The following is a 91,794-nucleotide window of genomic DNA, read 5'->3' on the forward strand; positions in this document are numbered from 1 at the left end:
TAATACTCTTCGAAAATCAAATTCAAACCTCGTCAACGTCGCCTTGCCGTACTCAAGTACAGCCTGCGGCTAGTTTCCTAGTTTGCTCTTTGATTTTCATTGAGTATAAAAAAGTCGGTGAGATAGAAATTACTAGATCAAGTCTTGTTTTCTAGTTACCCCGCAAGCATTCTACCATCAACTTGATGCTTGAACCATTAACCAAAAAGTTTTTACTACTAAAAAGCGAGGTCGGGATTTTTATCCCGACCTCTTTTTGTTAATCTTTACGAGTTGAATGACGTTCTACCAAACCATGTGGCAAAAGAACTTCACGCTCTTCTAACTCTTCCTTATGCATAATCTTCGTCAACATACGCATACTAATAGCACCAAGGTCATACAAAGGTTGCGCAATGGTGGTTAGGTTTGGACGAGTGTAACGCGCGATTTGCGAATCATCACTGGTGATAATTTCAAAGTCTTCTGGTACAGAAACTCCCTTGTCAGCAAGTCCGTTCAACACACCTGCTGCCAGTTCATCTCCTGTTACGACCGCTGCTGTTGCTTTAGAAGAAATCAAACGTTCTGCCAAGGCATAGCCATCATCATAACGGTATTTTGATTCGAAAACAAGACCTTCACTGTAGTTGATTCCCGCTTCTTTCAAAGCATCTTTGTAACCAGCCAAGCGAATCTTACCATTAATATCATCCACTAATGGTCCACTAACGAAGGCAATTTTTTTGTTTCGCTTCAAAAGATGACGGACTGCATCAACTGTAGCATGTTTATAGTCAATATTGACACTTGGAAGCTGGTGCTCCACATCCACTGTTCCTGCAAGAACCACAGGTGTGCGTGAGCGTGAAAACTCTGAGCGAATCTTCTCAGTTAAATGATAACCCATGAAGATAACGCCATCCACCTGTTTAGAAAAGAGAGTATTGACCACAGATACTTCCTTTTCATCATCCTCGTCGCTATTGGCAAGGACGATATTGTATTTGTACATCTCCGCGATATCGTCAATCCCTTTAGCAAGGGTAGAGAAATAAGTATTTGTGATATCTGGAATAACAACTCCAACTGTTGTAGTTTTCTTACTTGCTAGACCACGAGCTACTGCATTAGGGCGGTAGTCAAGGCGATCAATGACCTCTAGAACTTTCTTACGGGTGTTTTCTTTGACATTCTTATTGCCATTGACAACACGACTGACAGTCGCCATTGATACTCCCGCTTCTCGGGCAACGTCATAAATTGTTACTGTATCATCTGTGTTCATTCCGTTTCCTTTCTACTTTGAAAATTTTGTTTTCATGATTCCACTGTTCTCATTTTACCACTAATTGTAAGCATTTTCAAGCATTTGATGAAGATTCGTTGAAAAAATTTCAAAATCATTCTCATATTTTTAAAGGTAGTTGACTTTTCTTGATTTTTCTAGCAGTTTGCAGTATGATAATAAAAAAATCAATTAGGAGATAGGGATGGCTTTTACAGATTCTCATAGACGATGTGCCAGTTTCGGTGTGGTGACCAATTTACCTGACGATGTTATCGATTCAATCTGGTATATAATCGATCATTTTTTAAAGCATGTTTTTGAGCTAGAAGATGAATTGGAATTTCGACTTTTGAATCATGAAGGCTCCATCACTTTTCGTTTTTCTAGTCAACATCTACCAACAACGATTGACTTCGACTTCAATCATCCCTTTGACCCACTCTATCCACCTAAAGTTCTGGTCATGGATATGGACGGAAAGGAAACCATTCTCCTACCAGAAGAAAATGACCTATTTTAAAAACTCTAGTCTCCTCTATCTACTTAGGAAACTAGAGTTTTCTTTTTGCTAATAAATGGAACGACTGACTACTATACCACTGGGTTTGGTGTATTCTAAGTCAAGATAATCCTGATAAGTTCCTGGGACAATAAATCCTTGGGGGCTGAGAATGTCTGTTCCAGCTTTACCCACGATAGAGTCAGCCAATAAGACACAATTTGTACTGAGAACAAAATAGGTCTTAAACTTGGACGAACTGAACTTATAAAGAGCGGCATCAGCCTCGTGTTTCAGCTGATAAGAGTAGGTATGCTTGATCTCCCCTTCTCTTCTTTTCATGAGTTGAGAACTTGGTTCCCAAGGAATTAAGAGTCCTTCAATTTCTCTCAGTTGTTCTTCTATAGCTTTTTTCTGTTGCTCAGACAAGCTTAAGCCGTAGGCGAATAGAGTTTTCTGACTTTCTCTCTTACAGAGTTCGATGTATTTCTCTTTATTAGCCTTAAACAAAACTCCATCCCCAATCATCCCAAATAAACGCTCCGAGTGCGGATCATAAGAACCATAGGAAATAACCTGACCTTGATAGCAGATATCCACATGCCCCATGGCTAAAAAGAAAGAGGATTCTGAAGCATGGATAAAAATTTCCATATCAACTGTCTGGTCATTTTTTCTCTCTGAATGTACTTCGCTTTCTTCCGTCTGATGAGTAGATAACATTTCATTCCATCGTCGTAAAGTGCTGATTGGAATCAAAGCTGTCATGAATATAGGCAGTGTCATTCTCATTCTGCGCTTCAGCTTGGGATTACTTCTCCCTTTTTCAAAATAGAAACCATCCCTGACACTACTCGCCCCCAACATGATTAAGTAAAAACCTAACAGGAGCAACTCAAAATTTGTCGCATCATGAAAAGGGGAGATACTATAGAGACCAAAACCCATCATCCACATTGCATCAAATAAGTAATTGACTCTCGGATGGATATGATTATTTCGGTAAATCAACCAAGTAATCAGACTGATCAGACCTGTAAACAGTTGATAACCTCCGATAATCATCACAAGGAGATAGAGAGCTATCCCTTGCAGGATGACTGAATCAAATAGGATGACTGCAAGAAAGAGCTTGGCTATGGTTACAAAAATATTTTCTCTACGGGATTTCTCCTGAAACCATCGTATCAACAAATGCCAAACAGCCGACAAGGAAAAGTAGGCCATCAAGAGTTGATAACCAAGTCTCGGTACAATTTGCCCAAAACAAATCAAGAGAAAACCTAGGACAATAGCTAGCGCTCCCTCCCCTAGACTTCTCCATTTACTATAAGTTTCGGAAAACTTAGGCATTTTCTTTCTCCAATTGACGATACAAGTGCCGAATCGGTTGTTTCAGTGTTGGATGAATAAAATGCGGAGCTATTTCCTGTAAAGACTCTAAAACAAAGAAGCGCTCAGCAATATAAGGATGAGGCAAGATGAGGTCGTCTGTATAGATGATCTGGTCCTCTACAAAAAGCAAATCCAGGTCAATCAAACGAGGTCCCCAATGAACCTCTCTGATCCGTCCCATTTCTGATTCAATCGCTAACAAGGTTTCTAACAAGACTGGAGCTGGCAACCAGGTTTCCACTTCAATGACTTGATTGGCAAAGCTATCCTGCTCCACACCACCCCAAGGTTCGGTCCTAATCACACTAGACTCTTTGAGAATGTGGATGCCACGAGCTTGCATTTTGTCAATCGCTTGCTGGAGATTAGCCGTCTTATCCCCCATATTACTTCCTAAAGCGATAAAGGCACGCTGTTTGCGACGGTGGATGGTTACTGAACAAGTATCCAGCGGAAGATGGATAGGTGCCCAAGGTTTTTTTAGTTCTAGCTCAATCTCTTGAACGAGAGGGTAGGTTTCAAAAGTACGCTCTACTAGTTTGTAGGCTACTGTTTCAATCAGGTCTTCGCTTTCTTCCTGAAACCAAGTCGTCCATTGCTGGCAAAGTTCTCCGTAATGGACAGAAGCAGTTAAATCCAAGTCTGTCGCAGCCTTGGTCATATCATAGGATAGGGTGGCTGAAACGACAAACTTCTGCCCCAGTTCCTTCTCACTAGGAAAGAGTCCATGAAAGGCGAAAATTTCTAGGTCTTTAATTCGCAGTTGATCCATAACTAGTCCTTTCTAGAAAAATCCGCTTGACGCGGATTTTTTATAGTCCCATCAGACGATAAGCCTGATCCCGAAGATCCTTATCTGTCTCAAATAGACCACGAGCTACTGTAGTCAAGGTCGCAGTTCCTGGTTTTCGAACACCACGCATACTCATACACATATGCTCTGCTTCAATGACAACAAAAGCTCCCTTAGCACCCAAATACTCCATCAAGGCATCAGCAACTTCGATATTCAAACGCTCTTGAATCTGTGGCTTTTTAGAGTAAACTTCCACAGTACGAGCTAACTTTGATAAGCCTGCTACACGCCCATCTGGGATATAGGCAATGTGGGCACGACCATAAAATGGCAAGAAGTGGTGCTCACACATAGTATGGAAAAAGATATCCTTTTCCACTACCATATTGTCATCGATAATCTCAAAGGATTTTGACAGGTGCTCTTCAGCAGTTTGCCCAAGACCTGAAAAAATCTCTTGGTACATACGAGCGACACGGGCTGGTGTTTCCTGCAAGCCTTCGCGATTTGCATCCTCACCAACTGCCTCGATAATCATTTTTACAGCTTCTTCAATCTTTTGTGTATCCATTCTAATTTTTCCCCTCCATTAGGTAGGCTCTCACTTGGGCTAAAAAGTATAATGAGCCCGTGATAATCCTAACTGTTTTTTTCTCTTCATTTTCTGATAATTTTTGGTCTAGAAATTCTTGCCAATCTTGGTAGTTGAGATTTCTAGAATCAGCCATCTCTTTCAAGACTTTTTCATCCATCGCCCGACTATCCTCAAAATGAGTTAGCGTAATCTTAGTATCGGGCAAGGTTTCTAGCAAGTCCAACATATCCTCCAAGGCCTTGGTTTTGATACAAGTAAAGAGTATTTCCTTGTGATAATCAGCAAAGCGTTCTTGCAATGTTTCTAGTAAAGCCTTGATTGCATGGGGATTGTGGGCCCCATCTAGCAACTCTAATGGTTCTCTAGACACGATTTCCAATCGCCCTGGCCATCTTGTTTCTTCCAAAGCTTGAGCCGCTAAAGCATTATCTGGCAATTCTCGACCAGTCGCTTGGCAATAGCTATCTAACAAGGCCAGCGCCATCCCAGCGTTCTCAATCTGGTGCAAACCCAGCAATCCTGTTTGGAAACGACCTTGTCTAATAGAACTTGTATAGTCAAAGACTTCTCCAGTGACAACACTCTCATGATGGCTTACCTGATAATCTCTTCCATAAACAATTCTGGTAGCCTGTTTCGCTTTTGCAATCTTGTCTATCACAGCCAAGGCTTCTGCGGCAATGTGACCAGTCACTAGAGGAACTCCTTGTTTGATAATTCCTGCTTTCTGCTCTGCGATGGCTTCTAGACTGTCACCCAGTAGGGCTACATGATCCAATCCTATGGTCGTGATACCTGTTAGGATGGGTTGACAGACATTAGTGCTATCCAAAAGTCCGCCCATACCAACTTCCATAATCGCCACATCGACTTGTTCAGAAGCAAAATAGTCATAGGCTATAGCAGTGATAATCTCGAATTCTGTCGTTCCTTGTAAGGCTTGAGCATGCTCCCCTTCAAGTAGTAAACGATAATCCGCCATCAAGGACTCTAATCTTGCTTCTGGAATAGATTCCCCATTAATAGCAATCTGATCGGTATAATGAATCAGATAGGGAGAGCTAAAGACACCAACTCTTAGTCCCATCTTTTCCAACATATTCTTCAAAAAGGCTATAGTAGAGCCCTTGCCATTGGTTCCACCGATGTGGATAACCTTAAGCTTAAGATGGGGATTGCCTCGTAGGGCTAATAGCTTCATCATTCTCTCCAAACCAAAGTGCGGTTGGTCTGTCCGATAGTTAGCTATCCACTGATTGGTTTCGTTTTTATTCATCTTACTTATATTGTTTCAAATCTAAATTTTCCGCATGATCTGCCAGACGAATAGCAGACGCAATTTCGACTGCCATCTTGTGGCTGGCTACATCGTGCACGCGCACCACTTCCACACCTTGTCTAGCAGCAATACTGGTCACATGAGCCGAAGCCGTATCACGATTGCGGAAGCCAGCTTCAGTATCTGGATTGACTTCAAATCCATTTTCTTCAAGGATATTAATGACAAAGCGCTTGCGAGAGACTCCTAAAAAGATAGGATAGCCCATTTCGTGAAGCTTATCAAGGTCACGTAGGAGGATGAGATTTTCCTTTTTGGTCAAACCAAAGCCAATTCCTGGATCCAGCATGATGTTTTCTTTCGAAATCCCTGCTTTTTCCGTTCTTACTAGAGCACGATCAAAGAAAGCTGTCATCAATTCTTCAACTGATAGTTGTTCAAATTCAGCCAAGTCTTCCTTTGTAAAAGTCTCTCCAAATCCAAAATGAGGGAAGATAAGTGAACTAGGGTGCTGAGGACGTGCCATGACTGGATTAAACATGATGACTACTTGAGCTCCAGCCCTGGCAACCACCTCTACCATCTTCTCATCCCCCATAAGGCCTGTGATGTCATTGACTATATTGGCACCAGCATTTAAAGCTGCTTCTGCCACTTGACTCTTCCAAGTATCGACCGAAATCAGAACATCACTTTCTTGACGAATAGCCTGAATGACTGGAACCACACGCTGGATTTCCTCTTCAATCTCAACATAGCTACTTCCAGGTCGAGTAGATTCTCCACCGATATCTAAGATAGTGGCACCTTCAGCTATCAATTTTCTAGCTTGTTTTAAGGCTTCTTCAATAGCAAAAAATTGGCCCCCGTCAGAAAAAGAATCTGGGGTAACATTGATAATTCCGCAAATAGCTGTTTTTGTTAGATTTTCTCTTTTCTCCACGCTAGTCTCTCAATTTTCATTTAGATTGGTATTCCTCTATTTTACTGTTTTTTTTGGATTCTGTCCAATTATCCCTCAGTACTCTTTAACTTTAAAAGAGCGCAAAAAAAGGAGAACCTGAGTCCTCCTTTTCTATATTCTTATTTTTCAGTCAATGCTGCAAGTCCTGGAAGAACTTTACCTTCAAGAAGTTCCATTGAAGCTCCACCACCAGTAGAGATCCATGAGAACTTGTCTGCACGTCCAAGGTTGATCGCTGCGGCAGCTGAGTCACCACCACCGATGATTGATTTAACGCCTGGTTGTTTCACGATAGCGTCCATCACACCGATTGTACCAGCTTGGAAGTCAGGGTTTTCAAATACACCCATAGGTCCGTTCCATACAACTGTTTTCGCACCAGTCAATGCTTCATCAAATTTAGCGATAGATTTTGGACCGATATCCAAACCAAGGAATCCTGGGTCTACTGCTTCACCTTCAGTGTCTTTCACTTCAGTGTAGTCAGCAAATGCATTAGCTTCTTTTGAGTCAACTGGCAAGATCAATTTGCCGTTTGCTTTTTCAAGAAGAGCTTTCGCAACATCCAATTTATCTTCTTCAACAAGTGAGTTACCGATTTCGATACCTTGTGCTTTGTAGAATGTGTAAGTCATACCACCACCGATAAGAACTTTATCAGCTTTTTCAAGCAAGTTTTCGATAACACCGATCTTATCTGAAACTTTTGAACCACCAAGGATAGCCACGAATGGACGTTCTGGAGCTTCAACAGCTTCTTGGATGTAAGCAATTTCGTTTTCAAGAAGGAATCCAGCAACTGCTTTTTCAACGTTTGCTGAGATACCAACGTTAGATGCGTGTGCACGGTGAGCTGTACCGAATGCATCGTTTACGAAGATACCATCTCCAAGTGATGCCCAGTATTTACCAAGTTCAGGATCGTTTTTAGATTCTTTCTTACCGTCAACATCTTCAAAACGAGTGTTTTCAACCAAAAGAACTTGTCCATCTTCAAGAGCGTTGATAGCTGCTTCCAATTCAGCACCACGAGTTACACCTGGAAGGAATGTAACTTCTTGACCCAATTTAGCAGCCAAGTCAGCAGCTACAGGAGCAAGTGATTTACCAGCTTTGTCTGCTTCTTCTTTTACACGTCCAAGGTGAGAGAAAAGAATCGCACGTCCACCTTGTTCAAGAATGTACTTGATAGTTGGAAGAGCTGCAGTGATACGGTTGTCATTAGTAATCACGCCATCTTTTACAGGTACGTTGAAGTCAACACGAACGAGAACTTTTTTCCCTTTCAACTCAACGTCTTTAACAGTCAATTTTGCCATTTGGAAAGACTCCTTAATTTTTTTTACGTGTTAATTATATCACAAAATCAATAAAAGAGATAGCAAAACCTTAAACTTTTATCCACAACAATTTTTCTCGATTAATTAAGGACAGTGCATGTAACTACGACAGAATACTCTACCATTTTTATTCTCCTCCCCTATACAAAAAGATTTGACACTTAAAAGTCAAATCTTTTTATTATATGAAGTCAGTGTTAGATAGACTCTCTATCTTAATCTTCTTTTTTCTTTTGAGCTAGCAAGCCAAAGCCACCTAAAACTCCGACCAAGCCAAGGGCTAGGAGGTTTGCATCTACTTCTGCACTTGTATTTGGAAGTTGTTTTCCTTCAATCTTTTCAGCTTGTACTTGTACTTCTGCTTTTGCTGGTTCTTGCTTCGCTGCTTGGCTTACTTGAACTGGCGCAACGGATGTTTCAGTCTTAGGCTCTGTTTTTGAAGTTTCCTGCTTAGTATCTTGAGTCACTAGAGCAGGTGTAACTGGTCTGTCACCTGGTACTTTAACTACTTTTGTACCGACTTCAACAATTTCAGTTACGGCTTCCTTGAGAACTTCTGTCCCCTTAAGACTACGATGTCCTACAGAATCAATCTCTACAAGGTTTCTACGAAGGCCTGCAACTCCTACTTGAACCAAGCGACGTTCTCCTACTGGGAGGCTAGGATTTACTCGTTCTTCATGTCCATAGGCAAGAACTTCTTCTTCCACAACCAAGCTTGGTTTCTTAACTTCTAAGACTTTTGGACCGTCAAGCGGTTGAGTGCTACTTTCAATCTTAGTACCAACCTCAGTAATCTCTGCCACTGCTTCCTTGACGACTTCTGTCCGAAGAAGAGTACGGTTGCCTTTGGCATCCACTTGAATCAGATGACGGATTTGTCCTTCTGCACCAGCCTGAACAAGACGTCGTTCACCCAACAAGAGGTCTCCTGACGGACGTTCTTGACGCTCGAAGGCTTGAGTTTCTGTCTCAACCACTAATTCAGGTAGTGCTTCAACTGTTGGCGCAGTTTCGCCTTCTTCTAAGCTACCTACATGATGGCTTTCTTTAACAAGGAGTTTTTTATTGAGTTCTTCCTTGAGGTTGGCAAATGCTTCTGGAGTTGGCGTTTGTGAATATAACAAAGCTTCAGCTTCCGTAATCAACTCAGATTGAGGATCTTTTTCAATGACGGATTCGAGCAAGCTTTCCAATTCTTCTCTAGCAGTTTGATAACGTTGATTGCCATCCAATTCAGTACCAGCTTGTTTCAAGTCATTCAAGGCTTGGTTGACTGCTTCTTGACTAGCATCATGATTTTCTAAGATCGCTTTTGCTGCTTCAATCTTCTCAACTAGAGCTGCTTGTTTTGCTGCATCAGCAAATGTATAAGCTATTGTTTCTTTGCGTCCTTGAGCAGATGTGATTTCTTGTTTCAGATATTCGTCGTTAATGGCTGCCTTAGGTGATACTAGAACATCAAATTCGACAGTTTGTCCTTGATAGTGCAACTGAAGTTTTTGACGGCCTGTTTTTTGAGAATCATAGCCTGTAATTTCGACTCCTTGGTCTGTAAAGCTATGTTCTGTCTCAGTTTCATCATCATACAAGACCTTGAAACGTCCTTCTGATAAGTCAAGAGTATCGCCTACAAAGTAATCAATTTTCGGTTGTTTGCTAATATACAAGGCTGCGACTTCTTTTGGACCAGTTTCTTCACCAGTCACTTGAACCTTAAAGCTACCTGCAACTGGAAGTCCAAGATAGGTTACTGTCAACTCTTGTTCGCCATGGTGGTGAGCATCGTAGCCATTAACAGTAACACCTGCATGACTAAGGTTGATGACTTCGTCTGCTTCTTCACCCTCATATTTAACACGGAGAAGACCACCTTTGAGATTCAAGTCCTCACCAACTTGATAAGTTGTCTTTTTAGGTGCCACTTCTAGACTGACAGTCTTAATCTTTCTCTCATCCTGAGGAATCGTTACAGCAAGGGTATTACTGATTTCTTTACCTGGCAATTGTGTACGGTAGTAAAGAAGGCTCGGACGTTTTTCAAAGCTCAATGGATCTGTCGCCAAATCTCCTCCAACTGCTGTATTTAAGGTAGCGATTGGAGTTTGTGAATCTGCCTTGTCATAGACAGTGACGGTAGCTCCAGCAGGAACTTCTGAGAATCCAAGTTGAATCTTATTGTCCGTTAGAACACGCGCCGCCACTTTAGCCATTGGAATATTTTGGCTCTCCGTATCAAGAGCTTCATACATCTTCCAGTTGTAGATACGGATAGCTTTCCATGGTGTTCCATTGTCAGACGTGATGACGTTCAAGCGCCAGTCTTGCGCAGTAATTGGGCTATCAAGGGTGATATCTGAAACATGGGCTTTATTGCCACGAACTGCTTTAGCCAGTTTCCATTCTCCAGCTTCATCCTTGTAGTAGAGGTCGAAATCCTTCGTATTCATCAAGCCGTCATTAACGGATTCTCCACCAGCACCGGCATGGTCCATGACCCATCTAACGACACGGCGTGGTTGTGTCAAACGGATATCAACGCTACCACTCAACTGAGCAGAAGACCATTTGTCAGATAGACTGGTGATCGTACCATTCAACATACCTTCGATACCTTCGCCACCTTCTGTATTAGGGAAGGTACTTCCGATAACAGTCGCTCCTGGAACGATATTTTCTGCTAGTGGTCTTGGAAGACTGGTGTCTTGGACAGTCATTCCCCAGTCAAAGTTTGTAGTTGCTGCTTCAGAACGAAGGCCATTCTTCCCAACTGCGACAACCTTCAACTCTTGACTGGTTCCAGTTGCACTAGCTGAACGGGTAACTTTTGGTAGGTAGATAGTAGTTGCTGATGATCCTGTCAATAGACGCCAAGCATCGCCATCCTTTTCATAAACTTCATAGAAGTCAGCATCTTTGTTACCTGTAAATTGAACAATAGCTTCCGCTTCTTGAGCATTTTTGAGAGATTGTTTTGCTACTTTAAGAGCTGTTGGGGCTTGAGGAGCCTCTTGATTATCTGACACGGTCAACTCACCCAAGTTAAATTGATAATCCTTAAGGGCAGCAGTATTTTCAAAAGTGAGCTTGATGCCATAGATGGTTTTACCTGCCAAGGCACTCAAGTCAAATTCGTCTTTTGTCCAGTCGTCAGATAGAGTCAGTTCCTTACGAGCATTCTCGCCACCATAGGTATAGTTTTTCTGAGTCGCAAATTCTACATAAACCTTGCTTCCCTTACCACCTTTATGAGCAACACGAAGTTTCGTTTTATCTGTTACTTCCAGTTTTGTAGAGTAAAGACGAACATCTTGGTTGGTATTTTCAGCTAAATTACCCGCAAATTTAAGTGAGTTCCCACCATTGTAAGCATCTTCAAAGTCATAGTCAGCTTGGAGTTTAGCTCCTGATGATGTTTGCCACCAACGCCATGTAGGCAAGATACCTGATACAGAACGATAGTTCCATTCAGAATCCTTAGAAACTTTACCGTCTACAAACCACTTTTTACCATGTCCTGTGTTAAAGGATGTTGTAAAGGTACGTCCTACTGCTGGTGTGCGGTCAGCTACGAGGTTGGCAATCCCGTACCAGTCCTTGTCATCTGGTTTTTGACCAGTTGGATCTCCTTGGTAACCTGTGAAGAAGATATTTTCATTCTTATGATAGTCTTCACCTGTTTTCCCAAGACTCGTGATAGTATCTGGGGCAAAAAGTCCAAGTGATAAGCGAAGTTTGCCATTCTCATCAAAAAGAGCATCCCATTTCACTTTTGTCTTGTAAGAACCACCTTGTTGCAATTCCAATCCTGCAAAAACATCGTACTGACTACGCTCTAGCCATTTTGCCATAGCTACAGAATAGTCATTTTTCTCTTTGGTCCAGTTAAAGTTGGCAAAGAAGTGATCTGCAGGAACCTTGTCCCCCTCTTTTTGCATGAATGGATAGTTGTACTCCCCAAGTCCATCCTCATGGTAACGGCCATATTCATAAGTCATGGCATCATACCAAGAATACTTAACTGGATGGTTGACTTGAGCTGCATATTCCTTGGTGTAGAGCATGAAGTCACGCATTTTCTTACCAAGAGGCGTTACGATATCACCCGTAGTTTCTTGGTTGATAAAGTATCCATCAAATCCATAATATTTAGCCAAATCAACTAACTTACGAGCGATAGGGAAAGTTCCATCCTCATCTTGTTGAAGAGCTGCAGCAAATTTTTCTTGGTCTGCAATACTATTAGACCAGTTGAAGAAAAGAGTACCCAATACAGGAACACCATTACGGTGCCCAGCATCAATCACGTCTGGAGTTGGAACGAGGCCTTCCCAGAAGACCATTGAATTCAAGTATTGCCAGTAGTCAAAAGCGTAGGCTTTAAATTCTTCACCACCTACAGAAGCATGGTCTTTAGCCTTAGAGTTGGTATTTGCAAGGGCTTCAACCTTGGCATCCTTATTGGCTTTTTCATTGACAACATGTCCACGATAGCGCTTGGCTAGTTCTACTGAAGATCGGTTAATAGCATCGTCTTCACGGGCACCTGGTTCCCATTTCAACAAATCTTCCCAAGTGTCAAACTTAATTTCTTTTGGTCGAAGACTTTTTTCTTCTTTTTTAGGAACGTCAGAGACTGTTGCTTTTTCTTCTGGCTTATTTTCTGTAGTAGCAGGCGCTTCTTCAGCCTTAGGAGTTTCAGCAGCTGGACTAGTGGCTTCCTTATCACCTGCAGTCAATTGATCCAAGGTTGGCTTTTCTTCTGAAACTGGTTGCTCACTTACCTTGTCTTCTCTTGCTTCTAGCTCTTTCAATACTTCTGGTGCTGGTGTAGTTGCTTCTGCTGGAGTAGTGGTTGACGGTTGCTCTGAAGCTACTGCTGTAGTTGTTCCATTTTCTGGAACGACAGACTCTTCTGCCAAAGCTGGGCCTGCAAATAGAACTGAACCTATCATCAATGAGCAGGCACCCACTGACAATTTTCGAATACTATAGCGACAATGTTTTTCAAAAAATGGATTCTTCATCTTTTTCTCCTTTGACTTTCTCTTGAAAGTAAGCGCTTTATTTTTGAATTAAAAAAGTAGCTGTTCCAAAAATAAACAGAACAGGTCATTTTTATTTTACGATATTTAGAAAAAGAGTCAACACTAGCCCTTCAAGAACTATAAAGAAGTGAAGAATTAATATAAATTAGACAATCATCTGCCATTTTTCGAATTAAAACAACATTTTTCTCAAAAAAGAGCATTTACTACTTGTTAGATTTACTTTTATCCTTTAAAATAGAATGGGAGAAATTCCGCGATTATTTTTCGGAGGAAAAAGAAAATGTCCATTAATTGGCAGGAAATTATTTTTCACTTTTTAGGTGGTCTGGGACTATTTTTATATAGTATCAAGACCATGGGAGACGGTTTGCAACAAGCTGCTGGAGACCGCCTTCGTTATTACATTGATAAGTACACAAGTAATCCCTTCTTAGGGGTCTTAGTGGGGATTGTCGTCACTGCCCTCATCCAGTCGAGTACAGGTGTAACGGTTATTACGGTTGGACTGGTTAGTGCTAGTCTCCTCACCCTTAGACAGGCCATCGGGATTATCATGGGAGCCAATATTGGAACGACCGTAACGTCCTTCATCATCGGTTTCAAACTTGGCGAGTATGCCCTACCCTTGATTTTCCTTGGAACCATGTTCTTATTCTTTACAAAAAACCGTACTGCAAATAATATTGGACGTATCCTTTTTGGTGTGGGTGGTATCTTCTACGCCCTCAACCTCATTAGTGCTGGGATGAGCCCTCTTAAAGACTTGCCTCAGTTTAAGGAATACATGGTTACCTTGGGGCAAAATCCTATCTTGGGAGTTGTGGCTGGTGCTGTCATTACCGTTCTGATTCAGGCATCTTCTGCAACCATCGGGATTCTACAAGGTCTCTATGCAGGTGGATTCCTCGACCTCAAAGGGGCACTACCAGTCCTATTCGGAGATAATATCGGTACAACCTTAACGGTTATTATCGCAGCAGCCGGAGCAAACATATCTGCTAAACGAGTTGCAGCAACACACGTTACCTTTAACGTTTTAGGAACTATCCTCTGCTTAATCTTGTTAGGCCCATTCACTTCGATGATTGAGTACTTCCAAGCTTTACTTCACCTCTCACCTGAGATGACGATTGCCTTCTCACACGGTGCCTTTAACGTAAGTAACACCATTGTACAATTCCCATTCATCGGTGCTCTGGCTTACTTTGTTACTAAGCTAATCCCTGGTGAAGACGAAGTTGTAAAATACGAACCTCTTTACTTGGATGAACAACTCATCAAACAAGCTCCTTCTATCGCCTTAGGAAATGCCAAGAAAGAACTCTTGCACCTAGGAAACTATGCGGTTAAAGCATTTGACCTTTCTTACGACTACATTATCAATTCTAATGAAAAAGTAGCTGAAAAAGGGCACAAAACTGAAGAAGCTATCAACACAATCGACGAGAAATTAACACGTTACCTCATTAGTCTATCTAGTGAAGCATTGAGTCAAAAAGAGAGTGAAGTCTTAACAAATATCCTTGACTCTTCTCGTGACTTGGAACGTATCGGAGACCACGCTGAAGCTTTGATTAATCTTAACGACTACTTGCAACGCAAGAATGTTCAATTCTCTAACTCAGCCCTAGAGGAATTGGAAGAGATTTACCGTCAAACAAGTGAGTTTGTTAAAGATGCTCTCGAAAGTGTAGAAAATAACGACCTCGAGATGGCAGATTCTCTTATCGAACGCCATGAAGCCATCAACAAGATGGAACGCGTCCTTCGTAAGACACACATCAAACGCCTCAACAACGGCGAATGTTCTACCCAAGCTGGTGTCAACTTTATCGACATCATTTCACACTACACTCGCGTGTCAGATCACGCAATGAACCTTGCTGAAAAAGTTTTAGCTGAACAAATTTAATACTCAATGAAAATCAAAGAGCAAACTAGGAAGCTAGCCGCAGGCTGTACTTGAGTACGGCAAGGTGAAGCTGACGTGGTTTGAATTTGATTTTCGAAGAGTATAAGATAAAAAAATGCTTTGATTCGTTCGAATCAAAGCATTTTAAATAACTCTCCAATCATAAAGGAAGAGGCAGCTGCACCCTTGTACCTAGCTTCTTCCTTTTGGATAAAGCTGGCCAGATTGACTAACTCTGGCGCTGGAGTCTTGGGATTCTTGAGTAGTTCAAGTGTGACTAGCCCTGAAAGTCGGACTGCTAGCAATCGCTCATTGGTGCTGGGCAACTGCTTAGCAGTCTCTAGGAGTGCAGCCACTAAATCTTCACTCAAGTTTTGACGGGCATGATTGTAAAGGTCCCGTATCAAGGTTTCTAGGTTTGGTTCTTCCATACCTATCACCTCCATCTTTTCTGTTTAATAGTTTTTAATCAAATCTACAGTAGAGCGATCTAATTTTTTAACCAAGGCTTGTAGGAAAGCTTGAGCTTCTAAGAAGTCATCCATGGCATAAAGTGTTTGGTGAGAGTGGATATAACGAGCGCAGACACCGATCGTTGTAGATGGAACACCACCATTTTTCAAATGAGCTGCTCCTGCATCTGTACCACCTTTTCCACAATAGTATTGGTATTTGATTCCAGCTTCTTCAGCAGTTGTCAAAAGGAAGTCCTTCATGCCTGGGAGAAGCAAGTGACCTGGATCATAGAAACGAATCAAGGTTCCATCACCAATCTTACCTTGACCACCATAAACATCACCAGCTGGTGAACAGTCAACTGCAAGAAATACTTCTGGGTCAAATTTTGTTGTAGATGCATGGGCACCACGAAGTCCAACTTCTTCTTGGACGTTAGCACCAAGATAAAGTTCATTTCCTAGTTTTTGGCCTGACAAGTTTTCAGCCAACTCACTAACCATGAGCACACCGTAACGGTTATCCCATGCTTTTGAAATGATATTTTTTTCATTAGCAGTTAGGATTGCACTACTATCTGGAACAATTGTATCTCCAGGACGGATACCAAAACTTTCAGCCTCAGCCTTATCTGCAAAACCACCGTCAAAAACGATATCTGAAATAGCTGGCATGGTTGGTCCACCTGTGCCACGAGTCAAATGTGGAGGAACTGAACCTGAAATTACTGGAATCTCACGTCCTTCACGTGTAAAGAGTTTAAAGCGTTGGCTGCTGACAACCATAGGGTTCCAACCACCAATGCTGACTACTCGGAAAGTCCCGTCTGGCTTGATTTCACTAACCATAAAACCAACTTCATCCATGTGAGAGGCTACCAAAACACGAGGTGCATTTTCAACTTCTGAGTGCTTCACCCCAAAAATACCACCCAAGCCATCAGTCACAACTTCATCCACGTGAGGTGTTAATTTTTCACGAAGATAAGCGCGAACAGGTGCTTCATGACCTGAGATAGCGGAAAGTTCTGTTACTTCTTTGATTTTAGAAAATAATGTTGTCATTTCTATCCCTTCTTTCTTTCAACCATTTTACCACTTTTTATAGGAGAAAGGTAGTGGAAATCAACATTTTACCAAGTAACTTACTCTTATAACAATAAAAGAATCACAAATGTGATCCTTCTTCTCTTGTATTTCGTTTTAATGAAAAGTAGTCTGGTACTGGATCTTTACCCGTTTCAGACCAAGGATGGCAACGTAATATCCTAGCCAAGCCCATCAAAACTCCCTTGAATCCATGTTTTTCAATAGCCTGAATCATATAGTTTGAACAGCTAGGCTCAAATCTACAAGAAGGTGGAAAGGCTGGCGAGATAAAGCGTTGGTAAAAGCGCACTGGCGCAATTAAGATTTTTTTCATTATTTATTATTTATTACAGCCATGGTGTGTAGTTGGCTGATTTCTTTTTTATTGAGACGACGTGATTCTCCTGGACGAAGTCCTGTCAAGTCTAGATGACCAAAACGAGTTCGAGAGAGTTTATCTACTTGGAGACCAACAGCTTCAAACATTTTTTTGACCTGGTGGTTACGCCCTTCATGAATGGTCAACTGAACAACTGAACGGTTTTTGACTGGATCCACTTTGAGAATCTCGTAAACAGCTGGCTTGGTCTTCTTGCCATCAATTTCTACTCCTCGAGTCAAGGGACGAAGATTTTCTTTGTTGGCAATTCCTTTCACACGCGCAACATAGACCTTGTCAATCTCATTACGAGGGTGAATCATCTCATCAGTAAAGTCCCCATCATTGGTCAAAATCAAAACTCCAGACGTATCCCAGTCCAAACGTCCTACAGGGTAAATACGTTCTTTCACATTGGGCAAAAGGTCGACAACAGTCTTACGCCCCTTGTCATCTGTCACACTGGAAATCACTCCGCGTGGTTTATTGAGCAGATAGTAGACCTTTTCTTCGTTATAGATGGGTTGGCCTTCAACTTCGACCTTGTCGCCTGACTTGATAGTCGTTGCTAGTTCACGAACCACTTGGCCATTGACAGTTACCAAGCCTTGCTTGATCAACTCTTCTGCTTTTCTCCTACTGGCCACACCTGCGTGGGCAATATATTTATTGATTCTCATCTTCTTCTATCCTTTCACCAAATAATTGGCTTTCTTGTGCTTGAATATCAAGCTCATCAATCACGGGCAACTCTTCCAAATGGTTAATGCCCATGTAATCTAGGAAATAATCCGTCGTTACATAGAGATTAGGGCGTCCAAGAACCTCTTTTTTCCCGTCTTCTTTTATCAAGTCAAAGGCTTGCAACTTAGCTAGCGCTCCACTTGAATTAACCCCCCGAATAGCATCGATCTCTATCCGTGTGATAGGCTGCTTGTAAGCAATGATGGACAGGGTTTCAAGGGCAGCTCGAGATAGGCTCTGGTTGATGGGTGCCTTAGAGTATTCTTTCAAAATGGCTGCAAATTGAGGCTTGGTTACCAATCTGTAGGCACCACCTGTCTCAATCAAGACTAAACTGGAATCCCTGTCTTTTTCATACTTGTGGGCTAACTTTTCTAAGCTTTGCTGGATACCAGTCGGTGGAAGCGATAGGAGCTCAGCCAATTGGCGAATCCTAATCCCCTCTTCACCCGCTACAAACAGGAGTGCTTCTATTTCTGCTAAAGTACTCATATTTCCTCTCTATCAAGCTTGACTCTGCTCTACTTGATTTTCCTCATTCTTTTTCAGGAGATAGATATCTCCAAAGCTCTCTTTTTGAATCAAGAGAATTTCTTGGGTTTTAATCAACTCCAAAGTTGCTAAAAAGAGTGTGATGACCTCTTGTAAATCCTTGGTTTCTTTAAACAAATCCTGCAAGCATAATTGCTCACCTTCAACCAAGGCTTCTCGGACGATAACCATCATATCCTCAATCTTATACTCATCTCGTAGAATAGTTGTATGATTTTGCGAGAATTCTTCCTTTTTCTTGGCAAGTAAGTTTGAAAAGGTTAAGAAAAGATCAATCGTCGTCTTATCATGCACAAGTTCAGCATCCTCATAAATCAACTCTGTCGGCGCTTTTGAGTAATATCGAGCTCGTTCTTGATGCTTCACTTCCAACTGCTCTCCCAAAAGTTTAAACTTACGGTATTCTTCGATTTGAGAAAGGAGGTCCTGCTCCAGATCATCCTCTAGGTCCGTCACTTCTGCAACCTTGGGCAAGAGCTTGCGACTTTTGATCAGCATAAGTTGGCTAGCCATGACCATGTATTCGCCTGCGACTTCCAAACGCATGGCTTGTAAGGTCGAGATATAGGCTAGATATTGCTCGATAACCTCTGTAATCGGTACATCATAGATATCCATCTGGTACTTTGAAACCAAGTGTAGGAGCAAGTCCAAAGGCCCTTCAAAATCTTTTAATTTAATATCCATTATCTATATTTTTCTAAGGTCATGACTGTCTTTAATCCTAATTTTTTAGCGATTTCGTACAAGTCAACCTTTTCTTCGATTTGTCTTAATATAAACTGTTCTCTCAATCCTTGAGCAGATAAATCTGAAAAACCTTTTTCCTTTAAAAAAGCTTCCAACTGACGAAAAGCCCATTGACGAGAGTAGGGTTTCCCGGCTTTTTCAAAGAGATAGGTCTGCCCCATCAAGGGCTCTAACTCCGCAAGCAGGTTTGTATGAAGGCTCAAGATTCTTTGTTGAGAAGCTTTATTGACTCTCAACACTTGAAAATCTAGATTCACATCACTTGTTTTTAAGGCTAAAATTTCACTTGGTAAGAGACCCAATTCAACTATCAGTAAGGCCAACAAGCGTCCCTCTGGATAGGTACTTTCTTGCCAGAAAGAACTGAGGTCTAAAAGTTCTGACTGAACTTGCTTTTTCTCAGCCTGTTTCGGCAATTCTAAACGATAAAAGGTGTCAATTTTCCCCTTCTGGTATAAAAAGTAAAGAAATTGATTGCAAGCAGAAACCTTACGCTTTTGGGCACTGATTTTAAACTGAGATAGCTGAGCTTGGTAGATTTTTAAACTTGTCTCAGAGATTCGTTCTCCCACAAGATCTAAAAACTGCTCCAAGTCATACTTATAGGATTGCTTAGAATTTACAGACAAACCTTGTTTTTCTTCTAAAAATGCTGAAATTCCTTCTCTCATTTGCTTCGAATCTCATATTCCTTACTAAAATCATGCAAGAGAGCATTGACAGCCTTAAGGATAGACTTCCGTGTGATAATGCCTTGGAAGATACCATCCTTATCAACGACTGGTAGGAAAGACTCATCCACTAGCTTATGTAAAACATCCGTCAGTGTATAGTCTGGACTGACAACTGCTACGTCCTTCTTGGTCATGTGTACGATATCCGTATCTGACATGGCTTCCTGACTCAAGCCCTGCTCCATCTGGTAGGCCAGAATGTCTCTAAGTCCAATGGTTCCGACAAATTCTTTCTCATCAGTCACTACTGGCACTCTGGTATAGGTCATCTGGCTAAGGAGGAGAGTTGCATGATCTGCATTGTGGGTATCAATGAGCACAGCCAAATTTTCAGCAGGAGTTAAAAAGGTTTCCTCTTGCTCCAGTAAAAACTGTTCAAACTCTTTGGCAATCATCGAGCAAACTCCTTGGATAAGCCTGGATAGACCTCATGGTTACGTGTCAAAAAGTCCACTTTAAAGTAACTATCATCAATCTCTACACGGGCGTAAAGACATTCTCTGATAGTTCCACGTGGTTGACTGATAGAACCAGGATTTAGGAAGAGGGTCTTCCCTTCCATCCAAGCATTTGGAACATGCAAGTGCCCATAAAGACAGATATCTGCATCTTCCTCTTGAGCCCAAAAATCAAGCTTTTGGAAATTAAAGTTAATATCAAATAAGTGCCCATGAGTCTGGATGATCTTAGTTGGACCTAATTGAGTCACTAAACGTTCTGGGTAATCTGAGTAAAAATCCATGTTTCCTCTGACTACCTGGATTCCTTCCCAGAGTGGTGAATCTGGGCGAAGTTCCGAGTCACCATCGTGAAAAATAGCATCGACTTTCCCCAAATAGCGGTTACGGATTTCTTCTACAATCAAGCTATCTCCGTGGGAGTCACTCATTACAATGATGGTTTGCTTTGCCATGATGGAAATACCTCCAAAAGTTTCTTAACGGCTAAGGCACGGTGGGATTGACTATTTTTTTCTTCGAGGGTTAATTCAGCTGATGATTTACCAGTTTCTCCTACTAAGAAGAGCGGATCATAACCAAAACCATTTTCACCCTTAGGTTCAAAGTTAATATAACCTGGCCAGTCAGCTTCGACAACCAAGCTTTCCTTACCTGGGCTAGCTACGACCAGGGTGGTGTGGAATTGTGCCGAACGGTCCTTGAGTTCAAAGACCATAGCCAACTCGTGCAAGAGTTTAGCATTATTTTCTTGGTCAGTAGCCCCTACTCCTGCGAAACGAGCTGACCAGACACCTGGTAATCCACCGAGGACATCAACTTTAAGACCAGAGTCATCAGCTAAAACCATCTTGCCTGTTAATTTAGAGATAGTTTCAGCCTTGAGGCGAGCATTTTCTTCAAAGGTCATACCAGTTTCAGCAACTTCAGGTAGGTCTGGATAATCATTTAGATTTTCTACGTCATAGCCCAGTTTGTCAAAGATCGCACGAAATTCCTTGGTTTTACCCTCGTTACGAGTTGCAATCAACAAGGTTTCTCTGACTTTATTTGTCTCGAAAAAGTCTTGAACATTTACTCCTTCTTTTGGCAATTCGACATGCAGAAGTTGTCCATTTTCAACTAAGAGCAAGGCACCCTGACGTTGAATGACTTCCAAGTTTCGGTCCGCTTCTTGGTTGAGAATATCTACCACAAAAGAGAGTAAGCGATAGGCTGAACCGTATCGTAAAACAGTGACTGAAAGCGGAAATCCTCGCTCCTCATCTCCAAATATTTTGGCGAATTGGAACAGGGGAAAGTTTAACTCATCATCCGTCAAAGTCCGAATGCCGCCAAAAACACTGTAGGAACCTACATACCAGTCCTGGTCGTCCTTGTATTCATAAATTTTATTTGTCATAATGTTACATGCTCCACATGAATCTCTTTTTCCAGCCATTCTGCACCAATCTGGGCAAAACTCTGACTATTTGCTGTTGTGTAAAAACGGTGTTGTAGCGGTCCTGCATCACGGCTACGATTGATTTCAAAATAATTGAGCAAGACTGAGATGTCCCGCACGCACTCGGCTCCACTATCGATGAGTTTTACATCTGGTCCCATCACATTTTGAATGATGGGACGAAGAAGCGGATAATGGGTACAACCCAAAATCAGGCTATCCACCTTTCCAACCAAGGGACGCAGGGTTTCATAAACCACTTTCTTAGTTACACTAGTTGATAAGGCACCAGACTCCACCAAGGGAGCAAACTTAGGGCAAGCCAAGCTTTCCACTTGTAAATCTGGGTCTAGATCATGAATCTTTTGTCGATAAATATCTGATTTTACCGTCATCGGGGTTCCAATCACACCGATCTTCCCACCCTGACTCGCTTTGATAGCTGCTGATGCACCAGGCAAAATCACACCCAGCACCGGAATATCCAACTTAGCTTTAATCTCTTCCCAGACGACTGCCGTTGCTGTATTACAAGCAATGACAATCATCTTAACATCCTTGGTCAAAAGAAAGTTGACCAGCTGCCAAGTATATTCACGAATCTGCTCAGCAGGACGGGGACCATAGGGAGCCCGTGCAGAATCTCCAATATAGACGATTTCTTCATGAGGAAGCTGGCGCATGAGTTCACGCACAACCGTCAAGCCCCCGACACCCGAATCCAAAAAACCAATCGGTCGATTATCCATACAGTCTTCTTTCTAGTATTTTTTCTGATTGATAGTTCATTATCATTACATTTCTTCCTGAAATTTCTGACAGACTGGGTAGCTCCCGACTGTCTCCCTCTTAATCATAATCAAATATCAATAGAATGCAAGGAAAAAGTCTTGTCTCTAAATATCAGTCAAACATAGTGAGAAGTCTGGAACTTTCATCCCAGACTTTTCCTATTTATTTCTTTTTATTGTTAGCAAGGGCTGCTTTTTGTTGGCGAATGATTTGGTGGTAAACTTGTTGTACTTTAGCTTCGCTTGGCTTTTGACCGTTTGCACTTAACAGAGTACGAACTGCTTCTGCGTTCAAACGTGGGTTATCCGCAAATTCTTTTTCGATTTGCTTGCGCACCAAGTACATACCTCCAAGAGCTCCTCCTAGAAAAGCTAAAAGAATCAATACAATTGCTAAAATAAGGTTCATAACATTTCTCCTGTTTCTTTTTGAATCTTCTATATTATACCATAAAGTCCCACGCCTGACTAGTTTGAGTTACGCTTTCATAAGGGTTGGTAATTACTCAGATTATTTTTTATCTCTGATCTTTTTCAATAGAATTAAAAAGAACTAAAATTTGGTAAAATAAAGTCATTTTTCCCGAAAGCCCTTGCAATAGTTTTGTTTATTTGTTATATTAAGATTATCTGAAAAAATCACACATATTTCTGCAAGACTTATTTTTTTAAAAGAGAATGTATGCGCTTACAGATTTAAGAAAGGAGAATTTTGTGGATAAGAGATATTGGGAAAAATCCTGTAAGTATAGCATCCGCAAATTAAGTGTCGGAGCTGCCTCTGTTTTACTTGGAGCTGTGTTTTTAGCAGCACAGGGTGTTGCTGCTGATGGTGTCGATATTACGGAAAGTGAGGCAACAATTACTGAAACCTCTGCTAAACCGGATACGAAGGTAGAGGAAGTTCTTGTTTCTAACACAGAGACTCAGCCTGTAGCTGAATCAGCTGAAAAGCAAACAAAGCCAGAGGCAGAACTACCTCAAACTAGTAGTCAGTCAGAGACAAGTGCTGCTACCGCCCCTGCTGACAATAAGGAGAGTGAGAAACCAGAACTTCCTGTGAACAAGCAAGAACATTACGAATTACATTACAACCAACCAACTGCTCCTTCCTATGATGGATGGGAAAAACAAGCCCTCCCAGTCGGAAATGGGGAAATGGGTGCCAAGGTTTTCGGACTCATCGGTGAAGAAAGAATCCAGTACAACGAAAAAACACTTTGGTCTGGAGGCCCACAGCCAGATAGTCAAGATTACAACGGAGGAAACTACAAGGACCGCTACAAAGTCTTAGCCGAAATTCGTAAGGCCTTAGAAGACGGTGACCGTCAAAAAGCCAAACAACTAGCAGAGAGAAATTTGGTTGGGCCAAACAATGCCCAATACGGTCGCTACCTAGCCTTCGGTGATATCTTCATGGTCTTTAATAACCAAAAGAAGGGCTTGGAAAATGTTACTGACTATCATCGTGGCTTAGATATTTCTGAAGCTATCACAACTACCTCCTATACTCAAGACGGGACAAGTTTCAAACGAGAAACCTTCTCTAGTTATCCAGATGACGTCACTGTTACCCATTTGACTAAAAAGGGAGATAAGACGCTTGATTTTACCCTTTGGAACAGCTTGACTGAAGATTTGATTGCTAATGGAGATTATTCTTGGGAGAATTCTAAATACAAACAAGGAACTGTCAGTGTAGATTCTAATGGTATTTTACTCAAGGGAACTGTCAAAGACAACGGTCTTAAATTTGCCTCTTATCTTGGTATCAAGACAGATGGACAAGTTACTGCTCAAGATGGTTATTTGACAGTTACAGGAGCAAGTTATGCAACACTGCTACTTAGCGCCAAGACTAATTTTGCTCAAAATCCGAAAACCAATTACCGCAAGGATATTGATGTAGAAAAGACTGTCAAATCTATCGTCGAAGCTGCTAAAGCCAAAGACTATGAGACTCTGAAAAATGACCACATCAAGGATTACCAAAGTCTTTTCAATCGTGTTCAACTAAACCTCGGTGGTAGCAAGTCTAATCAAACTACAAAAGAAGCTCTTCAAACCTATAATCCAACAAAAGGACAAAAACTAGAAGAACTCTTCTTCCAATACGGACGTTACCTACTGATCAGTTCTTCTCGTAACCGGACAGATGCCCTCCCTGCAAACTTGCAAGGAGTCTGGAATGCTGTAGATAATCCACCTTGGAACTCAGACTACCACCTCAATGTCAACCTACAGATGAACTATTGGCCTGCCTACATGAGTAATCTCGCAGAAACAGCTAAGCCAATGATTAATTATATTGATGACATGCGTTACTATGGCCGTATCGCTGCCAAGGAATACGCTGGTATCGAATCCAAAGAAGGTCAAGAAAACGGTTGGTTGGTTCATACTCAGGCGACACCATTTGGCTGGACTACTCCTGGCTGGAACTACTATTGGGGTTGGTCTCCAGCTGCCAATGCTTGGATGATGCAAAACGTCTATGACTACTACAAATTCACCAAGGATGAAACTTATCTTAAAGAAAAGATTTATCCAATGCTCAAGGAAACTGCTAAGTTCTGGAATTCCTTCTTGCACTACGACAAGGCTAGTGACCGTTGGGTTTCTTCTCCATCTTACTCGCCAGAACATGGAACTATCACGATTGGGAATACCTTTGACCAATCTCTAGTTTGGCAGCTCTTCCACGACTATATGGAAGCAGCCAATCATCTGAAGGTCGACCAAAACTTGGTGACAGAAGTGAAGGCTAAATTTGATAAGCTCAAACCACTTCACATCAACCAAGACGGCCGTATCAAGGAATGGTACGAAGAAGACAGCCCGCAATTCACTAACGAAGGTATTGAAAACCATCACCGCCACGTTTCTCATTTGGTTGGACTCTTCCCAGGTACTCTATTTGGCAAGGATCAACCTGAATATCTAGAAGCTGCACGTGCAACCCTAAACCACCGTGGAGATGGTGGAACTGGTTGGTCTAAGGCCAATAAAATCAACCTCTGGGCTCGTCTCCTAGATGGAAATCGTGCCCACCGTTTGTTGGCAGAACAGCTCAGATCCTCAACTCTAGAAAACCTCTGGGATACGCATGCTCCTTTCCAAATTGATGGAAACTTTGGTGCAACCAGCGGTATGGCAGAAATGCTCCTTCAGTCTCACACAGGCTACATTGCCCCATTACCAGCCCTTCCAGATGCATGGAAAGACGGGCAAGTCTCAGGCTTAGTTGCTCGTGGTAACTTTGAAGTCAGCATGAAATGGAAAGAGAAAAATCTTGAAACGTTATCTTTCCTTTCTAATGTCGGTGGAGATTTAGTCGTAGACTATCCAAATATCGAATCTAGTATTATCAAGATTAATGGCAAGGAAGTTCAAGCTAGTCGCCTCAAAGATAACCGTATCCAACTTGCGACTCAAAAAGGTGATGTCATTACCTTTGAAAACTTCCCTGGACGAGTGACTCGCTTATCAGCCCTTCGAAAAGATTCCGCCACAGCTGAACTCGACTTTAACACAGTTGAGGGAGCAAGTCATTATGTCATCCGACGAGAAAGCAAGGATGAAAACAGTCAAACTCCTAGCGTTCGTGAGTTTATCACCAACCAAACTCACTTCATCGATCGCTCGATTGATTCTAGCCATGCCTATACTTATACCGTTAAGGCTATGCTAGGGGATCGTACAACACCAGTTTCAGATGTTGCTTCTATCGATGCCTTCAGTGAGTTGATGGATGACCGTGACAAGCGCATCCAGTACGGTTCAGCTTATGGAAACTGGGCTGACTCAGAACTTTTTGGTGGAACAGAGAAATACGCCGATATCTCAAATGGAAATTACTCCGATAAGGATGCGACTGCAACTATTCCATTCAATGGACCAGGTATTGAAATTTACGGTCTCAAGTCATCTCAATTGGGACTTGCCGATGTTAAAATTGATGGCAAATCTGTTGGAGAACTTGACTTCTATACAGCAGGAGCAACTGAAAAGGGTGTATTAATAGGCCGTTACACAAATCTATCTTCAGGTTCTCACCTCATGACCATCACTGTTAAACGCGAACATAAGGGACGAGGAAGTGAACGCTCAAAAATTTCCTTAGATTACTTCAAGGTTTTTCCAGGACAAGGAGCAACTGTTGAGAAAATCGACGACCGTGACCCTCGTATCCAGTATGGTTCCATGTTTAAGGATTGGAGCGATGCAGAACTCTATGCTTCTACAGAAAAATACGCTGACATCAACGCTGATGATAGCCTCGCTTCTGAAGCCACTGCAACCATTCCATTCTCTGGAACAGGTATCCGAATCTATGGATTAAAAACAGCATCGCTAGGCAAGGCACTTGTCACACTGGATGGAAAAGAGATGCCAGCTCTTGATTTCTACACTCCGGGAGCGACTGAAAAAGGTGCATTAATTGGCGAATTTACCAATCTAGCAGATGGCGATCACGTTCTTACTTTGAAAGTAGATCCGAATTCTCCACAAGGGCGAAAGAAAGTTTCTCTCGATTCCTTTGATATCTTAAAAGCTCCGTCCGTGTCACTCGATAGTCCAAGCCTTGACCCTATTAATTCCAAAGATAAAACTGTTACCTTAACCCTACCAACTGGCAATTGGGATGGAGTCGCTGTGACCTTCCCTGGTATCAAAGATCCTCTTCTACTCAGAAAAGTCGATGATGACCATCTTGTCACATCAGGTGAACAAACTGTTCTAACTATTAAGGATAACAAGGTCCAACTAGACATTCCTGAGGCTACAGATCGTAAAGCTGGTAATTCGATAGAAGCTTATGCCATCCAAGATACAACAACTACTAGTCCTGTTGTAACTGTCTTTCCTAAGGACGAAACTGCTCCAGTTGAAGAAAAAATCCTTACAAGCAAAGGGGAGGAGCCTGCTCCAGTAGTAACCATTCCTGAGTACACAGATTCTATTGGTACTGCTGGGGAGCAGGAGGCACCTACTGTGGAAATTCCTGAATACACTGGTCCTATCGGAACAGTTGGGGATCAAGAGGCACCTACTGCGGAAATTCCTGAATATACTGGTCCTATCGGAACAACTGGGGAACAGGAAGCGCCTACTGTGGAGAGACCTGAATATACCAAACCTATCGGAACAGTTGGGGATCAAGAGGCTCCTACTGCGGAAAGACCTGAATATACCAAACCTATTGGAACAACTGGGGAACAGGAGGCTCCTACTGCGGAAAGACCTGAATATACCAAACCTATTGGAACAGGTAGTGGTCAAGCCGCGCCAAGTAACACGGCTCCTGAGTTTAAACTCAAAGTATTGAAAGACAAGACTACAAGAGTTCAAGTTATTAGTGGCACAACTGAACTAGGAGGCGCAAGCTACCTCGACAGTCAAAAAGTTGAAAATAAAGAACTCTTGGGCAAGAAATACGATGCTTACGCTCTTCAACTTAAGGATAAAGATGGACAGCCAGTTCAACCAAAAGGTGCTGTACTCGTTCGACTACCAGTATCCGGTGATATTCAAGAACTGTATCAATTAACTTCAACAAATGAATTAAAACCACAAGAATTCACCATTCGAGATGGTATGATTGAGTTTATTACTTTTGACGTGAGCACCTACGCTATTGTTTACAAGACAGAAGGCTCAACTGTTAAACCTGTACCAGCTCATGCGGAAGAAAGAAACCTAGAAACCACAAAACCATTGGTTGAAAGTAATGAAGCCAATGATCAGGTCTCTACGAATGACAAACAACTCCCAGCCACAGGTGAACAAGCTAGCCCTCTCCTCTTTATGGCAAGTCTCAGCCTAGCCTTATCGGCTACCTTCTTACTAAAAGGTAAGAAAGATTAAACATTGTCCCCCTAGGAATATAGATTTATTCCGCTATAAAAAAGGATGGAAAATCATTCCATCCTTTTTCTATTTCAATAATATACTACAAATCAAATCCTATTCACATCTTTTGCAAATGATTTGGTGGGGTAGATAAGTGGTAGAACAAGCCTTGATGTTCTACCGTTTTTTTATAATCACTACTTCCGTTTTCTTGCGATCAGGTGAATCGGTGTTCCTTCAAAGACAAAGGCCTTGCGGATTTGATTTTCCAAGAAACGTAGGTAAGAGAAGTGCATGAGTTCTTCTTCGTTGACAAAGATGACAAAGGTTGGTGGTTTGGTTGCCACTTGAGTCGCATAGAAGATCTTGAGGCGTTTCCCTTTGTCTGTCGGCGTTGGGTTGATGGCAATAGCATCCATAATCACATCATTCAAGACAGCTGATGGAATACGGGTATTTTGACTCTCGCTGATTTGCTTAATCATCTCAGGTAACTTGTGGAGACGTTGCTTGGTCAAAGCGGATACAAAGATAATCGGTGCGTAAGGCAGGTATTGAAACTGCTCACGGATATCCTCTTCCCAGTTTTTCATGGTGTGGTTATCTTTTTCAAGCGTGTCCCACTTGTTGACCACGATAATCATCCCCTTACCAGCTTCGTGGGCAAATCCAGCGATACGCTTGTCATACTCACGAATACCTTCCTCGGCATTAAGGACCATCAAAACTACATCTGAACGGTCAATAGCACGCATAGCACGCATAACCGAGTATTTCTCAGTATTTTCATAGACTTTACCTGACTTACGCATACCAGCCGTATCAATCATGGTAAACTCTTGGCCGTCCGCATCTGTAAAATGGGTATCAATGGCATCACGAGTGGTACCAGCGACAGGGCTGGCAATGACGCGATCTTCTCCCAAAATGGCATTAATCAAGCTAGATTTTCCAACATTTGGACGACCAATCAAGCTGAATTTAATAACATCTGGATTTTCTTCTTCGACTTCATGCGGGAGATTTTCCACAATAGCATCTAGCACATCCCCTGTCCCGATACCATGAACAGATGAGATTGGTAGCGGTTCCCCCAAACCTAGAGCATAGAAATCATAGATATCATTTCGCATCTCTGGATTGTCAACCTTATTAACGGCTAGGATAACTGGTTTATGAGTTTTATAAAGTTTACGGGCAACATATTCGTCCGCATCTGTAATTCCTTCTTTACCAGACACGACAAAGACGATAACATCTGCTTCTTCCATGGCAATTTCTGCCTGGTGCTTGATTTGTTCCATGAAAGGCGCATCGACATCATCGATCCCTCCAGTATCAATCATACTAAAAGAACGGTTAAGCCACTCACCCGTGGCATAGATACGATCTCGCGTTACACCTTCAACATCTTCTACGATTGAGATGCGCTCTCCCGCGATACGGTTAAATAGGGTTGATTTCCCAACATTGGGACGTCCCACAATGGCAACAGTTGGTAAGACCATGTTTTCTCACTTTCTACAATAACTTCTTCTGCTCAAGATTTTCACGAGTCGAGCTTGGTTCTGGATTGCCGAATTGCTCTGCCAAACGTTGACTCCAAGTTGTAGTCGCACGCGCACCTGCATATTCAGTCTGTACTCGGTCATAAGCTTCGATTGCCTCAGCTGACTGCTCTTGGTATTCTTCCTCAAAGGCAACATTCTCAAGTGGCAATCTTGGTTTTACATCATGCTTTTGATTTGGCACACCTAGTGCAATCCCAAAGACTGGATAGGTATAGTCAGGAAGCTTGAACAATTCTGCTAATTCAACAGACTTGTAACGCACCAAACCGATGATCACTCCTCCGTAGCCTAGGCTTTCTGCCGCAAGCAAGGTATTTTGCCCAGCAAGCGCAGCATCTACTGAAGTGATGAGGAGTCCTTCCACCCCTTGAGGTTGGAATACATCCGTATGGAGACGAGCCCCTTTTTCTGCACGGTTTAGGTCACCGACAAAGAGCAGAAAGGCAGCAGACTGGCGAATCGCTTCTTGAGGAACTAACTCAAATAAGGCATCCTTCTTTTCTTGACTTCTAACTACAATCACAGAATAGGATTGGAAATTTTTCCAAGAAGAAGCCATTTGTCCTGCAGACAAAATGGTATTTAAATCTTCTTGGGGAATCTCTTGCTCCTTAAATCTACGCACTGAAGTATGAGCCTTCATTAATTTGATTGTTTCTGTCATCGACGGTTTTCTCCTTTTAGTTGTGTTTCTTCAGCAAGGTAACGGATACGTTCCATGACACGTCTGGCTTCCCAAGTTTCGTCATTTCCGTTCTTGCCTTTTGCAAAATGTTTTTCCAAATCTTCAAAATTGAAGTTTGAAGTAAAGAAAGTCGGTAAATCTTCCTGCATGCGATACTGAAGAATCACCTGCAAGATTTCATCACGGACCCACGGTGTTGATTGCTCAGCACCGATATCATCCAAAATCAGAACTTCTGCCAGCTTGATTTCATCTACCAAGGTTTTGACAGAGCCATCCCCAATAGCATTTTTGACATCAATGACAAAGCTCGGATAGTGGAGCAGAGTTGTAGATACTCCACGTTTTTCAGATAAATCATGGGCTAGGGCAGCTACCATGAAACTTTTACCCACACCAAAGTCTCCATATAAGTAGAGACCTTTTCGGATAGTTGGATATTGTTCCACAAAGGCTAGGAGCTTTTCAAAAACGGACAAGCGCCCCAAATCATCCAAATCTACTTGAGCTAGGCTAGCTTTTTTAAGACTAGCTGGAAGATTGATTAGCTTGAGACGATTTTTAATCGCCGCTTCTTTTTCTGCCGCGATTAGCTCTGGAGTCTCTTCATAAGAGACATCTGCATAGCCATGGTTCATGACTAGGATAGGCTTGTAGCCACGCGCGATATAGTCTGTATCTCCTCGGAGGAACTTATCTCTCTCAGTGATATATTGGTTAAACTTGGAAATACTACGGTTCAACTCCTCCTGACTGAGAGATTCTTTCTGGATAAAGGCCGCAACATCAGGGTCTTTCACAATTTGCTGGACCAAATCTTGATACTGAAATCGGCTTGGTTGACGCTTGAGTACGTCTCCGACACTTTCCATCTAGTCTCCTCCTTTTTCTAATCGAGCTAACATTTCTTGTTTCTTACGTTCTAGTTCTAAGCGAGTTTCTTCGCTCGTTTCATTCTTATATTCAGGGTTGCTCCATTTAGGCACATTGGTTTTTACTGGGGCAGTCTGATTCTGCTTTTGCGTTTTTGCTTTTTGGCCACGTTCACGAATACGAAGGACAGCCTCCTCGGCACTACGGATATTTTGATAGGCGTAGTCATTAGCCACCTTCATGGCGTATTTTTCATTGATATTGGCTGAATCAACCTTATTAAAGGTCAGGAGCAGGATAACATTGATCACTTCATCCAGCAAGCCCAAGGCTGCCATCTGCTGGAGCAGGTCCCGTTCAGTCTGGGTAATACTTCCCTTGCGAGTCTGCTTGATTTCAGCAAGGAACTGCAAGGCTGTCTTTTTCTTAGCCTCTCGGATAATGGTTGCTTCCTTGGGACTAAAGTCAGAAGTCACAGGCTTTTGCTCTATCTTTTCACGGATGCGTTTGACAGAAATCACTTGCGACACTGCTGTCGCTTTGGCTACTTGATAAGTCTCAAACCAGGTCCACTTCTGCTCGTCTGCTATTGCAAACAAGGCCAAAACATCCGAAGTCTCATCTTGAAAACGAAGACCATCGCGAGCCATAAGCTGACGGAAATGCTCCAAATCAAAATCATCTGCTGCTGGCTGACTGCTAGAGGTTTCTTGACTCACAGACTCAGATAACTGAGGAAAGATTTGACTCAAGGACACCGAGATCGGTTTCCCTTCAACACCTTCCTGTCTCATGGCTGCAACCGCACTATCCCCAATCATTTTTTCTAACAAGGTCCGATAAACTGTATGTTGTAAAAATTCTTGAGTTGATAAGGGAGAATGGAGTAACAAGTTATAGGCCTCCCCCTGCTGATAGAGGGTCACCAATTTCATGGCTGTCAGAGTTTTAAAAGCCTTTAAAAGGGTATCCATCCCAAAATTCAGATGATTGAGCATGGCTGCAAAGAGATGCTCCTTTTGACCACCGTCCCAAAAAGTCACAGCATAAAGATAGAGGCTCAGCGCCTCCTGACCGATAATCGGGAGGTAGCACTGCACCATTGATGAGGTATCTTGCGACACCCGATTATTCTTTACAAAAGAAAAACGGTCATTTGGCTTCATTTATTTTTCCTTTTTCTTTTTAGAGGATTGTGTGATCTGCTGGAGTAGGCTTTCAAGCTCACTCACATCCTTAAAGCTACGGTAAACACTGGCAAAACGTACATAAGTAATCTCATCTAACTCTGCCAACTCTTCCATAACCAAAGAGCCAATAACCTCACTCTGAATTTCATTTTCATTGCGACTACGGAGTTTTTGTTCGATGCGATTGACCACCATGCCAATTTCATCACTGGACACTGGACGTTTCTGGGCTGAACGAATAATCCCGTTAAAGATTTTATCTCTTGAAAATTGTTCCCGTGTACCATCTTTTTTGACCACAACTAGTGTTCTCTCTTCAACACGTTCATAGGTTGTAAAACGATGCTGACACTCTTCACACTCACGTCTTCTTCTGATTGTATTTCCTTCTTCAGCCTGGCGACTATCGATCACACTTGATTTTGTAGCGCCACATTTTGGACAACGCATGCCTTTCCCTCCTTGTCGTTTTCTTTTCATTATACCATTTTTTAAGAGATTCCCAAAATAATTCTCCTTTTGGCTTGACAAGTTTTTTGTTTTGTTGTATTATTGAATTAACACAAAGGTAAATAGAAAGGAGATCGTGATGTCTTGGACATTTGATAACAATAAACCCATTTATTTGCAGATTATGGAGAAAATCAAATTGCAGATTATTTCCCATAAACTCAAGCCCAATCAACAGCTTCCAACCGTTAGAGAATTAGCAAGCGAGGCAGGGGTCAATCCCAACACCATCCAGCGTGCCCTATCGGACTTGGAGAGAGAAGGCTTTGTCTATACCAAGCGAACATCTGGACGCTTTGTCACAGAGGATTTGGACTTGATCCTCCAATCCCGTAAGCAACTGTCAGAAGAACAGCTGCAACAGTTTGTAACAGGCATGGTAGAATTCGGCTATGAAAAAGAAGAACTACCGACTGTTTTGAGAGATTATATTGAAGGAGTTTAAACTATGACCTTGTTAGCATTTGAAAATGTGTCAAAATCCTATGGAGCAAGTCCTGCTCTTACAAATGTTTCCCTTGAAATTCCAGCTGGAAAAATCGTTGGCCTCCTTGGCCCAAACGGTTCTGGAAAGACAACCTTGATTAAACTAATCAACGGCTTGCTACAACCAGAGGAAGGGCGTATCCTTATCAACGGTATGGAACCAAGCCCAGCAACTAAAGCGATTGTTTCTTATCTCCCTGATACGACCTACCTCAACGAGCAGATGAAGGTCAAGGAAGCTCTCACTTATTTCAAGACCTTCTACCAAGATTTCAATCTGGAACGTGCTCAAGGTCTCCTTCGTGACCTTGGCATTGATGAAAATAGCCGTTTCAAGAAACTCTCAAAAGGAAACAAAGAAAAGGTTCAGTTGATCCTTGTCATGAGTCGTGATGCTCGTCTATACGTTCTTGATGAACCAATCGGTGGTGTCGACCCAGCAGCTCGTGACTATATCTTGAACACCATCATCAACAACTACTCTCCAACTTCAACTGTCTTGATTTCAACCCACTTGATTTCAGATATCGAACCAATCTTGGATGAGATTATCTTCCTAAAGGATGGAAAAGTCGTCCGTCAAGGAAATGTTGATGATATTCGCTATGAGTCTGGAGAGTCTATCGACCAACTCTTCCGCCACGAATTCAAAGCCTAGTTAAAGGAGATTATTATGTTTTGGAATTTAGTTCGTTATGAATTTAAAAATGTTAACAAATGGTATTTAGCCCTCTATGGTGCTGTGTTGGCTCTTTCTGCCCTTATCGGGGTTCAAGCTAGTTCCCTAAAATCCATTGATACACCTGATCAACAAATGATTATGTTAGTTTTTCTGGCTCTAGTTTTTGGTGGACTAATCATTACCTTAAGTATTTCAACCTTGATTTTGATCATCCGTCGCTTCAAGGGTAGTGTCTACGATCGTCAAGGATACCTAACTCTCACACTCCCCGTATCTGAGCACCAAATCATTTTATCCAAACTTTTGGGTGCTTTCATCTGGTCTCTGGCGAGCTCATTAGTCTTTATCTTGAGTATTTATATCATTTTAGTTCTGACTGGTGCAAACTTCCTTGATATCTTTTCTCTCGAATACCTCTTTAAATTTTACATGGATAGTTTCTGGCTTTCTGTGATTTCATTCATCCTTAGCACTGTAGCAAGCATCCTTTGCATCTACTTGTCTATTTCAATTGGACAGCTCTTTAATGAATACCGTACAGCCCTCGCTGTCTTAGCCTATATTGTTATCCACATAGTCCTTGGATTTGTCGACATGTTTAGTCCAAGCTTGAATTATAGCATGATGATGTCCGCTGAAATCTTTAAAGACCTAATCCTCAGCGCAGCCTTCTATCTCGGAACCTACTATATCTTGAAGAATAAAGTTAATTTGCAATAAAAAATGCCCAGCTACTAGAGCTGGGTTTTTGCGTTAACTTAAAATCAAATTAGCTACAATAGGACTCACAAATACATAGAGAATACCCGTAACACCGATGGCTAGTCCTCCCATAGCACCTGCAACTGGTCCATAGCGAAAGGCCGTTCCAGTTCCAACGGCGTGACCTGTTCCACCCAGGGCTAATCCAGCAGCTACTGGATCGTCTATTTTTAGCCATTTTAGAAGTGTTGGTCCGATTACACTGGTCAAAATACCAGTCGCTACGACAACTACTAGGGTCACTGTAGTCAAGCCTTGCAACTTTTCTGTAATTCCTACTGCCATAGCGGTCGTTACTGACTTAGGAAAGAGGGAAATAGCTAGGAAAAAGTCCATGCCAAAGATTTTTGCGACTAGAGCGGTAAAAGTGGTATTGACGATGACAGCTAGAAAGCTACCCAGCAAAATACTCCTAACATGATGCTTCATCAAGTGGAAACTCTTATAGAGTGGAATTCCTAGAGCCACTGTTGAAGGAACAATCAAGTTATTAAGATAAACCCCACCTTGGTAGTAATCTTGGTAGGAAATGCCAGTTACCTTTAGAAAGATAATTATAAAAATAGCTGATAGCAACAAGGGAGTCGTTAAGGGATGAGGATAGCGTCTGAAAATCATCATTCCCCCAAGATAGGCTAAGATTGACAAAGCAATCCCAAATAGGGGATTGGATACAAATTCGCTCATTTAGCACCTCTTTCTTCGTAGTCACCTTCATAGCGTTTTTTGATAAATTGAACCACAAGCGCAATCAAGATGATATTAATCACTGCTGCAAAAAAGACAATCAAGACAATCGGCAGAAGATAGGGAGCAATCACATCAAATTTTTCCATAATTCCAACCGCAGGAGGTAGAAAGAGAATAGTCATGTTGGCTAGGAGAAAATTTCCAACCATGTTGACATGGCGAATGCGCAGCCACTTGAACTGCAAGGCTAGAAACAGAATAATCAAGCCGATGATACTTCCTGGTATGGGCAAATGAAAAAAACTGGAGATTCCTTCACCGATTAAAGAAATCACAAAGAGAATCATTAATTGAACATATAATTTCATCCTAAACTCCACGAAATAGACTTCTTGCATACCAGTTTACTCTTTTTTCGGAAAATTTCAAGGAAATGCACAAGAGTTGATGAAAATTAGAGAAGAAAGGGGATACAGGCAATTGAAGACTAGCATAAACAGGCGTGATATAGGATGAAAGATTTTAGCGTCCTTCTTGCCAGCATCCTTGAAAAGTAGTATAATTATTGCATGCGCAATCATCTTGTGATGCAGAGATTGTCCGTGAATGGACTTTCTTCTATTTATGACTCTAAAAAGAAAGGAGATACTATGACCTATTTAGAAAAATGGTTTGACTTCAATCGTCGGCAGAAAGAAATTGAAAGTCTCTTAGAAGAGACCATTGCCCAGCAGAGTGAACAAAGTCTGACCTTGAAAGAGTTTTACCTGCTCTACTATCTGGACTTGGCCCAAGAAAAATCTCTACGACAGATTGATTTGCCTGATAAACTTCATCTGAGCCCGAGCGCTGTTTCTCGGATGGTGGCTCGTTTGGAGGCTAAAAATTGCGGTCTACTTAGTCGCAGATGTTGCGATCAAGATCGACGCTCTAGCTTTATCTGCCTAACAAGTGATGGGCAAAAGACCCTGGCCTCACTACAAAAGGCTGTCGAAGAAAGCTTGGAAACTGGTTTGGATTTCTTGATTTAAGATGATTTTTTTAAAAAAACTTGCGTGCGCAAGCAATTTTCTTGACATTCCTTTTTCCAAGGAGTAAAATGAAGATATAATTTAGCAAAGGAGAATCCTATGATTGAAATCACTTATCTTGATGCCAGCAAGCAAGAGAGAACCATGACCTTCGAGTCATACGAAGAATTTGAACGTTCTCAACAGGCCTGCCTGATTGGTGTCGCAGACTACTACCCTGTCCAAAAAGTAACCTACAAGGGGCATGATTTGGACTACCATGGGACTTATGGAGATGTCTTCTTCTATCTCATGAAACAAGATTTAAGCCAATATAATTAAAAAGGAGAAATACTATGGCAAAAGCAATTACAGATGCAACATTCGAACAAGAAACTAAAGACGGATTGGTCTTGGTAGACTTCTGGGCAACTTGGTGTGGCCCATGTCGTATGCAAGGTCCAATCTTAGACAAATTGTCTGAAGAACTTTCAGAAGATGTCTTGAAGATTGTTAAAATGGACGTTGATGAAAATCCAAATACAGCTCGTTCATTTGGTATCATGTCTATCCCTACTCTTCTTTTCAAAAAAGATGGACAAGTGGTGAAGCAAGTTGCTGGTGTTCACACTGCAGAACAAATCAAAGCTATCGTTGCTGAATTAAGCTAATCAAAGGAGAGACCAAGTGCATTCATTTGGTTTCTTTTTTCTTGCCCTTTGCCATTTTTCAAAAAATATGCTAAACTGTAACTAGAATATCACGATGTTTGGGACATGCCATCGCTAAAAAAAACCTATACTTGGTATTTTTTAGCTCCCTCTAGGGAGCTTTTTGCGTGCTCTGAACATTTCCCATTTTGGAAGGAGTACTATGAAACGTCAATCAGCCTTGGTCGTCTTTAGTGGTGGTCAAGATTCAACAACCTGCCTTTTCTGGGCCAAGCAACACTATGAAAAGGTCGAAGCCGTTACCTTTGCCTATGGCCAACGTCACCATCTCGAAATTCAAGTGGCTAAAGAAATCGCTGAGGAACAAGGAATTCGTCATCATATCCTAGATATGTCTCTGCTAGGACAAATTACTGAAAACGCCTTGACTTCCGATCTAGAAATTGAGCAAAAAGAAGGAGAGGTGCCTAATACCTTCGTTGACGGTCGCAATCACCTCTTTCTGTCCTTTGCTGCAGTCCTTGCCAAGCAGCGTGGAATTACGGATATTGTGACAGGAGTATGTGAAACAGACTTCTCAGGTTATCCTGACTGTCGGGATGTCTTTGTCAAATCACTCAATGTCACGCTCAACCTTGCCATGGATTACGACTTTGTGATCCAAACACCTCTCATGTGGCTAGACAAGGCTGAAACTTGGGAATTAGCCGACCAACTCGGTGCCTTTGACTATGTTCGTGAAAAGACCTTGACCTGCTACAATGGGATTATTGGTACTGGTTGTGGAGATTGTCCTGCCTGCCATCTACGCCAACATGGTTTAGAGGTTTATCTCTCTCAGAAAGGAGAGGCCTGATGTTTTTTGCCCCCAAAGAAATCAAACAAGAAACTGGGGAGTCCCTTGTCTACAATCCTCACAGAACCTTAGTCTCAAAAGAATTTACCTTTGATGCTGCCCACCACCTCTTTCACTATGAGGGGAAATGCAAATCCCTGCACGGCCATACCTATCATCTGCAAATCGCTGTCAGTGGATTTTTAGATGAACGTGGAATGACCTACGATTTTGGGGATATCAAACAAATCTACAAGGACTACTTAGAACCCCACTTGGATCATCGCTATCTCAATGAAACCCTGCCCTACATGAATACGACTGCTGAGAATATGGTTTACTGGATTTTCCAAACCATGAACCAAGAGTTGCCAGAGGAGCGCGGTCTTCGCTTGGAATATGTTCGCCTCTATGAAACTCCGACTGCCTTTGCGGAGTTTAGACGGGAGTGGTTAGATGACTAGGGAACGTGTACTTAAATTACCAGTTCTAGAAATTTTTGGCCCAACATTTCAAGGTGAAGGTCGTGCTATCGGCCAGAAAACCATGTTTGTCCGCACTGCTGGTTGCGACTACCACTGCGACTGGTGCGATTCTGCCTTTACATGGGATGGCTCTGAAAAACCAACTCGCATGACGGCTGACGAAGTAATCGCTGAGTTAGATAAGCTAGGAAGCTACGACTATGTAACCCTATCTGGTGGAAATCCTGCTATCCTAGCAGCCAACATGGCCGAACTCGTCACCAAGCTCAAGGAACGTGGTGTTACTCTGGCTGTTGAAACCCAAGGCTCCCGCTGGCAACATTGGTTGAAAAACATCGACCAGGTCACCTTGAGTCCCAAACCTCCTTCATCCAAGATGGAAGTCAACTTTGAAACCTTGGACTTTATCGTTTCTCAACTAGACCCAGACAAGGTCACCTTTAAAATCCCTGTCTTTGATGATGCAGACCTAGCCTTTGCCAAAGGCATTCAAGAACGCTACCAACCAGATGTCCTCTTCTTATCGGCGGGAAATCCTGAGCCCAAGGCTACAGGCAATATTGTCCAAGACCAACTAGACCGCCTCAAAGAACTCTGGGAACTCGTCGCTGCTGACGATAGCTGGGGCAATGTTCGCGTCCTTCCACAACTCCATACCCTCCTCTACGATAACCAACGTGGTGTTTAAGATTAGAAAGAAAAAATCATGTCACAACAAGAAGAAATGAAAAACCTAAGCCTACTGGGCAATAAAGAAACTACCTACATCTTTGACTATCAACCAGAAGTCCTCGAATCCTTTGACAATCGTCATGTAGAAAATGACTATTTCATCAAATTCAACTGCCCTGAATTTACCTCACTGTGCCCAATCACTGCGCAGCCAGACTTTGCAACGATTTATATTTCCTACATTCCTGACAAGCTCTGTGTCGAGTCAAAATCCCTTAAACTCTACCTCTTTAGTTACCGAAATCATGGGGATTTTCACGAAAACTGTATCAACACCATCGGAAAAGACTTGGTCAACTTGCTAGACCCTCGCTATTTAGAGGTGTGGGGGAAATTTACACCTCGCGGTGGTATTTCAATTGACCCTTACTACAACTACGGTAGACCTGGAACCAAGTATGAAGGCTTGGCAGAACAACGCCTCTTCCAACATGACCTCTATCCAGAGAAAATTGACAACCGCTAAACAGATATAAAAAAGCCCTGTTCCTCATCATGAGGAGCAAGGCTTTTTGAGTTTCAATTATTCTTCAGTTCCAAGGAAGTTTTTAGCAACAAGAGCTGCAAGAACTCCACCAACGATTGGTGCAAGGATGAAAATCCAAACTTGTTGAAGAGCTGCGCCACCTACCAAGACAGCAGGAGCCAAACTACGAGCAGGGTTTACTGAAAGTCCAGTGATGTTCAAGCCAGCTAGAATCAAAGCTGTCAATGACAAACCAATCACCAAACCAGCGATTGCGCCATTACCTTTGCTTGCTGATGTTACAGTCATGATGACCAAAACAAACAAGAAAGTTGCGATTGTTTCAAACAAGAAACCACCATAGACAGTTACGCCGTTTGCCAAGACATTTTCACCAAGACTTGCAATTGACATACCTGAATTTGCCAAGAGGAACAATACAGATCCAGATGCGAGGAAAGCACCAACCACTTGACCAAGGATGTAGTTTACAAGCTCTGAAGATGACAAACGTTTGTTTACAAACATAGCGATAGAAACAGCTGGGTTCAAGTGAGCACCTGAAACAGTTCCGATTGAGAAGGCTGCGACTACGATTGCCAAACCAAAAGCAAGAGCAATTCCAAGGTGTCCAAGTCCTTCAACACCATTTCCAAAAACAACAGCTCCTGTTCCGATGAACACAAGCATAAATGTACCGATTAATTCAGCAACAAATGTTTTCATGTTAAATCTCCTTTTTTCAAACTATGTATTAGTCTATCAGAAGAAGGAAAGGGTTTCAAGAAATGTGCTTGGAAAATAGGCATTTGTTTGACACAAATTTCACAAAAGTATATACTAAAAGTGATAGGACTTCTTTTAGAATCTATCACAACTCACTTACAACCCTTTGCTGTTCTTTTATGAACGTTTGAATGGTATCACGGATACCGAGGAGGAATCATATGTCTAAAGTAGCTATCGTTACAGGTGCAGGTCAAGGGATCGGTTTTGCAATCGCAAAACGCTTGGTTCAAGATGGTTTTAAGGTTGGAGTTTTAGACTACAACGCTGAAACAGCTGAGAAAGCAGTTGCTGAATTGTCAGCAGACAAAGCTTTTGCTGTTGTAGCTGATGTGTCTAAACAAGCAGAAGTTGCTGCAGCTTTCCAAAAAGTTGTCGATCATTTCGGAGACTTGAATGTTGTTGTAAACAATGCTGGTGTCGCTCCTACTACACCTCTGGATACAATTACAGAGGAACAATTCGCTCGCACATTTGCTATTAACGTCGGTGGTGTGATTTGGGGAGCACAAGCTGCTCAAGCTCAGTTCAAAGCACTTGGTCACGGTGGTAAAATCATCAATGCTACTTCTCAAGCAGGTGTTGTTGGAAATCCAAACTTGACTGTTTACGGCGGTACAAAATTCGCTGTTCGTGGTATTACTCAAACATTGGCGCGTGATTTAGCAGAGTCAGGTATCACTGTCAACGCTTATGCTCCAGGTATCGTTAAAACACCGATGATGTATGATATCGCTCATGAAGTTGGAAAAAATGCAGGAAAAGACGATGAATGGGGTATGCAAACATTCGCAAAAGATATTACATTGAAACGTCTATCTGAACCAGAAGATGTGGCTGCAGCAGTTAGCTTCCTCGCTGGACCAGATTCAAACTACATTACAGGTCAAACCATTATCGTTGATGGTGGTATGCAATTCCATTAAGATTCATAAAAAGAGGTTGGAAAATCATCCAACCTCTTTTAGCATCTCTACGATTCCAATTTTCGGAGTCGTTTTTTGTCATTTATAATAATTCTTCAGAACTATTCATTCTTTAAAAATGAAAGGATTTCTTCAAGACTAGCGGAACTTCCTTGCTCTAAATAGCGTGATTTACTACCATTTTGATAGACTGAAAGATTCGGAACCGTTTGGATATCCATTTCTTTTGCAAAGGCTGTAATCTCATCCTTTTCATCAGAAGCACTATCCAAATAATAGACCGTTTGGTGACTTTTTTGAATCGCTAGAGCCAAATTGGGCACAAACTTTTGACAGTAGGGACAGGATTCTCTTCCAATGTAGACGACAAACTCATCGCCATTTGCAAGTTTGGAGCGCATTTCTTTCATATTGATTGCTTTGGTATACTGAACAGCCTCCTGATAAGTTTTTGGAAGAACAGGTTGACTGAATTTCCAGACCATAAACAAAATCGGCATAGCAATTCCAATGATAAACAAGCTAAGTTTTTTATTGACACGCACTAGTATCTCCGTCCTTTTCTAAGTATTTTCCCAAGTCTAATCGCCCACGACAAGATATATAAAATCCAACCGATAGATCTGTAATGATGCACAGTCTGAAGACAAAGTCTTCAGCAAACTTTATGAAATAAATGTCATTCTAAAATCTCAACAATATAACTCTATTGTTGCACTTTTATGATTTTATTCTCCCAACTGGGCACTGTAGGCGATAATTTGGTCAACCGTATCAGACAAAAATTGAATGGTATCACGGAGTGGTTTATCTGTTGAAATATCCGCTCCAATAATCATAGCTGACTCAAGTGGTGTTTTGCTACCACCTGATTTGAGGAGATTGAGCCAGTCTTCAGCTCCAGTTTCTGATTGTTTCAGATGGAGATAACCAGCAGTTGAAATTACAAGACCGGCAGAGTAAGTGTAACTATACAAGCCCATGTAATAGTGAGCTTGGCGCATCCAAGTCAGTGCTGCATCATCATCAATCTCAATAGCATCTCCCCAGAAGTCAGTCAGGACTTCCTTCATAATACTGTTGAGTTTGCTTGCCCCAAAGGTTTCTCCTTCTTCAATCAGTGTATAAACCTTACGTTGGAAGGCTGCTTCCAAGAGGTGGGTGATAAAGTTATGGAAGTAGGTATCTGTCAAGCGGTGAGCAAGAGCGAATCGTTTCTGACGTGGATCATCAGACTGCTGTTCCAAGTAATCGCTGAGAAGCAATTCATTGAAGGTTGACGGTGCTTCGACATAGTAGGTCGACATGTGGGCATTAAAATAGCTTTGGTGATTGTCAGAAAAGATGAATTGACCAGAGTGCCCGATTTCATGAATCAAGGTATAAACATCGCTCAAACGGCCTGTCCAACTCATGAGGACATATGGATGCACACGGTAGGGATCAGCTGCATAGCCACCAGAATCCTTGCCACTATTGGCAGCAAAGTCAACCCAGCGCTCTTCTTGATAGCGAGCAATTTCTTGACAATATTCTTGCCCCAATGGTGCGACTGATTTCATGACCAAATCGTAGGCATCAGCAATGCTAACCTCTGGATTAAGAGCACTGTCCAAGTCCAATTTCCAGTCCGCAAAGGTCATCTTTTCAAGACCATTGACCTTGGCAACATGCTTGAGGTATCTCTGAGCGACTGGCGCAAAGTCCTTCATGATGAGGTCAATCTGGCGATCAAACATAGCACGATCTACTTCTTGTTCAGCCAAAAGATAGTCAAATACTGAGTCATATCCCTTCATATCTGCCAAGAGTTTTTCAGACTTGACTTGGGCTAGATAAGCTGCCGCAGCTGTATTTTGGTGCTTACGTAGTCCTTCTGAGAAGGAACGGAAGGATTTCTCACGGACTTCAGCATCCTCGTGATTTTGGTAGAAATTTTCATAAGTCACAAAACTGTTTTTGTAGGTCTTACCATGGGCTTCAAAGTCAGCCATTTCAAAATCTCCAGCTCGCATTTTAGTATAGATATCCTGTGGACTGTAGAAAACTTCACCCAGATTAGTCAAGGCCTTTTCCACATCCGCCCCAAGATAGTGGGCTTTTTTGATTTTGACTTGACGAATGGCTGCTGTCAAATGTGGCAATTCACCCAAACGGTCCAAGACTTCTTCATCTGCTTCTACCAAGGCGTCATCAAAGAAAGTTAAGGCGACACTGGCATCTGTCTCAAAGTCCATTCCAGCTTTGGCGATATTGGCAAAATCTTCATTACCATAGTCTGTCGTCTGAGGCATAAAGGCATAATTACCGATATGACTCATCTGAATGTAGATTTGCTCCAATTCCGCAAAAGCTTTCTCGAAATCTTCAAAAGTATGAAGATTGCCCTTGTAATCTCGACTAAATTGATTGATGTCTTCACGCGCCTTCTCTATCGCACGCAAGAAGTCCTCACGGTCTTGATATAGGGCTGTCAAATCCCAAAGTTCCTTTTCAGGAAATTCTGAACGGTGTTTTTGTTCCATCTTTTTCCTCTCATTTCTCTAATTCTAATAAAACACTAAGGGCTGACAGGGCATAAAGCGGTGCTGTTTCTGCTCGCAAAATACGAGGACCAAGACCTGCAAGGACTGCTCCTTTGGCTTCAAAACTTTCAATTTCTGCGGGTGAAAGACCACCTTCTGGACCAAAGATAAAGAGCAATTTAGCTCCTTTTTCCAGTCCAGCAACTGCTTGTACAAGTGCGGCTGATTCGCCTTCTTTAGCCGACTCTTCATAAGCCACCACGATGCGGTCAAACTGGCTCAGTTGCGCTAGAAAGTCTGCCTTTTTCTCAAAAAGCGTAATACTTGGGACAAAGTTGCGCTTGCTTTGCTCGGCTGCTCCAAGGGCGATTTTTTCTAGTTTCTCGACTTTTTTCCCTAGTTTTTTACCGTCCCATTTAGCAACTGACCAGTCTGCAGGGAAGGCCCAAATCTGACTGGCACCTAGTTCCGTTACCTTTTGAGTGATAAACTCCAACTTATCTCCCTTGGGAAAACCAGATGCGATAGTCACTTGGACTGGCAGTTCCACATTGTCAGCTAATTCTTCGAGCAATTCAAACTGACGCGCCTCCACATTGACCACGCGCGCCAAACGCTTGATGCCATCATCAAATACTAAAGCGACCTCATCATCTTCTTTCAAGCGCATAACCTGAAACATGTGCTTGCTGGTCTCCTTGTCCTCGATGGTGACAGGTGAGACTGCACTGCCCTTGACAAAATACTGTTGCATACTAGCCTCCAATTACACCGGAGATATCCTTGGTCTTCTTGAAGACACAAGCATTCCACTCTCCTTGGATCATGTGGGTTTCAAGGAAAAATCCAGCCGCTTCTGCTGACTCACGGACCATGTCCCACTTGTCCTTGATAATGCCACTCATGATGAGGTAGCCTTCATCCTTGACCAAGCGATAAGCATCCTCCGTCAGATGAATAAGGATATCCGCTAAGATATTGGCCACGATAACATCTGCCTCAATTTCCACTCCTTTAAGCAAATCGCCTGGGGCTACATGGATGTTTTCCATACCAGGATTGAGCTCAATATTTTCCTGAGCGACACGAACCGCCACATCGTCCAGGTCATAGGCAAAAATTTCCTTGGCACCTAGAAGGGAGCTAGCAATAGAAAGAACCCCTGAACCAGTCCCTACATCTAGCACTGTTTCACCACCACGAAGAACTTGTTCCAAGGCAAAGAGGCTCATCTTGGTTGTTGGGTGGGTCCCTGTCCCAAAGGCCATACCAGGGTCCAGCTTGATAATTTTTTCTCCCGCTGTTGCCTCATAGTCCGTCCATGACGGTACGATGGTTAGGTCATGGGTGATGCGTGCCGGTTCATAATACTTCTTCCAGTTGTCCGCCCAGTCTTCCTCAGCCAAAGCAGTCGTCCCCATTTTGACTTCTCCTAAGTCCATAAAGTCAGTTAATTCTGCTAAGCGAGCCTTCAAATCTGCTTCAACTGCCGCTACATCAACCGTTTCCGGATAGTAGGCGGTCACCACAATTTCTTCTTGTTGCTCGACCTCAGGGAAAATCTCACCGAAGCGGTCCACATTTCCAACATAGTCCATGCTATCTTCAATTGCTACCCCTTGGGCACCTAACTCAATCAAGAGGTTGGAAACCAACTCCTCTCCCTCACGCTTCACTGTAACTTTTAACTCTTGCCATGTTTCCATCATTAAGATACCAAGCCCGTAAAACACAAAGCCAAAATAGGAAACTCTCTGAAGACGTTTGTGTCTAAGAGAAGTTTATCTTTTTGGCACAGTATTTAGGGCGGGTTCAGTTTAGAAATCTAACCGAACCATCCTTTCTATTTGTCAATCAATTTTTTCATGTAGACCATATCCATGCCTTCTTTTTCAGGCTCAATATGAGTTTGATGGTAGCCATTCTTCTCGTAGAACGCGACCATGCCTGCATCCTGTAACACCGTACACAAATCCCATTGTGTGATGGTTGGAAATTCTTTTTCCAGTAAGCTTAAACCTTTAGATCCATACCCTTTTCCTTGATACTGAGGCAAAATAGCTGCCGTTCCCAACCAAGCATTCGTTAACTCGGCATTGGTCTGAACTCGTAAAAATCCGATGTTTTCTTCATCTTCTTTTACAAAGTAGTAATAGCTATTGGGACGCTCGACTAATTTCCACTTGATTCGTTCGCGATCCTCCAGGTAAGGATCGTATTCATCTTGGTATTTGTCATAGACAGCCTTAAAGCTAGCTCTTTGAATTGCAATAATAGTTTCTAAATCCTCTGCTCCCGCTCGAACAAGTGTTATCATAAACTTTCCTCCAAATAATCCCTCAATCTCCCCTGCAACTGCGGAACTACTTGACTGGATGTCAAAAATTCCTCAATGTTCATCAATTTATAGCCCTGCCCTTCATCTCCAAAGGTGATACTGTCAAACTGATCCTGACTTAACTGACCGACCATAAATACTGACTGTCTGCCTTCACAGAGCATGCTGGGATAGACCTTGCTCCAGAGCAAACAATCTTCATTTAAATGAATGCCTAGTTCCTCATAAACTTCACGCGCTGCGCATTCAAAAGGGCTTTCGTTTCCTTCACGACCACCACCTGGCAACTCCCACATATTTGGCCAAGGGATATCGTCTTTGTCATCACGTAAGATAGTCAAGACCTTATCCCCACAAATCAAGGCAATCTTAGAGCCTGTAAAATCCATTCTGCTATCCAATAATTCCATGATATTTACTCTTTCCTATGATAACAACTAGACTCTGTAAAAGACCGAACTAGCCTTCTGCTATTTCCTTTTGACACTCTGCATCCCAGTACGCCTGCCATCTACCATGTTTTTTAGCAAAATAAACCGTAAACTCATCATTTACATAATCTGCAACATAGCGAAGATTAGGAGGATTTTCCTCAAAACTTAATATCCAAGGATGGAAGTAAAATGTCCTTCCCCACTTCTTCTGAGTATAGCCGAGATCCTTAGCATACTGAGGGATGGGTTGGTGCAACTCGCTTTCCAAATGGGACTGAATGGCATTGTCAAAACTATTCAAACGAGCTAATAGTTGCTGAAACTGCTCTTCTTCCTCCGTCTTAAAACCAACTAGAAATTCAAATTCCGCAAAATCTTCAGGAAATTCAAGTTCTGTGATTTTCCCATCCTCAGCATAGCGTCCTTCCTCATTAACAAGGCGACGAGTTCCTGACTTCAATACTCTCTCGAAATCTAGATCCGCAAAGCGATTGCGGGGAAGGAACGACTCACGTTCTTGGGATTTTTTACTAAATAACCGCTTAAATTTCTGAAGCATCGGACAGCTCCCTTTTCTATTTCTCAGCTCACTGAGTCTCTTCTTCCTGTATGGCTTGTTCCAACTCATCTAACCACTGCTGGTAGTAGGATTTCTCATCCCGTAACATCCGACTACTATCCATTTTCTGTCTAGCAATCTTCATAGCCTTGTGAGTTTGAACTACATCTTTCTTTACCTTAAATTGATACCAAGCTTGAATGACCTGCATATCTGCTGTTTTTAGAGATAAAAAGGATTTGACCCCTCGAATACTTGCATATTCTTCCGCTTTCTTATTATCTCCTTCTATCAGAGCAATTTGAAGAAGGTATAATTGAGAAATAGTTTTAGACATTGGATTATCTGTTTTCTCTAACACAGACTGAAACTGTTGCTTTGCAAGCTCTATATTATCATCCAATATGAATACCAATCCCTGAAGAGTCTGAACACTTTCTGCAAAACTCCCTCTCACATCCTCATCAACAGACATGATAAAGTCTTTTAAATCATATTCTTGAGGAGCTAGCAAGGTCTGGGCAGAATGCCTCAACATCAGGTAGGCGTATTTCGTATTTTCAGGGTGTTGTCTCAATTCCCAAATTTTCGCTCCATCGGTGATGCCGACTGGCAAAGCATTGTTTAGAAAGAAAGACAAATTCAAAAAAATCCAAGTACCAGCAAAATACCAACTTCTTGTCAAAAATCCAAACAATATCGCCAATAACATCAAGCTGATATGAACCAGCAAGCCTCCTGAAAGCATCAAGATGATTCTTTGATCACTTTCATTCTCTTTTAAACCAATATACTGAGCACCAACATTTTTTATAACTGCTGTTCGACTAAGATGAAGCCTTCCTGACTTTTTTGTTAAAAGAAAGTTCCCTAATCCAAAAGCCACCAGCCGATAGCCTGTCAAGTAGCCACAAAAAGCATGTCCCAGCTCATGGAGAATAAAGATTAAATACATGCTTAGAAGAGCGAAGGCATAACCAAAAGTAAAAACTAAAACTGCGGAATACCCCAACTCTGCAAATGCGATTGTTCCACAAGCAAAAGCCAGCATAATAAAGATAACAGCTAGCGCATAAACCAAATAAATCCCAATTTTCTTCATAAAATCTCCAACCAACTCCTAATACCTCGGATAAGGGTAAAATTCTCCCTCTTCCAAGCCAACCTTTCCTTCTTCAAAGACTTCTTGGTTCCATTCCATGACGAATTCTTCTGCTTCTGAGTCTTCCAAAAAGTCCATGAGGGCATCTAGTCCAACCTCTGCAGTATCTTTAAGAAATAGCGCAAAATAAGCTAAAAACTCACGAGAAAAACCTTTCTTCGGCAAATAAGGGATAACTGCCAGATAGTCTTCTGCATTAACTGTTGACTTGGCAGGGTTGTAAAAAAGTACCGCTTCTTCAAAAAGGATATCATCTGACGAAACCTCTCCGTCTTCATCTAACATCTCCACCCCTGCAGAATTTTGCGCCTCAAGCAGAAAACTCACTTCAACCGCATGATTACGCTTGTCCCAACTAATCTCATAATCAAAAGGAAAGTTCTTGTCCAACTCTTCTTGTAAAACATCTAAAAATCCATATGTTGCCATTTTGTCCTCTTTCTATACGACTCTTCAATCGCCCCGAATACTCGGAAATATGCTAAAATAGATACTACCATATTACCACATTCGTATCAGAAAATCCATGTTAGAAAGGGCTGCTATGCCAGACAATCTCGCGCTTCGTATGCGCCCCAAAACCATCGACCAGGTCATCGGTCAGGAGCATCTAGTTGGACCAGGCAAGATTATCCGCCGTATGGTGGAAGCCAATCGCCTATCCTCTATGATACTATACGGACCTCCAGGCATCGGAAAAACCAGTATCGCTTCAGCCATCGCTGGAACGACCAAGTATGCTTTTCGGACCTTCAATGCAACTGTTGATAGTAAAAAACGCCTCCAAGAAATCGCTGAGGAAGCTAAATTCTCAGGTGGCCTTGTACTGCTACTAGACGAGATTCATCGTCTTGACAAGACTAAACAAGACTTTCTCTTGCCTCTCCTAGAAAGTGGACTGGTCATCATGATCGGGGCGACAACTGAAAATCCTTTCTTTTCTGTCACTCCAGCCATCCGCAGTCGTGTTCAGATTTTTGAGTTGGAACCCTTGTCTAACCAAGATGTCAAAGAAGCCGTTCAAATCGCCCTGACTGACCCTGAACGAGGTTTTGATTTCCCTGTTGAGTTAGATGATGATGCCCTTGATTTTATCGCAACATCTACCAATGGAGATCTCCGTTCTGCCTTCAATTCGCTTGATTTGGCAGTTCTCTCCACCCCAGAAAATGATGACGGTGTCCGTCACATCACGCTCGACATCATGGAAAATAGTCTTCAGAGAAGCTACATCACTATGGACAAGGATGGAGACGGACACTATGATGTTCTATCTGCCCTACAAAAATCCATCCGTGGATCCGATGTCGATGCTAGTCTCCACTATGCTGCTCGCTTGATAGAGGCTGGTGACCTTCCTAGCCTAGCTCGTCGTTTGACTGTGATTGCTTATGAAGATATTGGCTTAGCCAATCCCGAAGCTCAGATTCATACCGTAACTGCTTTGGATGCTGCCCAAAGGATCGGTTTCCCAGAAGCCCGCATCCTCATCGCCAATGTCGTCATTGATCTGGCACTTTCACCTAAGTCTAACTCAGCCTATGTGGCTATAGATAAGGCCTTGGCTGACCTTAAAACATCGGGGCATCTGCCGATTCCACGTCACTTGCGAGATGGACATTATAGCGGCAGCAAGGAACTAGGGAACGCCCAAAATTATCTCTATCCACATAATTATCCTGGTCACTGGGTCAATCAAGAGTACTTGCCAGAAAAAATCCGTGACCATCACTACTTTTCTCCAGAAGATAGTGGAAAATACGAACGCGCCCTGGCTCAACGCAAGGAAACCATTGATAAATTACGAAACTTGTGAAATCCTTTTCAAAATTTTTAATTTTCCCTTGATTTTTTTTGAAAAAGTGGTATCATATAATCATAGAAACGCTGTGGTGTACGACTTCACATTTAAGTGTTGACCGACTATTTTTTGTATTATTAGGGAAACAAAAGTCTTCTAACAGCATGTAGGCCGTCTCACACGGAAACAGCTTCAGTTAGAGCGAGTTGCCCACCTGCTTAATTGCGCGGGTTCAATACAAACCGTGAAGTTTCGGCACCAATACAGCTTTTTATTTGCCTCCTTAGCTCAGTTGGTAGAGCAGTAGACTCTTAATCTATGGGTCGCAGGTTCGAGCCCTGCAGGGGGCATCTAAATCAACAGGAAAAAGCCTTGATTTATAAGGCTTTTTTGCTTGTCTATAACTGATTTGCCCCATCATTTGCCCCACATTTTTTTATGAGCAATCTTTCCAGACATCTCTGATTACGAAAAACAAAAAAGCTATCCTACCTTTGCAAATTTGGATAAGATAGCAGAATATTTTAATGCAACTCCAACCCAACTATTTGGAACTAGTAAAGAGATTGAGTTAGAAAAGAGTGTTCTTGAATCTAATGAATACTCTGATAAAGTAAGTGAGATTTTAAAAGCTGTCAAATACATCGAAGATTTTCTAGAAACTGATGGACAGTACTTAGAGGATTTACTTTACTTAACAAGAGGCAACCAACTATACACAGAAGATGGAGATGAGTTGTATATTGATCCAACTTCTCAGAAAAGAACACTTCATAACCAATATGAACCTGGTTTTATTGAAGCAAGGGATAAATCTCCACTAGAACTCTTAATTGAAAATAAGGAATTGTTTGATAAATAGAAAAAGCGAGGATAACCTCGCTTCAGATTGAAGTTAAAATCTTTAGAAGACACTTTTATAAGGACTTTGTCTTCAATCTGTGAAAAGGAGTGAAAACTCCTTTTCTTTTTGTAAGTCAGACTGAAACTTCCAAATTGTTTATTTATTTTATTGACATTTTCTATAAAAATAAGTACAATAGTTTTATTAGAAAACTATACTATATAGGGGGTATTGAAATGAAATTTTCTAATCGTTTACTGCTATTCCTTGCAGGAGTTGTTTTTGTCCTTTTAGGACTTTTCCTATTTACAAACCCAGTAGCTAATCTTGTTGCTTACAGCTGGTGGATTTCATTTGGTTTACTGGTTTCTTCTATAGCAGCTATTTTAGGCTATTTCTCTGCACCAAAAGAGCTTCGCTCACCTGTTTATCTTTTCCAAGGATTTGTTAGTCTTCTCTTAGCTCTTTACCTCGTTGCTTATGGCTTTGTGACCCTGCCGGTCGTCATTCCGACCATTGTAGGAATTTGGTTAATTGTAGAAGCCATTATTGCTTTCTTTAAAGGCATTCGTCTAGGATTGATTTTCCCTATTATTGGTAGCAATATCACGTGGGTAGCCTTGCTTGAATTTTTACTAGGTCTAGTGATTCTGTTCAATCCAGTGGCTACAGGTGTCTTTGTCGTTTATGTCATTGCCTTTTCATTTTTAGTTACTGGCTTCACCTACATTATTGAGGCCTTTCGTAAATAGTCTAGTTGCTATTTCTATCGCATTCAAAAAAGCTGGGAAATCATATTCTCAGCTTTTTCGTCTCTTTAATTATCACTTTTTCGCATTCCATTCTACGTAGAAATTTGTTTTTCCATTTTATTCTCCAATTTGATCTCGCACTGACATTTATTTATAACAAAACTATATATCTAGAATAGCATAATCATTAGGTATTATAGGTTTTCAAACAAAATACGAGTCATTCGTTTTTGCCCCGCTTTTGCCCCATTTTTAAATCCTGACATTGAAAATACCTAAAAGTATTTCCCTAAAATCAGCTATATTTCAACATTTTTGTTTATTTTCAATATGAAAAGTTCTTACAAATCCATGTAGGGGGTATCTAAATCAACAGGAAAAAGCCTTGATTTATAAGGCTTTTTTGCTTGTCATTTTGTTTTTTGTACCAAATTTTGTACCAAATAATTTATATTCACCAAATTAGAGAGTCTCATCCAAAGACTCGTTATTTATCTCACACTCGTTTTCGTCGAAAAAACCACCGCAAGGGTGGTTCTTTTTTATCAATCGTCAAATACTCCGCCTGTGAGTTGGTACATGAGATAAATGTGTTCCAGGACTTTTACTTTATCCATGTAATCCACATCTTTAAAGCCTCCTAATGCCAAGAGCGGGACAAAACCGAAACATTGGTTATAAGACAGAGCACCATGTTTTGATACAGCTTGTCTATATAAATCCAGTTCAAAGTTATCAGTCACATATGAGTTATCTAAATACTGAAGGAAATATTTCAAGCTCTTTATAATAATGTCGCAGTCTTGAAGGTTATATTTTACAATACCAACAAATTCATTCTCTTCCCAAGTAATAATATCTCCAAAGGCTGTTACGAACATCGGAAAAAGAAGTAAGGAACTATTCATAATAATAGCCGTAGCAAATCTTTGCATTTTTGCCTTATCTTATTTAAGATAGTACTATTAAAAAAAGAAAAGGTGAAAATCATGGAAACATATACACTTGCAAATGGGGTTGCTATTCCTAAAATTGGTTTTGGAACTTGGCAAATTGCTGAAGGCGAAGAAGCCTATAACAGCGTTAGCTTCGCACTTAAGGCGGGTTACACACATATTGATACCGCACAAATTTACGGTAACGAGGTTTCTGTAGGTAAGGCGATTGCTGATAGTGATTTGGCACGTGAGGATATTTTCCTAACTACCAAACTTTGGAATGATAAGCACGATTACGAGTTGGCTAAGACTTCTATCGATGAGTCTCTCGAAAGACTTGGTTTGGATTATTTGGATCTTTTGCTTATCCATTGGCCTAATCCAAAGGCGCTTCGTGAGAATGATGCTTGGAAGTCTGGTAATGCAGGCGCTTGGAAGGCAATGGAAGAAGCCTACAAAGAAGGTAAGGTGCGTGCTATCGGTGTGTCTAACTTTATGCAACATCACCTAGAAGCTCTTCTTGAAACAGCTGAAATTGTGCCACATGTCAATCAAATCCTCTTGGCTCCAGGTTGTGACCAAAAAGACTTAGTTGCCTATTGCCAAGAGCGCGATATCCTTCTTGAAGCCTATAGTCCACTAGGTACAGGTGGTATTTTTGGAAATGAAGATGTTGAAGCAGTGGCTGAACGTAACGGTAAATCTGTGGCACAAGTTGCTCTGCGTTGGAGCCTTCAAAAAGGTTTCTTGCCACTACCTAAGTCTGTGACACCTAAAAATATAAAAGCTAACTTGGATATCTTCGGCTTCGACTTATCAGAGGAAGATATGGCGGTCTTGTATAAGATTCAAGGCATCAAAACTCAGGATGATCCTGACAAAGTTAATTTTTAATAGGATTTTAATCAACTCGTCAGGGTTGCTTTTTCAAGTAAATGACAAAAGAAGTCAAGATTTTGACAATTCGCGCCACATGAAATTATTTAAGCATATCCTTTTCTTTCATTACCATTTTCTGTTATAATGTATTGTATTTCTAAAGTAGAAAGGTATTAATATGACAACTCTTATTAAGCATAAACGTGTAGAATTTTCAGAACTTTTTTATGACCTAGTTTTTGTTTTTGCAATTTCAAAAGTAACTACTTTAATTGAGCATCTTCATAACGGTATTTTGACTTGGAATTCTTTCCTTGATTTTTTCATGGCTGTCTTGGTTCTCACTGATTCATGGATGATTCAAACCGATTATACCAATCGCTATGGAAAGAACTCTTTATTTAACATGGTAATCATGTTTATCAAAATGGGAATTTTACTCTTTATAGCCAATATGATTGGACCTGATTGGCAACAATATTTTCATTATCTCTGTTGGGCTATTGGTACATTAACCCTTACCTTATTTTTTCAATATTTGGTTGAGTTTTTTAAAAAATCAACCGATAATGTTCATAGGGAAAGTATCAAAGGTTTTCTATGGATAACAGGTCTACGAAGTTTAGAAATCTATCTAGCAGCTCTTCTTCCTATTTACATTGGAGTCTATATCCTTTATGCTAGTATTCTGCTAACATTTATTATGCCAAGTATCTTGCTTAATAAAGATAAGCATTACCAGGTAAATCTCCCCCATTTAATCGAGCGCATCTCCCTTCTTGTCATTATTACGTTTGGAGAGATGATTATGAATCTAGCTAACTTCTTTACAATCGAGAATTTCTCGATTTATTCGGTTCTTTATTTCATTATTATGATTTCTCTGTTCTTGTTTTATTTTGGTCAATTCGACCATGCTATTGATGAAAAATCTAATCAAAAGGGACTATTTCTAATTTACAGTCACTATCCTATTTTCATTGGACTTATGATGATGACTGTATCGATGAGTTTTCTTCAGAATCCTGAAGCTAATCGTCTCTTTGCAACCAGCTTCTCTTATATCGGATTTGGCCTCTTTCAAGCTGCTGTCCTAGTAAATGGGCCCTATAACAAACACTATCTTCGCTATTCGAAAAGTTACTACTGTGTCCAAGCGACACTCTATCTGGCTGCCTTTATTCTCTCTTTAATCTTTGCTTCTAATCCTATAATAGTAGTGAGTATAACAACCATTTTAGCTCTAGCTATAGCCATTCATTTTATTTATTTTTATGTGACACAGAATAAAAAATATTCCAAATCTAACTGGGGGATATTTTAATGAGTTTATAACATTAAAAAGCTTTGGGAACCAAGGCTTTTTTTTCATTAATTTGTTTTTCCATTTTATCCTCCGATTTGAACTCGCACTGACATTTATTTATAACAACACTATATATCTAGTATGGCATAATCATTAGGTATTATAGGTTTTCAAACCAAATGTGAGTCATTCGTTTTTGCCCCACTTTTGCCCCATTTTTAAATCCTGACATTGAAAACACCTAAAAGTATTTCCCTAAAATCAGCTATATTTCAACATTTTTGTTTATTTTCAATATGAAAAGTTCTTACAAATTCATGTAGGGGGCATCTAAATCAACAGGAAAAAGCCTTAAAATCAAGGCTTTTTTTGCTGTCCAATAGCTTTTTATAGCAAATCATTATAAAGGTTTTCTAACCTTATCCAACTTATCATTTATTCTCAATCAATTGCTAGTAGTGTTTGATAAGGCCAACTGTTTTTTACAATAGAGAGCTAGTCTATAATTAACTAAACTATACTAATTTGTGCCCATATTACATGGCCAATCCGCATAGAGATTAAAATGGGCTATTATGAATTCATAAATTTTCGCAACGGAACAAGAGCAAGTCATTTAGAAATAAAAGAGAAGAGAATCTTTCACTCTCTTCTTAGTATATCTTATTAAATTCAGTCTTTCTCAATCTACCTGATTTTCCTTTGCAACGACAAATTCTTTAACCAATCGATAGATAACAGCAAATATGGGTGTAAAGAATATCATTCCAAGCAGTCCGAAAAGATTCCCTCCAATACTAGCTGCTGCAAGTGTGAAGAGAGCTGGTAAGCCGATAGATTGACCCACAACTTTGGGATAGATAAGGTTTCCCTCAATCAGCTGTATAATTTGATAAAGAAGGATAGACAGTAAAGCTTGACTTGGACTGACTGTAAAGATAAAAATCGCTCCTAGCACACAAGCAATCATAGGACCAACATAAGGAATGAAAGACAGCACTCCTGCAAAGATACCTGTCATTACCCCATAAGGTAGTCCAAATAGGCTATAGCCAACCGCTACCATAACTCCTATGATGACTGCTTCAATTAGCTGACTCATCAAAAACTGATCATAAGTTTCTAGTCCTATTTGTCCGATGTAAGCCAACTTTGTCACTACCTTCTCTGGAAGTAAGACTTTCAGAAGTCGGCTCGTCATCGCTGCCAAATGTTCCTTACTGGATAAAAATGAAAAGGTAAAGACTATAACCAGGAAGGCATTCATCATACTTGAAAAAATATTGCTGATATTACTAGTTAGACCAGATAAGAAGCCTATCAAAGCTTGGCTAATAGAGCTAGACTGTCCCTGTATTCCTGATACAACAGTTGACAACATGTCTTTGGTCACAAATTCCGAACTTTCAAGTAATTCCCCTAGTTGAGAGAGGACTGTTGAAAGTACTGTTCCCAGTTGACTAATAGTCAGAGCTAGGGTTGGTAACACCAAAACCAAAATACCAATCACGATTAAGATAAGAGTTAGGAAAACAAGTACCATGGCAATCGGACGACGCAACTCTGGCTTTACCTTCATTTTGACTAGCAATTGTTCAATTTTTTTCATGGGAACATTGAGCACAAAAGCAATAACAGCGCCATAAATCAAGGTTGAAGTCACGTCAAAGAAAGAGATTGCTCCTGATATAAAGCTCGACGCATTCAGAATCACAAGAGCAACCAGCCCTATAAAAAGGATTAACGGGGTGTATTTTCTAACTAACTTCATAAATTCTCCTTAATAAACATGTTTAGATACGACTATACTATTTGGTTTTTCAAACTCTCGGTCAAGGTAGGCTTGGTAAGTTCCTGGTGCGATAAATCCTTTTGGTGAAAGAATATCTGTTCCAGCTTGACCGACTATGGTATCAGCCAAGAGCACACAGTTTGTGGACAAGACAAAGTAGGATTTAAACTTAGATTTGATAAATTTATACAGTTCCCCATCCGTCTCATGTCTGATTTTATAAGCGTAGGTGTAGTCTTCCTTACCATCTTCCGTTTTAATTTTATCTGCGCTTGGCTCCCAAGGAATCGTTAGTTGTTTTAATTCAGCTAATTTTTCCTGAACCGCTTCTTCCATTTCCGGTGTCAAATCTATTCCGTAACCAAATAGCGTTTTTTGACTCTCCCGTTTACATAAGTCAATGTACTTATCACGGTCGCAAAAATATAAAACACCATCTCCAACCATACCAAATAAGGTCTCAGATGACGGATCATAGTTTCCATAAGAAATCACACGTCCTTGATAACAAAGGTCCACATGACCAATAGCTGAAAATAGAGAAGTCTCCGCTGTATGAACGAAAATTTCAAGATCTGCTGTCTTACCAAACTTCACCATTCCAAGATAGATTTCCTCTTCCTCATCAGCATTTTCCTGCATGAATTTATTGATTTTTGCTAAAGTACTTGCAGGGATGAGAGCGGCTAGGGCAAGAGGTAAGCTCATTCTGACACGACGTTTGAGATGGTTTTTCCCAATTTCCTTTTCAAATAAGAAACCGTCACGGATATTGGACACACCATAAAGGCAAAAATAAGCCCCTAAAACAAAGAGTTGAAAGACAGAATTTCCCGTAGAGGACAAAAGACTAGTCCCACCAAGAAAAACTAGTACGAGACCATCTAGTAAGAAACGAAAACGAGGTCGAATTTTGTTTTTGCGGTAGAGAACATAGGTGACAAGGTTGATACTAGCATGAAAAATCTGATAAATTCCAATCACAAGAGCCAAAATATAAATTGGCACATCAGTAGCAAGATTCGAGCCTAGCAAATATCCCATCACTAACAATTTAACCAGTGCAACTCCCAAGGTGTCCGTTGACTGACTTTTTTTGAAAATACGTAATACTAAATCTAAGACCGTTGCTATCCAAGCTAAAAACAGAACCAGTCGAATAACCGTCACTGGCAACCAAGTTCCCGTGACCATCAAGATAAGACCTAGCAGAACAAACAAGAAACCCTGAACAAGTAATTTCTTACCTGTCAGACCTAAAGAAAGAATTTTTTCCATAAAAGACCTTTCAAAAATAATAATTAAGCCCTTTGATCAAATTGACTGGTAAATAGCTGACGGCACAAACAGCCTGTGCCAGCAAGACATGGCGACTGACTGTAGCAATGTCACCATCTTGTCTTTTGCACTTCTGAAATTTGTTTTATTGAGTCGAAATCAGAGCTTTTAAAAACTAGCTAAACTTGAAAGCTAACCACAATTGCTAGATAAAAAAGGTGCAACCAATCCTTCTTGTAAAGGTAGGAAAGAATTATATCCATTCCATTAATTATTTATATATTACCTATTGTGACACAATACTCACTATAATTCAACTTTTTACTTATTTCAATAGTTTTGATTATTTTCAACATGAAAACTCTTCAAAAATTATGCAGGGGCATCTAAACAACAGGAAAAAGTCTTGGAATCAAGGCTTTTTTACTTGTCAAATCAATCTCATCCATACTTTTCACCACTCAAAAAGCGAGCCGTCGATTTGGCTCATTTTTTCTTTTTTCATTCTTAATTTCGGTAAAAATGACTATCTTTGTCGCTTGGTGATTGGCCGATTGCCAAGACGTCTTGGCTGCCATCCGTACCTGTCAATTCATTTGCTACACCTGCTGGTGTAAAGATAAGGCGTGCACCTTCTCCACCATCGACAAGATGGATTCCTGTTGAGTAGTAGCCATCTTTTTCCTCTACTTGGCCCATTTCATACTGGAAGGTTCCTTTTGAACTTTGAATGGTCACGATTCCATCAGCTGTGACTGTAGCAGTTGTTCCAGCATAGTTTTCCCATGTTCCAAGAAATTTTGCGTAAGCTTCTGGCGACTTTTTCTTCTCTTCCTTCTTATCCGTTTGAGTGCTTGCGGAACTTGATGGACTCGTTTCAGACTTCGGCTCCTCTTTTTGACTAGCTTCTGTTTTACTTGATGACTCCTTAGTTACTTTAGAGGAAGAAGCCTCTTTGCTTGAAGATGCTGTAGTTTTTTCAGTATTTCCTCCACAAGCAGCAAGTGTCACCACAGCCAACAAGGCAAGAGCTGAAAGACTGGTGTAGCTCAATGTTTTTTTCATGATAATCTCCTTTTAAAATGATGACCCAGTTTAGTCTGAGTCTAAAATGGCTAGTCCGAAATTACATATATTTTTGACGGCCAAGCCCTAGTCTTCAGTGTATCATTTATTTGTCTATAATTCAATAGTTATTTTGGTAACTTTGTGTAAGATCAAGCAAAAAACTGATCCAAGAATGAATCAGTCTCTCTTTATATCTTCTTTGATTTTTCAAAAGCTTTAATAGATAAACATGGCATCGCCAAAGCTAAAGAAACGGTATTTTTGGTCGATAGCATGTTGGTAGGCTTCTAAGACCAATTCACGGCCTGCAAAGGCAGAAACGAGCATGACCAAGGTAGACTTAGGCAAATGGAAATTCGTAGAAAAAGCATCCACAACCTTCCAGTCATAGCCTGGTTTGATAAAGATATTGGTCCAGCCAGAGTCTGCTTGGATTTGCCCATCAAACTTGCTTCCGATGGTTTCTAGTGTACGGATAGAGGTTGTTCCAACCGCAATGACACGACCCCCATTTTCTTTGACCTGTCGCAAGGTCGCAGCAGCTTCTTCAGACAATTGATAAAACTCTGAGTGCATCTCGTGCTCATCCAGATTATCTACGGAAACAGGTCTAAAGGTCCCAAGTCCAACGTGCAAGGTCAGGTAGACTAGGTGAACCCCTTTTTGCTGGATTTCTTCCAGTAATTCCTTGGTAAAATGCAGGCCTGCAGTTGGGGCAGCCGCTGAGCCGCTCTCCTTGGCATAGACTGTCTGGTAACGTTCACGGTCATCCAACTTTTCATGGATATAAGGAGGCAGTGGCATTTCTCCAAGACTTTCAAGTACTTCTAGGAAAATTCCTTCATATTCAAAACGCACAATACGGCCACCATGGGTCAATTCCTCAGTCACAACTGCGCTTAGCCGACCATCGCCAAAGACAACTCTAGCTCCGACCTTGAGACGTTTAGCAGGTTTTGCCAAGACTTCCCATTCGTCTCCTGCTGTATTTTTCAAGAGCAAGAGTTCAACATGGCCCCCTGTTTCTTCCTTTTGACCATGAAGTCGCGCTGGTAGTACGCGGGTGTCATTCATAACCAGGGCATCACCTGGCTCTAGCATTTCAATAATAGAGTGAAAATGGCGATCTTGAAATTCCCCTGTTTTGCGATTGACTATCAAGAGTTTAGAGGCATCGCGCTTTTCCAGAGGTGTTTGTGCAATCAACTCCTCAGGCAAGTGAAAATCAAAATCATTGGTATTCATTGTAGTCATATTTCCTTTTCTTTTCTAATGTACTTACGATTAGCTATCAAAACGAACTTCTTCAAGCAAATACTCGATGAAGCGTTCACCCATCTTAGATAAGCTAGTTTTCTCATGCTGGATATAAACCAGCTCAATCGGATCATCAATATCAAGTGGAATCGAAACAATATTGTCTCCATTGAGGTTACTATTAAGGATACCAGTCGCGATGGTATAGCCGTCCAAACCAATCAAGAGATTGAACAAGGTCGCACGGTCACTAACAACGATGGATTTCTTGTGGTGTTCCTGAGACAAAATCTCCTCTGAGAAATAGAAGGAATTATGGGTTCCTTGATCATAGCTCAAGTAAGGGAAGTCTTCTAGGTCTGCCAACTGCACCTTGTCTTTTTTAGCAAGAGGATTGGTCTTGCTGACAAAGATATGAGGTTGGGCTGTAAAGAGATGGTGAGCAACTAGATGGTTATCATCCAACATCTTAGAAAGGACATCACGGTTATAGCTATTTAAAAAGAGGACTCCGACTTCACTACGGAAGTTCTTGACGTCGTCGATGATTTCCCAGGTTCTGGTTTCACGCAAAAAAAGCTCGTACTTTTCCATATCGCTCTTCTTGAGCAAGGAAACAAAGGCATTGACTACGAAGGCATAGTGTTGCGAAGACACACTAAAAAGCTCACGATGAGCGATTGGGTTCTTATAGCGTTCTTCTAGGAGTTGGGTTTGTTCGACAACCTGACGGGCATAGGACAAAAACTCCATCCCATCACGTGTGAGGGTAATTCCCTTAGGATTTCGGATAAAAATCTCAATCCCCATCTCATTTTCTAGGTCACGAACTGCATTTGATAGACTGGGCTGCGTAATGAAGAGTTGCTTGGCAGCCTCATTCATGGAACCAGTCTCTACAATTTTGATAATATAGTGTAATTGTTGAATTCTCATGCTTTTATTGTACCATACTTGACGCAATATAAAAAGAACCAGTCACTGAAAGCTCTGTGGCTAAGCTTAGATGAGTGCTTTCAAAGGACTTTATCTAGCGACCTAAAAAGAGAGAGTGGGACAGAAATCGGTAATTCGTTAGAATTCGATTTCGTCGTCCCACCTCCGCACAGTTGAGTAGGGCTGTAAAAGCTGATGAAATCAGCGTAGTAGAGGCCACTCAACCACTGCGTCTTGATCGACAATCCAAAGACAATTGAGAGGCTAGGACTTTTGTCCTAGCCTCTCTCTTATTCTTTAGAGTTAATCTGCCTTCTAAAGCGAAACTTAGCTTCCTCTTTCCCAGAAGATGGCTAGTAAAATCATGGCCCCAAGAACTGATGGGATAATGGCTGTACCGCTTAGGCTTGGCCCCCATGCACCAAAGAGTAATTGTCCTAGAAAGGCACCAATCCAGCCGAGAAACATTTTACCGAAGCATCCCATTCGTTCTCCACGATTGGTGATAGCTCCTGCTAGTAGTCCGATTAAAAGCCCGACAAACATACTTCCAAGCATAGTTTCTCCTTAAATTGCCCAATCTCCATTGCGGAAGAGTGGTACGCGTGTTCCATCCTCACGGATACCATCGATATCCATTTGGTTCGAACCAATCATAAAGTCAACGTGAACATCTGAACGGTTAAGTCCTGCAGCTTCAAGCTCTTCTTCGATCATCTCAGCTCCACCAACAACGCTCGTTGCATAGGCTGCACCAATAGCCAAGTGGTTAGAAGCATTTTCATCGAAAAGGGTGTTAAAGAAGGTAATACCTGACTGAGAAATTGGACTTGGATCTGGTACCAAGGCACATTCACCCAAGGCACGCGCACCAGCATTCTTAAAGACGAGGTCCTTCATTACTTGATCACCCTTTTCAGCTGTGATATCAACGATTTGACCATTTTCAAAGGTCACTTTGATGCCTTCGATGATATTTCCATTGTAGCTAAGAGGTTTTGTAGACGTTACATAACCATCTGCGCGACGGAAATCAGGGGCTGTAAAGACCTCTTCTGTTGGCATATTTGGCAAGAAACCTTCGCCTTGAGCATTGATAGCACCGGCTGATTCCCAAACGTGGTTCTTCGGCAAGCCAAGTGTCAAATCAGTTCCAGGTGCTGTGTAGTGAAGGGCTGAGAATTGTTCTTTGTTGAGCATCTCTGCCTTGCTCTTCAAGATAGCTGCATGTTCTTCCCAAGCCTTAACTGGGTCTTCTTCGTAGATACGGCAAGTCTTGAAGATTTGGTCCCAAAGGAGATCCACTGCTTCTTCGTCGCTCGCTGCATTTGGAAAGACCTTCTTAGCCCACTCGAGTCCAGCTGCAGCAGCAACAGTCCAACTAACCTTGTTGGATTGAGTTGCGATACGCATTGGTTTCATGGCAATTCCCATAGCTTTGGCGGAAGCTGAAAGTTTTTCTGCATCAACTCCGTTCAAGGCACCTGGGTCAGAAGAACGAACACCGAGACGACTTGCTTTGTTTTCAAGAAGGTAATTCATCTCAGCAATCTTGTATTCTGGTACATTGTCCAAACGCTCTAGTGGCGCGTGAAGGAATTTCTCACGATTCACAAAGTCATCTGCCCATTGAACGATAACTTCGTGTGCACCAAGTGCATAAGCCTCTTTAACGATTAAGTGAGCCAACTCACGTTGCTCCACATCGATTGAGAGAGCCAAGGTATGACCAGGTTGCACATTCACACCGTTTGCAACCAACAACTTAGCATATTTTTCTAGATTTTCTTTAAAATTTGGTAAAACCATTCTTGTTTTCTCTTTTCTATTTTTATTTTTCTTTCAAAGCAGAAAATAATCCTGCCAAAGCAATAGCACCTGACAAGAGTGCTGTCGATAGAAGAATTGTCTGATCAACAAGTTCTAACTGATATTCAAAAACTTTTTGAGCTGGCTTGTTTTCCGCAAAAATTCTAAGTTTCATCAAATGTCCTTTCTTATTCTTCGTACTCTCCTAGATAGAGACGTTGAGCCTCTGGGCTGTTAGTGAGGATATCTACATAAGTTTCATAGTCATCAAGCAGGGGCTTTCCCAAAGAGATATCTTGTTCTGGATTTATATTTTTCCCATAAAGATAGCAAAGGTAGAGACGCTCATTGAGTGTTGGAAATACTTCAATGGACATGTGTTCAGCCTGACCTACTCGTTCCCAATCCTGTTCTTTGATATCTGGTATGATATAAGCTTGGAAAAGTCCCATAAGTGGATTATCTTCTGGTTGACCACTGTCCTTATCCGCTAGAACTAAAGAACAGCGTCGACCAAAACCAGCAAGTTGGCGCTCACTTCCCTTTACCGAAACAGTAATAGGATGCCCTCCAATATGGCTATAAATCCATTCTTTAGGCAGTTCATAATCTAACAGGGGGTTCACTTCTTTAACAATCGTTACAGGACTATAGCGTAGAAACTGGCGAGTAACAGCCTTACAAAAGAGGATATCCTCCTCTTTCAAGGTCACTCCCTTCCAATTATTTTCCTCGTTAAAATGGTTGAAAAATACCAGATAGGGATCACGCACCATTTGTGCTAATACGTAAACGCCATTTCGCAAACGTATGGAAATAACTTTCCCTGGTTTCCAGGGTGTTGCTCTTTTTTTCTTTTCCATCATGATACAACCTCAAACCTACACAAGACATTTCAAACTATTAAAACAAATCATCAAACAAACTCAACTGGTTATCCTCTGGCATATTGCCGAGAATGCCCATTTCATCCATCTTTTCAACCAAGGTTGAGGAGAGTCCTCCACGCTTGCGTAACTCAGTTTTAGAGAGGAATTCTCCCTCTTGACGGGCACGAACCAATTGCTTGGCAACGTTCTCTCCTAGTCCATCCATAGCGACAAACGGCGGGATAAGGGTGTCTCCATCGATGATGAATTCAGTCGCATCACTGCGATAGAGGTCCAATTTGCCGAACTTAAAACCACGTTCCCACATCTCGTTGACAATTTCAAGAGTTGTATAGAGATCAATTTCCACATTAGAGGCTTCATTGTTCTTACGTTTTTCAGCAATTTCTTGCACCTTGCGTTTGATGGCATCCAAGCCTGCCCCCATAGTTTTGATATCAAAGGCCTTAGCACGGATGGAGAAGTAAGCACAGTAGTAATAAATCGGATGGTGAACCTTGAAGTAGGCTACACGCAAGGCCATCATAACGTAGGCTGCCGCATGGGCTTTAGGGAACATGTACTTGATTTTCCCACAAGATTCGATATACCATTCAGGTACATTGTTAGCCTTCATAGCCTCTATATAACCATTGCGCTCTTCTTCTGAGATTTTGAGCCACAAGCCCTTACGCACTCGCTCCATGATGGTAAAGGCCATCTTTGGATCAAGACCAGCGTGCATGAGGTAAACCATGATGTCATCCCGACACCCGATAACGGTTGAAAGGTCCGCAATCCCTGCCTTAATCAAGTCCTGGGCATTTCCCAACCATACATCGGTACCGTGAGACAGTCCAGAAAGCTGAAGTAACTCTGCAAAAGTCGTCGGATGGGTTTCATCCACCATGCCTCGAACAAAGTTAGTTCCAAACTCTGGAATACCAAGCATACCAGTTGAAGTTCCGATTTGTTCAGGCGTCACTCCCAGAATATCGGTACCCGAAAAGAGGGCCATGACACCAGGATCATCCATTGGGATATCATTTGGATCAATGCCTGACAAGTCCTGAAGTTTCCGAATCATGGTCGGATCATCATGACCCAGGACATCGAGTTTGAGGACGTTCTCATCGATATCGTGGAAGTTAAAGTGAGTAGTCTGCCATTCAGCAGTCACATCATCTGCAGGATACTGTACTGGTGTAAAGTCATAGACATCCATATAGTTAGGGATAACAACAATTCCCCCTGGGTGCTGACCAGTCGTCCGTTTGACACCGGCAGCTCCTTGAGCAAGGCGCTCCACTTCAGCCTCTCGGTAGAATTTGCCATAGTCACGCTCGTAACCCTTGACAAATCCATAGGCTGTCTTGGCAGCCACCGTACCTACCGTTCCTGCGCGGAAGGCATATTCTTCCCCAAAGATATCTCGAACATCCAAGTGGGCGCTTGGCTGATCTTCCCCTGAGAAGTTCAAATCGATATCGGGTACCTTGTCTCCATCAAAACCAAGGAAGGTCTCGAAAGGAATGTCCTGTCCATTCTTGCTGAGCTTGTGGCCACAGTTTGGACAGTCTTTATCTGGCATATCAAATCCTGAACCATAGGAACCATCCGTGATAAACTCACTGTACTGACACTGACCACAGACATAGTGAGGAGAGAGAGGATTAACCTCTGTAATCCCAATCATGGTCGCAACGAAACTAGATCCGACAGACCCACGAGAACCAACCAAGTAGCCTCGTTCGTTGGAACGGTGTACTAGCATCTGTGAAGCCAGATATATCACAGCGAAACCATTCCCCAGGATAGAAGTCAATTCCTTTTCAATCCGTAGATCAACGATATCTGGCAGTGGATTTCCATATATTTCAAAAGCTTTTTTATAGGTTAATTCGGCAACGGTTTCTTCGGCTTGGTCAATGAAAGGTGTATACAAATCACCTTTAACGACCTCAACAGGCTCAAAGATTTCTGCTAAAGAATTGGTATTTTCAATGACAATCTTACGAGCCAAATCTTCTCCTAGAAAGGCAAATTCATCCAACATTTCATTGGTTGTTCTAAAATGTGCCTTTGGTAGCGGAGCTGGTTGAGCAGCTTCTCCATGACCGATCGTTCGGTTAATCATGGCTCCCTGACCTAGACTTCGCACGATGATTTCTCGATAAATCTCATCCTCGGGTTCGAGATAGTGGACATTTCCTGTCGCAAGAACCGGCTTGCCGAGGCGATCTCCAACCTCTATCAAACTCTTGATGATGGTGTGGAGCTCCTCCATGTCCTTGACCTGCTCTTTGGCAATCAGAGGTGCATAGATAGCTGGAGGCATCACCTCGATAAAGTCATAGTATTTAGCCACTTCGACTGCCGCATCTACACCTTGTGACACGACTGCATCAAAGACTTCCCCTTCTGTACAGGCTGAACCTAAGATCAAACCTTCTCGATGGGCATCTAGCACCGTACGTGGAATCCGTGGAACTCCTTCAAAGTACTGAGTATTTGAAAGAGACACCAGTTTAAAGATATTTTTCAAGCCCACCTGATTTTTCACATAGATGGTCGCATGCTTGACACGAGCTTTTTTATATGAATCTGGACTGATTAAATCAAGGTTTAATCGTGCTAAGTCCGTCACACCGTGTTTTTCTGCTACTTCTTTGATAAAGATAAAGAGCAGACGGCCAGTTGCTTCCGCATCATAGTTGGCCATATGGTGGTGTTCTAGAGCTACACCAAAACGTTTGGTCAAGGGTCCCAAACCATGTCGCTTGTACTCTGGATAGAGATTTCTAGCGAACTCTAGCGTATCGACGACAGGTTGAGTAATTTTTGGCAGACCGTGACGCTCATAGTTGGCATTCATAAAGCCAACGTCAAAGCTTGCATTATGGGCTACAAGAACTGTATCTTTACAGAATTCTTGGAATTCTTTCAGAACTTGAACCAAGGGTTTAGCATTTTTTACATGGTCATCCGTAATTCCTGTCAATTCCGTAGTAAAGGCTGACAAGGGATGCCCTGGATTGATAAATTCATCAAATTCAGCAATGATATTGCCCTTATACATCTTGGAAGCCGCCACCTGAATCAAGTCATTATAGATAGCTGATAGACCTGTCGTTTCCACGTCAAAGACTACATAGGTAGCTTCAGAGAGGTTCATCTCAACTTCGTTATAGACGATAGGAACACGGTCTTCAACGATATTGGCTTCCATCCCATAAATGAGCTGAATACCAGCTTTCTTGGCTGCCTTATAACCATGAGGGAATGACTGCACATTGCCGTGGTCTGTGATTGCCACTGCTTTGTGGCCCCACTTAGCAGCTGTCGCAATGAGTTCTTCAACTTCAGGCAAAGCATCCATAGTCGACATATTGGTATGGGCATGAAACTCAACACGACGCTCACCCTCTGGCATCAAGTCTTTACGTTCATAGTGAACAACTTCCTGCACATCTTGCACATTCATGGTCAAATCTCGCGTGAAATTATTGACCTCAACATTCCCACGAACACGGAGCCAAGAATTCTTCTTGATCATGTCAAACTTCTGCGCTTCCTCTTCATTCTTGACCCATTTTTGCATAGAAAAACTAGAAGTATAGTCCGTTATCTTGAAGTTAATCAAGACACGACCCGTTCTAGTCACCTTATGCTCAACATCAAAGACAACTCCTTCAAAAACCAATCTATTTTCTTCGGTATTGACCTCGATCATAGGAGTAATTTCTGCCTTGTCAAGTTTAGGCTTAGCAGCTGCCTTCTTGGCTTGAAAATCAAAGACAGGTTTGTCCTCAACTGGAGGAGGCGGGGCCATCTGTTCTAACTGTTCCATAGCCCGAAGAGTTTCTTCATTGGCTGCTTGGATAATCATTTGATTTTCCGTCTGGAAGGCTTCTTGTTCTTCCCTTGTCAGCTCTTCATTTTTTTCTAAGATGCAAGAAAGTTTAGGAAAACCAAAAAATTCCAGCTGTTTGCTAAGATTTGGCAGATGATTTTTCCTAAAATGCTCTGTATCTGCAGCTTCAGAGGCTTCAATAATCAACTGATCATTTTCAAAGCGAACTTGAAAATTCTGATAAATAGAACGAAAACCTTGACTAGCACAAGGTCCTTCCGAAAAAGCCTCTCGATAGTAGGCTTGTAAAAGTTCTCTAGAAAAATCTTGATTTCTCGTTTTAATCTCAAAACTAGCCTGATTTCCTGTTTTTGAGAATTCATCCTTCAAACCTCTTTTCAACTCTAGAAAAAGTTCAAAAGGCAAGATATTTTCAAAAACAAAACGAAACTCCCAAACTTTGCTTCGTTTATGAACAATAACTTGTTCTATTTCAGCCTGAAAGAAGGCCTCATGATTTCTCATTTCAGCGGGTATTCCCAACTGATTCATTAAAATTTCAAAAGTGGTTGACATCCATTTTCCTCACAATATACTCCTTCTATTTTACCATATTTGAGGCACTTTTACCTATTTCTACCAAACAGAAAAAGAAGCCACAAAGTGACTTCTTTTAAAGTGACGGTGAATTATTCTTCACCTTTGTTTTTCTTAATGATTTCTTCTTGTACTGACTTAGGTACATCTTCGTAGTGGTCAAATACCATCATAAATGTACCACGTCCTTGTGATGCAGAACGAAGAACTGTTGCGTAACCAAACATTTCAGCAAGTGGAACGTAAGCACGAACGATTTGGCTGTTACCGTGTGCTTCCATACCATCTACACGTCCACGACGAGCAGTTACGTGACCCATAACATCACCAAGGTTTTCTTCTGGAACAGTGATTGTTACAAGCATCATTGGTTCAAGGATAGCTGGTTGTGCAGTCTTAGCAGCTTCTTTAAGTGCAAGAGATGCAGCGATCTTGAAGGCAGTTTCAGATGAGTCGACATCGTGGTATGAACCATCGTAAAGCTTAGCTTTAACGTCAACCATTGGGTAACCAGCAAGAACACCGTTAGCCATAGATTCTACCAAACCTTTTTCAACCGCTGGGATAAATTCACGAGGAACCACACCACCGACGATTGCGTTTTCGAATTCGAATCCTTTTCCTTCTTCGTTTGGAGTAAATTCAATCCATACATCACCGAACTGACCTTTACCACCAGACTGACGTTTGAAGAATCCACGTGCTTGAGTAGAAGCGCGGAATGTTTCACGGTAAGATACTTGAGGAGCACCTACGTTCGCTTCAACTTTGAACTCACGACGCATACGGTCAACAAGGACGTCAAGGTGAAGCTCACCCATACCAGAGATAACTGTTTCACCAGTTTCAACGTTTGTTTCAACGCGGAATGTTGGATCTTCTTCAGCCAATTTTTGAAGGGCGATACCCATCTTGTCTTGGTCTGCTTTAGATTTAGGTTCAACCATCAATTGGATAACTGGTTCTGGAACGTTGATTGACTCAAGGATGATTTTAGCTTTTTCATCTGTCAACGAGTCACCAGTTGTAGTGTCTTTCAAACCAACGGCAGCAGCGATATCACCTGAGTAAACAGTGTCGATTTCTTGACGGCTGTTAGCGTGCATTTGAAGGATACGTCCGATACGTTCACGTTTACCTTTAGAAGTGTTCAATACGTAAGAACCTGATTGAAGAACACCTGAGTAAACACGGAAGAATGTCAAACGACCTACGAATGGGTCAGTCATGATCTTGAAGGCAAGAGCTGCAAATGGCTCTTCATCAGATGCTGGACGAGTTTCTTCTTCATCTGTATCTGGGTTGATACCTTTGATCGCTGGGATGTCAAGTGGGCTTGGAAGGTAGTCGATAACCGCATCAAGCATCAATTGAACACCTTTGTTCTTGAAGGCAGAACCACACAATACTGGGAAGAATTCAACGTTGATAGTCGCTTTACGGATACCAGCTTTCAATTCTTCGTTAGTGATTTCTTCACCTTCGAGGTATTTCATCATCAATTCTTCATCAGTTTCAGCAACTGCTTCGATCAATTTTTCACGGTACTCTTGAGCTTGGTCAAGGTATTCAGCTGGAATGTCTTCTTCAAGGATATCTGTACCAAGGTCATTAGTATAGATTTCAGCTTTCATCTTGATCAAGTCGATGATCCCACGGAAGTCATCTTCAGCACCGATTGGCAATTGAATTGGGTGTGCATTTGCTTGAAGACGATCGTGAAGTGTGCTTACTGAGTAAAGGAAGTCAGCACCGATTTTGTCCATTTTGTTTGCAAATACGATACGAGGAACTCCGTACTCAGTTGCTTGACGCCAAACTGTTTCAGTTTGAGGCTCAACACCTGATTGTGAGTCAAGAACTGTAACCGCACCGTCCAATACACGAAGAGAACGTTGTACTTCGATTGTGAAGTCCACGTGTCCTGGTGTGTCGATGATGTTTACGCGGTGGTTGTTCCATTGAGCTGTTGTCGCAGCAGATGTGATAGTGATACCACGTTCTTGCTCTTGCTCCATCCAGTCCATTTGTGACGCACCTTCGTGAGTTTCACCGATTTTGTGGATTTTACCAGTGTAGTAAAGGATACGCTCAGTTGTAGTTGTTTTACCAGCATCGACGTGAGCCATGATACCGATATTACGAGTTTTTTCAAGTGAAAATTCGCGTGCCATGAGGTTTGTTTCTCCTATATTTTTTTATTTCTATTCTATTATAACACGATTTAATAAAAACGGATAGGCAGGACCTACCCGTTCTCAATGTTTTCATGTTATTGTTGGCTTCAACTTGCGGAATGGTAAGCTGAGTTGTACTCGAGCTAAAGTTAATTAGCCGATTTGAGCCGGAACGGGATGCTGTGTGAAAAAGATAAACTTCCTTGTATTCGTCGAATACTGCGCCAGTTTCCTATTTTCACTTTGCATCCTTGCCGTTCCTAGCATCATGATTTTACCAACGGAAGTGTGCGAAGGCACGGTTAGCTTCAGCCATACGGTGAGTGTCTTCACGTTTCTTAACTGCTGCACCAGTGTTGTTAGCAGCATCCAAGATTTCTTTTGCAAGACGATCTTGCATTGTGTGTTCACCACGAAGGCGAGCGATTGTTACCAACCAACGAAGTCCAAGTGTTGTACGACGTTCTGGACGAACTTCAACTGGGACTTGGTAGTTAGAACCACCAACACGACGTGCACGTACTTCAAGTACAGGCATGATGTTTTCCATAGCTGTTTCAAATACTTCAAGTGCATCGTTACCAGTAACTTCTTTGATTTGTTCAAAAGCACCGTAAACGATTGAAGCAGCTGTACCACGTTTACCGTCAAGCATAACGCGGTTGATAAGACGAGTAACTAATTGTGAATTGTAAAGCGGATCTGGCAATACGTCACGTTTTGGAGCTCTATTTTTACGACTCATTTCTCTTTATCCCCTTTCCTTATGCTTTTTTCGGACGTTTAGTACCGTATTTAGAACGGCCTTGTTTACGATCGTTAACACCTGCAGTATCAAGTGCACCACGGACGATATGGTAACGTACCCCTGGAAGGTCTTTTACACGTCCACCGCGAAGAAGCACCACACTGTGCTCTTGCAAGTTGTGTCCGATACCTGGGATGTAGGCAGTAACTTCGATAAGGTTGCTCAAACGTACACGAGCAAATTTACGAAGGGCAGAGTTAGGTTTTTTAGGTGTCATTGTCCCAACACGAGTTGCAACACCACGTTTTTGTGGTGAAGAAACGTTTGTTTGAACTTTTTTATGACTGTTGTAACCAACGTTCAAAGCTGGTGATTTAGATTTTTCTACTTTTGATTTACGCGGTTTGCGAACCAATTGGTTAATTGTAGGCATCTACATTCTCCTGTGTTTTTTTATTTTTGGTGATGATACACTTGGTGACAGCTATCATCTGTGTGTACTTTTGCAACATTTGTCAGCACGTCCCTGTACACTCTTGAGAGACCAAAAGTAAAAAGTACCGTCTATTATTGTACCACGTTTTTTCTATTTTTGTCAATATATTTCTTCTTATTTTTTGACTTCTTTACTCTAAAAATTCTATGAAAACGGTCACCTGCCAGATAGACTCTTCAACCGACCACATAGACAAAGCTTCTTGTAATTGTCTAAAAAATGGTGTTTAATAGATTTGTAAGCAAGAGATCTCTATTACAAATTTATAAAGGAGAAATTATGAAACTCAGACTTGATATTGATCAGCAATACACCGAAGAGCGAATCATCATAGAAGCACCATCTTTGTCCCCTAGAGTTCAAAAAGTTCAAGACTTTGTTCAATCACTGGATCAAAACGAAACTCTTAAAGGAAAATTCCAAGACCAGGTCTACTTGATTCAGATTAGTAAAATTCAACGTATATATATTGAAAATCGCAAGGTCTTAGCCGAGACTGATCAGCAGACATATACTCTTGATATCCGTCTCTACCAAGCAGTTGACATTTTGCCTGCTTCCTTTATCCAAATTTCCCAATCGGAAATTGTCAACATCGATGCTATTAGTCATCTAAAACTAACCTCTAACGGCTTGATTGAAATCTATCTAAAAAATGACAGTTTCACCTACTCATCTCGCCGTTACCTCAAAACTATTAAGGAGAAATTAGAACTATGAAAAAACAACTATTTCACGATGCCACAACTGGTATCCTCATCGGCCTCATCCTATCTATTATCTTTTCTTTTATCTTTTCACCAAGCAACTACGCACCACTTAGCCCCAACTCTTTGATTGGCCAATTCATGATCCAACAACAGGTACATGGCGCTCTAGTTTTGCTCTACTGTTCTATCATCTGGGCAGCTATCGGAGTCCTCTTTAGTTTTGGTAGCCGTCTCTTTGCCAAAGACTGGAGCCTTCTTCGTGCTACTGTCACTCACTTCTTCCTCATGCTATTAGGTTTTGTTCCTCTAGCAATTCTGGCAGGTTGGTTTCCACTTCGCTGGACTTTCATCCTTCAACTCATCCCAGAGTTTGCCATCGTCTATCTCATCATCTGGGCGATTCTCTATAAAAGAGAATCAAAGAAGGTTGCCCACATCAACCAATTATTGGCTCAGAAGAAATAATGCAACAGAAACCCACTCATAGGACTGAGTGGGTTTTTGCTTATAATTTTTGCTTCCATTCTAACAAGAGGTTCATGGCCTGCATCGGTGTCATATTGTACACATCTACTTTAGCCAATTCTGCTAGGATAGGATTTTCTTCCGCCGAGTCAAATAGGGAAATTTGTTCAGAGACTGCATGTATTTGTTTCATTGGAGCAGGACTTTCCTGACCTTGACTCTCTAATTGAGTTAAAATTTCATCTGCTCTTTTCAGCAAGTCTGCTGGCAAACCTGCAATCTTAGCGACGTGAATCCCGTATGATTTATCAGCTGGTCCTGGTTCTATCTTATGAAGGAAGGTAACCTGTCCATTTTGCTCAAGCGTAGCCACGTGAACGTTAACCAGATGTCCCAGACTAGTCTCCAAACTAGTCAATTCATGGTAATGAGTCGCAAAAAGAGTCTTGGCTCCAATATGCTCATGGATGTACTCTATGATGGCCTGAGCCAAGGCCATGCCATCATAGGTTGCCGTTCCGCGTCCTAGCTCATCAAAGAGAATGAGAGATTTCTCAGTCGCATGCGCAATGGCATTATTGGCTTCCATCATCTCTACCATAAAGGTGGACTGACCTGAAACCAAGTCATCTGCCGCCCCGATACGAGTAAAAATTGCATCAAAGATTGGCAAGTGAGCACTTTCTGCTGGCACATAAGAACCCAGCTGGGCCATAACTGCTGTCATAGCTAGCTGACGCATATAGGTTGACTTCCCGCTCATATTAGGCCCTGTAATCAGCTGGATGCTAGTATCTTCACCCATTTGGATACTATTGGGAATATAGGTTTGGGCTCCCATGACCTTCTCAACGACAGCGTGACGACCTTTTTGAATGTCAATTCGCGAATCCTGACCAAACTCTGGACGGATCAAGTGTTGATTTTCTGCTACTACCGCTAGTCCTTGTAAGACATCGACAGTAGCGATTCCTTGGGCCAGGGCTTGTAGACGTTGGATATACTTACCAACTTCTTCACGGATACGCATAAAGATTTCATATTCAAGGCTGGCTGACTTCTCACGCGCCTCTAGCATTTCTCCCTCGATACGCGCCAACTCCTCTGTCCCAAAACGCTCAGAGTTTTTCAACGTAGCCTTACGGAAAAAGTGGGCTGGTACATTTCCTAGCTGCGAGTTTGTGACATGGAAATAGTAGCCATCCTTTTTATTGTAATCAATCTTGAGCGTACTGATGCCAGAGTTTTCTCTTTCCTTAGCCTCAATTTCAGCAATCCAGCTGGTTCCTTCTCTCAGTACCCGACGATACTTGTCCAAGGTCTCATCAAAGCCCGTCCGAATAATACCACCTTCGGTAATCACATGTGGAGCCTCTGGGGCAATGGCTGCGCTAATAAGACTTTCCAATTCAGGAATAGCATCTAGTTGTTCAATTAGATAGGCAAGCGCTGGTTGCTGCATTCCCTCCAAGATTGCTCGAATCCGAGGAACGCTCCCCAAGGTAGTCGCTAGCTGCAAGAGGTCTTTAGGATTGCTTTTCCCAAAAGAGACTCGACTTGCCAGACGTTCGATATCGTAGACTCCCTTGAGGCTTTCTGTCAAATCACCACGCTCAAAGAAATAATCCAGAAAGACCTGTACAACCTCCTGACGTTCAAGGATACGATCCTTGTCAATCAAGGGACGGTGGATCCAAGAGCGCAAAAGACGCATTCCCATGGCAGTCTTAGTCTCATCCAGCAACCAGAAAAGACTCCCTTGTTTCTTGCCAGAACGAGCATTTTCTACTAGATCTAAACTAGCCTTGGTTGCATAATCCATCTGCAAGAAATCCTTAATTTCATAACGGACAACTGGCTTCAAGTGATTCAACTCTCTCATCTGAGTCCGATGAACATACTGAAGAAGCTTACTGCTGGCAGCTTGTTCAATAGGCGCCAAGCGTGGATCCAGTAGATGTACGTCTTCAAATGATTCTTGCTCATAGGAAAGCACCAAATTCATTTGACGGCTGAGAATCTGTTCTTCCTCTTCAGTTAAGGCATAGCCGATGACAACTTCTCTTGCCTTAAGATTTCGGATTTCACCACAGACCAGGGTAAAATCCAATAAACCTGTCACATAGAAATCACCCGTCACTAAGTCCATGTATGCCAAACCAAATTGCTGACCGTCACGGTCGATAGCCACCAAAAAGTTGTTTTGACTATCTGGTTTACTACTATCGACGACTGTACCAGGGGTAATCACCTGCACAACCTCGCGCTTAACAACCCCTACTACCTGCTTAGGATCCTCCATCTGCTCAGCAATGGCAACCTTGTAGCCACGCTCCACTAGGACATCAATATACTGTTGTGCTGAGTGATAAGGAACTCCAGCCATGGGAATAGGATTGTCAGCATTCTTATTGCGACTGGTTAGTGAGATTTCTAGTATCTGGGCAGCATTAACTGCATCTTCGTAAAACAACTCATAAAAATCACCCATACGAAAGAGCAAAAAAGCATCTGGATATTGTTTTTTTATATCCACATACTGTTGCATGCCAGGTGATAATTTTTCTGTCGTCATCCATTCTCTCCTTGTTAAAAATAGTCTTGAGAGAGACTCCCAAGACCTTATCTATCCTTCATCAAATCTAACAAACGATCTTCCATGAGTTTAGCGACATGCTGATCTCGGCAGATGACCAAGAGAGTATTGGCACCCGCAACTGTTCCTAAAATCCATTCATCCTTGTTGGCATCGACAACATTGGCTAAAACTGCTGCTTCACCCAATTTAGTGTGCAAAACTAAGGTAAACTCAGCTCTTGCTACACCTTCCAAATGATGGGATAAAAACTCAACCAGGTCAATCTTCTCTGTCTCATTTGCTAGTACGTAGTAGACCTTATCATTTTTCTTAACCTTGGTCAAGCCCAGTTCGCGAAGGTCACGCGACAATGTCGTTTGCGTCACAAAAACATTGCGTGCTTCTAACCGATCCTGGATCTCTTTTTGAGTCCCTAATTTTTCCTCAGTGATCATTTGTTTGATTAACTGATGGCGTTCTCTTTTTCTCATAACATCCTCTCGAGTGAATATTTATAACATTTTCAACTATTTAATAAGAACATTATACCAAAAAAACCGAATATTTCAAAAAAATTCTTATCATTCCTCAAAATTATGATAAAATAGAAGAAAAGTCCAAAGGAGTTTATAATGAATACAAAACAATTGATCGCTAGCGAACTGGCTAGTGTCATTGAGAGCCTGGATCAAGAGGCTATTTTAAATTTACTAGAACAACCCAAAAACTCTGATATGGGAGACATCGCCTTCCCTGCCTTTACTCTAGCAAAAGTTGAGAGAAAAGCTCCACAAATGATTGCAGCAGATATCGCTGAAAAAATCAATAGCCAAGCCTTTGAAAAAGTCGTCGCTACTGGACCTTATGTTAACTTCTTCCTTGATAGAAATGCCATTTCTGCTCAAGTATTACAAGCTGTTATCACTGAAAAAGAACACTATGCTGACCAAAATATTGGTAAACAAGAAAATGTTGTTATCGACATGTCTAGTCCCAATATTGCTAAGCCATTCTCTATTGGTCACCTCCGCTCAACTGTTATCGGAGATAGCTTGTCACATATTTTCCAAAAAATCGGTTATCAAACAGTCAAGGTCAACCATTTAGGAGACTGGGGTAAACAGTTTGGAATGCTGATTGTTGCCTACAAAAAATGGGGCGATGAAGAAGCTGTAAAAGCTCATCCGATTGATGAACTTCTTAAACTCTACGTTCGCATCAATGCTGAAGCTGAAAATGACCCTAGCTTGGATGAAGAAGCACGCGAATGGTTCCGTAAACTTGAAAATGGAGACGAGGAAGCTCTCGCACTTTGGCAATGGTTCCGTGATGAAAGTTTGGTGGAATTTAACCGCCTTTACAATGAATTGAAGGTTGAATTCGACAGCTACAACGGGGAAGCCTTCTACAATGACAAGATGGATGCAGTTGTAGACATCCTTTCTGAAAAAGGACTTTTGGTCGAATCAGAAGGTGCCCAAGTCGTGAATCTTGAAAAATATGGAATTGAACACCCAGCTCTTATCAAGAAATCTGACGGTGCAACTCTCTACATCACACGTGACTTGGCAGCTGCCCTTTACCGTAAAAACGAATACCAATTTGCTAAATCTATCTACGTCGTTGGTCAAGAGCAATCTGCTCACTTTAAACAACTCAAGGCTGTCTTGCAAGAGATGGGTTACGATTGGAGTCAAGATATTGTCCATGTTCCTTTTGGATTGGTAACAAAAGAAGGCAAGAAACTCTCTACTCGTAAAGGGAATGTTATCTTACTAGAGCCTACTGTCGCAGAAGCCATCAGCCGTGCCAAAGCGCAAATCGAAGCTAAAAATCCGGAACTTGAAAATAAAGACCAGGTTGCTCATGCTGTTGGAGTTGGAGCCATTAAATTCTATGACCTTAAAACTGACCGTACAAATGGATACGACTTCGACCTTGAAGCTATGGTATCCTTTGAAGGCGAAACTGGTCCTTATGTTCAATACGCCTATGCTCGTATCCAATCCATCTTGCGCAAAGCCGATTTCAAACCAGAAACAGGTGCCAACTATAGCTTGAATGATCCTGAAAGCTGGGAAATTATTAAACTCATCCAAGATTTCCCACGTATTATCAACCGTGCGGCGGATAACTTTGAACCTTCTATCATTGCTAAATTTGCAATTAGCTTAGCGCAAGCCTTCAACAAATATTACGCTCACACTCGTATCTTGGATGAAAGTCCAGAACGCGACAGTCGTTTAGCCCTCAGCTATGCAACTGCAGTTGTCCTCAAAGAAGCACTTCGTTTGTTGGGTGTAGAAGCACCAGAGAAGATGTAATTCGTTACAAGAGACTGGAACTAAAGTTCCTAGTCTCTTGACGGCAATCGCTATCGGGCGATTTGCCTAAACGCCTTACTAATGCATCCAAATAATTAATATCGACTTATTTGGATGCATGTCGTGATCTTAAAGTTACTGGAATTAAAGTTCCTAATTGTTAGACGCTAGCTGCTTTTATGCGGACTAGCTAACTGCTTCACTAGTCATGTTCTCTAAATATAATCGATTTAGAGAACATGACATCGTAACTATGGCGAATTGCCTAAACGCTTCACTAATTCACCTAACCAAATAATATCGATTTGGTTAGGCTCATGTCGTAGGCTTTTAATCACTTTATTGTAATGCAGTCTAAGTAACTAACGCCAAATCCTATTCAGAGTTTGGCTAGGCGCTTCACTAGTCTTTCGATAGAAATATTATCGATTTCTACCGAAAGACGTCTCAATCTTAAAGTTACGGGATTACAGAGCGATTTAAGCAACCAATCCTAAACCTCTAGGACTTTTATTTGGTACTAGGGGCGGAGTGCATTACATCTACTATTTTAGATTAGCGATCACTTGCCTAATTTCTATATTGTCATTACTTGAAAAGCGAAAAATCTTTTTCGCTTTTCTCTTGCTATTAATTTCTTTATCACTTAGGGAGAGATTTTATGAGCCAATATGCTTATATTTTAGTTGTCATCAGTCTTGTCGCTCTTTTTCTCATCAACAAATACGAAAAGGAAAAACTACAAAGACTTCTACAAGAACAGCTGTTAAAGGATGAATCTTTTCGCGCTACTATCAAGGAAAAGATTCAAACAACAGAAAACATCAACGATGTCATCGACTACATCAATAAGGGATATCGTTTGGGAATCATGATTTCAAAGGAAATTGTTGAAGACATCAGAAAATGAAAAAGGATTCGAGATGCATTTCTCGAGTCTTTTTATTTATTTCTGACAGCTAAGATTTCTACCAGGATAACAATCCCTAAGGATACCATGGTTCCAAATGGTGCTGCATCTTCATCAAAAATTTTCTCAGAGAACAGTAGCAGAGCAATCGCTAATAGTAGCAAAGCACTGCATAGCATAATATCCTTGAAGCTTGGTTTGCGTTTTATATACTTTAAAAATGATTTCTGTAGTTTACTCATTTCGATTGTCCCCTTTTTAAGTAAATCCTTTATTCATGGAATAAAACTCTTCCTCAGAAAATCTAGCCTCTTACAAAACTTCTAATTCATAGAGTTCCGCGATAATTCCTGCAACCTTTTTAATATCTCCCAGCATTCCACGCATCTCAAAGTCAGCTAGAACAGGGAAACCAAAGCGTTGGCTGTATTGTTTAGCCGTCAAACAGTATTGGTTGTTAAAGTTACGATTACCGGATCCTACAACACCAAAACACTTGCTGGCATTGTCACCATAGGCGATAAAATCCCCTACTGGAGTGGTCAAAATCTCCACATCTCCGTTATCAACACCATTGCCACCTTCTAGATAAGTCGGTAGGAAAGCCACATATGGGTTGGTCATTTCAAAGAAGTCTTCCCCTTCCTTGACCAAATCTTTAATATGAATTTTTTCTACTTCAATGTTCTCATACTGTTCTAATAGGTAAGCCTTCAATCGTGTTACGAAACTCTCCGTATTTCCGCTCAGACTGATGTAGACCAAGGAAACTTTTTTCATGCTCTCCTCCTTTTTTTGAATCATAAAAAAATAACTACCAAGATTGTATCTTGATAGTTATCCTTTGTCAACTCTTAGGCCAGTTCTTCCTCTTCTTGAGCTTCTGTTAATTCTTTTTGCTGACGCCACATTTTATAGAAGACGATTGCTAGGAAGATAACATTGAGTACGATCCCAAAAATGGCTGAACCTTTGGCACCAAGCTCCGCTCCCATACGGATGTTAGGATCTGTAAAAAGTGAAACCGCATCCTGAACGCCGATAAAGTTGTAGATAGAACCAACGATGGCAACGAAGACATAAGCAAGATAAGTGTAGTTAGCCAATTGAAGGTTTTTACGAATAAGGAAAACCAAAGCCACAACAACTAGAATAACAGATAAAACAACCAAGAGAATGCTGAAGACAGAATGGCCATGCTCCGATACCTTAATGGTGTAATCAACGAGCTCCTTAGCATAAGTAGCATTAACACCTGATGCTGATGTTTCTAGATTGCTCATACCCTCCGCAGTAGGTACTGGAGATATGATTCCAAATAGCGACATTGCTGAGAGTAAAGCTGAAAAAATCAGTAATACCCATAGATAGATTGGTTTCTTTTTCATCAAAACAACCCCCTTATGTTTTTTAGTTTATTATAGCATATTTTAACAAGCAAAACAAATCCTACAAGTTGGCTTCCACCTGTTTTCGATAGGCTTTAGGAGACTTTCCACATAGCTTTCGAAAGACCTTATAGAAATAACCAACATTACTGTAACCAACTGTATAACAGATATCCTCAATACTATCATTAGTAGATAGCAAGAGTTGCTGGGCAGCCTTAATGCGTTGCTTATTGAGAAGCTCCGCAAAGGTGGAATTGGTTTCCTTCTTGATTAGCTGGCCCAAATAAACGGGATTGATAAAGAGATCCTTGCTGATATCCTTGAGAGAAAGTTCTTTTTTGTAGTCTCTACCAATGACTTCAAGCACACTAACTACATTTTCATTCATGCGGTATTGGCCAAAGAAGGAAGTCAAGGTCTCTTTGGTATAAGCGACTAAGTCCTCAAAAGTTGTAATGGCATGGATGTTTTTGACAATATCTGTCATGTCGTCTGCCTTCAAATGCTCAAAAAGATGGAAAACATCCATAACAAACTGAGTAAAGAGCTGCTTAGTGATAGAGACTCTCGGTGTATTTTCAAGAACAATCTTCTCAAGCAAGGTCAACTCCTCGATAATCTGCTGAAGATTTCCCTGGATAATCACTCGATAAATGGGTTCGTAGTAAGAAAAGAGACTTTCAGACTGATCTAAATTGACCGAACCATAAAAGAGTGTCTTTTCAATATCACGCTTCCATTTTTCAAAGTTGGCTTGATAAGGTGCCTCAAAAGGCATGACCAACAAGCCCTCAAATTCCTGATCTGCAAGGACAATTTGCCAGTCCTGACCTAGAACGTAGTAAGGAATGACAAAATTCCCTTGTTTTTCCTTAGAAAGTCCGATCCACCAATTTTCTTTTTGGCTGAGATGAGTCTTGAATGCTTCTTCATCTAGTTGCTGGCTCAATATTTCGGGCTCATGAGATTTTTCACCAAGCTGACTGGCAATCTTTTCAAGCAAGCGTTCAAGCTCAACCTTATCGACTGGTTTGACCAGATAATCAACGACATTGAGATTCATGGCTTTTTTGACATAGTCAAATTCTTGGTAGCCTGAAAGGAGGATATAGTAAGCATTTGGCAACAACTCCTTCATCTCCCCAATCATCTCAAGCCCTGTCTTGTCAGGCATATTGACATCAGAAATGACAATATCTACGGGATGTTCTCGAACGTAGTCCAGAGCGTCGTCAGCATGATTGGCTGTTGCAACGACTTCCATATCCCATTTGTCAAAAGGAATCAAACGTTTGAGCCCTTCTGTAATCATGTACTCATCGTCAACTAAAAGTACTTTATACATCTTTATCCTTTCTCTTCATTTTGAATGGTGATTCGATAGCGAACACCTTCTTGTTTAACTGATTCTACACTGATGTCATAGCGGTCGCCAAAGTAGAGTACAAAGCGCTCATGCACATTGACAATCCCAATGGACTGGCGTTTCCCACTATAATCCACCGTATGTTCGAAGGTTCTTTGAGCTAATTTATCCTGGATCTCTGCTAGCTTATCAGCAGGCATTCCACGCCCATTATCGGTTACCAAGATTTCGACATATCCTTCTTTTTTCAAGGCCTTGATACTAATCACATTATCTGTACGTCGATGATCAACTCCGTGGGCAAAATAATTCTCCACCAAGGGTTGGATGGTGAATTTTGGAATGCGCATTTCTTCCAATCCAGGGTCAATCTTAAATCCATAAGCAATGGATTTTGGATAACGCACCATACAGAGATAACTGTACTTCCGACAAAATTCCACTTCTTGCTTCAATGTTGTTTCTCGCTCATCAGAGATGTTGTTGCGCAGGAGACTACTGAATTCGTAGATAATATCCGCTAGTTCATTTTGGTTTTCCATGACTGCGTACATCCGTATAAACTCGAGGGTATTGTACATGAAATGTGGATTTATCTGAGCTTGTAGAGCGCGCATATGGGCATCTTTTTGGCTCAGTTCAAGCTGATAAATATCATGGATATTTCTCTCCAATCGATCCAACATATCATTTGTTGTCTCAGCGATTAAAAGTAATTCCTGGTCTTTTTTCGTGAGATCAATTCTTTTCCCCTGCTCCCCTTGCGCAATATCATGGATTGTTTCCACTAGATCAACAACTTGGGTTTGATACTTCGAAAATGTTTTTTTCAAGGTTACATATAAAATAACGATAAAGAGGAGACTCAAAGCAAGAATAAAAATCGAACTAAAGATACTCCCACTAAGGACATAATCCCTAGGAACCGCAACCTGAACCTGATATCCATGAGCTGTCTCATCTTGCAACCATTCCTCTCGATTACTTTTTTCACCTTGGTGAAACATATCCGTTTCAAAAGGAGAGGTGATGCTCACAGCAATTGGGATATTTCCTCTGGTATTGTCAATAGCCTTATAAAAAACATCGGAAGATACAGAGACATAAATAACACCAAGAGCTTGATCCGATACTGGATCGGATACGGGAATGGCGAAACTATTGGCATCTGGCTTAAAGGCATCTGCAGAAACCTTGTAACCACTACGATTGTCCCTCTTCGAAACATAAACTTCTGTCGAGTCTTGCAAGACAATGGCTACACCCGTTACAAAATCATTACGCACATAAAGGTCATCGATATTTTCATAAATGGATACAGATATATAGGGCGATGCTTTACGCTCCAGTTGCCAGTAGAAATAATCTGGTGTAGTAAGGCTAAAATACTTATAAATTCCCTCGATTCGCGCTTGATTATCTACTAAACTTTGGGCTGAACGCGCTGATTCTCGATAATAATACTCAACCTCACTCACTGTCCGAGTCAAAACCCGCTGGGAAACCTGTCTTGCTTCTTTTTCTCGACTATCCCAGTTCACATAGGAAATCAACAGGGCAAAACTAGCAATGATGACAATCATCACCCAAGTATAGGTTCGAAGGAGTGAATGAAGCCAAAATTGTTTCATTCTATTTGGACGCCAATTTTTCATGAATGCTTTCATAAACAGGCTCCAATAAATCACTAATAAAGAAATGCCACATACCAATCCCTACAAAAATAATGAGGGCTGGCATATAAAACCCAATAATGGCTAACAAGACGCTACCAAGAAGAACTTTAACCACTGCTGACAAGCTCATAAAAATTCCGATAAAGGCAAGCTTTAAGGTATTTTGATAGGATAAGTCAAAATAAACTTGTAATTTTAGAGAAACTGTATAAGCCAAAAAGACCAAGGCTACCAAAAAGATATTTAAAAATGTTGCTGCCAAGTGAATAATGGTCTGATGCGGCAATTGGATCATGAGATACAAACCATAAATCAAGATCAAGTCAAGTCCCATAAAGGCGTAGAAACTGAGATTGCTTTTAATAAAATTACTCTTGTAAAGAGCCCAAGCCTCTTTAAAACCATAGGCACGGTAAGAATAACCATGTTCTGCAAATAAACTCATGATAGTCGCACTAGCTGGTGCTATACCAAAAACCACACCTCCTGCTAGTGTCAATAACCAAAAATAAGCTGTAGCTATCATCCCCAAAAAGAAACGATGAAAGACTAGCTCAATAAAATTTCCCACGGTTTGCCTCCAAAAAAATAATCTAGAACTATTATAACATATTTCAAGCGCTCTCAAAAAAGAAGAGGATAGAAAAGGTAGTGAGAGTTTATCACTACCTGTTTACTATAATGTTACTAAAAATTAAAACCAATGGCCGAAACCATTGGTTTTAAGATGTTTATAATAAGTTAACTCTTATTTAACTTCTGTAAGAGTTAAATAATTTCTATTTTAGCTGTTAGAAACGTTGGTACATCAATGTTTCTAGAATGCTACCTAATAAAAGGTAGAGTGAATGGTAGAGTAGTTATTGCGTTAGCTCAGCAATCTTTTCAAGATAAATCCCCACAGCTTCTAACTTTCGTTGTGGTGCTAATTCAGCGTAAGTATCCATTGTAGTTGAAATTGATTTATGTCCCATTCTGACTTGAAGTTCTTTCCAATTTGTGCCAGCGTTGAGCAACATTGAAGCATGAGTATGTCGGAACAAATGGAAACCATAGTTTGGTAATCCAAGACCTACTAACCTTTTCTTAAGAGTTGTTCTCTCGTTTCTATCACACATATAGTTGCCATAGATTGTAGGGAAAATCAGTTTTGTTCTATGTCTGTTGTGCAATTCAAGATACAAGTTCATTTCGTGGTGGAAATCTCTGAGTTTTTCTATTATGGGGAGAGGGACAGGGACAGAGCGATTTCCTGCATCAGTTTTTGGTGTAGCTTTACAGATAACTTCCCCTTTTGTCCCATCTTTTTTATTTGCGGTTTTCCACATCAATGTTTTACTGACATTAATAGAAGAATTTTCAAAATCTAGGTCATCAATCGTCAACGCAAGTAGTTCATTTATTCGCAAAGCGGAGGCTAATAAAGTATTACAAATTAACTTAAATCTACGATTGGCTCTATTGTTATCTAAACTTTCAAGATAATTAAGCCATATTACAAGACTATCATCATGTAATACCATGATGCGTTGCTTATTTGATTTTGGCTTAGGTGGTATCTTAACAGAGCTAATAGGATTAGTGATTAGTCCATAGTTTGTAATTCCATAGTCAAAAATATCTTTCAACTTATGGATAACAGCACCAAAATCTTTAGCACTACCTTTATCAGCACGCTTTATACCAGATTCAATGGACTCTTTTGATTTCTTTGCCAAACCATTTAACCAAAGCTGGATATCCGCAGATTCAATTTTATCTGGTTTGTAATCTCCAAATTTAGGGATAATATAATTATCAAGATAACCTCTTACTCTGTTCAGAGTATTATGTGAGTTGACCCAGGTCTTATATGATTTAAACCATTCTTCAGCTAAATCTTCCAGTGTATCAATGACGATAACTTTTTCTCGTGTTGAGCCATTTTTTTCAAATTCTAGTCGTGCTCGAATGATTGCTCTATCTAACTGTTTTAGTGTCTTAGCTGTAATGGTAGTAGTGACTTGCTTACCAGTTTTGATATCTTTTCCCAGAAATGCCCCCTTCAAAGTGTATGAGATGGACTTATCTTTTTTGATTTTTTTAATGACTTTTTTGCCATTATGAATAATTGTTTCAGTTTCCATATTTGCCTTTCTTCATGGATATTGAAGTAGGCTAAAATAGTTACCACTCTTTCTTTTAGATAGAACTATTTTAGCAAAAATTTTCAGAATTAGGATTGTAAAAAGTTGATAATATCATCTAGTAGATAGAAGACGGTTCGAGTTCCCTCTATAGGAGGTTCTAATCTTTTTAATCCTTTTTGTTCCCAAGTTTTTAATGTGTTTGGGGAGATATTTAGCTGTTTTAGCAATTCTCGCTGTTGTATTATCTTTAGTGGTATGTTCTGTTCTTTGATTTGAATGAGTTTGATAAGTGTTTGCAATAGTTGTTCAATTTGTTCTAATTTTTCGTTATTCATTATTCTCTTTCTCCTCTGTGTTTGAATTATGGAGTCGATTAGGATTGTATCTTCGTGAATCTAGGTATTTGGCGAAGAAATATGTACGTTCAATAATAAGTCCTAATAAATTGGTATTGTTTGCTCGGGCATACCAGACCAATTCTTCAAATTCGGTAAAGTCGTTCTCTTCGATAATATCAACTACTTCATGTATAAAATCCGAGGAGTTCATCTCCATCAAGAATTTTTCTAAATTAAAGCCACAACCGACTTCAATATCCTCAATGTTGTAGGGGGTCTTATCTGGATTTTCCGCATGGGTAAAGTAGTCAAATAAACCAGTGGGAGACATAACTACCTCCACATGTGCTGGACCGTTTAGTTTGTCACTGATGATATTTGATACTTGTGAATAGCTTTTCAGTGAATCAAAGAAGAAAGCACCGTGTTTGTGCGATTTCTTGAACTCTCCCGTCTGTCTATTAACATCCTTATCGTGCCAAGGACTAAGAATAAACGGAATATGGAGTTCCTCTAATATATTCAAGTAGTTCTCTGGTGCGCTTTCCTCGTAGAAGAGAAACGTCCATTTGGTTGAGCGCTGTTCTTTTGCCATAGGCAGTTACCTCATTTCTTTTGGGTTCTATTACTAAGGAGAAATGACAGGTCGTATGCAAAGTTTTTTTGAAAAAATTGAATTTTTTGTGATTATTGATTATTGACCTATTGGGGGTCGTAGTAACCCCAATAGGTCATGATAGAAAAGAATATAAAAAGGGGCTGTCTGGCTTTTGCTTAACGCAAGCCACAGCCCCAAGGGATTAACGTTTTTGTCCAGTGAACCACAATTGGTTACGAACTCGAATAGGAGAGGAGAAATAATAGTCTGCGTGTTGGCTGACGATTTCTTCTTTTAATTGTGCTTCCATCTCTTTTAGGATTTTTTGCCCTTGTTGGTCTCTAGGGACTTTTAGAAAAATAGTGATGGTATCTTTTCGTATATCTACAATACACTTGCGAACAGCTCGGTTAAATCCTTTATGGATTGGATTGATGGTGGTAACGGTCTGGTGTTCAAGGTTGCTTATCTTCTGTACTCGTTCACGCTGAAACAGGAAGTGTCGCAACAGGAAAGTGTGATAGACAGATTGGATATAGTTCCGAAGACTATCTGTTTTCAACCGTTGTATTATCTCTAATCCAGTCAATAGTAAGGCAAGTAGTAGTGAAATAAGAGCGGATTTGTGACTTACAGAACTAATGGTATCAGTAATGTTTTTAACTGAATCTAGGTTGACAAATGAGATGTTGGCTAATTGGACGGAAAGAAAATTGAATAGCCAGCCGAAGACAGAGCAGATAGGAGTAGAGAGAACCAAATATAGTATAAGATTGAAACTTCTTATAAAGTAGTTTTTTGTGGTCATAGGATACCTCGCTTAGTGTAGTAGGTTGGACAGAGTAGGGGCAGAACTTGGTAGGGGTGTTCATTGTCGATAACTTGGATGATACCTGTACCATGTCCTGTTGGAATGACAATCCCCTCTGGATCGAGGTCAGGAAATAAAAATTGAGTAGTTTTCTGATTGATATTTCCAATTTGTAACAATACGTTTAGCTGTTCCCTTACTGAAATTGGGATAGTATTGTGGTCAAAACGCTGACTTACTAAAAATAGATGGATTTTGGTAGCACGTCCTAACAAGGCAATCTGTGAGAGTAAGGAGAAAAATGCTTCTTTGATATTCTTATTGACTCCCTCTGATAGAGCTAGGACTTCATCAATAACAATGGTTAGATGGGTAAATTGATGGTTGGGATTATCATACAAGATAGCTTGTCGTTTTTGAATGAGATTTGCACATTGACTTAATTGTTCGTTGACCTGTGATACAAAATCAGATTTTGAACGGTTTTCGACAGGGTGGATAACGGAAATATGATTTTCTCTTGCCCAACGACTTGGGGTATCAAATTTCGGGTCAATGATAATCAAGTCAGACATATGCTTCAGTACACTCAAGAAGTAAGTGAGAGCATACGATTTCCCAGAACCTGAATTTCCAGCAATAGCCCAGTGATTGACCTTGTCTAAATTGAGTTCAAAGTGCTTCATGATAGGGATTTTCCCATGTGGCAATCTGGCTGAAAACTTATCCAATTCAGGAATCGCTAAACGTTCTGAAATCCCTCTTTTCCAAGGGAAGAATAAACCACGTTGAATGTGTAAGTCATCTGTGTCTAGAGGGACAAAATAGGTAGCATTTTGTTTTAGAAGCGTATATTGTGGGTAAAGTGAAGCATTGGCAATCAGAAAGATTTTCTTGTATAAGTCGTCATCGAGGATATAAGCGCACGGTAGGCGAGGGACAAAGACAAAGCCGTCTTCTTGAATAATGACGTTAAAAGAATTAGTATAGCTGGTTTCCCCCTGCATTAAAGCCCCTAGAGCCATGTTTAGGCTCTGGAGCAGGTAAGATTGCAGGAAAGATTGGTTCAGCACATCACGAGATTGTGAGGTCATTACCGAACCTCCTTGATACCATTTGCTTTGAAGTAAACGTTATATTTTACTTCGCAGGCTTGTAGGGTGTCAAATTGAATCATGGATTGAAACGCTGGAAGCTCAATCGTATCTTCGAATTTTACTTGGAAAGGGTCTTGCCCTTCCTGTACAAACCATGCTTTATAGGCTACGATTTCTCCTGTTGGTTTTCCTTCTTCAAACCGTTGTTGTGGTTCAAGTTCGGTACTAAGTGAGTAAATCGGTTGTTTTTGACTGATAATTTTATCAGCCAATGTAGTTGTATAACCACCTTTTGTTGTTTTCATTTTAAACGCCATAGGGTTGTTCCTCCTTTATTATTGAGAAATAATACGAATGAGACTTGCTCGGTTTTGGTCGTGAGCTGGACGTAGTTGCTCTAGTTATGTATCACCTCCTTATTACTAAGGAGAATGAGACAACCAAACGCAAAGTTATTTGTTAAATTTTTAATTTTTTTATAAAAAATCCAGTGACAGAGACACTGGATTTGAGGTATTAGCGATAACTTTTTAATAAAGGAGCTAATTTTTTTAGTGCTTTACAATAATGAGATTTGACAGTTACATCACTCATTTTCTTGTAATGTTCAGTGATATAGCGAGCCGTTTCTTTATAGCTTGAATCTTGTTCCGCTATCATTTCAACAATCTTACTGTCAATTTCTGATAGGGATGCTTTAGCTTCACGAATAGCTTGTCTTAACTCCGCTAGGATTAAAGCTTCTTCGGGATTCAAATCAGAACTTGCAACTACTTCATAGCGTTCACGTCGTTTACCGTCATTACGAGATATGCTTTCTTCCATACTTCGTTTATGGTGGTATCGGTCACGCCGTTCTGCATTACTTTGTTCTTGTTGAAGCAAACGAGTTACTTCATTCCAATTTTTAGCTTTAATAGCTTCTTTGATTTTACGCTCACGGCGTTTTTGTACTTTATTGCTCATAATGATGAGCTCCTTTCCGTCCTTGGACAGAAGGAAACAAAATGAGCAAATATTGAACGCTGAGTATGCTAAAAGGCACAACAAAGAAACAGCGAAACAATTCTATGCAAGACATGACCTTTATCGTCATATCATCATATTTGTTTCAATCTGTCCTTTGATGGCCATCAATTTGGACTATTAAAATTTTTATCAAGAGTTTTTCTTGATATATTCAGTATAAGGCATAATGTTCTTTTATTTTTTACTTCTTTTTTTACTTCAATAAACTAATTTGTAAAACGAAGTGCAAAAAAAAACTAGGCGATTCACCTAGTTTTTAAAGAGCAAATTTTCGTATCTCTTCTTCGCTTAATAGTTTAATAAATGCTTGTTGAACTCTATCTAAAGCCGAAGCCATTGCGAGTAATTCCTCGTTTAATTGTTCTTGGAAATAGTATGTTACTTGTGTATTATTCGTCAATAATCCCTCAATATAGCGAGTGACATTTGTATTATCTAAATTGATATCATAGAGTTCAACTAAATCAACAAGGTCGATGTCGTTTATTCCCTGAGAGGCAATTTTTTCAATACGTTTCTTATCCTCTAGTGAAAATCTTGTTGGCTCTAATTGAATAGTGTGCCTTTCTTGAATTGGTCTTGTTGCATAAGGGTTGGAAACCCAACTGATAATTTCATCAAAAGTTCTTTCCTCAGTCCTTTCTATATCATTGGATTGATAAATATTAATGCCTAGATTTGCCAACTCTTCTTTAGAATATTTTTGATATAACTCTGTGATATCCTTACCTTGACTGAGTAATTTCATATAGTCCTCAGATATCTGTTTGAATTTTACTCCATCTATTTGTTGACCACCAGTCATACTAAACGAAGAGGTTGTTCTTCCTTTTTGAGAAATAACTAACGGGACGGATGTAAGGTAAGATTTTGGAATATTCTCTTTATACATTCTTTCTAATATATCATTTACCATAAATCCGATATTAAACAAGGGATTTTCTTTGAGTTTTTTTATTAGATTAGGGATAATTTCTGTCGAAACATTATCATACCACCATTTATTGATGAGAGGATCAATGTTTTCTTGCCTAAATGTTGAGGGTATGTCATTTCCGCCTAATTCAAATAGGATACCACAGACATTAACTTCAAATGATTTAATTAAATTATCCCCTAACATCAACCAAAGAATATCAAACATTTCTTCAAAATCAATGACAGTCAATTCATTGATGGTACGGGTTCTAAAACTTCTAGCGGGGTTATAACTTTTTCCACCAACCCATACGTCAATGTCATCTTTCTTGTGAAAAGTATCCATTTCAGTTTCAGTAGAAATCATAAATCTTTTTCTTTGAATATTGAAATTTGCAAATGTCTTGGCAATACTTAGACAACTTGATTGGATTGAAATTAAATCATCACTCATGAAAGAATATAGTTTTTCATCTACAGCCTCTAAATCTCTATATAAAATAGAACTGAAAAAATAATGAAACAGATTCTCAATAAACTCATCTAACTCTCCAAAAACGATATACGTATAGCTCGAAGCGGTTAGAGCATTTAAATAAACTAACATCGAACTCGTAATTGGTCGCTTACCACTTTCAACTTGACTAACTTGACCTGCATTGCCTAGTTCGCTTTGTGTAATATTGTACTTTTTTCTTAAACATTTGCTACGAGTAGGTCTTTCTTGTGAGTAATTTTCATCAAAAAATTTCATAGATAAGTCCTATATATAATCATGGAAAGTAGTAAAAATAGTTGTTATCCTAGTTGATTAAAAAAATCTCTGATTTCCTCATCTTTTATAAAATAATATATAATTTTCCCCTCTCTTCTAGTATCCAAGATGTTTTGATTGGCTAGTTTACGAAGATGGTGGGAGGCAGATGCCATACTGAGATTTAGTAAACAGGCTATATCACAGACACAGAGTTCTTCAACAGCAAGGAAATAAAAGATGATATTTATCTGTTTATTATCGGTAAACTTTGATAAAATACGAAGTGATTTTTGGACTTTTTCCTTTTCAAGGTAGTTCGTTGCGGTTGTAACATTTTGTTGATTTATAATATTCACTTGGCAGATACTATCTTTTTTCATAATTTTTTCTCCTAGCCGAACACAGTCCTTAGCATGTCAAAGCTGTTGTTTTCAATCAGGATATACATCCCCAATCCTAAATAAACAACGGCAATAAACCATCTGCTATATTTTCCAAAGTTTCTCCAACAGAAGGGACTTGTGCCAATTTTTGGGCAGAAAAAACCAAGAGATAAATCATGACTAGAA

At 40.9% G+C, this 91,794-nt stretch carries 90 protein-coding genes, 1 tRNA gene and 2 pseudogenes; 24 read left to right on the forward strand and 69 right to left on the reverse strand.

What is annotated here, in order from left to right; genetic code table 11:
- Positions 1-259: 259 nt before the first annotated feature.
- Entirely contained in the window at positions 260-1,267 is a 1,008-nt protein-coding gene (ccpA, locus tag HMPREF1116_RS08740; protein WP_001090623.1) for a catabolite control protein A, read from the reverse strand.
- A gap of 205 nt (positions 1,268-1,472) precedes the next feature.
- Between ccpA and HMPREF1116_RS08745 the strand changes: the two genes are divergently transcribed.
- Positions 1,473-1,790 (forward strand): DUF960 domain-containing protein, encoded by a 318-nt coding sequence (locus HMPREF1116_RS08745; RefSeq protein ID WP_000885928.1) that lies wholly within the window; start codon positions 1,473-1,475, stop codon positions 1,788-1,790.
- Between the two features lie 48 nt (positions 1,791-1,838).
- Here the strand turns inward: HMPREF1116_RS08745 and HMPREF1116_RS08750 are convergent, their stop codons facing one another.
- The 7 genes from HMPREF1116_RS08750 to HMPREF1116_RS08780 form a co-directional block, all read right to left on the reverse strand.
- Positions 1,839-3,122 carry a hypothetical protein gene (locus tag HMPREF1116_RS08750; RefSeq protein ID WP_001123858.1) on the reverse strand — a complete coding sequence of 428 codons (1,284 nt, stop codon included), beginning with the start codon at positions 3,120-3,122 and terminating at the stop codon, positions 1,839-1,841.
- Positions 3,115-3,936: a 2-amino-4-hydroxy-6-hydroxymethyldihydropteridine diphosphokinase gene (folK, locus tag HMPREF1116_RS08755; protein ID WP_000372549.1), complete on the reverse strand. Its 822-nt coding sequence runs from the start codon at positions 3,934-3,936 to the stop codon at positions 3,115-3,117. Before folK ends, HMPREF1116_RS08750 begins: the two co-directional genes overlap by 8 nt.
- 40 nt (positions 3,937-3,976) lie before the next feature.
- A complete protein-coding gene (gene folE / locus HMPREF1116_RS08760; RefSeq protein WP_000380927.1) occupies positions 3,977-4,531 on the reverse strand; it encodes a GTP cyclohydrolase I FolE in 555 nt (184 codons plus the stop codon).
- A 1-nt stretch (position 4,532) separates the two neighbouring features.
- Positions 4,533-5,831 (reverse strand): bifunctional folylpolyglutamate synthase/dihydrofolate synthase, encoded by a 1,299-nt coding sequence (locus HMPREF1116_RS08765; protein ID WP_007555606.1) that lies wholly within the window; start codon positions 5,829-5,831, stop codon positions 4,533-4,535.
- Between the two features lies 1 nt (position 5,832).
- Positions 5,833-6,777, reverse strand: a complete 945-nt coding sequence (gene folP, locus HMPREF1116_RS08770; protein ID WP_000415288.1) for a dihydropteroate synthase — start codon at positions 6,775-6,777, stop codon at positions 5,833-5,835.
- Positions 6,778-6,917: 140 nt separating this feature from the next.
- Complete coding sequence (locus tag HMPREF1116_RS08775) at positions 6,918-8,117, reverse strand: phosphoglycerate kinase (RefSeq protein WP_001096781.1); 1,200 nt, start codon at positions 8,115-8,117, stop codon at positions 6,918-6,920.
- 236 nt (positions 8,118-8,353) lie between these two features.
- Entirely contained in the window at positions 8,354-13,165 is a 4,812-nt protein-coding gene (locus tag HMPREF1116_RS08780) for an endo-beta-N-acetylglucosaminidase (protein WP_000795155.1), read from the reverse strand.
- 304 nt (positions 13,166-13,469) lie between these two features.
- Between HMPREF1116_RS08780 and HMPREF1116_RS08785 the strand changes: the two genes are divergently transcribed.
- Positions 13,470-15,101 (forward strand): Na/Pi cotransporter family protein, encoded by a 1,632-nt coding sequence (locus HMPREF1116_RS08785; protein ID WP_000026617.1) that lies wholly within the window; start codon positions 13,470-13,472, stop codon positions 15,099-15,101.
- A gap of 134 nt (positions 15,102-15,235) precedes the next feature.
- On the opposite strand, the gene HMPREF1116_RS08790 is transcribed toward HMPREF1116_RS08785, so the two are convergent.
- The 12 genes from HMPREF1116_RS08790 to HMPREF1116_RS08845 form a co-directional block, all read right to left on the reverse strand.
- Positions 15,236-15,532, reverse strand: coding sequence for a hypothetical protein (locus HMPREF1116_RS08790; protein WP_000392385.1), 297 nt, complete (start codon positions 15,530-15,532; stop codon positions 15,236-15,238).
- 24 nt (positions 15,533-15,556) lie between these two features.
- Positions 15,557-16,621 (reverse strand): glutamyl aminopeptidase, encoded by a 1,065-nt coding sequence (gene pepA / locus HMPREF1116_RS08795; protein ID WP_000209210.1) that lies wholly within the window; start codon positions 16,619-16,621, stop codon positions 15,557-15,559.
- A gap of 103 nt (positions 16,622-16,724) precedes the next feature.
- Complete coding sequence (gene yidD, locus HMPREF1116_RS08800; RefSeq protein ID WP_000721871.1) at positions 16,725-16,979, reverse strand: membrane protein insertion efficiency factor YidD; 255 nt, start codon at positions 16,977-16,979, stop codon at positions 16,725-16,727.
- On the reverse strand, positions 16,979-17,704 hold the full coding sequence (locus tag HMPREF1116_RS08805; RefSeq protein WP_001222220.1) for a pseudouridine synthase: 726 nt from the start codon (positions 17,702-17,704) through the stop codon (positions 16,979-16,981). The genes yidD and HMPREF1116_RS08805 overlap by 1 nt, the downstream gene beginning before the upstream one ends.
- Positions 17,691-18,260: an SMC-Scp complex subunit ScpB gene (gene scpB, locus HMPREF1116_RS08810; RefSeq protein ID WP_000105292.1), complete on the reverse strand. Its 570-nt coding sequence runs from the start codon at positions 18,258-18,260 to the stop codon at positions 17,691-17,693. The genes HMPREF1116_RS08805 and scpB overlap by 14 nt, the downstream gene beginning before the upstream one ends.
- 12 nt (positions 18,261-18,272) lie before the next feature.
- Positions 18,273-19,007 carry a segregation/condensation protein A gene (locus HMPREF1116_RS08815; protein ID WP_000351876.1) on the reverse strand — a complete coding sequence of 245 codons (735 nt, stop codon included), beginning with the start codon at positions 19,005-19,007 and terminating at the stop codon, positions 18,273-18,275.
- The gene (xerD, locus tag HMPREF1116_RS08820; RefSeq protein ID WP_001206659.1) at positions 19,007-19,741 is read right to left on the reverse strand and encodes a site-specific tyrosine recombinase XerD; all 735 of its coding nucleotides are present in this window, start codon (positions 19,739-19,741) and stop codon (positions 19,007-19,009) included. The genes HMPREF1116_RS08815 and xerD overlap by 1 nt, the downstream gene beginning before the upstream one ends.
- The gene (gene cbpB, locus HMPREF1116_RS08825) at positions 19,738-20,199 is read right to left on the reverse strand and encodes a cyclic-di-AMP-binding protein CbpB (protein ID WP_000560702.1); all 462 of its coding nucleotides are present in this window, start codon (positions 20,197-20,199) and stop codon (positions 19,738-19,740) included. The genes xerD and cbpB overlap by 4 nt, the downstream gene beginning before the upstream one ends.
- Positions 20,196-20,717 (reverse strand): metallophosphoesterase, encoded by a 522-nt coding sequence (locus HMPREF1116_RS08830; RefSeq protein WP_001118959.1) that lies wholly within the window; start codon positions 20,715-20,717, stop codon positions 20,196-20,198. The genes cbpB and HMPREF1116_RS08830 overlap by 4 nt, the downstream gene beginning before the upstream one ends.
- Positions 20,693-21,664, reverse strand: a complete 972-nt coding sequence (locus tag HMPREF1116_RS08835; protein WP_000182423.1) for a nucleoside-triphosphate diphosphatase — start codon at positions 21,662-21,664, stop codon at positions 20,693-20,695. The genes HMPREF1116_RS08830 and HMPREF1116_RS08835 overlap by 25 nt, the downstream gene beginning before the upstream one ends.
- Positions 21,661-22,455 carry a glutamate racemase gene (racE, locus tag HMPREF1116_RS08840; protein ID WP_000370361.1) on the reverse strand — a complete coding sequence of 265 codons (795 nt, stop codon included), beginning with the start codon at positions 22,453-22,455 and terminating at the stop codon, positions 21,661-21,663. Before racE ends, HMPREF1116_RS08835 begins: the two co-directional genes overlap by 4 nt.
- 205 nt (positions 22,456-22,660) lie before the next feature.
- On the reverse strand, positions 22,661-22,906 hold the full coding sequence (locus tag HMPREF1116_RS08845; RefSeq protein WP_001048970.1) for a YneF family protein: 246 nt from the start codon (positions 22,904-22,906) through the stop codon (positions 22,661-22,663).
- A 305-nt stretch (positions 22,907-23,211) separates the two neighbouring features.
- Here HMPREF1116_RS08845 and HMPREF1116_RS11935 point away from each other — a divergent pair, with 305 nt between their 5' ends.
- Entirely contained in the window at positions 23,212-28,365 is a 5,154-nt protein-coding gene (locus HMPREF1116_RS11935; protein WP_000361413.1) for an SIALI-17 repeat-containing surface protein, read from the forward strand.
- 182 nt (positions 28,366-28,547) lie between these two features.
- Here HMPREF1116_RS11935 and der read toward each other — a convergent pair whose 3' ends face one another.
- The 5 genes from der to nrdR are packed head-to-tail and all read right to left on the reverse strand — an operon-like array spanning position 28,548 to position 33,119.
- Positions 28,548-29,858 carry a ribosome biogenesis GTPase Der gene (der, locus tag HMPREF1116_RS08850; RefSeq protein WP_000244010.1) on the reverse strand — a complete coding sequence of 437 codons (1,311 nt, stop codon included), beginning with the start codon at positions 29,856-29,858 and terminating at the stop codon, positions 28,548-28,550.
- Positions 29,859-29,871: 13 nt separating this feature from the next.
- Entirely contained in the window at positions 29,872-30,585 is a 714-nt protein-coding gene (locus HMPREF1116_RS08855) for an NADPH-dependent oxidoreductase (RefSeq protein WP_000140837.1), read from the reverse strand.
- Entirely contained in the window at positions 30,582-31,478 is an 897-nt protein-coding gene (gene dnaI / locus HMPREF1116_RS08860; RefSeq protein WP_000446520.1) for a primosomal protein DnaI, read from the reverse strand. Before dnaI ends, HMPREF1116_RS08855 begins: the two co-directional genes overlap by 4 nt.
- On the reverse strand, positions 31,479-32,645 hold the full coding sequence (locus HMPREF1116_RS08865) for a DnaD domain protein (protein ID WP_000803932.1): 1,167 nt from the start codon (positions 32,643-32,645) through the stop codon (positions 31,479-31,481). It abuts the gene before it with no gap.
- Positions 32,646-33,119 carry a transcriptional regulator NrdR gene (gene nrdR, locus HMPREF1116_RS08870; RefSeq protein ID WP_001203674.1) on the reverse strand — a complete coding sequence of 158 codons (474 nt, stop codon included), beginning with the start codon at positions 33,117-33,119 and terminating at the stop codon, positions 32,646-32,648.
- A 139-nt stretch (positions 33,120-33,258) separates the two neighbouring features.
- Here nrdR and HMPREF1116_RS08875 point away from each other — a divergent pair, with 139 nt between their 5' ends.
- Genes HMPREF1116_RS08875 through HMPREF1116_RS08885 form a run of 3 tightly spaced genes read left to right on the forward strand, consistent with a single transcriptional unit; the run spans position 33,259 to position 35,067 of the window.
- Positions 33,259-33,624: a GntR family transcriptional regulator gene (locus tag HMPREF1116_RS08875; RefSeq protein WP_000119158.1), complete on the forward strand. Its 366-nt coding sequence runs from the start codon at positions 33,259-33,261 to the stop codon at positions 33,622-33,624.
- A 3-nt stretch (positions 33,625-33,627) separates the two neighbouring features.
- Positions 33,628-34,323, forward strand: a complete 696-nt coding sequence (locus HMPREF1116_RS08880) for an ABC transporter ATP-binding protein (protein WP_000173159.1) — start codon at positions 33,628-33,630, stop codon at positions 34,321-34,323.
- A 15-nt stretch (positions 34,324-34,338) separates the two neighbouring features.
- The gene (locus tag HMPREF1116_RS08885; RefSeq protein WP_000498782.1) at positions 34,339-35,067 is read left to right on the forward strand and encodes an ABC transporter permease; all 729 of its coding nucleotides are present in this window, start codon (positions 34,339-34,341) and stop codon (positions 35,065-35,067) included.
- 33 nt (positions 35,068-35,100) lie between these two features.
- On the opposite strand, the gene HMPREF1116_RS08890 is transcribed toward HMPREF1116_RS08885, so the two are convergent.
- Positions 35,101-35,796, reverse strand: coding sequence for an LrgB family protein (locus tag HMPREF1116_RS08890; RefSeq protein ID WP_001288931.1), 696 nt, complete (start codon positions 35,794-35,796; stop codon positions 35,101-35,103).
- A complete protein-coding gene (locus HMPREF1116_RS08895; RefSeq protein ID WP_000781321.1) occupies positions 35,793-36,167 on the reverse strand; it encodes a CidA/LrgA family protein in 375 nt (124 codons plus the stop codon). Before HMPREF1116_RS08895 ends, HMPREF1116_RS08890 begins: the two co-directional genes overlap by 4 nt.
- A gap of 282 nt (positions 36,168-36,449) precedes the next feature.
- Here HMPREF1116_RS08895 and HMPREF1116_RS08900 point away from each other — a divergent pair, with 282 nt between their 5' ends.
- The 7 genes from HMPREF1116_RS08900 (at position 36,450) to queF (ending at position 39,998) form a co-directional block, all read left to right on the forward strand.
- Positions 36,450-36,830 (forward strand): MarR family winged helix-turn-helix transcriptional regulator, encoded by a 381-nt coding sequence (locus HMPREF1116_RS08900; protein WP_000221632.1) that lies wholly within the window; start codon positions 36,450-36,452, stop codon positions 36,828-36,830.
- A 99-nt stretch (positions 36,831-36,929) separates the two neighbouring features.
- Entirely contained in the window at positions 36,930-37,151 is a 222-nt protein-coding gene (locus HMPREF1116_RS08905; RefSeq protein WP_000570260.1) for a DUF4649 family protein, read from the forward strand.
- A 14-nt stretch (positions 37,152-37,165) separates the two neighbouring features.
- A complete protein-coding gene (gene trxA / locus HMPREF1116_RS08910; RefSeq protein WP_001029584.1) occupies positions 37,166-37,480 on the forward strand; it encodes a thioredoxin in 315 nt (104 codons plus the stop codon).
- A gap of 202 nt (positions 37,481-37,682) precedes the next feature.
- Entirely contained in the window at positions 37,683-38,336 is a 654-nt protein-coding gene (queC, locus tag HMPREF1116_RS08915) for a 7-cyano-7-deazaguanine synthase QueC (protein WP_000828781.1), read from the forward strand.
- Positions 38,336-38,779, forward strand: coding sequence for a 6-carboxytetrahydropterin synthase QueD (gene queD / locus HMPREF1116_RS08920; protein WP_000464580.1), 444 nt, complete (start codon positions 38,336-38,338; stop codon positions 38,777-38,779). The genes queC and queD overlap by 1 nt, the downstream gene beginning before the upstream one ends.
- On the forward strand, positions 38,772-39,488 hold the full coding sequence (gene queE, locus HMPREF1116_RS08925) for a 7-carboxy-7-deazaguanine synthase QueE (RefSeq protein ID WP_000196473.1): 717 nt from the start codon (positions 38,772-38,774) through the stop codon (positions 39,486-39,488). The genes queD and queE overlap by 8 nt, the downstream gene beginning before the upstream one ends.
- Before the next feature lie 18 nt (positions 39,489-39,506).
- On the forward strand, positions 39,507-39,998 hold the full coding sequence (queF, locus tag HMPREF1116_RS08930; protein ID WP_000082591.1) for a preQ(1) synthase: 492 nt from the start codon (positions 39,507-39,509) through the stop codon (positions 39,996-39,998).
- 57 nt (positions 39,999-40,055) lie between these two features.
- Here the strand turns inward: queF and HMPREF1116_RS08935 are convergent, their stop codons facing one another.
- On the reverse strand, positions 40,056-40,724 hold the full coding sequence (locus tag HMPREF1116_RS08935) for an MIP/aquaporin family protein (RefSeq protein ID WP_000847597.1): 669 nt from the start codon (positions 40,722-40,724) through the stop codon (positions 40,056-40,058).
- Between the two features lie 221 nt (positions 40,725-40,945).
- On the opposite strand from HMPREF1116_RS08935, the gene HMPREF1116_RS08940 reads away from it, so the two are divergent.
- Positions 40,946-41,710, forward strand: coding sequence for a (S)-acetoin forming diacetyl reductase (locus tag HMPREF1116_RS08940; RefSeq protein WP_000048146.1), 765 nt, complete (start codon positions 40,946-40,948; stop codon positions 41,708-41,710).
- A gap of 101 nt (positions 41,711-41,811) precedes the next feature.
- Here the strand turns inward: HMPREF1116_RS08940 and HMPREF1116_RS08945 are convergent, their stop codons facing one another.
- The 9 genes from HMPREF1116_RS08945 to HMPREF1116_RS08985 all read right to left on the reverse strand — a co-directional run bounded on the left by HMPREF1116_RS08945 (position 41,812) and on the right by HMPREF1116_RS08985 (position 49,157).
- Positions 41,812-42,255, reverse strand: coding sequence for a thioredoxin domain-containing protein (locus tag HMPREF1116_RS08945; RefSeq protein ID WP_001265626.1), 444 nt, complete (start codon positions 42,253-42,255; stop codon positions 41,812-41,814).
- Positions 42,256-42,438: 183 nt separating this feature from the next.
- The gene (gene pepF / locus HMPREF1116_RS08950; protein WP_000435535.1) at positions 42,439-44,235 is read right to left on the reverse strand and encodes an oligoendopeptidase F; all 1,797 of its coding nucleotides are present in this window, start codon (positions 44,233-44,235) and stop codon (positions 42,439-42,441) included.
- 10 nt (positions 44,236-44,245) lie between these two features.
- Positions 44,246-44,989, reverse strand: a complete 744-nt coding sequence (locus HMPREF1116_RS08955) for a 16S rRNA (uracil(1498)-N(3))-methyltransferase (RefSeq protein WP_001188218.1) — start codon at positions 44,987-44,989, stop codon at positions 44,246-44,248.
- 1 nt (position 44,990) lies between these two features.
- Positions 44,991-45,941: a 50S ribosomal protein L11 methyltransferase gene (gene prmA, locus HMPREF1116_RS08960; RefSeq protein WP_007555662.1), complete on the reverse strand. Its 951-nt coding sequence runs from the start codon at positions 45,939-45,941 to the stop codon at positions 44,991-44,993.
- A 137-nt stretch (positions 45,942-46,078) separates the two neighbouring features.
- Positions 46,079-46,552: a GNAT family N-acetyltransferase gene (locus HMPREF1116_RS08965; protein WP_000631888.1), complete on the reverse strand. Its 474-nt coding sequence runs from the start codon at positions 46,550-46,552 to the stop codon at positions 46,079-46,081.
- Positions 46,549-46,983 carry an NUDIX hydrolase gene (locus HMPREF1116_RS08970; RefSeq protein WP_000421367.1) on the reverse strand — a complete coding sequence of 145 codons (435 nt, stop codon included), beginning with the start codon at positions 46,981-46,983 and terminating at the stop codon, positions 46,549-46,551. The genes HMPREF1116_RS08965 and HMPREF1116_RS08970 overlap by 4 nt, the downstream gene beginning before the upstream one ends.
- 49 nt (positions 46,984-47,032) lie before the next feature.
- On the reverse strand, positions 47,033-47,566 hold the full coding sequence (locus HMPREF1116_RS08975) for a hypothetical protein (protein WP_000939494.1): 534 nt from the start codon (positions 47,564-47,566) through the stop codon (positions 47,033-47,035).
- Between the two features lie 28 nt (positions 47,567-47,594).
- Positions 47,595-48,668 (reverse strand): M50 family metallopeptidase, encoded by a 1,074-nt coding sequence (locus HMPREF1116_RS08980; RefSeq protein ID WP_000719481.1) that lies wholly within the window; start codon positions 48,666-48,668, stop codon positions 47,595-47,597.
- Positions 48,669-48,686: 18 nt separating this feature from the next.
- Positions 48,687-49,157 (reverse strand): DUF3013 family protein, encoded by a 471-nt coding sequence (locus HMPREF1116_RS08985; RefSeq protein WP_000257134.1) that lies wholly within the window; start codon positions 49,155-49,157, stop codon positions 48,687-48,689.
- A 115-nt stretch (positions 49,158-49,272) separates the two neighbouring features.
- Here HMPREF1116_RS08985 and HMPREF1116_RS08990 point away from each other — a divergent pair, with 115 nt between their 5' ends.
- The 4 genes from HMPREF1116_RS08990 (at position 49,273) to HMPREF1116_RS09005 (ending at position 52,125) form a co-directional block, all read left to right on the forward strand.
- Positions 49,273-50,544, forward strand: coding sequence for a replication-associated recombination protein A (locus HMPREF1116_RS08990; protein ID WP_001113197.1), 1,272 nt, complete (start codon positions 49,273-49,275; stop codon positions 50,542-50,544).
- Between the two features lie 262 nt (positions 50,545-50,806).
- A tRNA-Lys gene (locus tag HMPREF1116_RS08995) sits at positions 50,807-50,879 on the forward strand.
- Between the two features lie 95 nt (positions 50,880-50,974).
- Entirely contained in the window at positions 50,975-51,391 is a 417-nt protein-coding gene (locus tag HMPREF1116_RS09000) for a helix-turn-helix domain-containing protein (RefSeq protein ID WP_225305933.1), read from the forward strand.
- A 218-nt stretch (positions 51,392-51,609) separates the two neighbouring features.
- A complete protein-coding gene (locus HMPREF1116_RS09005) occupies positions 51,610-52,125 on the forward strand; it encodes an HdeD family acid-resistance protein (RefSeq protein WP_000672741.1) in 516 nt (171 codons plus the stop codon).
- A gap of 545 nt (positions 52,126-52,670) precedes the next feature.
- On the opposite strand, the pseudogene HMPREF1116_RS09010 reads toward HMPREF1116_RS09005, so the two are convergent.
- A pseudogene (locus tag HMPREF1116_RS09010) lies at positions 52,671-53,012 on the reverse strand (T6SS immunity protein Tdi1 domain-containing protein); the annotation flags it as partial.
- 102 nt (positions 53,013-53,114) lie between these two features.
- Here HMPREF1116_RS09010 and HMPREF1116_RS09015 point away from each other — a divergent pair.
- Together HMPREF1116_RS09015 and HMPREF1116_RS09020 are read left to right on the forward strand one after the other, a co-directional pair.
- Positions 53,115-53,957, forward strand: coding sequence for an aldo/keto reductase (locus tag HMPREF1116_RS09015; protein WP_000451351.1), 843 nt, complete (start codon positions 53,115-53,117; stop codon positions 53,955-53,957).
- A 163-nt stretch (positions 53,958-54,120) separates the two neighbouring features.
- Positions 54,121-55,266 carry a low temperature requirement protein A gene (locus HMPREF1116_RS09020; RefSeq protein ID WP_000209256.1) on the forward strand — a complete coding sequence of 382 codons (1,146 nt, stop codon included), beginning with the start codon at positions 54,121-54,123 and terminating at the stop codon, positions 55,264-55,266.
- A gap of 664 nt (positions 55,267-55,930) precedes the next feature.
- On the opposite strand, the gene HMPREF1116_RS09025 is transcribed toward HMPREF1116_RS09020, so the two are convergent.
- The 13 genes from HMPREF1116_RS09025 to rpsL form a co-directional block, all read right to left on the reverse strand.
- Positions 55,931-57,019: an AI-2E family transporter gene (locus HMPREF1116_RS09025; protein ID WP_000780216.1), complete on the reverse strand. Its 1,089-nt coding sequence runs from the start codon at positions 57,017-57,019 to the stop codon at positions 55,931-55,933.
- 9 nt (positions 57,020-57,028) lie between these two features.
- Positions 57,029-58,318 (reverse strand): hypothetical protein, encoded by a 1,290-nt coding sequence (locus tag HMPREF1116_RS09030; protein WP_000411456.1) that lies wholly within the window; start codon positions 58,316-58,318, stop codon positions 57,029-57,031.
- A 507-nt stretch (positions 58,319-58,825) separates the two neighbouring features.
- Entirely contained in the window at positions 58,826-59,383 is a 558-nt protein-coding gene (locus HMPREF1116_RS09035; RefSeq protein WP_000753298.1) for a hypothetical protein, read from the reverse strand.
- 219 nt (positions 59,384-59,602) lie between these two features.
- Positions 59,603-60,631, reverse strand: coding sequence for a tRNA preQ1(34) S-adenosylmethionine ribosyltransferase-isomerase QueA (queA, locus tag HMPREF1116_RS09040; protein ID WP_001095263.1), 1,029 nt, complete (start codon positions 60,629-60,631; stop codon positions 59,603-59,605).
- A gap of 39 nt (positions 60,632-60,670) precedes the next feature.
- Positions 60,671-61,579, reverse strand: coding sequence for a LysR family transcriptional regulator (locus HMPREF1116_RS09045; protein ID WP_025171295.1), 909 nt, complete (start codon positions 61,577-61,579; stop codon positions 60,671-60,673).
- A 327-nt stretch (positions 61,580-61,906) separates the two neighbouring features.
- Complete coding sequence (locus tag HMPREF1116_RS09050) at positions 61,907-62,137, reverse strand: GlsB/YeaQ/YmgE family stress response membrane protein (RefSeq protein ID WP_000901563.1); 231 nt, start codon at positions 62,135-62,137, stop codon at positions 61,907-61,909.
- Between the two features lie 9 nt (positions 62,138-62,146).
- The gene (locus HMPREF1116_RS09055) at positions 62,147-63,388 is read right to left on the reverse strand and encodes an aminopeptidase (RefSeq protein WP_000243967.1); all 1,242 of its coding nucleotides are present in this window, start codon (positions 63,386-63,388) and stop codon (positions 62,147-62,149) included.
- A gap of 22 nt (positions 63,389-63,410) precedes the next feature.
- Positions 63,411-63,563 carry a hypothetical protein gene (locus HMPREF1116_RS12155; RefSeq protein ID WP_000776639.1) on the reverse strand — a complete coding sequence of 51 codons (153 nt, stop codon included), beginning with the start codon at positions 63,561-63,563 and terminating at the stop codon, positions 63,411-63,413.
- 13 nt (positions 63,564-63,576) lie between these two features.
- Positions 63,577-64,254, reverse strand: a complete 678-nt coding sequence (locus HMPREF1116_RS09065) for a hypothetical protein (RefSeq protein ID WP_000970260.1) — start codon at positions 64,252-64,254, stop codon at positions 63,577-63,579.
- A 37-nt stretch (positions 64,255-64,291) separates the two neighbouring features.
- On the reverse strand, positions 64,292-68,686 hold the full coding sequence (locus HMPREF1116_RS09070; RefSeq protein ID WP_000108153.1) for a PolC-type DNA polymerase III: 4,395 nt from the start codon (positions 68,684-68,686) through the stop codon (positions 64,292-64,294).
- Between the two features lie 113 nt (positions 68,687-68,799).
- The gene (gene fusA, locus HMPREF1116_RS09075) at positions 68,800-70,881 is read right to left on the reverse strand and encodes an elongation factor G (protein WP_000090332.1); all 2,082 of its coding nucleotides are present in this window, start codon (positions 70,879-70,881) and stop codon (positions 68,800-68,802) included.
- A gap of 277 nt (positions 70,882-71,158) precedes the next feature.
- Positions 71,159-71,629, reverse strand: coding sequence for a 30S ribosomal protein S7 (rpsG, locus tag HMPREF1116_RS09080; protein ID WP_000087876.1), 471 nt, complete (start codon positions 71,627-71,629; stop codon positions 71,159-71,161).
- A gap of 19 nt (positions 71,630-71,648) precedes the next feature.
- On the reverse strand, positions 71,649-72,065 hold the full coding sequence (rpsL, locus tag HMPREF1116_RS09085) for a 30S ribosomal protein S12 (RefSeq protein ID WP_001142333.1): 417 nt from the start codon (positions 72,063-72,065) through the stop codon (positions 71,649-71,651).
- Between the two features lie 342 nt (positions 72,066-72,407).
- Between rpsL and HMPREF1116_RS09090 the strand changes: the two genes are divergently transcribed.
- Positions 72,408-72,848: a LytTR family DNA-binding domain-containing protein gene (locus tag HMPREF1116_RS09090; RefSeq protein ID WP_000776713.1), complete on the forward strand. Its 441-nt coding sequence runs from the start codon at positions 72,408-72,410 to the stop codon at positions 72,846-72,848.
- Entirely contained in the window at positions 72,845-73,303 is a 459-nt protein-coding gene (locus HMPREF1116_RS09095; protein ID WP_000744349.1) for a DUF3021 domain-containing protein, read from the forward strand. Before HMPREF1116_RS09090 ends, HMPREF1116_RS09095 begins: the two co-directional genes overlap by 4 nt.
- A 40-nt stretch (positions 73,304-73,343) precedes the next feature.
- On the opposite strand, the gene mutS is transcribed toward HMPREF1116_RS09095, so the two are convergent.
- Positions 73,344-75,878, reverse strand: coding sequence for a DNA mismatch repair protein MutS (mutS, locus tag HMPREF1116_RS09100; protein WP_000206072.1), 2,535 nt, complete (start codon positions 75,876-75,878; stop codon positions 73,344-73,346).
- A gap of 47 nt (positions 75,879-75,925) precedes the next feature.
- Positions 75,926-76,372: an arginine repressor gene (gene argR, locus HMPREF1116_RS09105; protein ID WP_001231485.1), complete on the reverse strand. Its 447-nt coding sequence runs from the start codon at positions 76,370-76,372 to the stop codon at positions 75,926-75,928.
- 141 nt (positions 76,373-76,513) lie between these two features.
- On the opposite strand from argR, the gene argS reads away from it, so the two are divergent.
- Both argS and HMPREF1116_RS09115 read left to right on the forward strand, forming a co-directional pair.
- The gene (gene argS / locus HMPREF1116_RS09110) at positions 76,514-78,205 is read left to right on the forward strand and encodes an arginine--tRNA ligase (RefSeq protein WP_001093364.1); all 1,692 of its coding nucleotides are present in this window, start codon (positions 76,514-76,516) and stop codon (positions 78,203-78,205) included.
- Positions 78,206-78,866: 661 nt separating this feature from the next.
- The gene (locus HMPREF1116_RS09115; protein ID WP_000084856.1) at positions 78,867-79,115 is read left to right on the forward strand and encodes a hypothetical protein; all 249 of its coding nucleotides are present in this window, start codon (positions 78,867-78,869) and stop codon (positions 79,113-79,115) included.
- Positions 79,116-79,147: 32 nt separating this feature from the next.
- Here the strand turns inward: HMPREF1116_RS09115 and HMPREF1116_RS09120 are convergent, their stop codons facing one another.
- From HMPREF1116_RS09120 to HMPREF1116_RS11950, 16 genes and pseudogenes are all read right to left on the reverse strand, one after another.
- Entirely contained in the window at positions 79,148-79,357 is a 210-nt protein-coding gene (locus tag HMPREF1116_RS09120) for a hypothetical protein (RefSeq protein WP_000040887.1), read from the reverse strand.
- Positions 79,358-79,427: 70 nt separating this feature from the next.
- On the reverse strand, positions 79,428-79,895 hold the full coding sequence (gene nrdI / locus HMPREF1116_RS09125; protein WP_000757905.1) for a class Ib ribonucleoside-diphosphate reductase assembly flavoprotein NrdI: 468 nt from the start codon (positions 79,893-79,895) through the stop codon (positions 79,428-79,430).
- A gap of 74 nt (positions 79,896-79,969) precedes the next feature.
- Complete coding sequence (locus tag HMPREF1116_RS09130) at positions 79,970-80,503, reverse strand: ABC transporter permease (RefSeq protein WP_000729010.1); 534 nt, start codon at positions 80,501-80,503, stop codon at positions 79,970-79,972.
- Between the two features lie 61 nt (positions 80,504-80,564).
- Positions 80,565-81,851 carry a response regulator transcription factor gene (locus tag HMPREF1116_RS09135; protein WP_000278856.1) on the reverse strand — a complete coding sequence of 429 codons (1,287 nt, stop codon included), beginning with the start codon at positions 81,849-81,851 and terminating at the stop codon, positions 80,565-80,567.
- Between the two features lie 2 nt (positions 81,852-81,853).
- Positions 81,854-83,527, reverse strand: a complete 1,674-nt coding sequence (locus HMPREF1116_RS09140) for a sensor histidine kinase (protein WP_081478800.1) — start codon at positions 83,525-83,527, stop codon at positions 81,854-81,856.
- On the reverse strand, positions 83,505-84,119 hold the full coding sequence (locus HMPREF1116_RS09145) for a YesL family protein (RefSeq protein ID WP_000526277.1): 615 nt from the start codon (positions 84,117-84,119) through the stop codon (positions 83,505-83,507). Before HMPREF1116_RS09145 ends, HMPREF1116_RS09140 begins: the two co-directional genes overlap by 23 nt.
- A gap of 289 nt (positions 84,120-84,408) precedes the next feature.
- The gene (locus HMPREF1116_RS09150; protein ID WP_000447180.1) at positions 84,409-85,674 is read right to left on the reverse strand and encodes a tyrosine-type recombinase/integrase; all 1,266 of its coding nucleotides are present in this window, start codon (positions 85,672-85,674) and stop codon (positions 84,409-84,411) included.
- 89 nt (positions 85,675-85,763) lie between these two features.
- Positions 85,764-86,012, reverse strand: a complete 249-nt coding sequence (locus HMPREF1116_RS0102375) for a MerR family transcriptional regulator (RefSeq protein WP_001058391.1) — start codon at positions 86,010-86,012, stop codon at positions 85,764-85,766.
- A complete protein-coding gene (locus HMPREF1116_RS09155; RefSeq protein ID WP_001040935.1) occupies positions 86,005-86,610 on the reverse strand; it encodes a replication protein in 606 nt (201 codons plus the stop codon). The genes HMPREF1116_RS0102375 and HMPREF1116_RS09155 overlap by 8 nt, the downstream gene beginning before the upstream one ends.
- Before the next feature lie 205 nt (positions 86,611-86,815).
- Positions 86,816-87,421, reverse strand: a complete 606-nt coding sequence (locus HMPREF1116_RS09160) for a hypothetical protein (protein ID WP_000208709.1) — start codon at positions 87,419-87,421, stop codon at positions 86,816-86,818.
- Complete coding sequence (locus tag HMPREF1116_RS09165) at positions 87,418-88,518, reverse strand: type IV secretion system DNA-binding domain-containing protein (protein ID WP_000203863.1); 1,101 nt, start codon at positions 88,516-88,518, stop codon at positions 87,418-87,420. The genes HMPREF1116_RS09160 and HMPREF1116_RS09165 overlap by 4 nt, the downstream gene beginning before the upstream one ends.
- Positions 88,518-88,838, reverse strand: coding sequence for a hypothetical protein (locus HMPREF1116_RS09170; protein WP_000874693.1), 321 nt, complete (start codon positions 88,836-88,838; stop codon positions 88,518-88,520). Before HMPREF1116_RS09170 ends, HMPREF1116_RS09165 begins: the two co-directional genes overlap by 1 nt.
- Before the next feature lie 199 nt (positions 88,839-89,037).
- A complete protein-coding gene (locus HMPREF1116_RS09175; protein WP_000066891.1) occupies positions 89,038-89,487 on the reverse strand; it encodes an RNA polymerase sigma factor in 450 nt (149 codons plus the stop codon).
- Positions 89,488-89,806: 319 nt separating this feature from the next.
- Positions 89,807-91,222: a hypothetical protein gene (locus HMPREF1116_RS09180; RefSeq protein ID WP_000667629.1), complete on the reverse strand. Its 1,416-nt coding sequence runs from the start codon at positions 91,220-91,222 to the stop codon at positions 89,807-89,809.
- Between the two features lie 44 nt (positions 91,223-91,266).
- Positions 91,267-91,605 (reverse strand): Cd(II)/Zn(II)-sensing metalloregulatory transcriptional regulator CadX, encoded by a 339-nt coding sequence (gene cadX / locus HMPREF1116_RS09185; protein WP_000711080.1) that lies wholly within the window; start codon positions 91,603-91,605, stop codon positions 91,267-91,269.
- A gap of 11 nt (positions 91,606-91,616) precedes the next feature.
- Positions 91,617-91,794, reverse strand: a pseudogene (locus HMPREF1116_RS11950) (cadmium resistance transporter); the annotation flags it as partial.

The sequence above is a fragment of the Streptococcus sp. SK140 genome (assembly GCF_000259525.1).
Classification (GTDB): domain Bacteria; phylum Bacillota; class Bacilli; order Lactobacillales; family Streptococcaceae; genus Streptococcus.

Coding starts and splice junctions, on each gene's coding strand:
- HMPREF1116_RS09035 (WP_000753298.1), bottom strand. CDS start 59,383: ATGAAAAAAACATTGAGCTACACCAGTCTTTCAGCTCTTGCCTTGTTG.
- HMPREF1116_RS09120 (WP_000040887.1), bottom strand. CDS start 79,357: ATGAGTAAACTACAGAAATCATTTTTAAAGTATATAAAACGCAAACCA.
- HMPREF1116_RS08830 (WP_001118959.1), bottom strand. CDS start 20,717: ATGGCAAAGCAAACCATCATTGTAATGAGTGACTCCCACGGAGATAGC.
- HMPREF1116_RS08905 (WP_000570260.1), top strand. CDS start 36,930: ATGATTGAAATCACTTATCTTGATGCCAGCAAGCAAGAGAGAACCATG.
- HMPREF1116_RS08775 (WP_001096781.1), bottom strand. CDS start 8,117: ATGGCAAAATTGACTGTTAAAGACGTTGAGTTGAAAGGGAAAAAAGTT.
- HMPREF1116_RS09050 (WP_000901563.1), bottom strand. CDS start 62,137: ATGCTTGGAAGTATGTTTGTCGGGCTTTTAATCGGACTACTAGCAGGA.
- der (WP_000244010.1), bottom strand. CDS start 29,858: ATGGTCTTACCAACTGTTGCCATTGTGGGACGTCCCAATGTTGGGAAA.
- rpsG (WP_000087876.1), bottom strand. CDS start 71,629: ATGAGTCGTAAAAATAGAGCTCCAAAACGTGACGTATTGCCAGATCCG.
- queE (WP_000196473.1), top strand. CDS start 38,772: ATGACTAGGGAACGTGTACTTAAATTACCAGTTCTAGAAATTTTTGGC.
- argS (WP_001093364.1), top strand. CDS start 76,514: ATGAATACAAAACAATTGATCGCTAGCGAACTGGCTAGTGTCATTGAG.
- HMPREF1116_RS08895 (WP_000781321.1), bottom strand. CDS start 36,167: ATGAAATTATATGTTCAATTAATGATTCTCTTTGTGATTTCTTTAATC.
- HMPREF1116_RS08885 (WP_000498782.1), top strand. CDS start 34,339: ATGTTTTGGAATTTAGTTCGTTATGAATTTAAAAATGTTAACAAATGG.
- HMPREF1116_RS08965 (WP_000631888.1), bottom strand. CDS start 46,552: ATGATAACACTTGTTCGAGCGGGAGCAGAGGATTTAGAAACTATTATT.
- HMPREF1116_RS12155 (WP_000776639.1), bottom strand. CDS start 63,563: ATGAAACTTAGAATTTTTGCGGAAAACAAGCCAGCTCAAAAAGTTTTT.
- fusA (WP_000090332.1), bottom strand. CDS start 70,881: ATGGCACGCGAATTTTCACTTGAAAAAACTCGTAATATCGGTATCATG.
- HMPREF1116_RS08990 (WP_001113197.1), top strand. CDS start 49,273: ATGCCAGACAATCTCGCGCTTCGTATGCGCCCCAAAACCATCGACCAG.
- queF (WP_000082591.1), top strand. CDS start 39,507: ATGTCACAACAAGAAGAAATGAAAAACCTAAGCCTACTGGGCAATAAA.
- HMPREF1116_RS09165 (WP_000203863.1), bottom strand. CDS start 88,518: ATGACCTCACAATCTCGTGATGTGCTGAACCAATCTTTCCTGCAATCT.
- HMPREF1116_RS09095 (WP_000744349.1), top strand. CDS start 72,845: ATGAAAAAACAACTATTTCACGATGCCACAACTGGTATCCTCATCGGC.
- queD (WP_000464580.1), top strand. CDS start 38,336: ATGTTTTTTGCCCCCAAAGAAATCAAACAAGAAACTGGGGAGTCCCTT.
- folE (WP_000380927.1), bottom strand. CDS start 4,531: ATGGATACACAAAAGATTGAAGAAGCTGTAAAAATGATTATCGAGGCA.
- queA (WP_001095263.1), bottom strand. CDS start 60,631: ATGAATACCAATGATTTTGATTTTCACTTGCCTGAGGAGTTGATTGCA.
- HMPREF1116_RS08805 (WP_001222220.1), bottom strand. CDS start 17,704: ATGAGAATCAATAAATATATTGCCCACGCAGGTGTGGCCAGTAGGAGA.
- HMPREF1116_RS09135 (WP_000278856.1), bottom strand. CDS start 81,851: ATGTATAAAGTACTTTTAGTTGACGATGAGTACATGATTACAGAAGGG.
- xerD (WP_001206659.1), bottom strand. CDS start 19,741: ATGAGAGAAGGAATTTCAGCATTTTTAGAAGAAAAACAAGGTTTGTCT.
- HMPREF1116_RS09140 (WP_081478800.1), bottom strand. CDS start 83,527: ATGAAAAATTGGCGTCCAAATAGAATGAAACAATTTTGGCTTCATTCA.
- HMPREF1116_RS09150 (WP_000447180.1), bottom strand. CDS start 85,674: ATGGAAACTGAAACAATTATTCATAATGGCAAAAAAGTCATTAAAAAA.
- rpsL (WP_001142333.1), bottom strand. CDS start 72,065: ATGCCTACAATTAACCAATTGGTTCGCAAACCGCGTAAATCAAAAGTA.
- HMPREF1116_RS09045 (WP_025171295.1), bottom strand. CDS start 61,579: ATGAGAATTCAACAATTACACTATATTATCAAAATTGTAGAGACTGGT.
- HMPREF1116_RS08955 (WP_001188218.1), bottom strand. CDS start 44,989: ATGCAACAGTATTTTGTCAAGGGCAGTGCAGTCTCACCTGTCACCATC.
- HMPREF1116_RS08745 (WP_000885928.1), top strand. CDS start 1,473: ATGGCTTTTACAGATTCTCATAGACGATGTGCCAGTTTCGGTGTGGTG.
- HMPREF1116_RS0102375 (WP_001058391.1), bottom strand. CDS start 86,012: ATGAATAACGAAAAATTAGAACAAATTGAACAACTATTGCAAACACTT.
- HMPREF1116_RS09070 (WP_000108153.1), bottom strand. CDS start 68,686: ATGTCAACCACTTTTGAAATTTTAATGAATCAGTTGGGAATACCCGCT.
- argR (WP_001231485.1), bottom strand. CDS start 76,372: ATGAGAAAAAGAGAACGCCATCAGTTAATCAAACAAATGATCACTGAG.
- HMPREF1116_RS09005 (WP_000672741.1), top strand. CDS start 51,610: ATGAAATTTTCTAATCGTTTACTGCTATTCCTTGCAGGAGTTGTTTTT.
- HMPREF1116_RS09020 (WP_000209256.1), top strand. CDS start 54,121: ATGACAACTCTTATTAAGCATAAACGTGTAGAATTTTCAGAACTTTTT.
- HMPREF1116_RS08785 (WP_000026617.1), top strand. CDS start 13,470: ATGTCCATTAATTGGCAGGAAATTATTTTTCACTTTTTAGGTGGTCTG.
- HMPREF1116_RS08935 (WP_000847597.1), bottom strand. CDS start 40,724: ATGAAAACATTTGTTGCTGAATTAATCGGTACATTTATGCTTGTGTTC.
- HMPREF1116_RS08980 (WP_000719481.1), bottom strand. CDS start 48,668: ATGAAGAAAATTGGGATTTATTTGGTTTATGCGCTAGCTGTTATCTTT.
- HMPREF1116_RS09030 (WP_000411456.1), bottom strand. CDS start 58,318: ATGGAAAAAATTCTTTCTTTAGGTCTGACAGGTAAGAAATTACTTGTT.
- pepA (WP_000209210.1), bottom strand. CDS start 16,621: ATGACAACATTATTTTCTAAAATCAAAGAAGTAACAGAACTTTCCGCT.
- HMPREF1116_RS08790 (WP_000392385.1), bottom strand. CDS start 15,532: ATGGAAGAACCAAACCTAGAAACCTTGATACGGGACCTTTACAATCAT.
- HMPREF1116_RS08880 (WP_000173159.1), top strand. CDS start 33,628: ATGACCTTGTTAGCATTTGAAAATGTGTCAAAATCCTATGGAGCAAGT.
- trxA (WP_001029584.1), top strand. CDS start 37,166: ATGGCAAAAGCAATTACAGATGCAACATTCGAACAAGAAACTAAAGAC.
- HMPREF1116_RS08835 (WP_000182423.1), bottom strand. CDS start 21,664: ATGACAAATAAAATTTATGAATACAAGGACGACCAGGACTGGTATGTA.
- HMPREF1116_RS08765 (WP_007555606.1), bottom strand. CDS start 5,831: ATGAATAAAAACGAAACCAATCAGTGGATAGCTAACTATCGGACAGAC.
- HMPREF1116_RS09155 (WP_001040935.1), bottom strand. CDS start 86,610: ATGGCAAAAGAACAGCGCTCAACCAAATGGACGTTTCTCTTCTACGAG.
- HMPREF1116_RS09065 (WP_000970260.1), bottom strand. CDS start 64,254: ATGATGGAAAAGAAAAAAAGAGCAACACCCTGGAAACCAGGGAAAGTT.
- HMPREF1116_RS09055 (WP_000243967.1), bottom strand. CDS start 63,388: ATGGTTTTACCAAATTTTAAAGAAAATCTAGAAAAATATGCTAAGTTG.
- HMPREF1116_RS08750 (WP_001123858.1), bottom strand. CDS start 3,122: ATGCCTAAGTTTTCCGAAACTTATAGTAAATGGAGAAGTCTAGGGGAG.
- HMPREF1116_RS08815 (WP_000351876.1), bottom strand. CDS start 19,007: ATGGATATTAAATTAAAAGATTTTGAAGGGCCTTTGGACTTGCTCCTA.
- dnaI (WP_000446520.1), bottom strand. CDS start 31,478: ATGGAAAGTGTCGGAGACGTACTCAAGCGTCAACCAAGCCGATTTCAG.
- pepF (WP_000435535.1), bottom strand. CDS start 44,235: ATGGAACAAAAACACCGTTCAGAATTTCCTGAAAAGGAACTTTGGGAT.
- HMPREF1116_RS08940 (WP_000048146.1), top strand. CDS start 40,946: ATGTCTAAAGTAGCTATCGTTACAGGTGCAGGTCAAGGGATCGGTTTT.
- HMPREF1116_RS09180 (WP_000667629.1), bottom strand. CDS start 91,222: ATGAAATTTTTTGATGAAAATTACTCACAAGAAAGACCTACTCGTAGC.
- cbpB (WP_000560702.1), bottom strand. CDS start 20,199: ATGATTGCCAAAGAGTTTGAACAGTTTTTACTGGAGCAAGAGGAAACC.
- mutS (WP_000206072.1), bottom strand. CDS start 75,878: ATGACGACAGAAAAATTATCACCTGGCATGCAACAGTATGTGGATATA.
- nrdI (WP_000757905.1), bottom strand. CDS start 79,895: ATGAAAAAAGTTTCCTTGGTCTACATCAGTCTGAGCGGAAATACGGAG.
- HMPREF1116_RS09025 (WP_000780216.1), bottom strand. CDS start 57,019: ATGAAGTTAGTTAGAAAATACACCCCGTTAATCCTTTTTATAGGGCTG.
- prmA (WP_007555662.1), bottom strand. CDS start 45,941: ATGGAAACATGGCAAGAGTTAAAAGTTACAGTGAAGCGTGAGGGAGAG.
- cadX (WP_000711080.1), bottom strand. CDS start 91,605: ATGAAAAAAGATAGTATCTGCCAAGTGAATATTATAAATCAACAAAAT.
- HMPREF1116_RS08900 (WP_000221632.1), top strand. CDS start 36,450: ATGACCTATTTAGAAAAATGGTTTGACTTCAATCGTCGGCAGAAAGAA.
- ccpA (WP_001090623.1), bottom strand. CDS start 1,267: ATGAACACAGATGATACAGTAACAATTTATGACGTTGCCCGAGAAGCG.
- HMPREF1116_RS08855 (WP_000140837.1), bottom strand. CDS start 30,585: ATGACAGAAACAATCAAATTAATGAAGGCTCATACTTCAGTGCGTAGA.
- HMPREF1116_RS08970 (WP_000421367.1), bottom strand. CDS start 46,983: ATGGAATTATTGGATAGCAGAATGGATTTTACAGGCTCTAAGATTGCC.
- scpB (WP_000105292.1), bottom strand. CDS start 18,260: ATGAGTACTTTAGCAGAAATAGAAGCACTCCTGTTTGTAGCGGGTGAA.
- HMPREF1116_RS09160 (WP_000208709.1), bottom strand. CDS start 87,421: ATGACCACAAAAAACTACTTTATAAGAAGTTTCAATCTTATACTATAT.
- HMPREF1116_RS08865 (WP_000803932.1), bottom strand. CDS start 32,645: ATGAAGCCAAATGACCGTTTTTCTTTTGTAAAGAATAATCGGGTGTCG.
- HMPREF1116_RS09175 (WP_000066891.1), bottom strand. CDS start 89,487: ATGAGCAATAAAGTACAAAAACGCCGTGAGCGTAAAATCAAAGAAGCT.
- HMPREF1116_RS08845 (WP_001048970.1), bottom strand. CDS start 22,906: ATGAACCTTATTTTAGCAATTGTATTGATTCTTTTAGCTTTTCTAGGA.
- HMPREF1116_RS09015 (WP_000451351.1), top strand. CDS start 53,115: ATGGAAACATATACACTTGCAAATGGGGTTGCTATTCCTAAAATTGGT.
- HMPREF1116_RS08985 (WP_000257134.1), bottom strand. CDS start 49,157: ATGGCAACATATGGATTTTTAGATGTTTTACAAGAAGAGTTGGACAAG.
- HMPREF1116_RS08975 (WP_000939494.1), bottom strand. CDS start 47,566: ATGCTTCAGAAATTTAAGCGGTTATTTAGTAAAAAATCCCAAGAACGT.
- folK (WP_000372549.1), bottom strand. CDS start 3,936: ATGGATCAACTGCGAATTAAAGACCTAGAAATTTTCGCCTTTCATGGA.
- HMPREF1116_RS09115 (WP_000084856.1), top strand. CDS start 78,867: ATGAGCCAATATGCTTATATTTTAGTTGTCATCAGTCTTGTCGCTCTT.
- nrdR (WP_001203674.1), bottom strand. CDS start 33,119: ATGCGTTGTCCAAAATGTGGCGCTACAAAATCAAGTGTGATCGATAGT.
- racE (WP_000370361.1), bottom strand. CDS start 22,455: ATGGATAATCGACCGATTGGTTTTTTGGATTCGGGTGTCGGGGGCTTG.
- HMPREF1116_RS09130 (WP_000729010.1), bottom strand. CDS start 80,503: ATGAAAAAGAAACCAATCTATCTATGGGTATTACTGATTTTTTCAGCT.
- HMPREF1116_RS09090 (WP_000776713.1), top strand. CDS start 72,408: ATGAAACTCAGACTTGATATTGATCAGCAATACACCGAAGAGCGAATC.
- HMPREF1116_RS08875 (WP_000119158.1), top strand. CDS start 33,259: ATGTCTTGGACATTTGATAACAATAAACCCATTTATTTGCAGATTATG.
- queC (WP_000828781.1), top strand. CDS start 37,683: ATGAAACGTCAATCAGCCTTGGTCGTCTTTAGTGGTGGTCAAGATTCA.
- yidD (WP_000721871.1), bottom strand. CDS start 16,979: ATGAAAAAAATCTTAATTGCGCCAGTGCGCTTTTACCAACGCTTTATC.
- HMPREF1116_RS08780 (WP_000795155.1), bottom strand. CDS start 13,165: ATGAAGAATCCATTTTTTGAAAAACATTGTCGCTATAGTATTCGAAAA.
- HMPREF1116_RS08890 (WP_001288931.1), bottom strand. CDS start 35,796: ATGAGCGAATTTGTATCCAATCCCCTATTTGGGATTGCTTTGTCAATC.
- HMPREF1116_RS09170 (WP_000874693.1), bottom strand. CDS start 88,838: ATGGCGTTTAAAATGAAAACAACAAAAGGTGGTTATACAACTACATTG.